At 69.3% G+C, this 110,255-nt stretch carries 112 protein-coding genes, 3 tRNA genes, 1 pseudogene and 1 riboswitch (1 of these 117 running past the window's edge); of the genes and pseudogenes, 49 read left to right on the top strand and 67 right to left on the bottom strand.

The window, feature by feature from the left end; translation table 11 throughout:
- Window positions 1–28 precede the first annotated feature (28 nt).
- Both IE325_RS36610 and IE325_RS36615 read right to left on the bottom strand, forming a co-directional pair.
- Window positions 29–634: a hypothetical protein gene (locus tag IE325_RS36610; RefSeq protein ID WP_190074474.1), complete on the bottom strand. Its 606-nt coding sequence runs from the start codon at window positions 632–634 to the stop codon at window positions 29–31.
- A 57-nt stretch (window positions 635–691) separates the two neighbouring features.
- Window positions 692–1,192: a DUF3830 family protein gene (locus IE325_RS36615; RefSeq protein ID WP_190074475.1), complete on the bottom strand. Its 501-nt coding sequence runs from the start codon at window positions 1,190–1,192 to the stop codon at window positions 692–694.
- Between the two features lie 130 nt (window positions 1,193–1,322).
- On the opposite strand from IE325_RS36615, the gene ehuB reads away from it, so the two are divergent.
- The 6 genes from ehuB (at window position 1,323) to IE325_RS36645 (ending at window position 5,553) form a co-directional block, all read left to right on the top strand.
- Window positions 1,323–2,252: an ectoine/hydroxyectoine ABC transporter substrate-binding protein EhuB gene (gene ehuB, locus IE325_RS36620; RefSeq protein ID WP_190074476.1), complete on the top strand. Its 930-nt coding sequence runs from the start codon at window positions 1,323–1,325 to the stop codon at window positions 2,250–2,252.
- On the top strand, window positions 2,249–2,989 hold the full coding sequence (gene ehuC, locus IE325_RS36625; protein WP_190074477.1) for an ectoine/hydroxyectoine ABC transporter permease subunit EhuC: 741 nt from the start codon (window positions 2,249–2,251) through the stop codon (window positions 2,987–2,989). The genes ehuB and ehuC overlap by 4 nt, the downstream gene beginning before the upstream one ends.
- The gene (gene ehuD / locus IE325_RS36630; protein WP_190074478.1) at window positions 2,986–3,633 is read left to right on the top strand and encodes an ectoine/hydroxyectoine ABC transporter permease subunit EhuD; all 648 of its coding nucleotides are present in this window, start codon (window positions 2,986–2,988) and stop codon (window positions 3,631–3,633) included. Before ehuC ends, ehuD begins: the two co-directional genes overlap by 4 nt.
- Entirely contained in the window at window positions 3,623–4,438 is an 816-nt protein-coding gene (gene ehuA / locus IE325_RS36635) for an ectoine/hydroxyectoine ABC transporter ATP-binding protein EhuA (protein ID WP_190074479.1), read from the top strand. Before ehuD ends, ehuA begins: the two co-directional genes overlap by 11 nt.
- Window positions 4,439–4,611: 173 nt before the next feature.
- Window positions 4,612–5,376 (top strand): IclR family transcriptional regulator, encoded by a 765-nt coding sequence (locus IE325_RS36640; RefSeq protein ID WP_190074480.1) that lies wholly within the window; start codon window positions 4,612–4,614, stop codon window positions 5,374–5,376.
- Window positions 5,377–5,479: 103 nt separating this feature from the next.
- Window positions 5,480–5,553: transfer RNA gene (locus tag IE325_RS36645), tRNA-Lys, on the top strand.
- A gap of 102 nt (window positions 5,554–5,655) precedes the next feature.
- On the opposite strand, the gene IE325_RS36650 is transcribed toward IE325_RS36645, so the two are convergent.
- The 5 genes from IE325_RS36650 to IE325_RS36670 all read right to left on the bottom strand — a co-directional run bounded on the left by IE325_RS36650 (window position 5,656) and on the right by IE325_RS36670 (window position 11,281).
- Complete coding sequence (locus IE325_RS36650; RefSeq protein ID WP_190074481.1) at window positions 5,656–7,344, bottom strand: AMP-binding protein; 1,689 nt, start codon at window positions 7,342–7,344, stop codon at window positions 5,656–5,658.
- 40 nt (window positions 7,345–7,384) lie between these two features.
- On the bottom strand, window positions 7,385–7,861 hold the full coding sequence (locus tag IE325_RS36655; RefSeq protein ID WP_190074482.1) for a DUF3592 domain-containing protein: 477 nt from the start codon (window positions 7,859–7,861) through the stop codon (window positions 7,385–7,387).
- 89 nt (window positions 7,862–7,950) lie between these two features.
- Window positions 7,951–8,556: a lytic polysaccharide monooxygenase auxiliary activity family 9 protein gene (locus IE325_RS36660; protein WP_190074483.1), complete on the bottom strand. Its 606-nt coding sequence runs from the start codon at window positions 8,554–8,556 to the stop codon at window positions 7,951–7,953.
- Between the two features lie 125 nt (window positions 8,557–8,681).
- Window positions 8,682–9,791: an SPFH domain-containing protein gene (locus IE325_RS36665; protein WP_190074484.1), complete on the bottom strand. Its 1,110-nt coding sequence runs from the start codon at window positions 9,789–9,791 to the stop codon at window positions 8,682–8,684.
- 98 nt (window positions 9,792–9,889) lie between these two features.
- Window positions 9,890–11,281 carry a peptidoglycan-binding protein gene (locus IE325_RS36670; protein ID WP_190074485.1) on the bottom strand — a complete coding sequence of 464 codons (1,392 nt, stop codon included), beginning with the start codon at window positions 11,279–11,281 and terminating at the stop codon, window positions 9,890–9,892.
- A gap of 186 nt (window positions 11,282–11,467) precedes the next feature.
- Between IE325_RS36670 and IE325_RS36675 the strand changes: the two genes are divergently transcribed.
- From IE325_RS36675 to glxA, 4 genes are all read left to right on the top strand, one after another.
- Window positions 11,468–11,541 (top strand) — tRNA-Lys (locus tag IE325_RS36675).
- A 269-nt stretch (window positions 11,542–11,810) separates the two neighbouring features.
- Window positions 11,811–12,527, top strand: coding sequence for a FadR/GntR family transcriptional regulator (locus tag IE325_RS36680; protein WP_190074486.1), 717 nt, complete (start codon window positions 11,811–11,813; stop codon window positions 12,525–12,527).
- Between the two features lie 323 nt (window positions 12,528–12,850).
- Window positions 12,851–14,875 carry a glycosyltransferase family 2 protein gene (locus IE325_RS36685; RefSeq protein WP_190074487.1) on the top strand — a complete coding sequence of 675 codons (2,025 nt, stop codon included), beginning with the start codon at window positions 12,851–12,853 and terminating at the stop codon, window positions 14,873–14,875.
- The gene (gene glxA, locus IE325_RS36690) at window positions 14,872–16,809 is read left to right on the top strand and encodes a radical copper oxidase GlxA (protein ID WP_190074488.1); all 1,938 of its coding nucleotides are present in this window, start codon (window positions 14,872–14,874) and stop codon (window positions 16,807–16,809) included. The genes IE325_RS36685 and glxA overlap by 4 nt, the downstream gene beginning before the upstream one ends.
- 54 nt (window positions 16,810–16,863) lie before the next feature.
- On the opposite strand, the gene IE325_RS36695 is transcribed toward glxA, so the two are convergent.
- Window positions 16,864–17,892, bottom strand: a complete 1,029-nt coding sequence (locus IE325_RS36695; protein WP_190074489.1) for a glycoside hydrolase family 6 protein — start codon at window positions 17,890–17,892, stop codon at window positions 16,864–16,866.
- A gap of 171 nt (window positions 17,893–18,063) precedes the next feature.
- On the opposite strand from IE325_RS36695, the gene IE325_RS36700 reads away from it, so the two are divergent.
- The gene (locus IE325_RS36700; RefSeq protein ID WP_190074490.1) at window positions 18,064–18,810 is read left to right on the top strand and encodes a GAF and ANTAR domain-containing protein; all 747 of its coding nucleotides are present in this window, start codon (window positions 18,064–18,066) and stop codon (window positions 18,808–18,810) included.
- A gap of 229 nt (window positions 18,811–19,039) precedes the next feature.
- Here IE325_RS36700 and IE325_RS36705 read toward each other — a convergent pair whose 3' ends face one another.
- From IE325_RS36705 to IE325_RS36765, 13 genes are all read right to left on the bottom strand, one after another.
- The gene (locus IE325_RS36705; RefSeq protein WP_190074491.1) at window positions 19,040–19,708 is read right to left on the bottom strand and encodes a class F sortase; all 669 of its coding nucleotides are present in this window, start codon (window positions 19,706–19,708) and stop codon (window positions 19,040–19,042) included.
- A gap of 2 nt (window positions 19,709–19,710) precedes the next feature.
- Window positions 19,711–20,265, bottom strand: a complete 555-nt coding sequence (locus tag IE325_RS36710) for a hypothetical protein (RefSeq protein WP_190074492.1) — start codon at window positions 20,263–20,265, stop codon at window positions 19,711–19,713.
- 81 nt (window positions 20,266–20,346) lie between these two features.
- Entirely contained in the window at window positions 20,347–21,126 is a 780-nt protein-coding gene (locus IE325_RS36715) for an HAD-IIA family hydrolase (protein ID WP_190074493.1), read from the bottom strand.
- Between the two features lie 83 nt (window positions 21,127–21,209).
- Complete coding sequence (locus tag IE325_RS36720; RefSeq protein WP_190074494.1) at window positions 21,210–22,742, bottom strand: alkaline phosphatase family protein; 1,533 nt, start codon at window positions 22,740–22,742, stop codon at window positions 21,210–21,212.
- Between the two features lie 109 nt (window positions 22,743–22,851).
- Complete coding sequence (locus IE325_RS36725; protein ID WP_190074495.1) at window positions 22,852–23,907, bottom strand: 2-aminoethylphosphonate ABC transporter substrate-binding protein; 1,056 nt, start codon at window positions 23,905–23,907, stop codon at window positions 22,852–22,854.
- A 38-nt stretch (window positions 23,908–23,945) separates the two neighbouring features.
- Window positions 23,946–24,743 (bottom strand): ABC transporter permease, encoded by a 798-nt coding sequence (locus IE325_RS36730; RefSeq protein WP_190074496.1) that lies wholly within the window; start codon window positions 24,741–24,743, stop codon window positions 23,946–23,948.
- Window positions 24,730–25,512, bottom strand: coding sequence for a 2-aminoethylphosphonate ABC transporter permease subunit (locus IE325_RS36735; RefSeq protein WP_190074497.1), 783 nt, complete (start codon window positions 25,510–25,512; stop codon window positions 24,730–24,732). The genes IE325_RS36730 and IE325_RS36735 overlap by 14 nt, the downstream gene beginning before the upstream one ends.
- Window positions 25,505–26,566: an ABC transporter ATP-binding protein gene (locus IE325_RS36740; RefSeq protein ID WP_190074498.1), complete on the bottom strand. Its 1,062-nt coding sequence runs from the start codon at window positions 26,564–26,566 to the stop codon at window positions 25,505–25,507. Before IE325_RS36740 ends, IE325_RS36735 begins: the two co-directional genes overlap by 8 nt.
- Window positions 26,563–27,237, bottom strand: coding sequence for a phosphonatase-like hydrolase (locus IE325_RS36745; protein WP_190074499.1), 675 nt, complete (start codon window positions 27,235–27,237; stop codon window positions 26,563–26,565). Before IE325_RS36745 ends, IE325_RS36740 begins: the two co-directional genes overlap by 4 nt.
- A gap of 5 nt (window positions 27,238–27,242) precedes the next feature.
- Entirely contained in the window at window positions 27,243–28,367 is a 1,125-nt protein-coding gene (locus tag IE325_RS36750) for a TIGR03364 family FAD-dependent oxidoreductase (protein ID WP_190074500.1), read from the bottom strand.
- 141 nt (window positions 28,368–28,508) lie between these two features.
- Window positions 28,509–29,282 carry a GntR family transcriptional regulator gene (locus IE325_RS36755; RefSeq protein ID WP_190074501.1) on the bottom strand — a complete coding sequence of 258 codons (774 nt, stop codon included), beginning with the start codon at window positions 29,280–29,282 and terminating at the stop codon, window positions 28,509–28,511.
- Window positions 29,283–29,331: 49 nt separating this feature from the next.
- Window positions 29,332–30,120, bottom strand: a complete 789-nt coding sequence (locus IE325_RS36760; RefSeq protein WP_229912276.1) for a hypothetical protein — start codon at window positions 30,118–30,120, stop codon at window positions 29,332–29,334.
- Window positions 30,121–30,210: 90 nt separating this feature from the next.
- Window positions 30,211–31,290, bottom strand: coding sequence for an ROK family transcriptional regulator (locus tag IE325_RS36765; protein ID WP_190074655.1), 1,080 nt, complete (start codon window positions 31,288–31,290; stop codon window positions 30,211–30,213).
- A 116-nt stretch (window positions 31,291–31,406) separates the two neighbouring features.
- On the opposite strand from IE325_RS36765, the gene IE325_RS36770 reads away from it, so the two are divergent.
- Window positions 31,407–32,474 carry a Gfo/Idh/MocA family protein gene (locus tag IE325_RS36770; protein ID WP_190074503.1) on the top strand — a complete coding sequence of 356 codons (1,068 nt, stop codon included), beginning with the start codon at window positions 31,407–31,409 and terminating at the stop codon, window positions 32,472–32,474.
- Window positions 32,471–32,962, top strand: a complete 492-nt coding sequence (locus tag IE325_RS36775) for a heme-degrading domain-containing protein (protein WP_190074504.1) — start codon at window positions 32,471–32,473, stop codon at window positions 32,960–32,962. Before IE325_RS36770 ends, IE325_RS36775 begins: the two co-directional genes overlap by 4 nt.
- A gap of 84 nt (window positions 32,963–33,046) precedes the next feature.
- Here the strand turns inward: IE325_RS36775 and IE325_RS36780 are convergent, their stop codons facing one another.
- The 4 genes from IE325_RS36780 to IE325_RS36795 all read right to left on the bottom strand — a co-directional run bounded on the left by IE325_RS36780 (window position 33,047) and on the right by IE325_RS36795 (window position 36,029).
- A complete protein-coding gene (locus tag IE325_RS36780) occupies window positions 33,047–33,904 on the bottom strand; it encodes a fumarylacetoacetate hydrolase family protein (RefSeq protein WP_190074505.1) in 858 nt (285 codons plus the stop codon).
- A 126-nt stretch (window positions 33,905–34,030) separates the two neighbouring features.
- Window positions 34,031–34,747, bottom strand: a complete 717-nt coding sequence (locus IE325_RS36785; protein ID WP_190074506.1) for a YidC/Oxa1 family membrane protein insertase — start codon at window positions 34,745–34,747, stop codon at window positions 34,031–34,033.
- A 116-nt stretch (window positions 34,748–34,863) separates the two neighbouring features.
- Complete coding sequence (locus IE325_RS36790) at window positions 34,864–35,175, bottom strand: DUF6412 domain-containing protein (RefSeq protein WP_190074507.1); 312 nt, start codon at window positions 35,173–35,175, stop codon at window positions 34,864–34,866.
- A 56-nt stretch (window positions 35,176–35,231) separates the two neighbouring features.
- Complete coding sequence (locus IE325_RS36795; protein WP_190074508.1) at window positions 35,232–36,029, bottom strand: class E sortase; 798 nt, start codon at window positions 36,027–36,029, stop codon at window positions 35,232–35,234.
- A 270-nt stretch (window positions 36,030–36,299) separates the two neighbouring features.
- Here IE325_RS36795 and IE325_RS36800 point away from each other — a divergent pair, with 270 nt between their 5' ends.
- The 5 genes from IE325_RS36800 (at window position 36,300) to IE325_RS36820 (ending at window position 43,448) form a co-directional block, all read left to right on the top strand.
- Window positions 36,300–37,772 carry a glycoside hydrolase gene (locus tag IE325_RS36800; RefSeq protein WP_190074509.1) on the top strand — a complete coding sequence of 491 codons (1,473 nt, stop codon included), beginning with the start codon at window positions 36,300–36,302 and terminating at the stop codon, window positions 37,770–37,772.
- A 50-nt stretch (window positions 37,773–37,822) separates the two neighbouring features.
- Window positions 37,823–38,200 carry a hypothetical protein gene (locus IE325_RS36805; protein WP_190074510.1) on the top strand — a complete coding sequence of 126 codons (378 nt, stop codon included), beginning with the start codon at window positions 37,823–37,825 and terminating at the stop codon, window positions 38,198–38,200.
- 86 nt (window positions 38,201–38,286) lie between these two features.
- On the top strand, window positions 38,287–39,297 hold the full coding sequence (locus IE325_RS36810; protein WP_190074511.1) for an SEC-C domain-containing protein: 1,011 nt from the start codon (window positions 38,287–38,289) through the stop codon (window positions 39,295–39,297).
- A 540-nt stretch (window positions 39,298–39,837) separates the two neighbouring features.
- The gene (locus IE325_RS36815; protein WP_190074512.1) at window positions 39,838–40,236 is read left to right on the top strand and encodes a very short patch repair endonuclease; all 399 of its coding nucleotides are present in this window, start codon (window positions 39,838–39,840) and stop codon (window positions 40,234–40,236) included.
- Window positions 40,237–40,286: 50 nt separating this feature from the next.
- Window positions 40,287–43,448 carry a DEAD/DEAH box helicase gene (locus IE325_RS36820; RefSeq protein ID WP_190074513.1) on the top strand — a complete coding sequence of 1,054 codons (3,162 nt, stop codon included), beginning with the start codon at window positions 40,287–40,289 and terminating at the stop codon, window positions 43,446–43,448.
- Window positions 43,449–43,460: 12 nt separating this feature from the next.
- Here the strand turns inward: IE325_RS36820 and IE325_RS36825 are convergent, their stop codons facing one another.
- A complete protein-coding gene (locus tag IE325_RS36825; RefSeq protein ID WP_308437702.1) occupies window positions 43,461–44,174 on the bottom strand; it encodes an ATP-binding protein in 714 nt (237 codons plus the stop codon).
- A 138-nt stretch (window positions 44,175–44,312) separates the two neighbouring features.
- On the opposite strand from IE325_RS36825, the gene IE325_RS36830 reads away from it, so the two are divergent.
- Window positions 44,313–45,161, top strand: coding sequence for a helix-turn-helix domain-containing protein (locus IE325_RS36830; RefSeq protein ID WP_190074515.1), 849 nt, complete (start codon window positions 44,313–44,315; stop codon window positions 45,159–45,161).
- A complete protein-coding gene (locus tag IE325_RS36835; RefSeq protein ID WP_190074516.1) occupies window positions 45,158–45,364 on the top strand; it encodes a DUF397 domain-containing protein in 207 nt (68 codons plus the stop codon). The genes IE325_RS36830 and IE325_RS36835 overlap by 4 nt, the downstream gene beginning before the upstream one ends.
- Here IE325_RS36835 and IE325_RS36840 read toward each other — a convergent pair.
- On the bottom strand, window positions 45,357–45,932 hold the full coding sequence (locus IE325_RS36840; protein ID WP_190074517.1) for a hypothetical protein: 576 nt from the start codon (window positions 45,930–45,932) through the stop codon (window positions 45,357–45,359). The genes IE325_RS36835 and IE325_RS36840 overlap by 8 nt on opposite strands.
- A 102-nt stretch (window positions 45,933–46,034) precedes the next feature.
- On the opposite strand from IE325_RS36840, the gene IE325_RS36845 reads away from it, so the two are divergent.
- The 5 genes and pseudogenes from IE325_RS36845 (at window position 46,035) to IE325_RS36865 (ending at window position 49,289) form a co-directional block, all read left to right on the top strand.
- Entirely contained in the window at window positions 46,035–47,069 is a 1,035-nt protein-coding gene (locus tag IE325_RS36845; protein WP_190074518.1) for an SRA domain-containing endonuclease, read from the top strand.
- A 74-nt stretch (window positions 47,070–47,143) separates the two neighbouring features.
- Window positions 47,144–47,461, top strand: a pseudogene (locus IE325_RS46350) (hypothetical protein); the annotation flags it as partial.
- Window positions 47,462–47,536: 75 nt separating this feature from the next.
- Entirely contained in the window at window positions 47,537–47,947 is a 411-nt protein-coding gene (locus tag IE325_RS36855) for a TetR-like C-terminal domain-containing protein (protein ID WP_229912293.1), read from the top strand.
- A gap of 194 nt (window positions 47,948–48,141) precedes the next feature.
- Entirely contained in the window at window positions 48,142–48,390 is a 249-nt protein-coding gene (locus IE325_RS36860; RefSeq protein ID WP_190074519.1) for a hypothetical protein, read from the top strand.
- Window positions 48,391–48,590: 200 nt separating this feature from the next.
- On the top strand, window positions 48,591–49,289 hold the full coding sequence (locus IE325_RS36865; RefSeq protein WP_190074520.1) for a YqeB family protein: 699 nt from the start codon (window positions 48,591–48,593) through the stop codon (window positions 49,287–49,289).
- Window positions 49,290–49,636: 347 nt separating this feature from the next.
- Here the strand turns inward: IE325_RS36865 and IE325_RS36870 are convergent, their stop codons facing one another.
- Window positions 49,637–51,100: a hypothetical protein gene (locus tag IE325_RS36870; RefSeq protein WP_190074521.1), complete on the bottom strand. Its 1,464-nt coding sequence runs from the start codon at window positions 51,098–51,100 to the stop codon at window positions 49,637–49,639.
- A gap of 241 nt (window positions 51,101–51,341) precedes the next feature.
- Complete coding sequence (locus IE325_RS36875; protein ID WP_190074522.1) at window positions 51,342–52,856, bottom strand: sigma-70 family RNA polymerase sigma factor; 1,515 nt, start codon at window positions 52,854–52,856, stop codon at window positions 51,342–51,344.
- Between the two features lie 233 nt (window positions 52,857–53,089).
- Here IE325_RS36875 and IE325_RS36880 point away from each other — a divergent pair, with 233 nt between their 5' ends.
- The gene (locus IE325_RS36880; RefSeq protein ID WP_190074523.1) at window positions 53,090–53,503 is read left to right on the top strand and encodes an SsgA family sporulation/cell division regulator; all 414 of its coding nucleotides are present in this window, start codon (window positions 53,090–53,092) and stop codon (window positions 53,501–53,503) included.
- A gap of 22 nt (window positions 53,504–53,525) precedes the next feature.
- Here IE325_RS36880 and IE325_RS36885 read toward each other — a convergent pair whose 3' ends face one another.
- Window positions 53,526–53,987 (bottom strand): Lrp/AsnC family transcriptional regulator, encoded by a 462-nt coding sequence (locus tag IE325_RS36885; protein ID WP_190074524.1) that lies wholly within the window; start codon window positions 53,985–53,987, stop codon window positions 53,526–53,528.
- Window positions 53,988–54,096: 109 nt separating this feature from the next.
- Here IE325_RS36885 and IE325_RS36890 point away from each other — a divergent pair, with 109 nt between their 5' ends.
- On the top strand, window positions 54,097–55,002 hold the full coding sequence (locus IE325_RS36890; protein ID WP_190074525.1) for a methyltransferase domain-containing protein: 906 nt from the start codon (window positions 54,097–54,099) through the stop codon (window positions 55,000–55,002).
- 30 nt (window positions 55,003–55,032) lie between these two features.
- On the opposite strand, the gene IE325_RS36895 is transcribed toward IE325_RS36890, so the two are convergent.
- Entirely contained in the window at window positions 55,033–55,794 is a 762-nt protein-coding gene (locus IE325_RS36895) for a PE-PPE domain-containing protein (protein ID WP_190074526.1), read from the bottom strand.
- A gap of 54 nt (window positions 55,795–55,848) precedes the next feature.
- Window positions 55,849–58,194 (bottom strand): helix-turn-helix domain-containing protein, encoded by a 2,346-nt coding sequence (locus IE325_RS36900; protein ID WP_190074527.1) that lies wholly within the window; start codon window positions 58,192–58,194, stop codon window positions 55,849–55,851.
- A 184-nt stretch (window positions 58,195–58,378) separates the two neighbouring features.
- Here IE325_RS36900 and IE325_RS36905 point away from each other — a divergent pair, with 184 nt between their 5' ends.
- The 4 genes from IE325_RS36905 (at window position 58,379) to IE325_RS36920 (ending at window position 61,542) form a co-directional block, all read left to right on the top strand.
- A complete protein-coding gene (locus IE325_RS36905; protein WP_190074528.1) occupies window positions 58,379–59,470 on the top strand; it encodes an AfsR/SARP family transcriptional regulator in 1,092 nt (363 codons plus the stop codon).
- Complete coding sequence (locus IE325_RS36910; protein WP_190074529.1) at window positions 59,467–60,168, top strand: DUF6585 family protein; 702 nt, start codon at window positions 59,467–59,469, stop codon at window positions 60,166–60,168. The genes IE325_RS36905 and IE325_RS36910 overlap by 4 nt, the downstream gene beginning before the upstream one ends.
- A gap of 187 nt (window positions 60,169–60,355) precedes the next feature.
- Complete coding sequence (locus tag IE325_RS36915; protein WP_190074530.1) at window positions 60,356–61,201, top strand: LLM class flavin-dependent oxidoreductase; 846 nt, start codon at window positions 60,356–60,358, stop codon at window positions 61,199–61,201.
- A gap of 38 nt (window positions 61,202–61,239) precedes the next feature.
- The gene (locus IE325_RS36920) at window positions 61,240–61,542 is read left to right on the top strand and encodes a hypothetical protein (RefSeq protein ID WP_190074531.1); all 303 of its coding nucleotides are present in this window, start codon (window positions 61,240–61,242) and stop codon (window positions 61,540–61,542) included.
- Between the two features lie 11 nt (window positions 61,543–61,553).
- Here the strand turns inward: IE325_RS36920 and IE325_RS36925 are convergent, their stop codons facing one another.
- Complete coding sequence (locus tag IE325_RS36925) at window positions 61,554–61,916, bottom strand: VOC family protein (RefSeq protein ID WP_190074532.1); 363 nt, start codon at window positions 61,914–61,916, stop codon at window positions 61,554–61,556.
- Between the two features lie 93 nt (window positions 61,917–62,009).
- Between IE325_RS36925 and IE325_RS36930 the strand changes: the two genes are divergently transcribed.
- Window positions 62,010–63,467: an alginate lyase family protein gene (locus IE325_RS36930; RefSeq protein ID WP_373315286.1), complete on the top strand. Its 1,458-nt coding sequence runs from the start codon at window positions 62,010–62,012 to the stop codon at window positions 63,465–63,467.
- A 235-nt stretch (window positions 63,468–63,702) separates the two neighbouring features.
- Here the strand turns inward: IE325_RS36930 and IE325_RS36935 are convergent, their stop codons facing one another.
- Window positions 63,703–65,112 (bottom strand): DUF445 domain-containing protein, encoded by a 1,410-nt coding sequence (locus tag IE325_RS36935; RefSeq protein ID WP_190074533.1) that lies wholly within the window; start codon window positions 65,110–65,112, stop codon window positions 63,703–63,705.
- 199 nt (window positions 65,113–65,311) lie between these two features.
- On the opposite strand from IE325_RS36935, the gene IE325_RS36940 reads away from it, so the two are divergent.
- Window positions 65,312–66,649 carry an SGNH/GDSL hydrolase family protein gene (locus IE325_RS36940; RefSeq protein ID WP_190074534.1) on the top strand — a complete coding sequence of 446 codons (1,338 nt, stop codon included), beginning with the start codon at window positions 65,312–65,314 and terminating at the stop codon, window positions 66,647–66,649.
- Window positions 66,650–66,671: 22 nt separating this feature from the next.
- On the opposite strand, the gene IE325_RS36945 is transcribed toward IE325_RS36940, so the two are convergent.
- The 4 genes from IE325_RS36945 to IE325_RS36960 are packed head-to-tail and all read right to left on the bottom strand — an operon-like array spanning window position 66,672 to window position 70,127.
- Window positions 66,672–67,481, bottom strand: coding sequence for a DUF1707 SHOCT-like domain-containing protein (locus IE325_RS36945; protein ID WP_190074535.1), 810 nt, complete (start codon window positions 67,479–67,481; stop codon window positions 66,672–66,674).
- Between the two features lie 32 nt (window positions 67,482–67,513).
- The gene (locus IE325_RS36950; RefSeq protein WP_190074536.1) at window positions 67,514–68,503 is read right to left on the bottom strand and encodes an ABC transporter ATP-binding protein; all 990 of its coding nucleotides are present in this window, start codon (window positions 68,501–68,503) and stop codon (window positions 67,514–67,516) included.
- A gap of 9 nt (window positions 68,504–68,512) precedes the next feature.
- Window positions 68,513–69,334 (bottom strand): ABC transporter permease, encoded by an 822-nt coding sequence (locus IE325_RS36955; RefSeq protein WP_190074537.1) that lies wholly within the window; start codon window positions 69,332–69,334, stop codon window positions 68,513–68,515.
- On the bottom strand, window positions 69,327–70,127 hold the full coding sequence (locus tag IE325_RS36960) for an ABC transporter permease (RefSeq protein WP_190074657.1): 801 nt from the start codon (window positions 70,125–70,127) through the stop codon (window positions 69,327–69,329). Before IE325_RS36960 ends, IE325_RS36955 begins: the two co-directional genes overlap by 8 nt.
- Window positions 70,128–70,360: 233 nt before the next feature.
- Between IE325_RS36960 and IE325_RS36965 the strand changes: the two genes are divergently transcribed.
- The gene (locus IE325_RS36965; RefSeq protein ID WP_190074538.1) at window positions 70,361–72,730 is read left to right on the top strand and encodes a transglycosylase domain-containing protein; all 2,370 of its coding nucleotides are present in this window, start codon (window positions 70,361–70,363) and stop codon (window positions 72,728–72,730) included.
- A 13-nt stretch (window positions 72,731–72,743) separates the two neighbouring features.
- Here IE325_RS36965 and IE325_RS36970 read toward each other — a convergent pair whose 3' ends face one another.
- From IE325_RS36970 to IE325_RS36980, 3 genes are all read right to left on the bottom strand, one after another.
- The gene (locus IE325_RS36970) at window positions 72,744–73,064 is read right to left on the bottom strand and encodes a DMT family transporter (protein ID WP_190074539.1); all 321 of its coding nucleotides are present in this window, start codon (window positions 73,062–73,064) and stop codon (window positions 72,744–72,746) included.
- 33 nt (window positions 73,065–73,097) lie between these two features.
- A riboswitch (guanidine-III (ykkC-III) riboswitch) is annotated at window positions 73,098–73,159 on the bottom strand.
- A 55-nt stretch (window positions 73,160–73,214) separates the two neighbouring features.
- On the bottom strand, window positions 73,215–73,517 hold the full coding sequence (locus IE325_RS36975; protein WP_125517739.1) for a GroES family chaperonin: 303 nt from the start codon (window positions 73,515–73,517) through the stop codon (window positions 73,215–73,217).
- Window positions 73,518–73,614: 97 nt separating this feature from the next.
- Window positions 73,615–73,944, bottom strand: a complete 330-nt coding sequence (locus IE325_RS36980; protein WP_190074541.1) for a DUF3618 domain-containing protein — start codon at window positions 73,942–73,944, stop codon at window positions 73,615–73,617.
- A 95-nt stretch (window positions 73,945–74,039) separates the two neighbouring features.
- On the opposite strand from IE325_RS36980, the gene bcp reads away from it, so the two are divergent.
- Window positions 74,040–74,507 carry a thioredoxin-dependent thiol peroxidase gene (gene bcp / locus IE325_RS36985; protein ID WP_190074542.1) on the top strand — a complete coding sequence of 156 codons (468 nt, stop codon included), beginning with the start codon at window positions 74,040–74,042 and terminating at the stop codon, window positions 74,505–74,507.
- Between the two features lie 39 nt (window positions 74,508–74,546).
- Window positions 74,547–74,633, top strand: a tRNA-Leu gene (locus IE325_RS36990).
- Between the two features lie 5 nt (window positions 74,634–74,638).
- On the opposite strand, the gene rdgB is transcribed toward IE325_RS36990, so the two are convergent.
- From rdgB to IE325_RS37010, 4 genes are all read right to left on the bottom strand, one after another.
- Window positions 74,639–75,244, bottom strand: coding sequence for an RdgB/HAM1 family non-canonical purine NTP pyrophosphatase (gene rdgB / locus IE325_RS36995; protein WP_190074543.1), 606 nt, complete (start codon window positions 75,242–75,244; stop codon window positions 74,639–74,641).
- Window positions 75,245–75,277: 33 nt separating this feature from the next.
- Window positions 75,278–75,682 (bottom strand): hypothetical protein, encoded by a 405-nt coding sequence (locus IE325_RS37000; RefSeq protein ID WP_190074544.1) that lies wholly within the window; start codon window positions 75,680–75,682, stop codon window positions 75,278–75,280.
- A 148-nt stretch (window positions 75,683–75,830) separates the two neighbouring features.
- Complete coding sequence (gene rph, locus IE325_RS37005; protein ID WP_190074545.1) at window positions 75,831–76,586, bottom strand: ribonuclease PH; 756 nt, start codon at window positions 76,584–76,586, stop codon at window positions 75,831–75,833.
- 79 nt (window positions 76,587–76,665) lie between these two features.
- The gene (locus tag IE325_RS37010) at window positions 76,666–76,899 is read right to left on the bottom strand and encodes a PTS sugar transporter subunit IIB (RefSeq protein WP_190074546.1); all 234 of its coding nucleotides are present in this window, start codon (window positions 76,897–76,899) and stop codon (window positions 76,666–76,668) included.
- A 151-nt stretch (window positions 76,900–77,050) separates the two neighbouring features.
- On the opposite strand from IE325_RS37010, the gene IE325_RS37015 reads away from it, so the two are divergent.
- Window positions 77,051–78,343 (top strand): PTS transporter subunit EIIC, encoded by a 1,293-nt coding sequence (locus tag IE325_RS37015; protein ID WP_190074547.1) that lies wholly within the window; start codon window positions 77,051–77,053, stop codon window positions 78,341–78,343.
- A gap of 187 nt (window positions 78,344–78,530) precedes the next feature.
- Window positions 78,531–79,796, top strand: coding sequence for a PTS transporter subunit EIIC (locus IE325_RS37020; protein WP_190074548.1), 1,266 nt, complete (start codon window positions 78,531–78,533; stop codon window positions 79,794–79,796).
- Between the two features lie 92 nt (window positions 79,797–79,888).
- Here IE325_RS37020 and IE325_RS37025 read toward each other — a convergent pair whose 3' ends face one another.
- Entirely contained in the window at window positions 79,889–80,641 is a 753-nt protein-coding gene (locus IE325_RS37025; RefSeq protein WP_190074549.1) for an MBL fold metallo-hydrolase, read from the bottom strand.
- A 231-nt stretch (window positions 80,642–80,872) separates the two neighbouring features.
- On the opposite strand from IE325_RS37025, the gene IE325_RS37030 reads away from it, so the two are divergent.
- Entirely contained in the window at window positions 80,873–81,379 is a 507-nt protein-coding gene (locus IE325_RS37030) for a type II toxin-antitoxin system PemK/MazF family toxin (protein ID WP_190074550.1), read from the top strand.
- Between the two features lie 20 nt (window positions 81,380–81,399).
- Here the strand turns inward: IE325_RS37030 and IE325_RS37035 are convergent, their stop codons facing one another.
- The 7 genes from IE325_RS37035 to clpS form a co-directional block, all read right to left on the bottom strand.
- Window positions 81,400–82,350 carry a PLP-dependent cysteine synthase family protein gene (locus IE325_RS37035; protein WP_190074551.1) on the bottom strand — a complete coding sequence of 317 codons (951 nt, stop codon included), beginning with the start codon at window positions 82,348–82,350 and terminating at the stop codon, window positions 81,400–81,402.
- A 6-nt stretch (window positions 82,351–82,356) separates the two neighbouring features.
- Window positions 82,357–82,635, bottom strand: coding sequence for a MoaD/ThiS family protein (locus IE325_RS37040; protein ID WP_190074552.1), 279 nt, complete (start codon window positions 82,633–82,635; stop codon window positions 82,357–82,359).
- Between the two features lie 86 nt (window positions 82,636–82,721).
- On the bottom strand, window positions 82,722–82,817 hold the full coding sequence (locus IE325_RS47150) for a putative leader peptide (RefSeq protein ID WP_350896351.1): 96 nt from the start codon (window positions 82,815–82,817) through the stop codon (window positions 82,722–82,724).
- An 80-nt stretch (window positions 82,818–82,897) separates the two neighbouring features.
- Window positions 82,898–83,320: a M67 family metallopeptidase gene (locus IE325_RS37045; RefSeq protein WP_190074553.1), complete on the bottom strand. Its 423-nt coding sequence runs from the start codon at window positions 83,318–83,320 to the stop codon at window positions 82,898–82,900.
- A gap of 159 nt (window positions 83,321–83,479) precedes the next feature.
- Window positions 83,480–84,919, bottom strand: a complete 1,440-nt coding sequence (locus tag IE325_RS37050) for an amino acid permease (protein ID WP_190074554.1) — start codon at window positions 84,917–84,919, stop codon at window positions 83,480–83,482.
- 339 nt (window positions 84,920–85,258) lie between these two features.
- Window positions 85,259–85,867 (bottom strand): DUF2017 domain-containing protein, encoded by a 609-nt coding sequence (locus tag IE325_RS37055; RefSeq protein ID WP_190074555.1) that lies wholly within the window; start codon window positions 85,865–85,867, stop codon window positions 85,259–85,261.
- Between the two features lie 12 nt (window positions 85,868–85,879).
- A complete protein-coding gene (clpS, locus tag IE325_RS37060; RefSeq protein ID WP_190074556.1) occupies window positions 85,880–86,197 on the bottom strand; it encodes an ATP-dependent Clp protease adapter ClpS in 318 nt (105 codons plus the stop codon).
- Window positions 86,198–86,254: 57 nt separating this feature from the next.
- Here clpS and IE325_RS37065 point away from each other — a divergent pair, with 57 nt between their 5' ends.
- Window positions 86,255–87,613, top strand: coding sequence for a nicotinate phosphoribosyltransferase (locus tag IE325_RS37065; RefSeq protein WP_190074557.1), 1,359 nt, complete (start codon window positions 86,255–86,257; stop codon window positions 87,611–87,613).
- Between the two features lie 139 nt (window positions 87,614–87,752).
- The gene (locus IE325_RS37070; RefSeq protein ID WP_190074558.1) at window positions 87,753–88,343 is read left to right on the top strand and encodes an isochorismatase family protein; all 591 of its coding nucleotides are present in this window, start codon (window positions 87,753–87,755) and stop codon (window positions 88,341–88,343) included.
- Between the two features lie 137 nt (window positions 88,344–88,480).
- Here IE325_RS37070 and IE325_RS37075 read toward each other — a convergent pair whose 3' ends face one another.
- Together IE325_RS37075 and IE325_RS37080 are read right to left on the bottom strand one after the other, a co-directional pair.
- Window positions 88,481–88,813, bottom strand: a complete 333-nt coding sequence (locus tag IE325_RS37075; protein WP_190074559.1) for a hypothetical protein — start codon at window positions 88,811–88,813, stop codon at window positions 88,481–88,483.
- Window positions 88,814–88,934: 121 nt separating this feature from the next.
- Window positions 88,935–91,280 carry an immune inhibitor A domain-containing protein gene (locus IE325_RS37080; RefSeq protein ID WP_190074560.1) on the bottom strand — a complete coding sequence of 782 codons (2,346 nt, stop codon included), beginning with the start codon at window positions 91,278–91,280 and terminating at the stop codon, window positions 88,935–88,937.
- A gap of 388 nt (window positions 91,281–91,668) precedes the next feature.
- Between IE325_RS37080 and IE325_RS37085 the strand changes: the two genes are divergently transcribed.
- Window positions 91,669–91,926 carry a hypothetical protein gene (locus IE325_RS37085; RefSeq protein ID WP_190074561.1) on the top strand — a complete coding sequence of 86 codons (258 nt, stop codon included), beginning with the start codon at window positions 91,669–91,671 and terminating at the stop codon, window positions 91,924–91,926.
- A 6-nt stretch (window positions 91,927–91,932) separates the two neighbouring features.
- Here IE325_RS37085 and IE325_RS37090 read toward each other — a convergent pair whose 3' ends face one another.
- Both IE325_RS37090 and IE325_RS37095 read right to left on the bottom strand, forming a co-directional pair.
- Window positions 91,933–92,592: an RDD family protein gene (locus IE325_RS37090; RefSeq protein ID WP_190074562.1), complete on the bottom strand. Its 660-nt coding sequence runs from the start codon at window positions 92,590–92,592 to the stop codon at window positions 91,933–91,935.
- Window positions 92,593–92,683: 91 nt separating this feature from the next.
- Window positions 92,684–94,117 (bottom strand): RDD family protein, encoded by a 1,434-nt coding sequence (locus IE325_RS37095; protein WP_190074563.1) that lies wholly within the window; start codon window positions 94,115–94,117, stop codon window positions 92,684–92,686.
- Between the two features lie 262 nt (window positions 94,118–94,379).
- Here IE325_RS37095 and IE325_RS37100 point away from each other — a divergent pair, with 262 nt between their 5' ends.
- A complete protein-coding gene (locus tag IE325_RS37100) occupies window positions 94,380–94,793 on the top strand; it encodes an SsgA family sporulation/cell division regulator (RefSeq protein WP_190074564.1) in 414 nt (137 codons plus the stop codon).
- Window positions 94,794–94,804: 11 nt separating this feature from the next.
- On the opposite strand, the gene IE325_RS37105 is transcribed toward IE325_RS37100, so the two are convergent.
- Complete coding sequence (locus IE325_RS37105; protein ID WP_190074565.1) at window positions 94,805–96,211, bottom strand: FAD-binding oxidoreductase; 1,407 nt, start codon at window positions 96,209–96,211, stop codon at window positions 94,805–94,807.
- A 104-nt stretch (window positions 96,212–96,315) separates the two neighbouring features.
- On the opposite strand from IE325_RS37105, the gene IE325_RS37110 reads away from it, so the two are divergent.
- Entirely contained in the window at window positions 96,316–97,719 is a 1,404-nt protein-coding gene (locus tag IE325_RS37110) for a tetratricopeptide repeat protein (RefSeq protein ID WP_190074566.1), read from the top strand.
- A gap of 75 nt (window positions 97,720–97,794) precedes the next feature.
- Here IE325_RS37110 and hppD read toward each other — a convergent pair whose 3' ends face one another.
- The gene (hppD, locus tag IE325_RS37115; protein WP_190074567.1) at window positions 97,795–98,940 is read right to left on the bottom strand and encodes a 4-hydroxyphenylpyruvate dioxygenase; all 1,146 of its coding nucleotides are present in this window, start codon (window positions 98,938–98,940) and stop codon (window positions 97,795–97,797) included.
- 128 nt (window positions 98,941–99,068) lie between these two features.
- Between hppD and IE325_RS37120 the strand changes: the two genes are divergently transcribed.
- From IE325_RS37120 to IE325_RS37140, 5 genes are read left to right on the top strand one after another with little or no spacing between them, the layout of a single operon-like run.
- Complete coding sequence (locus tag IE325_RS37120; RefSeq protein ID WP_190074568.1) at window positions 99,069–99,548, top strand: Lrp/AsnC family transcriptional regulator; 480 nt, start codon at window positions 99,069–99,071, stop codon at window positions 99,546–99,548.
- 26 nt (window positions 99,549–99,574) lie between these two features.
- Window positions 99,575–100,222, top strand: coding sequence for an ABC transporter permease (locus IE325_RS37125; protein ID WP_190074569.1), 648 nt, complete (start codon window positions 99,575–99,577; stop codon window positions 100,220–100,222).
- Complete coding sequence (locus IE325_RS37130) at window positions 100,215–101,465, top strand: betaine/proline/choline family ABC transporter ATP-binding protein (protein ID WP_190074570.1); 1,251 nt, start codon at window positions 100,215–100,217, stop codon at window positions 101,463–101,465. Before IE325_RS37125 ends, IE325_RS37130 begins: the two co-directional genes overlap by 8 nt.
- A gap of 47 nt (window positions 101,466–101,512) precedes the next feature.
- A complete protein-coding gene (locus tag IE325_RS37135) occupies window positions 101,513–102,277 on the top strand; it encodes an ABC transporter permease (protein WP_229912296.1) in 765 nt (254 codons plus the stop codon).
- Window positions 102,274–103,233 carry a glycine betaine ABC transporter substrate-binding protein gene (locus IE325_RS37140; protein ID WP_190074572.1) on the top strand — a complete coding sequence of 320 codons (960 nt, stop codon included), beginning with the start codon at window positions 102,274–102,276 and terminating at the stop codon, window positions 103,231–103,233. The genes IE325_RS37135 and IE325_RS37140 overlap by 4 nt, the downstream gene beginning before the upstream one ends.
- Window positions 103,234–103,241: 8 nt before the next feature.
- On the opposite strand, the gene IE325_RS37145 is transcribed toward IE325_RS37140, so the two are convergent.
- The 8 genes from IE325_RS37145 to IE325_RS37180 form a co-directional block, all read right to left on the bottom strand.
- The gene (locus tag IE325_RS37145; RefSeq protein ID WP_190074573.1) at window positions 103,242–104,033 is read right to left on the bottom strand and encodes a YlbL family protein; all 792 of its coding nucleotides are present in this window, start codon (window positions 104,031–104,033) and stop codon (window positions 103,242–103,244) included.
- Window positions 104,034–104,273: 240 nt separating this feature from the next.
- Entirely contained in the window at window positions 104,274–105,383 is a 1,110-nt protein-coding gene (gene menC, locus IE325_RS37150; RefSeq protein ID WP_190074574.1) for an o-succinylbenzoate synthase, read from the bottom strand.
- On the bottom strand, window positions 105,380–106,144 hold the full coding sequence (locus tag IE325_RS37155; protein ID WP_190074575.1) for a chorismate synthase: 765 nt from the start codon (window positions 106,142–106,144) through the stop codon (window positions 105,380–105,382). Before IE325_RS37155 ends, menC begins: the two co-directional genes overlap by 4 nt.
- Before the next feature lie 66 nt (window positions 106,145–106,210).
- The gene (locus IE325_RS37160) at window positions 106,211–106,852 is read right to left on the bottom strand and encodes an IclR family transcriptional regulator (RefSeq protein ID WP_190074576.1); all 642 of its coding nucleotides are present in this window, start codon (window positions 106,850–106,852) and stop codon (window positions 106,211–106,213) included.
- A 305-nt stretch (window positions 106,853–107,157) separates the two neighbouring features.
- On the bottom strand, window positions 107,158–108,948 hold the full coding sequence (locus IE325_RS37165) for a DEAD/DEAH box helicase (protein WP_190074577.1): 1,791 nt from the start codon (window positions 108,946–108,948) through the stop codon (window positions 107,158–107,160).
- A 121-nt stretch (window positions 108,949–109,069) separates the two neighbouring features.
- Complete coding sequence (locus IE325_RS37170) at window positions 109,070–109,438, bottom strand: type II toxin-antitoxin system death-on-curing family toxin (protein ID WP_190074578.1); 369 nt, start codon at window positions 109,436–109,438, stop codon at window positions 109,070–109,072.
- Window positions 109,438–109,635: a hypothetical protein gene (locus tag IE325_RS37175; RefSeq protein WP_190074579.1), complete on the bottom strand. Its 198-nt coding sequence runs from the start codon at window positions 109,633–109,635 to the stop codon at window positions 109,438–109,440. The genes IE325_RS37170 and IE325_RS37175 overlap by 1 nt, the downstream gene beginning before the upstream one ends.
- Window positions 109,636–109,667: 32 nt before the next feature.
- On the bottom strand, window positions 109,668–110,255 hold the final stretch of the coding sequence (locus IE325_RS37180) for an MFS transporter (RefSeq protein WP_190074580.1). The gene runs 867 nt beyond the window's last position; the window shows 588 of its 1,455 coding nt (coding positions 868–1,455); the start codon falls outside the window, past its right edge; it ends in the stop codon at window positions 109,668–109,670.

Genomic DNA, 110,255 nt, shown 5'->3' on the forward strand with positions numbered 1-110,255 from the left:
CACACCGCACTCGGCGGCCACCCACCGATCAGCCGCGTGAACAACCCTGCGGGTCAATACAGCTAGGGCCCTCACCGGTGTCGATCACCTGGACGGACGCCTCCTGCAGCCGTTCGACGTAGGCCAGGAGGCTGTCGTTCAGGCGTGCCCGGTCGAGGTGGAGGTCGCGGCGCCAGCTCTCGGCGACCCGGCCGCCGAGGTCCGCCTCGATGAGCACCGCCCGGCCGTCGGCGCCGGCGTTCCGTGAGGCATTGGTCCGCAGCACGTTCGTCACCTGGGCGAGGGCGCCGAACTGGTTCGACTCGATCCAGAGGCCACCGCCGAGCAGCTCGTCGGAGGCCGCCCTCGCCTCCTTCCTGAGGGCGTCGGCGTCCGCGAAGAACCGCTCGGCGTCCACGCCGCGGCCGTTCTCCAGGTCGGTGAGGGCGCGGCTCAGGAACTGGTGCCACTCCCTGATCGCCGTACGGGCCCGCGCGATCCGCTGCAGCTGGACCTGGGTCGCCTCACGGTCCGCGCGGGCCCGTTCCTGCCGGGCGATCTGTCGCTGATGTGCCAGCGGGCCGAGGAACATGGCGAGGGCCGAGATCAGCGCCCCTATGACACCGCCGAGCAGCCCGGCGACCGTGTTCGACATGGCCCAAGTCTGGCCGATGAACGGCGAGTTCGGGGAGTTCCGGGAGCTTCGGGAGTGCTAACCCTCGATCCGCCGAAAGCTCAGGGACTCGCCCAGCGCCCCCGACCGCCACAGGTCGTTGCAGCCCTCGGCCATCGCCTCCAGCCCTTCCACGATCTGCCCCCAGACGATGCCGGGCACCCAGCCCACGTCGCCGTTGAGCAGCAGGTTGTTCCGCTCGTAGAACAGGGCCAGGTCGACCACGGTCGTGCCGGGGCGGACCTCGCGGTCGTAGCCGTAGGACTTGGTGCCGAGTTCCGTACCGGCGAAGGCGAAATAGCACAGATCACCCGGAATCGGGGTGATGGTCGGGTTCTCCAGGGGTGGCTCGGATGTCGCGAACGGTGGGAACAGGGCGTAGATCTCGTTGCGGGCGTATTTGGCGTGGTAGACATCGCCGGCCAGCGGGAGGGCGTCCCACACGGCCGCGCAGGTGACGGGGGCGCGGTCGTCCAGCAGTTTTGCCCTGCAGGTGATTCCACGCTTGACCAGCGAGACTTCGATGAAGCGATCCGTCATGACCCCATCGTCCTCCTGCGGTCAAGACCGTCCGCCCTCTGCGTCGACCAGCACAACGGAAGTAGCACGATTGAGGCAAGGGCGTGAATTGATCCGCATGACTGTACGTTCTTCGGGTAGCCGCGCGCCCATGGCTCGACCACACGCAAACCGATCAGGAACCGATAACGGAAACCACAGAGGACTCAGCCGCCGCTCACTGCTCGCAGGGGCGGCGTCATTGGGTGCTGCTGGGGCTCTCGGGGTGGCTGGTTGCAGCCGTGTCCCCGAGGAAGGGAAGGTGCTGGGAGGCAGCCTGCTGGACACGCTCCGAGACCGGGGCGTGGCGAAAATCGGCATCGCGAGCGAGCCACCGTTCGGATACGTCGGAGACGACGGGAAGGCCACCGGCGAGGCTCCCGCGATCGCCGAGGTGATCTTCAAAAGGCTCGGTATCGACGAGATCAAGCCAGTGCCCGTGGACTTCGGCGCGCTCATCCCCGGGCTGAAGGCGCAGCAGTTCGACGTGGTGTCGGCCGGCATGTACATCAACCCCACCAGGTGCGAACAGGTCCTCTTCTCCGACCCGGACTACCTGATGCTGGACGCCTTCATCGTCAAGAAGGGCAACCCGCACGGGATCAAGACGTACGAGGACATCAAGAAGAAGGGGCTCAAGCTCGCCTCCGGCAAGGCCTACGCCGAGATCGACTACGCCAAGGCCGCGGGCATCACGGACGTCCTGGTGCTCCCGGACCAGGTGGCCGGTCTCGACGCGGTGTCCCAGGGGCGTGTCGACGCCTTCGCGGGCACCAATGTCACGGTCAAGTCGGCGGTGGAGGGTTCCAACCGCGCCTCGGCGACCGAGGGCTTCCAGCCGATCGTGGACGGCAAGCCCGCCTACGGCGCGGGCGGATTCGCCTTCCGGCAGGCGGAGAAGAACTTCCGTGACGCGTTCAACGAGGAGTTGCTGAAGCTCAAGGCGGACAATTACGCGGAGCTTCTGAAGATCGTCGAGCCTTTCGGCTTCGGTCGGGCCGAGATGACCGACCTGACGGCGAAGGAGCTGTGTGCCGGATGATGAGCTCCGAATTCTTCACCACCTGGTTCCTTCCGGGCATCTGGGTGACCATCCAGGTCACGGTGTACGCCGCGGCCCTGGGGGCGGCCATCGCCTTCGGCATCGGCCTCGCCCGCACCTCCCGGCTCTGGATCGTCCGCTTCGTCGCCGGCGTCTACTTCGAGGTCTTCCGAGGTATGTCGGCGCTGGTGCTGATGTTCTGGATGTTCTTCGCGCTGCCCCTCTTCGGCTGGCAGCTGGTCCCCATGTGGGCAGGCGTCAGCGCGCTCGGTCTCACCTACGGCGCATACGGCTCGGAGATCGTCCGCGGCTCACTGGCCGCCGTCGCCCCGGCGCAGCGGGAGGCCGGAGTCGCGCTCAACTTCACCCGCTGGCAGCGGCTGCGCCTCATCGAACTGCCGCAGGCGTGGCCCGAGATGGTGCCGCCGTTCAACAACCTGCTGATCGAGCTGTTGAAGGGCACCGCGTTGGTCTCCGTCATCACCGTGGCGGACATGACCTTCGCCGGGAACCTGCTCCGGCTCGGCACCAACGAGACGACCCCGGTCTACTCACTGCTCCTGGTCCTCTACTTCGTTCTCGCCTTCCTCATCACCCGCGGCATGCGTGTCGTGGAGCGCAAGGCGAAAGCCGGGATCGGGCAGACCCCTCAGAAGACGGGCTTCATCACCCGGAAGCTGAGCGCCCGCGGTGAGAGCGTTCAGGCCGGTTCGCAGTCCGCGGGAGGTATGGGATGAGCTGGGACTGGAACGTCGTCGAAGACTTCATGCCGCGCTTCTGGGACGGCGTGCTCGTGACCCTGCAAGCCCTGGTCATCGGCACTCTGATCGCCTTCGTGCTGGGCCTGGTGTGGGCCCTGGCGCAGCGGTCCTCCCAGGCCTGGGTGCGCTGGCCCGTGACGGCGGTCACGGAGTTCATCCGTAATACGCCGCTCCTGGTGCAGCTCTTCTTCCTCTTCTACGTCGTGCCGAACTTCGGCCCGTCGATGTCGCCGCTCACCACCGGCATCGTCGGCCTCGGCCTGCACTACTCCACGTACACCGCGGAGGTCTACCGCGCCGGCATCGGCGGCGTGCCCGTCGGTCAGTGGGAGGCGGCCACCGCACTGAGCCTGTCCAAGGGCCGCACCTGGCGGGCGGTGATCCTGCCGCAGGCGATCCGACGCGTCGTGCCGCCGCTGGGCAACTACGTCGTCGCCATGCTCAAGGACTCCCCGATGATCGCGACCATCGGCGCCTTCGACATGCTCGGCGAGGCCCAGGCATTCAGTAACGAAACCTTCACCACGGAGGCGCTGACCGTCGTGGGCGTGGCGTTCATCGTCGTCGCCTACCCGGCTTCCCTCCTGATCCGAGCCCTGGAGCGTCGTCTTGTCCGCTGACAGCACCCCCTCGAAGGAAACATCCAACCCCGCGGTGGACGGCAGTGAGCTGATCCGCTTCGACAACGTCACCAAGCGCTTCGGCAGCAACGTCGTCCTCGACAAGCTCGACTTCTCCGTGGCCTCCGGCAAGCACGTCACGCTGATCGGCCCGTCGGGCTCCGGCAAGACGACGATCCTGCGGCTGCTGATGACTCTGGTGAAGCCCGACGAGGGCACGATCAAGGTCAGTGGCGAGTATCTGTCCCACGAGGAGAGGAACGGCAAGCTGGTCCCGGCCGGCGAGAAGCACATCCGCGAGGTCCGCAAGAACATCGGGATGGTCTTCCAGCAGTTCAACCTCTTTCCCAACATGAAGGTGCTGCGCAACATCACCGAGGCGCCGGTCACCGTCCTCGGCCTGTCCAAGGACGAGGCCGACGAGCGGGCCCGCGGTCTGCTGGAAATGGTGGGCCTGACCGAGCACATCGACAAGTACCCGAGCCAGCTCTCGGGCGGCCAGCAGCAGCGCGTCGCCATCGCCCGGGCGCTGGCCATGCGGCCGCAGGTACTGCTGCTCGACGAGGTGACCTCGGCGCTGGACCCGGAGCTGGTCGCGGGCGTCCTCGACGTGCTGCGGGACATCGCCCGCACCACCGACATCACGATGCTCTGTGTGACCCACGAGATGAATTTCGCCCGCGACATCTCGGACCAGGTCCTGATGTTCGACTCCGGCCGGGTCATTGAGTCCGGTAGCCCGGAGAAGATCTTCAATGACCCTGAGAAGGACCGCACTCGGGAGTTTCTCAGCGCTGTGCTGTGACTCCGTGAACGGGTCGTGACTTCGGCATATGCCAAGGGGTTATCACTGCAGTTGAGCGCGTCGCAATCTCGTCAACAAGCGCTCACTACAAGCCCCTTGCCCGTTATCGTGAAGGAGATTGGCTGACACGAACCCGGCCCGACCAGAAGCGACGTGCAACCGCAGGGGGAACCGTGGCGCTGCAGCACGAGCCGACGACGCCGTACCACTCGGTCCAGGATGCCCTGCGCATCCTGGAGACCGTGGCCCGGTACAGCACCGGAATCACCGACGCCGAGCTCGCCCGGCAGACAGGCATCGGCCCGGAGCGCCTGACCGGCCTCCTGCGGATGCTCCGCCGCGAGGGCTATGTCGAGCAGGTCACCGAAGGGGCGTACGTCACCGGAGACGCGCTGGCCCGGCTCGGCTCCGCCCAGGGCCGCGAGCAGGCGCTGCGGGACAAGCTCCAGCACACCCTGGACCGGCTGCGGGACTCGGTCGGCGCGGCGGTCTACATCAGCCGGTACATCGACGGCGAGGTCCGGATCGACCAGTTCGCGGCCGGTCCCGCCACCCCCGTGGTCAACGAATGGGTCGACTTCCGCTTCTCCGCCCACGCCACCGCGATCGGCAAGAGCCTGCTGGGCCAGCTCGACCACAACGGCCGGCGCGACCATCTCTCCCGGCACAAGATGGCCCGTCTCACCTCGCGCACGATCACCAGCGACAAGGTGCTGCTCTCCCGCCTCGCCTCCCAGCCGCCGACGGTCCCCCACCTCGACCTCCAGGAGTACGCGGTGGGCACGGTCTGCGCGGCCGTACCGATCACGGCCGGCTCGGCGGTGGGCTGCCTGGCCCTGTCCCTTCCGCTGGAGCACGCCCACCGCCTGAAGCAGGCGGCGGACACCCTGAACCGGAACGCGGCGCCGGTACTGCTGTCCCTGGCGATCCAGTCCTGACCGGCCACCCGCGCGGGTGGTCAGAAGCACCCCCGCGGACCAGGTACTATTTTCTTCGTCGCCCGCCGCGAGAGCTCAGTGAACGCGGTTCGGCGGGAGTCATGCGCCGCTAGCTCAGTTGGTTAGAGCAGCTGACTCTTAATCAGCGGGTCCGGGGTTCGAGTCCCTGGCGGCGCACAGACGAAGGGCCTCTCGTGGGAGCGAGGGGCCTTTCGCTTTTATGCCGGGGCGGGCGGGGTCGGCTGGGGGTCCGGGGGTTAGCCCCCGGGAGATGCAGCATCAGCGGGTCCGGGGTTCGAGTCCCTGGCGGCGCACAGACGAAGGGCCTCTCGTGGGAGCGAGGGGTCCTTCGACGTGTGCCAGGACGTCCGCCTCGGTCAGCCTTCGATACGTCCGCTCGCCGGGCGCCCGCCACCACACCGGGTCGGCGCACCGCACCCCCTCCCGCCTCAGCCCTGCCCGATGGATCTTGTTCGTCGCCGTCACCGGCATCCGCTCCACCACCCGCACGAACCGGGGCGCCATCTTCGTGCCCAGATCGGGCTGGGCGAGCAGGAAGGCGGCGAAGGCGACCGGATCGAACCCGCCCTCGGGCTCCTCCGCGATCGTCGCCATGACCTGGTCCCCGGTCACCGGATCCGGCACCGCGTACACGGCGACGGCCGCCGCGCCCTCGTACCGGGCGAGGATGTTCTCGATCATCGCGGCGGACAGGTTCTCGCCGTCGACCCGGAGCCGGTCGTCGCCGCGCCCCGCGAAGTAGAGATAACCCTCGGTGTCCCGGCAGAACAGGTCCCCCGTCCAGTACCAGCCCTCCCGCCGCCGCTCGGCCTCCGCCTCCGGATTGCGCCAGTACCCCTCGAAGGGGTTCGGCCCACGGTTGACCAGCTCCCCTATCGCCCGGTCCCCGTTGACCAGCCGCCCGCCCGCGTCGAAGACGGCCGGCGGGCACTCCTCACCGGTCTCCGAGTCGAGTACGACAAGTCCGGGCACCGCCCGCCCAACCGCCCCCGGCGGCGTCCCCTGCGACCACTGCACGGCGGCCCCGCCCTCGGACGAGCCGTACCCCTCGACCAGCCGCACCCCGAACCGGCGCTCGAAGGCGGCGGCGTCCACGGCGCCCGCCTCGGTGCCGAAGCCGAGGCGCAGCGGGTTGTCCCGGTCGTCGGGGTGGGGCTCGGTGGCGAGGACGTACTGGATCGCGCGGCCGACGTAGGTGAAGTACGTCGCCCCGTAGCGCCGTACGTCCGTGAGGAAGCCGGATGCCGAGAAACGGCGCCGCAGCGCCACCCCCGCGCCGGCCGCGAGGGCGGGGGCCCAGTCGGCGATGACCGCGTTGCCGTGGAACATCGGCATGCAGACGTAGTGCACGTCATCGGACCCGACGCCGAACTGGTCGACCAGCGAGTGCCCGGCCGCCGCCAGCCGGCCCTGGGTGCAGATCGCGGCCTTGGGGGCGCCGGTCGAGCCGGAGGTGAAGTAGAGGAGCAGCCGGTCGTGCGGGGTGGCGCGGGTGGGGTCGGGGCGGGCGTCGGCGTAGGGCGCGAGCAGGGCGTCGTATGCGTCGGAATCCGCCGTCAGGAGGCGTACGCCGGGGAGGTCCAGGTCGTCGAGGAGGGGCAGGTGGGCCCGCTCGGTGATCAGGACGCGGCACTCGGTGTGCAGGATGTCGCGGGCGAGTTCGGGGCCCCGGCGGGTGGGGTTGATCCCGGCGACGGCGGCTCCCGCGAGGGCGGCGGCGCTCAGCCACATCGGGTACTCGGGGGTGTTGTCGAGGAGGACGCCGAGGTGCGGCTCGTCGCCGGGTGGGAGGAGGTCGGCGAGCAGGGCGGCGCGGGCGGCGGCAGCGGCGGCGACCTGGTGGTGGGTGAGCACCCGCCCCTCACACCACAGCCCCGGCCGGTGGTCGCCCCACCGCGCCGCCACGAGTTCCGCGACCGTGCGTACGCGTGCCGTAGTGGACTCCATGGCGGCGCACGGTAGTTGATGGTCCGTCAGATAGGGAGCGCTACGGCTGTACGAAGTCGTCCGCCGTGGAGAACATCGCATGCGCCGTCAGCATGAAGCCGATGGCGAAGAGGATGAAGACGCCGAGGAAGGCCAGCAGGCATCCGGTGCCCGCCGCGAGCCTCCCGGGCGCCGGCGGCCGGGCCGTGGCGTGTTCCGGACGGTCCGGCGCGTAGTGCACGGTGACGATGTCGCCTTCGAGGACCGTCCCCGGGCCGCCCCGCTCCTCGAATCTCACCGGGCGCCCTTCGCGCGTGACGAACTCGTAGACGTGGTGCAGGGTCGTGCGGACCGAGCTGTCGCCTCCGCCGCCGCTCGTCGTGGTGTACGTCCGCAGACAGCGCGCCTCGGCGGTCAGACCGCCGTTCCAGGCACGGCTCACCCGCAGGGAGCGGCGGATCACCGCGAACGCGGCCACGGAGGCGATCGCGATCATGATGGCGGGCACGATGTAGAAGAAGGAGAAGAAGGCTTCCATGAGTTCCCCCGAAGGCCGTGCGCGGCCCTCGTTCGGCCGGCGTGGGAGGAACGTACCCACGCCGGCCTGGGCACTGACTCAAGGGAACCTCAGAACGTGACGTCCGAGCACGCGTAGAACGCGTTGCTGGTGTCGGCGATCGTCCACACCGCGACGATCACATGGTGGCCGCTCAGCCCGGACGGCAGGGTGCCGCTGTGAGAGAGCGTGGACGGCGGCCGCTGCCCGTTGTACGGGACGGTGAAGAACGGCGTGAGGTTGAGGTCGGAGCGGGACAGGTTGTGGTTCTGGTTCCAGCCCGGCTTGGTGACGTAGTACTTGAAGTCGGTCGTGGCGTGCATCGCGGTGAACTGCCAGCGGAAGGTGTAGCTCTGACCGCCGTTCACCTTGGTGGTGGGCCACGCCCCGCCGGACGGGGTCTTCGGCGCGCTGAGCTGGGCGAACTGGCCCAGTCCCGCGTTGCATATCTGACCGTCGGCCGGACCGGAGCCGGGGAAGCCCTTCGGACCCTCGACGCTCTGCGGCTCCCACTGGATGGAGCCGCAGTTGGTCACGGTGCCGTTCTGGCAGAGCTTCTGCCGGCTGATGGGGAGGTCGGTGTAGCCGTGGCCGCTGGCGCCGCCGGTGGAGAGCACGATGGCCCCGGCCGTGGTCATGCCGAGCGCGGCGGCGTAGAGCTTGGTCTTTCTGCGCATGCTGCTGCTCCTGGGAACGTGGGGGAAGTTCGGCGAGCTTGAGTGAGCTTGCAGGTCTAGACCAAGTCCCAGATTATTGCTGACTGTTGAACATGTCCATACCAATCACGGAACCTGTTCGGCACTCACGGACCCTGTTCGCCGCGCCCCGCGCAGAACGCCACCGTCAAGTCCTTCACCAGCGCCTTGCGTTCGTAGTCGTCCAGCTCGACCAGGCCCCGCATGGTCAGCCGGGTCACCGTGTCCTCCACCGAGTCGACGACCGAGTTGACCATGGAGGCCCGGTCCTGGGCGTCCAGCGCGGCGATCCGGCGACGGTGTATGGCGGCGGCGACCTCGGGGGCGTACTCCACCCGGACCGGCCGGACCGAGAACACCTCCAGCCCCACCACCCCCGCGTCCCGCACCACCAACCGGGTCAACGCGTCCGCCGCCGCCTCGGCCGACCCCCGCACCGTGCCCGGCATCTCCACCGGCACCCGGGCCAGCGCCGCCTCGACGCACTCGCGCAGATACGTCTCGTGGTCCTCCACCCCGAGCGTCGCCCGCGCGGTGTCCTTCACCCGCCACACCACCAGGACGACGGCCCGCAGCGCGACCCCGTTGCCGTCGGCCGCCGGCATCGGCTCGCTGCGCCAGTGCCGCAGCCGTACGTCGACGCGGCGGCGCAGCAGCATCGGGTTGACCCACATGAGGCCGGTGCGTCTGACCGTCCCCCGGTACCGGCCGAACATCCCGAGCACCCAGGCCCGCCCGGTCCGCCCCCGCGCCAGCCCGCCGAGCCCGAACAGCCCCAGGGCCACGGCCCCCGCGTACGACGCCCACTGCGCCGGGCCGAGCCCCGCCCCGGTGGACACCGGGAGGCCGAGGGCATGCACCGCGGGCGACGGCAGCACCCCGCCCCACCACGAGGTGGCCAGACACCCGGCCGCCCCGCAGGCCCCCGCGAGCACCCCGGCCGCCCCGGGCAGCACCCGCGCGGACCGCTCCACCAGCTCCGGGTCGACCTGCGGTTCGGGCCGCGGCTTGGGCTGCACGGGCCGGCGCAGCCTCGGCTGCTCCCCCGTGCCTTGTCTGCGCGCCACGACCGTCGGTCTGAGCGGCACGGACACCGGGCCCGCCTCGTCGCGGAACAGCAGATGGACGGGGATCTCGGTGGTCCCCTCGTTCTGGATCAGCCGTGTGGGCCGGGTGGGCCCCTCGGGCTCGGGCGTGGGAGAAGTGGTCGTGGTCATGGGTGCTCCAGCCTCCGCGCCAGATGCGTATGCCTAGCCGTGTACCTGTCCGTGCGCCTGTGCGTATGCGTCACACCGGTGGTTGCCGGGACACCGGGTCATGAGAAGAGCCGGCGCCAGGTCTCCGGGCCCGGATAGCCGTCCGCCGCGCCGCCCCGCCAGCCCTGGGTGCGCTGGAAGTCCTCGACGGCACGCCGGTCCGCCTCGCTCCAGCGCGGGTTCGGACCGGTCTTGTAGTGCCGGCCGAACCCCTTCTTCGTCAGCTGCTCGCCGAGCCGGGTGACGTACTCGTTGTCGGCGCCCGGCCGGAACATGGCCCGCCCCGGATAGCCCGGCACCCCGTGCGAGGCGGGCTGCTCGGGCACGCCCGGGGTCACGGCCGCCTCGGCCGGGATGTCCTTGCCCGCGCCCGACACCAACAGCGCCCAGGTCCCCGCCCCCGGCAGTCCGTCGGCGTCCTGCCCCTGCCAACCCTGCGCCAGCTGGAAGGCCTGGGTGGCCCTGCGGTCGGCCTCCGACCAGCGCGGGCCGGGGCCGACCGTGTAGTACCGGCCGGCGCCGCGCTCGACGAGAAGGCGGCCCAGCCGGGTGACGTGCTTGTTGTTGGCCCCCGGCCCGAAGTGCGCCCGTCCGGGGTAGACCGTGGGCCCCTTCGGATCCTCCGGCTTGCCGGCACCCTGCTGCCCGGTACCGGTCTCCTTGCCGGCTCCCTCACCCTCCCCCGTCTCCTTGCCCGCCCCTTCGCCCGTGCCCGTGCCCGTGCCCGTGAGCCCCTTGTAGCGGTAGGCGACATAGCGGTCGGAGTGCGTCCAATAGGCGTACGGGGTGGTCTTCCGGCGGGCGTGCGGAGGAGCCGCCTCGTAGGCGATGTAGTGGGTGTGCTTGTAGTCCGTCCAGCCGCCGAAAATGACTACGTGCGAGCCTTTCTCGGGGTCCGCGGGATTATGGAACAGCAGAATGTCACCGGGTTGCAGATCCTCCTTGGAGATTCGTACGCCGTACTGGCCGAGGCTTCCGGTCCATTCGTTTCCGGGCAGACTCCAGGCCATCGAGACGAAGCCCGAACAGTCCTGTCGGTATCCGTCCGACCAGTACCTGGACATGCTGTACGGCACCTTCGCGGCGACCCATTTCTTGGCCCGTTTGATGATCTCGGCACGGGTGGTCAAGGGTGCCTTGGCCCCGTCCGAGAGCTTGGCCGGCTTCCCGCCCGGGCCATGCAGCGGGGCCTTGCCGCCCTGGGGGGTCTGGGGCTCGTCACCTGCGGGGACGAGCTGTCGGTCGAGGGTGTGGGGGGCCGCCACGGCGGGTGCCGTGTGGCCTACGACGACGGTGGTGGAGGCGGCTGCGGCGAGAAGCAGCGCCCTATGGGCGGCGGGATGGCGGCCGGCCCGGGAATGTGGCAGGACGCGTTGCCAGTGAGCGCATCCCGGGCAGTCGCAGTCACTCACCGGATCGAATTCCTCGAATACCGGAGTCCGAGCCTCCATGCGATTCCCCTCACACTCCAGTTGGAAATGTCCGCGGCTGTACACACCGTCAGTTTCTCAACTGTCTTCCGGACTCGCATGTTGACGGTCCGAATGGTTTACAACGCCCCCGGCACCCCCTCCACCACCCCACCGACGCGGTCCGGAGCACCCCCGGAGCTCATGTAGAGTTAACGAGGTCAGCAGGCGCCGCTAGCTCAGTTGGTTAGAGCAGCTGACTCTTAATCAGCGGGTCCGGGGTTCGAGTCCCTGGCGGCGCACGGACGGTGAAGGCCCTTCGCAATCGCGGGGGGCCTTTGCTTTTGAGGTGAGGAGCCCCGAGGTCTTCGGGGCTCCCGAGGATTCCCGGGGCCCGCAGGGGCGGCTGGGGGTCCGGGGGTTATCCCCCGGGGGATGCAGCATCAGCGGGTCCGGGGTTCGAGTCCCTGGCGGCGCACGGACAGACAGAGAAGGGCCCCCGCAGCTGGGGGGGGCCTTCTCTCATGCACGTGAAGGGCTGGTCCTGTGTTTGGCCGGATACCCTCTGGCCATGGCAGCTCGTGACCTGCAGGAACGGATCAAGAAGCTCATCATCGACCGTCGGCTGGCCTCCGGGGCCCCGTTGCCGACGGAGCCCGAGCTGATGGCTCACCTAGGGGCCAGTCGGAACTCCGTGCGTGAGGCGCTCAAGGGGTTGCAGGCCATGGGGATCGTGGAGATCAGGCACGGATTCGGGACGTATGTCGGTGCGATGTCGCTCGCGCCGATGATCGAGGGGCTCGCCTTCCGCACCGTCGCGGGGCACTACCGCGGCGAGGACACCCTGCTCCAGCTGGTGCAGCTGCGGGAGGCCGTCGAGACCGGGCTGGTGTCGCGGCTCGCGGGGCGGATACCGGACGCCGATCTCGTTGAACTGGACGCGCTCGTCGGACGTATGGAGGAGCAGGCCGCGCTGGGCGGTGACGGGATCGCCGAGACCGACCGGGCGTTTCACGCCACTCTCTACCGGGGGCTCGACAACGCGCTGCTGGGTGAGGTCATGGAGGCGTTCTGGGACGCCTTTCACCGGGTTCATACCGATCTCGGGGGCGCCCCGCAGGATCCCCTGGTCACCTGCCGGCAGCACCGGGAGATCGTGGACGCGGTGCGGTCGGGCGACGCGATACGGGCGGAGGAGGCCATAAGAGAGCACTTCGGCAACATCCGCGCCCGCGTGTCCACAACGGGTACACAAGACCCCCACAGCTGCCACAATGAGCGCGTATGACCGGTAAACACCTCGTTTCGCATCTTGCGATCATGCGGAGCGACGGAGACCCTGGGATGGGTTTACCAAGATGCTGCGGATACGCGGCAGTTGGGGGGCAAGAAGCCGGTTGCCGGTTTTTGCGGGGAGTAGGGGGCCCCGCTCATGACCACGTGCCGAGGGGGGCATGATGCAACCGGAAGGTCGCGTTTCCATGTCTAAGGTGTTGAAGATGTGGTGACTGCGGCCCACCACTGATACGCCTGTGAAGGTCGAGGGGGATCGACACAGTCGTACAAGGAACCGACAGACACGCAGATGACCTGCGTGTGGGGGGATGACTCATGACGTCGACGCCGACGGGCGCCCGGCAGAACTACGACCCGTCTCAGACGACCCAGCTACGGGTGCCTTCGCAAACTCGGACCGGCACGTTCCGCAGAATCAAGAAGACGCTGCCGAAGTACGACTACGAGCACTACAGCCGGCTGGCCGGTCCCCTCACACAGCCCGACCCGAACAAGCCGTACCGGGTCGAGTACCGCTCGCTGATCTCGCAGGAGCCGCACCGGATCAGGGTCGCGCTGATGCTCGCCGCGGCTCCGATCCTCTCGCTGGTGCTGCTGTTCTGGCTGCTGCAGCCCGAGCACTGGACCGAACGGGACTATCCCGCCTTCGACTTCCTGCCGGCGCTCGACATCGTCATGCTCGTCTCGATCGGTCTGATCGAGTTCTTCCGCTGCATGAACGTGCTGTCCAACGCGCACGCCACCCTGGTCGCCCGCGACCCGATCCCGGTGGTCCCGGAGACCGGCACGAGAGTCGCCTTCCTCACCTCCTTCGTGCCCGGCAAGGAGCCGCTGGAGATGGTGACGAAGACCCTGGAGGCGGCCGTCAAGCTGCGCCACCGGGGCCTCATGCACGTCTGGCTGCTGGACGAAGGCGACGACCCCGAGGTCAAGGAGGTGTGCGCCAGGCTCGGCGTGCATCACTTCACCCGCAAGGGCGTCGCCAAGTGGAACCAGGCCAAGGGCCCGCACCGCGCCAAGACCAAGCACGGCAACTACAACGCCTGGCTGGACGCGCACGGCGACGACTACGACTTCTTCGCCTCCGTCGACACCGACCATGTGCCGCTGCCCAACTACCTGGAGCGGATGCTCGGCTTCTTCCGCGACCCGAACGTCGGCTTCGTCATCGGCCCGCAGGTGTACGGCAACTACGACAATTTCGTCACCAAGGCCGCCGAGTCGCAGCAGTTCCTCTTCCACGCCCTCATCCAGCGCGCCGGCAACAAGTACGGCTCCCCGATGTTCGTGGGTACGTCGAACGCCGTACGCATCAAGGCGCTGAAGCAGATCGGCGGCCTGTACGACTCGATCACCGAGGACATGGCGACGGGATTCGAGATCCACCGCCACAAGAACCCGGCGACGGGGAAGAAGTGGCGCTCGGTGTACACGCCGGACGTGCTGGCCGTCGGTGAGGGGCCGAGCGCCTGGACCGACTTCTTCACGCAGCAGATGCGCTGGTCGCGAGGGACGTACGAGACGATCCTCAAGCAGTACTGGAAGGGCTGGTACTCGCTGCCGCCGAGCAAGCTCTTCAACTACACGATGATGATCATCTTCTACCCGATGTCCGCCCTGAACTGGATCCTGGCCGCGCTGAGCTGTGCGCTGTTCCTGGGCCTGGGCGCCTCGGGTGTGAACATCGACCCGACGATCTGGCTGATGCTCTACGGCAACGCCTCCGCGCTCCAGATCGGCCTGTACGTCTGGAACCGCCGTCACAACGTCTCACCGCACGAGCCCGAGGGCTCCGGCGGTGTGGCCGGCATGGTGATGTCCGCGCTGTCGGCGCCGCTGTACGCGAAGGCGCTGATCGACTCGATGCTGCGCAAGAAGAGCAAGTTCGTGGTGACGCCGAAGGGCGACTCCGCGAGCCCCGACCGGTGGTTCGGGACCTTCCGCTACCACTGGTACTTCATCGCCATCTTCGGCGCCTCGATCGCGGCCGGCTTCGTCTACGGGCACTCGCACCCCGCGATGATCACCTGGGCGACCTTCGCCATGCTGATCACGGCGACGCCGATCTTCGCCTGGCGCTACATGCTGCGCCAGGAACGCAAGAAGCCCACCGCGACCGTCCCGGCCCAGACCGGACCGCAGGACGCGGTGACGCCGACGGCACCCGCCGGTCATGCGGGGCCGTACCAGCCACAGCCGCTGCCCACACAGCACGCGGGGCACGCCCCGCACGCCCAGCACAAGCCGAGCTGGGCCGCGTCGGGGTCGGGCGGCAGTGGCAGCGGCAATGACCAGACCATGCAGATCGCCCTTGGTGGACTTGGGGGACGTAAGGAATGAACGACCGTGCAGGCCGCCGCCGCGCCCGTCGACTCGCGATAGGTACGGCGGTGGTACTCGCGCTGGCCGGAATGAACGGGCCGTGGCTCTATCGCGTCGGCACCGAGAAATACCACCAGTACCAGATCAACAGACCCGAGTACAAAGCCGAGAACGGCAAGTGGGAGATCGTCGATTTCCCCGAGGAGTACCGCCTGAACACCATTCACGCGGCGCTCCTGCACACCGGCAAGGTGCTGTTGATCGCGGGTTCGGGCAACAATCAGGACAACTTCGACGCGAAGAAGTACGACACCCGGATCTGGGACCCGGTCAAGGGCACGATCAAGAAGGTGCCGACGCCGAACGACCTGTTCTGCACGGGCCACACCCAGCTGTCCAACGGCAATCTGCTGATCGCGGGCGGCACCAAGCGGTACGAGAAGCTCAAGGGTGACGTCACCAAGGCCGGCGGCCTGATGATCGTCCACAACGAGAATCCGGACGAGCCGATCACGCTGCCCGCGGGCACCAAGTTCACCGGCAAGGAGAACGGCAAGACGTTCGTCTCCAAGGACCCGGTGCTGGTGCCGCGCGCGAAGAAGGTCTTCGACAAGGCGACCGGCAAGTTCCTGCGCAACGACCCCGGTCTCGGCCGTATCTATGTCGAGGCGCAGAAGAAGGGCGCCAAGTACCAGACCGGCACCCAGGACAATTACCGGATTCAGGGGCTGTCCGGTGCCGACGCGCGTAACACGTACGGCATCGCGCAGAAGATCGCCCTCGACAAGAAGGACTTCCAGGGCATCCGGGACGCCTATGAATTCGACCCGGTCGCCGAGAAGTACATCAAGGTCGACCCGATGCACGAGGCCCGCTGGTATCCGACGCTCACCACCCTGAGCGACGGCAAGATCCTCAGCGTCTCCGGCCTCGACGACATCGGCCAGCTGGTGCCGGGCAAGAACGAGGTGTACGACCCGAAGACCAAGAAGTGGACGTACCTGCAGAAGACCATGCAGTTCCCGACGTATCCGGCGCTGTTCCCGCTGGAGAACGGGAAGATCTTCTACTCGGGTTCGAACGCGGGCTACGGGCCGGACAACGTGGGCCGCGACCCGGGCATCTGGGACGTGGACACCAACAAGTTCAGCAAGCTGAAGGGTCTGAGCGACCCCAAGCTGATGGAGACCTCGGGCACGGTGCTGCTGCCGCCGGCGCAGGACGAGAAGTACATGGTGATCGGCGGCGGTGGCGTCGGCGAGTCCAAGGAGTCCAGCGAGAAGACGCGCATCATCGATCTGAAGGAGGACGACCCGAAGTTCGTGGACGGGCCGTCGCTGGAGAAGGGCACGCGGTATCCGCAGGCCTCGGTGCTGCCGGACGACTCCGTGCTGGTGTCGGGTGGTTCCGAGGACTACCGCGGGCGCGGTGACTCCAACATCCTTCAGGCGCACCTGTATCACCGGGAGGACAACACCCTCGACCGGGTCGCCGATCCGCTGGTGGGCCGTAACTACCACTCGGGGTCGATCCTGCTGCCCGACGGGCGGGTGATGTTCTTCGGCTCCGACTCGCTCTACGCCGACAAGGCCAACACCAAGCCGGGCAAGTTCGAGCAGCGGATCGAGATCTATACGCCGCCTTATCTGTACCGGGACGCCCAGCCGTCGCTCTCGGGCGGGCCGCAGACCATCAAGCGGGGCGGTAGCGGCACGTTCACCTCGCAGCACGCGTCGTCCATCCAGAACGTGCGGCTGATCCGGCCGAGTGCGTCGACGCATGTCACGGATGTGGATCAGCGGTCGGTGAAGCTGGACTTCAAGAAGGCCGGGGACAAGATCACGGTGGATGTGCCGACGAATCGGAATCTGGTTCCGTCGGGGTGGTACATGCTGTTCGTGATGGATGACCAGGGGACGCCCAGCAAGGCGCAGTGGGTGAAGGTGCCGTAGCCGACAAACACTTGGGGGCGCCCTCCTTCGCGGAGGGCGCCCCCAAGCTGTGGGCTACTTGGTCGCTTGCGCCAGCTTCAAGGCGTACTCCGCCCACCACTGGCCCGCCTTCGGGCCGCCCTTGCACTCGCCGTCCGACTCTCCCGGGCGCTTGACCCAGACGTACGCGTCGACCAGCGGGTCGGATGTCTTCGTCGTCGGGGACTCGCCCAGTGCGCGGCCGGGCGGGTTGCACCAGCGTTCGTCGGGGTCGCCCTCGGCGTAGGGGCCGTTGCCGTTGCGGCTGGTGTCGATCACGAAGGGCTTGTTGCCCACCTTGGTGGAGAGCTGTTTGCCGTACGCGATCGAGTCCTTGGTCGTGTAGAAGTTGGAGACATTGACCGAGAAGCCGTCGGCCTGGTCGATGCCCGCCCACTTCAGGGGCTCGAAGATCTGGTCGGGATGGCCCCAGCCGGCGTTGCCCGCGTCCACGTAGACCTTGGTGTTCTTCAGGGACTTGAGCTTGCCGATGGCGCCCTTGAGGAGGTCGTAGCGCTCCTCGTGGAACTCGTCCGGGGTGCAGCCGTCCACCAGGTGCAGCAGGGCGTCCGGCTCCAGGATCACCGTCGCGGCGCGGTCCTCGATGCCCTTGGCCACGCCGTCGATCCAGGTCCGGTAGGCGTTGCCGTCGGCGGCGCCGCCCTGGGAGTACTGGCCGCAGTCGCGGTGCGGGATGTTGTAGAGGACCAGCAGGGCGGTACGGCCCGCCTTGTCGGCGGCCTCCGTGTAGCCGCGGGCCTCGTCCTCCGGGTTCTCCGGGCCGATCCACTCGCCGGTCGGCTGCTGCGCTATCTTGCGGATCTCCTCGGCGTCCTCCTTCTTGCCGTCCTTGATGTAGTCGGCCACCTGCTGGGCCGCGTTCCCGTCCGGGTTCACCCAGAACGGGTCGGTGCCCTTTGGCTGTTGGGTGATCCCGGCGCCGGCGTTGTCGTCCGGTTCGTCTCCGTCCCCGGAGGAACAGCCCGCGATCAGTAGTGCCGCCCCCAGCAGCATCGCGGACGTCCGCGCGCGAGCGCCCCTCCAGGCCCCCCTCTTCAGGTACATCCAGCTCCCCCTCGGGTGCTTTGTTCCAAGGCTCAATCCTGACATACGTGTCGTGGGGCACACGAGGTCGCCGAGCCTTGTCGGAGACCTGTTACAGCCACTGTGATGGCCCTTGAACGCACAGGCACGAACACAGGGGAACAGGGGAGCAGGGGAAGGGAAGGTGCCGCCATGCACCAGTCCGAACGGGAGATCCGGCTGGCCGAAGCACTGGTGGAGTCGGCGGACACGCTCGTCGAGGGGTTCGAGGCCGTGCACCACTTATCGCGCGTCGCCGGGCGCTGTGCGCGGTTACTCGCGGCGCGTTCCGCCGGGTTCATGCTGATCGACGGCGGCCGGGCGGTGTCACTCGCGGCCGACGGGGAGGTCGCGCTGGAGCTGCTGGCGGCCCAGCACGACGATGGGCCCTGTCTGGACTGCTACGGCTCCGGCCGGCCGGTGCCGCCGGTCGCGATCGGGGCGGCGCGGGAGGCGATGCGCTGGCCCGAGTTCACCGAGCGGGCCCTCGCCCACGACATCGCCACCACCTACGCCGTCCCGCTGCGCCGGCGGGAGCGGATGCTGGGCGCGCTCAACGTCTTCGGCCCCGCCGACGAGGGGACGCTGCGGCTGGCCCAGCTCATCGCGGACTGCGCGGCCCTCGGTCTGGAGAACAACAGCACATACGCGCAGTGCCGCACGCTCGCCGGTCAGTTGCAGCAGGCGCTGTCCAGCAGGGTGCGGATCGAGCAGGCCAAGGGCATGCTCGCCGAGCGCTGGAACACCCCCGCCGACCATGCCTTCGTGGCGCTGCGGCAGTACGCGCGCCGCCATCAGCTGCCGCTGGACCAGGTAGCGCGGGCGGTGATCGACCGGGTCGCGGACGACGCCGCGCTGCGCCGGGAGGCGGACCGGGCGGACGGCGAGGGGCTCGCCTAGCGGCCTTGCTTCCCGCTCCCCTAGGCCCCGGCCGCCTTCCGTTCTAGAGTCGTCCCCGGACGACCCCAGCCCCCGGTCGGACCGATCCCACTGGGTCACACAAACCTCCCGCGCCGGACGCCGGGTTACTCCCGCAGCCCGCGCGCCCGCGGTCGAGGATCTGCCCGGTCGGCGGCCCCGGGGGGAGCGGGCCGTCGCCGGGCAGGTGGGACCGCCCGAGCCACAGCCCTTACAGCCCCGTGCCGGTGAGATACGCCGAGACGATCACGTTCGCCGTATAGCCGCGGGTCGCCGGGTCGAAGGTGCCGGCGCAGGTGATCAGGCGCAGTTCGGCGCGGCCGGGGCGGTGGGTTCCGTAGGCCCGGTGGGCGTCGAAGTGGTCGCGGGTGACGAGCCGGACGTCGTCGACGGTGAACTCGGCGACCCTGCCGTCGTCGCGCAGTACCCGCACCGTGGCGCCCGGCCGCAGTGCGCGCAGCCGGTGGAAGACGGCCGGCCGGGTCTCGGTGTCGAGGTGCCCCACCATCAGCGCGGCCCCGGCCGCTCCCGGTCTCACCCCGGCCGCGTACCAGCCGACGGCGTCGGCCTGCCGGTAGGGCGGCGGGTCGATCGCGCCGTACGGGTCGAGGCCGCGGGCGACGACCGGTGCCCGCAGATCGAGGGCGGGGATGTCGAGGCGTTGCGGCAGGGCGTCGCCGCCCAGGGGCCGTGCGGCGGGCGGAAGGCGGAGCGACGCGGGGCGTCCGACCGCGGCGACGTCGCCGGAGACGGGGGCGGGCAGGGTCTGCCGTACGTCGGTGACCTCTCTCCCCCACAGCCACAGCCCGAGCAGCAGCACGGTCCAGGCGAGGCCCATGAGGAGGCGGCCGGTGCGGGTGGGGTGCTCGTGCTCGGCCATGGTCAGCGTGGGCGCCGGGATCTGCGGGCGCTGCGCAGGGCGACTGCGGTGGCGGCGACGCCGGCGAGGACCAGCCCGGTCACGGTGTGCGCGGTGCCGGGTCCGGCCGCGCGGGCGTCCACCATGGCGAGGTGCGCGGTGCCACCGCCGCCGGCTAGGACGAGGGCCGTCGGGGAGGCGGGGGCCGAGGGCTGGGAGCCGTGCCGTACGGGCTGTCCGGCGCCTTTGCCCACGACGGTGAGGGTGCCGGTGCGGGAGGCCTCACCGCAGGTGACCTTCACGTCGTACCGGCCCGCCTTGACCGTGGAGCGGACGCGGCTCTCGCCGACGAGTTCACCCTCGGCGGTGACGGTCAGGTGGGCGTCGGAGACGAGGGCCGGGGACGTGGCCGTGGCGGTTCTCTCCGGGCATCCGCTGACCCGCAGCGTGATGTCGCCGCCCGGATAGGGGGACGGCGGACTGTGCGAGACACCCCCGTCCGCAGCGTGTGCCGCCGGGCTGACGGCGACCGCCCCCAGGGCGGCGATCGCACAGAGAGTGACCCGCAGTGATCCCATCGTGAACCTCCAGATACCTGGAGGCTCCCCCTGTGGCAAGGGCCCCGCATCCTCAGCGGGGCCCGCACTGCTCCGTTTGGGTCACACCCGCTCGACGAGGTCCGCGATGGAGTCCAGGATCTTGGACGGCCGGTACGGGAAGTTCTCGACCTGCTCGGGCCGGGTCAGCCCGGTGAGCACCAGGAAGGTCTGCATGCCGGCCTCGATGCCGGCCAGCACGTCGGTGTCCATACGGTCGCCGATCATGGCGCTGGTCTCGGAGTGGGCGCCGATGGCGTTCAGGCCGGTGCGCATCATCAGCGGGTTGGGCTTGCCCGCGAAGTACGGCTTCTTGCCGGTGGCCTTGGTGATCAGCGCGGCGACGGCGCCGGTCGCGGGCAGCGGGCCCTCGGTGGAGGGGCCCGTCTCGTCGGGGTTGGTGCAGATGAAGCGGGCGCCGCCGTTGATGAGGCGGACCGCCTTGGTCATGGCCTCGAAGGAGTAGGTGCGGGTCTCGCCGAGGACGACGTAGTCCGGGTCGTGGTCGGTGAGGATGTACCCGATGTCGTGCAGCGCGGTGGTCAGGCCCGCCTCGCCGATGACGTACGCGGAGCCGCCGGGCCGCTGGTCGTCCAGGAACTGGGCGGTGGCGAGGGCCGAGGTCCAGATGTTCTCGATGGGCACGTCCAGGCCCATGCGGTTCAGCCGGGCCTGCAGGTCGCGCGGGGTGTAGATCGAGTTGTTGGTGAGCACGAGGAAGGGCTTGCCGGACTCGCGCAGCTTCTTGATGAAGGCGTCGGCGCCGGGGATCGGTACGCCCTCGTGGATGAGGACACCGTCCATGTCGGTGAGCCAGGACTCGATGGGCTTGCGGTCTGCCATGGTGCTGTGACTCTCCTGGCCTGCGTGCGGGATGGGCGAGCTGGGGGCGCCGGAACCACGCCGTACCGACGCCCCCAGGGTAATCAGGACCGGCTGATCCTGACCCCGTCGATCACCCAGTACCAGTTGTTGGACCCGGTGTAGCGGAACCGGAAGTTAACGCTGGAGGCCCCGACGGGCACGTCGACGGTCACCGACTGGGGCTGGGAGACGACGTCGGAGGTGTAGCTCCGGACGAGGGTCGGGTTGCCGCCGTTGAAGGAGACGAGGATCTGGGCCTGCTGGGAGCCCTCCTGGCGGTAGAGGGTGGTGAAGTCCAGCCGCGCCTTGCTGCTCCCGGTGACGTCGTACGCGGGCGTCACCAGTATCGAGTCGTACGTTCCCGAGAAGTTCTTGTCCGCCCATTCGTCCGAGTCGGCGACCGCGAAGACGCCGCGGGCGCGGACGTTGAGCTCACGCCACTGGTCGCGCTGGGTGCGGGACCAGAACTCGTCGGTGACGAAGGCCCAGCCGCGCCATTCGGCGATCCCGCCGGTGCCCATGGCGTTGTTGATGACGGACCAGCCGCTGGGCGGGGTGTGGGTGAAGCCGCGGACGGTCGAGGGGATGCCGGTCTCGTCGGTGCGGGTGGAGAGGGTGAGTGCGTCGAAGGGGTCGGTGGACCGCTCCTGCACCGGCTTGCCGTCCAGGCCCCAGGCCGGGTCGACGGGCACGCCCAGCTGCTTGAAGACGGTCGGTACGACATCCACCAGCCGGGTGTCGATCGGCCGGGCCCCCGCGGCGATGCCGGGCCCGGTGGCGAGGATGAAGGTACGCCGCTCCTCGATCGCCGAACCGCCGTGTCCGCCCACGTCGAGGTGCCCGTGGTCGGTGGCGACGATGACCGTCCAGCGCTCGGTGGCATAGGACGGCCGCGCCTTGATCGCGGCGCGGAGCCGGCCGACGTAGGTGTCCTGTACGGCGATCTGGTCGAGGTAGGCCTGGCTGCCCGCGCCCTGGTTGTGGCCGACGATGTCGGACTGGCCGAAGTAGACGAACAGGACGTCCGGGTTCTGGCCGCTGATGATCGCCTCCGCCTCGCCGGCGATGGTGGCGTCGTGCCCGGTGTAGCCGTCGCGGTCGCCGTCGAGGACCAGCTTGGCGTCGGCGCCGGGGGTGACGGTGCCCTGGGCGTCCAGGGGTTTCCAGTCGACGGCGGCGTAGGTGGACAGGGCGGGGCGGACCTGGGCGAGGCGGGCGAGGAAGCCGGGGTACTGGTCGTACTTCTTGCCGGCGAAGGTGTTGTCCTTCACGCCGTGCTTGTCGGGCCAGACGCCGGTGGAGATGGTGGACCAGCCGGGCCCTGACGAGGTGGCGGCCATCGGGGACGCGTACAGCAGCGAGGTGCCATACGTCCCCTCGCTCATCATGGCCTTCAGGTGCGGGGCGTTCGCCGCGTCGATGCGGTCGTGGCGCAGGCCGTCCATGCCGATGACGAGCACCTTGTCCTTGCTGGTGCCGTTCGGGAGCGTGGGGACGGCGTGCGCCTGGGAGGCGGCGGCGGTGCCGAGGGCGAGGGTGGCGGCGGTCGCGGCGGTGGTGGAGAGGACGGTGCGGCGGGACAGGTGTGACGTCACGTGATCCTCCTAGGGGGCGCGCATGGCGACGCCCCCGGTGGTGGTGCCAGGGGCGTTGCAGGTGGGACTCTGGTGATATGGCCCTGGTTGATGGCCTCAAGGCGGCTGGTCAGCTGCCGGTGGCCGACTTCCAGGCGTCGACATACGTCGTGAGGTTCTTGTCGATGTCGTCCCAGTCGGGCTCGAAGACCTCGACGCCGTCCATGAGCTTGGCGAGCTCGATGGCGTTGGTGTCGGTGGCCTTGACGTCCTTGCGGGCGCTGAACCCGCCGCCGATCTCGCTCACTTGCCGCTGGGCGTCCTGGCTCAGCATGAAGTCGAGGAGCTTCTTGCCGTTCTCGGTGTGCGGGGCGTCGGTGACGACGCCGGCGGCGTAGGGCAGGGCGAAGGTGGTGGGCCTGCCGCCGTCCTTCGCGGGGAACCAGATGCCGAGGTTGGGCATGGTCTTGGACTGGGCGAAGTTCATCTGCACATCGCCGTTGGCGACCAGCAGCTCCCCCTTGTCGACCTTGGGGGCGAGCTTGCCGGTGGAGGCGGACGGGCCGACGTTGTTGGACTGGAGCTTGCCCAGGTAGTCCAGGGCGGGCTGCTTGCCGCCGAAGTCGTGCATGGCCTTGATGAGTACGGCGGTGCCGTCGCCGGCGACGCCCGGGGTGGAGTACTGGAGCTTGTTCTTGTACGACCCGTCGAGCAGCTGGTCCCAGGTAGTGGGCGCCTGCTTCAGCTCCCTCTTGTTGTAGACGAACCCGAAGTAGTTGTTGACGACCGACGTCCAGGTGGCGTCCGCGCCCTTGTCGGCGCCGCTGACCTGGTCGGATCCCTTCGGGGCGTACGTCTGGAGCAGGCCCTTGCCGTCGGCCTGCTGGATGAAGGGCGGGAGGGTGACGAGTACGTCGGCCTGCGGGTTGCGCTTCTCGCGGGCGGCGCGCTGCACCATCTCGCCGGAGCCGCCCTCGACGTACTCGACCTTGATGCCGGTCTGCTTCTCGAAGTCCTTGAAGACGCGGTCGTACCAGCCGTCGCCGTTCTCGCCCTTGAGGCCGTCGGCGCTGTAGACGGTGACGACCTTCTCGTCGGAGGCGGCGGTGCCGGTGCCGCAGGCGGACAGTGCCGGGGCGGCGAGAAGGGAGAGGGCGACGGCGAGCTTGAGGGTGTTTCTGGGCATGACGGGGTGAACTCCTTGCACGAGGAGGGGTGTCGGGATCAGCGGTAGGAGGCTCGGGTCCGGATGCGGGAGACGGCGTAGAGCGCGAGCAGGGTCGCCGTCATCAGGACCACCGCGAGGGCGGATCCGGCGAAGAGGGAGCCGCGGTCGGTGGCCGCGTAGATCAGGACGGGAAGCGGGGTCCAGTCGGGCGGGTAGAGCATCATCGTGGCGCTCAACTCGCCCATGGACAGGGCGAAGCAGAGGCCGGCGGCAGCAGTCAGCGAGGGCAGGAGCAGGGGGAGCCTGACCCGCCACAGGACGTAGGCGGGCCGGGCGCCGAGGGAGGCGGCGGCCTGCTCATAGGCCGGGTCGAGGCGGCTGAGGGCGGCGGACACGGACTGGTGGGCGAAGGCGGTGACCAGGACGGTGTGGGCGAGGATCACGATCCAGCGGGTGCCGTTGAGCAGGAACGGCGGCTCGGAGAAGGCGACCAGGATCGCGAGCCCGACGACCACGGACGGGACGGCGACCGGGAGGACGAACAGGGCGTCCATGACCCGGCGATGGCTCTTCTTCAACGCGGCGGCGGCCAGCGCCGCCCACGTCCCGACGACCAACGCGAGCACGCTCGCCGCGACCGCCGTTAGCAAGCTGGTGGTGAGGGCCTGGAGGGCCTCGCCGCGGGTGGCGGTCGCGTAGTGCCCGGTGGTGAAGCCGGAGGGCAGCACGCCCGACCAGTTGGTGGCGAAGGAGGCGCCGAGAACGACGAGGAGGGGAAGCGCGAACAGCGGCAGGAAGAGAACGAGGAACAGGAGCCATACGGCCCACCGCGCCCCGCGGCTATGCACCAGCACGGCGGCTCACCACCCGGTAGAGGGCGTAAAGGCCCACGGAGATCAGGACGTTGACGACGGCGACCACACAGGCGCCCGGGTAGTCGGACTCCAGGATCGCCTTGCTGTAGACGAGCATCGGCAGGGTCGTGACGCCTTTCGCGCCGGTGAACAGGACGATCCCGAACTCGTTGAGACAGAGGACGAGCACGAGGCTGCCGCCTGCGGCGAGGGCGGGCAGCGCCTCCGGAAGGATCACCCGGCGGATGATCCGAAGGGGGCGCGCGCCGAGCGAACTGGCCGCCTCCAGCTGGGCGGTGTCGAGTTGGGAGAAGGCCGCGAGGAGGGGTCGTACGACGAAGGGCGTGAAGTAGGTGACCTCGGCGAGGAGTACGCCCCAGGGGGTGGTGAGGAACTGGAAGGAGCCGACGATGCCGGTCGTGCCGTAGATGAACAGCAGGGCGAGGGTGATCAGGAAGGAGGGGAAGGTGAGGAAGACGTCCACGAAGCGCGCGACGATTTTGGCGCCCGGGAACGGCACGAAGGCGATGATCAGCGCGAGCAGGAAGCCGAGGACGAGGCAGCCGGCGGTGGAGGCGACGGCGATCCAGACGGTGGTCCAGAGGGCCTCGCGGAAGGCGGCGGAGGCGAAGACGTCGGTGTAGGGCTGGAGGGAGGTGCCGCCGGAGTCGGGTTGGAAGGATTGCTGGACTACGAGGGTGAGGGGGTAGAGGAAGACGAGGGCGAGGAGGGCGACGGGTGGGAAGGCCCACAGCAGCCTTCTAGTCATGGCGGGCTCCGGCGGTCAGGAGTACCGCATCGTCTGGGGAGAAGTGCAGGGTCACTTCGTCCCCATGGGCAGGCGGCTCCTTGAGTTCCCGCAGATCCGCGATCACCCGGTGACCGTCCACCTCCACGTACAGCCGATGCGTGGCCCCGCGCCACTGAATCTCCCGTACGGTCCCGGAGATCCGGTTCGGCCCGTCGCCCAGGCCGACGAGATGGGGCCGTACGCACAACACCGCGGCCTCCTCCGGAACCGGCCCCGACACCTCGAGCCGACGCTCGCCGAAGCGAACCCCCTGCTCCCCCACAGTCACCGGCAACAGATTCGCCCCGCCCACGAACGACGCCGTGAACTCATTGGCAGGCGCCCGGTACAGCTCCCTCGGCGTCCCGCAAGCCCGCAACCGCGCCCTGTCCATCACCGCGATCCGATCGGCGAGGGTCAGCGCCTCGACCTGGTCGTGGGTGACGTAGAGGATGGAGACCTCAGGCAACTCCCGGTGCAGCCGGGCGAGTTCGGCGAGCATGCCCGAGCGCAGGCGGGCGTCGAGAGCCGACAGGGGCTCGTCGAGGAGGAGGACGCCGGGGCGGATGGCGAGCGCGCGGGCGATGGCGACGCGCTGCTGCTGGCCGCCGGACAGCTCGCGGGGGTATCGGCGCCCGTAGGCCGCCATCCCGGTCATCTCCAGGGCCTCGGCGACCCGCCCCCGTATCTCGCCCCTCGGCACCTTCTGCGCCTTCAGTCCGAAGGCGACATTCTCCTCGACCCGCATGTGCGGGAACAGGGCGTACTGCTGGACGACCATCCCGATGCCACGGCGGTACGGCGGCAGGTCGGTCACGTCCCGCCCGCCGAGGAACACCCGCCCGGAGGCGGGCCGTACGAACCCGGCGACCGCACGCAGCGCGGTTGTCTTGCCGGATCCGGACGGCCCGAGCAGGGCCATGACCTCGCCGGGCTCGACGGTGAGGTCGAGGGAGTCGAGGACGACGTTGCCGTCGTAGGCGACCGTCACCGAGTCGAAGCGGATACCGCGGAAGGGGATGTCGCCCTTCATGTGAGGACTCCCGGCAACTCCGCGACGGAGCCGAGCACATGGGTCGCCCCGGCCGCCCGCAGCGCGTCCGCGTCGTGCGCGCCGGTCAGGACCCCGGCGACGACACCCGCACCCGCGCGGACACCGCTGAGCATGTCGTACGAGGTGTCGCCGACGACCGCCACCTCACGGACGGAGTCGACGGCCCGCGTCCGTAGGAAGGCGGTGAGCACCATGTCCGGATACGGCCGCCCCCGGCCCCCGGCGTCCGCGGGGCACAGCGTGAGCGGCACCAGGTCCTGCCAGCCAAGGGCGGCCAGGATCGCGTCCTGGGTGGGGCGCGCGAAGCCGGTGCTCAGGACGACGGTACGGCCCTGGGCGGTGAGCTCCTCGATGGCCTCGCGCGCACCGGGCAGGGCGGCGACTTCGCCACCGTCGACCAGTTCGGCGTACGCGGCCTCGAAGGCCTTGTTGGCGGCCTGCGCCCGCGCCTCCTCGCCGAACAGATGCCGGAAGACGGCGATCTTGGACTCGCCCATGGTGGCGCGGACGTGGTCGATACCGTCCTCGGGGTCGGCGCCGACGTGCCGCGCGGCGGCCGCGAGGGCCCGCTCGACCAGGCCGCCGTCGGCGACGGTCGTACCGGCCATGTCGAGGACGACCAGCCGGATGTCCCGGATGTGTTCTGCCATGTCTGTCACCAGCCCAGTTCGTTCGCGGTCGTCTCGGCTATCGCGGGCGAGCAGGTCATGCCGCGCCCGCCGGGCCCGGTCACCAGCCACACCCCGTCCCGTACCTGCTGCCGGTGCACCACCCGCGTCGGGTCGGTGCACTGCGCGTACACCCCGGCCCAGCGGCGCCGGACCTTGGGCAGCGGGCGGCCGAGGAGGGACTCGACGACCTCGGTGAGGTGGTCGTAGGGGTCCTCGACGGTGTCGAAGGCGAAGGGGTGCTCGTATTCGTGGGTGTCGCCGATGGTCAGTCCGCCGTCGGCGCGCTGCACCATCAGCAGCTGCATACGGTGCGCGGCGGCGGTCTCGGCCTGTGGCTGACGGGCGTTGAGGTCGTCCAGTGCGGCGGAGCCGTACGCCGGGTAGTAGCGGAAGCTGTCCGCGTCGGCGACCGAGGTGGTGAGCGGTTCGCCGAGCGGGTCGGTCTGCATCATCTGGAGGCGGACGCGGCGCACGGGGAGTTCGGGTCCGGCCAGCTCGCGGACGAGGCCGCCTAGCCAGGCGCCGGTGCAGAGGATGACGGCGTCGCCGGTGTGCACGTCGCCGTGGTCGTCACGGACGGAGCCCACGCCGATGACCTCACGGACCTCCCGGCCCGGCCTGAAGGTGTAGTTCGGGGACTTCAACAGCTCGGCGCGCAGGGCGAGTTGGGCGGTGCGCGGCTCCACGGCGGCGTCGCGCTCGCAGTACAGGGCGGCGGTGAACTCGCCGCGCAGGGCGGGGTTCAGGGCCCGTGCCTCGTCGGGGGTCAGCAGTTTGTGGCCGCGGGCGGCGGCGTCCTCGCGGGCCACGGCGGCCTCGGCGACGGCGAGTTCGAGGTCGCCGCGGACGGGGGTCAGGGAGCCGTTCGGCCGGAAGCCGAGCCCCGGCACCCGCCCCCCGATCTCCTCCCACAGCTCCCGGGCCCGCAGCGCGGTGTCGAGTTCCTCGCCGCCCGCGCGTCCGCTCACCCAGATCTGCCCGAAGTTGCGCAAGGACGCGCCGCGAGCCTCCGCCTCGCGCTCGATCTGTACGACCTCATGGCCGCGTTCCACTGCTTGCCAGGCGTGCATGGTGCCCACCACGCCGGCTCCGACGACTATCACTCTCACGACGGCCACGCTCCTCGGGATCGGGGAACCGGAAAGGTCCGGCTGCCAACGAGAGCGTGAACTGGCTATCACATTTGGGCTAGACCCGTTATCTCTTCGTGATATTCAGGGACGTGCGAAACACGGTGATTTCCGGACGTTTCAGCCGTCGAGATGGGCGCTGAACGAGAACCGGTCCCCCCGGTACAACGTCCGCACCCGCTCCAGCGGCTCCCCCTCCGTGTCCCGTGAGACACGGTGGATCAGCAGCATCGGCAGGGCGGGCGGGGTCCCGATGAGCAGGGCCTCGCGCGGGGTGGCCAGCACGGTCTCGATGCGCTCGTCGGCGTCGCCGAAGCCGATGCCCTGGCGGTGGAGGAAGGCGTAGAAGGAGGAGTCGGGGTCGAAGTCGACGTCCAGTCGCGGCACCCGGGCCACGGCGACGTAGGTGCTCTCCAGGCCGACCCGCTCGTCGTCGGCGAGCAGGACGCGCTCCAGGTGCCAGACGGGGGCGCCGCGTTCGAGGCCGGTCTCGGCGGCGAGGGCGGCGGGGCAGGGGAAGCGGTCGAGGGTGACGAGGGTACGGCCCGGGGTGCGGCCCTGGCGGCGTACGCCCTCGGTGTAGCTGGCGAGGGACAGGGGCTGTTCGAGCTTGGGCCCGGCGACGACGGTGCCCCGCCCGCGCCGCCGCAGCTTGCCCTCCAGGACCAGTTCGCGGATCGCCTGCCGGACGGTCTCGCGGGCGACCTCGTACTCCTCGGAGAGGTCGCGCTCGGTGGGCAGCGGGTCGCCCTCGCCGAGTGCGCCGATGAGCTGATCGAGCCGGGCCTTGACCGCGTAGTACTTCGGGATGCGGCCGTGCTCGGGGATGCCGTGCCGCACGGGCGCGCCGGGGGCCTGGTCGGTCGGGTAGGTCGGATAGTCCGGGTAGTCCACGCAGGGATCGTCGCAGACTGGGTGGGGCGGCTTCGCCCCGGTGGGGGCCTCAGCGGCGTTTGCGTGCGACCAGCAGGGCGGCGCCGGTCAGCAGGAGGGCCAGGGTGGCGGCGAAGGTGACGGCCGGGGGTGAGGTGAGGCCGGTGCGGGCGAGTTCGTCGGCGAGGGTGAGCTCGCCCCGGGCCGGGTCGCTGCCGGGTGTCGGTGAGGCGTCGGGGTCGGCCGGGTGGGCCGATGCCTCACGGTCGGCGGGGTCGGTCGGGGCCGCCGTACCGGACGGCTCGGCCTCGATCCTGAAGCGGTAGTCGTTGGACTGGCCGACCCAGTCGCCGTCGCCCTCGTGCCGCTGTACGACGGCCGCGTTCGCGGTGACCTCGTTCGGTACGGCGTCCGAGGTGACGGCCAGCCGGACCTTCACGGTGATCGTCTTGCGGGGCCCCACGGTGAAGCCGGGGAAGCCGTCGAAGGCGCCGACGAGTTCGTCCCGGTCGGTGGTCTCGAAGCGCACGGAGCGGGGCTCGGCGTCGCGGCGGTCGTAGAACTCCAGGCGGGGCTGCGAGGGCCGCAGGGCGCGTTTGCCGTCGACGAGGACCACCACGGGGTGGATGTCGGTGCAGGTCCGGGTGGTCCTGTTGGTGAGGTCGAGGTACCAGGTGCCGAATCCGCCGCCGGCCGCGTAGGAGGCGGGGCCGCCGTGCAGACGGGTGGTGAGGGGGAAGGCCCCGTCGCCGGTGGCGCATCCGGGGAGCGAGGCGGGCGGTTCCGCGCGCACCGGGGGCGCCGCGGCCAGGAGGGCGGCGGCTGCGAGACAGACGGAGGCGGGTGAGTGCAGTCGCATGAACACATGACCATGCCGGACGGGAGCGGTCGCGCGGTGGAGCCATTCCGTACGGCTCGGCAAGTCCGCTCGATCAGCGGAAGCCCCTCGTCACCCCTCCGCCCGCCCGAACAGCGGCGCCAGCAACAGCTGTGCCGCCCCCTCGGCTACCCCCTGCCCCGCGCCGGAGGCGACCCGTACAGGTACCGCATCGCTGCCGGCACGCCGGGCACGTTCGGCGAGGACGGCGGCGACTCCGCGCACGTACGTCTCAGGCGCGACGGCGACGGTACGGCCGCCCAGCAGGACGAGGTCCACATCGAGCAGGGCGACCAGGTTGCCGGCCGCGGTGCCGAGCACCCGGGCCGCCTCCGCCACATCGCCGCGCGCGACGGCGGCCAGGCACAGCGCCTCGACACAGCCCCGGTTGCCGCACCCGCAGGGCGGCCCGTCCAGCTGGACGACCTGGTGCCCGAACTCCCCGGCTCCCGTACGGGTGCCCCGGTGCACGGTCCCGTCGATCACGAGCCCTCCGCCGAGCCCGGCCCCGAAGTGCAGGTAGGCGAAGGACGTACCGGACCCGGCCCCTCCGCCGACGGCGAGCCCGAGCGCGGCGGCGTTGGTGTCCTTGTCGACCACAACCGGGAGCGACAGCCGCCGCGCGAGCACGTCCCGCAGCGGAAAGCCGTTCCACTCCGGGAACCCGGTGACCCGGTGCAGCACCCCACTCCGATGATCGAGCGGCCCGGGCAACGCCACCCCGGCGCCGAGCACGACACCCGCCCGGCCGCCCCCGGCCACCAGCTCCCCCACCTCACGCACGGCCCGCTCGACGACCGTCTCCGCACCGGCCCCCAGATCCAGCGGGGCGCTCCGCCGCGCCACCACGGCGCCGGTCAGATCACAGAGCACGGCCGTCAGCTCGTCCCGGTCAAGATGCACGCCGAGTGCGTGCCCGGCCTCCGGCACGAGCCGCAGCACCGTGCGCGGCTTGCCGCCCGTCGACGCCCGGTGCCCCGCCTCCGCCGCGAGCCCGTCCTCGCGCAGCCGTGCGGTGATCTTGCTGACGGCCTGCGGGGTGAGGCCGGTGCGCTCGGCGAGTTCGAGCCGGCTGATGCCCTCGGGTCCGGCGGTGCGCAGCAGATCGAGCACCAGCGCGCTGTTGTGGCTGCGCAGGGCGCCGAGCCGCATCGAGGTGCGGCCGGCCCGCGTGGCCCCGGCATCACCGGCTCCGTCTTCCGTCCTGTTCACGTCCCCATTGTCCTCGGCGCTTGCACTTTCGCAACAGCGTTGCGAAAGTGGGGTGCATGACCGCTATTCCCCTCCGCGTCGGCCTTGTCGGCTACGGCCTGGCCGGCTCCGTCTTCCACGCTCCGCTGATCGCCACCACCGAGGGGCTCGCCCTGGACACGGTGGTCACATCGAACCCCGAGCGGCAGAAGCAGGCCCTCGCCGAGCACCCGGACGTACGCGTCGCCGCCACGCCCGACGAGCTGCTCGCCCGCGCCTCCGACCTCGACCTGCTCGTCGTCGCGTCCCCCAACAAGACGCACGTCCCGCTCGCGACGGCCGCTCTCAGGGCCGGCCTCCCGGTCGTCGTCGACAAGCCGATCGCCGGCACCGCGGCCGAGGCGCGCGAGCTGGCGGCCCTCGCCGAGGAACGCGGCCTGCTCCTCTCCGTCTTCCAGAACCGCCGCTGGGACAACGACTTCCTGACGCTCCGTAAGCTCCTCGCCGAGGGCGAACTGGGCGACGTTTGGCGCTTCGAGTCCCGCTTCGAACGCTGGCGTCCGCAGACCAAGGGCGGCTGGCGGGAGTCCGGCGACCCGGCAGAGATCGGAGGTCTGCTCTACGACCTCGGCAGCCATGTCGTCGACCAGGCACTCGTCCTCTTCGGCCCCGTCACACAGGTGTACGCGGAGGCCGTCGTCCGCCGCCCCGGCGCCGAGACGGACGACGACACCTTCATCGCCCTCACTCACGCGAACGGCGTCCGCTCCCACCTCTACGCCTCCGCCACGACCGCCCAACTCGGCCCGCGCTTCCGGGTGCTGGGCTCGAAGGCGGGTTACGTGAAGTACGGCCTGGATCCGCAGGAGGCGGCACTGCGGGACGGGGAACGCCCCGGACCCGGCTGGGGACGGGAACCGGAGTCCCTGTGGGGCCGGGTGGGCGCCGGGGACTCCCCGCTGACCGGCGGCGGCCGCGTCGAACCCACCCTCGCGGGCGACTACCCCGCCTACTATGCGGCCGTGGCGAAGGCCCTGCTGGACGGCGGCCCCAACCCGGTGACCGCCCTGGAGGCGGCCACCGCCCTCGACGTACTGGAGGCGGCCCGCCGCTCAGCCCTCGACGGAACGGCGGTGCAGCTGTGACCACCCAGAAATTCCACCCGGAGCTCACCCCGCCCCTGGAGGAGCTGGAGGCCCAGGAACGCCGCCTGGTCTTCCCCCGGTTCACCCACGACGACGCCTGGGCCCTGGGCTGCCTCCTGGTCGAGCTGGCCCGCGAGCGCGAAGCCCCCGTCGCCATCGACATCCACCGCGCCGGCCAGCAGCTCTTCCACGCGGCCCTGCCGGGCTCCACGCCCGACAACGACGCGTGGATCGCCCGCAAGCGCCGGGTGGTGGAGCGCTACGGCACGTCCTCCTACATCGTCGGCGCCCGCTTCCGCGCCAAGGGCACGACGTTCGAGGACTCGTCCCGCCTGGACCCCGATACGTACGCGGCGCATGGGGGTTCGGTCCCGATCAACGTGGAGGGTGTCGGGGTGATCGGGGCGGTGACGGTGAGTGGGCTGCCGCAGCTGGAGGACCACAGGATGGTGGTGGAGGCGGTGGAGCAGTTCTTGGACAAGGGCTGAGAAGAGGCTTTTAAGGGGCGCGGGGAACTGCGCGAGAAGCCACGACGAGCTCGCACCCGCCGTACATCGCGCAGTCCCCACCCCTCAGGCGTCTTTGAACTCCTGCCGCTGACGACCAAGCCCCTCGATCTCCAGCTCCACCACATCCCCGGCCCGCAGATACGGCTTCGGCTCGGGCGCCCCCATGGCCACCCCCGCCGGCGTCCCCGTATTGATGACGTCCCCGGGATAGAGCGTCATGAACTGACTGACATACCGCACGACCTCTGCCACCGGAAAGATCTGCTCGGCCGTAGTCCCGTCCTGCTTCAGCTCCCCGTTGACCCACAACCGCAGGCCGAGACTCTGCGGATCCGGCACCTCGTCCGCCGTCACCAGCCACGGCCCCAGCGGATTGAACGTCTCGCAGTTCTTGCCCTTGTCCCAGGTCCCGCCCCGCTCGATCTGGAACTCCCGCTCGGACACGTCGTGCGCCACCGCGTACCCGGCGACATGCGCGAGGGCCTCCTCGGCCGACTCCACATACCGGGCCGTACGCCCGATGACGACGGCGAGCTCGACCTCCCAGTCGGTCTTGGTGGACCGCCTCGGCACGAGCACCGTGTCGTTCGGGCCGACGACCGTGTCCGCGGCCTTGAAGAAGATGACCGGCTCGGCGGGCGGCTCGGCCCCGGTCTCGCGGGCGTGGTCGTGGTAGTTCAGGCCGATGCACACGACCTTGCCGATACGGGCGAGCGGCGGCCCGACGCGCAGCCCGTCCGCGTCCAGCGCGGGCAGCTCACCGCCCTCCGCGGCGGACCGGATCCGCCCCAGCGCCGCATCGTCGGCGAGCAGCGCGCCGTCGATGTCCGGGACGACACCGGAGAGGTCGCGCAGGACGCCCTCGGCGTCGAGCAGCGCGGGCGTCTCCGCTCCCGCCGTACCGACTCGCAGCAGCTTCATGATCACAATCTCCCTCGATCGCGGGGCGCCCGCCGACGGGTGCAGCCATCGGAGGACTGGTCGATCCTCCAAGGTCGACGCCCAGTCCGCAATACCCGGTTCACGTACTGGACCGTAGGCAGGGACCTACCGGTACAGCGCGGCCCGCTCCACCGCACTCCACGTCGTGCTGGTCACCACATACAGCGCGGCGGCCAGCGGCACCACCGCCACGGTGAAGAGCGTGAAGAAGGACATGAACGGCATGACCTTGGTCATCGCCCCCATCCCGGGAACCGGCTGCTGTCCATCAACCACCGGCATCGCCGGATTCGCGGCCATCATCCGCTTCGTACGGCGGAAATTGAACGCGGCGACACCGGCGACGACCACGAACAGCCCGACGTACACGAGACCCGCCGCCCCGAACACACCGCCGTCACCGAGCGCGTCCGCCCAGCGGTCCCCGAGGGGCGCGGCGAACAACTGGTGGGACAGCAGCTCGTTCGCCTTGCCGCCGATCGTCGTGTTCGAGAACAGGTGGTAGAGCAGGAAGAACGCGGGCAGCTGGAACAGGCTGGGCAGACATCCGGACAGCGGCGACACCTTCTCCGCGCTGTGCAGCTCCATCACGGCCCGCTGGAGCTTCTCGGGGTTCTTGCCGTGCTTCTTCCGCAGCTCGGCGATCTTCGGCTGCAGCTCGGCGCGCGCCTTCTGCCCGCGCGCGGCGGCCCGGGACAGGGGATGCACCAGCAGCCGTACGAACGCGGTGAACAGGACGATCGCGGCGGCGGCCGCGGTGGCGCCGAACAGCGGGTCGAGGAGATCGGCCAACTGCTGAACAAGGTCGGCGAAAACGGACATGGGTGAGCCCTCCGGGGGTCTCGTCGTGCCGGATTGGAGAGAGCTGCCGGGAAACGGCAGGGCGGCATGACGACCCGCGCGGGGTCACAGAGGTGAGCCGGGTGGCTGTGTGTGCCCTACGCGGCGGTCGCCGGGAGGGCGTGTCCGGGCGCCCTGGGCCGTGGCCGGCCAGAGGCATCGGGGTCGCGTTGCGGCAGGAAGGCCGTACGGCGGGCCCGGTCGCGGATGGCCGTACGCACTCGGGTGGGCGCGACGGCGGGCGCGGAGCGCGAGACGAGGAGGGAGCAGACGGCGAACGCGGATCCCGCGGCGGCGGTCGCCGCGAGGGCGACGGTCGCGGAAAGGCTGCCGGTGTCGAGCAGCACGACTTCGAGGAAGAGCAGCACCATCGCGGTGACGGGACGCAGACTCGCCCGGTTTCGCATCATCGGTACCCCTCCCCTCGTACGGCTCGATCCTGACTCATCACGCGCTGGACCTGATGTTACCGGGGCCGCATGGAGAGCAGCTTGCCCCACACCACCAACCGGTACTTGGACGTGTACTCCGGCGTGCAGGTGGTGAGCGTGAGGTAGTAGCCGGGTTCGGTGTAGCCGTACCCGGGTCTGACCTCGGAGCGTGGGACCGGCCGGATGACACCCCCGTCACGAGCGGCCGTCTGCGGCAGGGTCCGGTCGACGGCGTACGTGTACGTCGCGCTCCGCGTCTCGACCCGGACGGTGTCCCCGGCCCTGAGCCGGTTGATGTACCGGAACGGCTCGCCGTGGGTGTTGCGGTGCCCGGCGAGGGCGAAGTTGCCCGCCTGGCCGGGCTGCCCGGTGCCGGGGTAGTGGCCGACGTAGCCCTTGTTGAGGACGCCGCTCTTGGCTACGCCCTCGGCCACGGGGACGCGGAGGGCGAGGCGGGGGATGGAGAGGATGGCGTAGGCCTGGGACCAGTCGGGGGTCGGGGCGGGGGCGGCGGTGGGCGCGGGCGGGGGCCCGTTCCGTCCGTTCCCGGTGTCGGGCGGCGGGGCCGTCGTCGCCGGTGGGGCCGTCGTCGCCGGTGGGGCCACCGCCGTACGGGAATCACCGCCTCCCCCGTCCCAGGACCGCTCCAGCGCCCGGACCTCCCGTTCGGCGCCCTCCCTGGCCTCCCGGTTGGTCCACCACACCTGATGCACGACGAGCAGCAGAAGCAGCACCCCGACGGTGACGAGCACCTCCCCGCCACCCCACAGCACCCGCCACCGCAGGGCACGCCGCCGAAGCGCGCTGTGCCGCACGACGCGAACCCGCACCATCGGTGAGCCTCCTCCGCCGGGGCCGCCCGCACGATAAGGGCCGGGGCGCGAGGTCTCCAGACCCGTGCGCGACCGGTCCGCACAGGGCCGGGGTACCGGGCCGGTGTCCGGTACCCCGAACACTTCCTCCACAGGTTTGAGAAAGGGCTGTCGGAACCCTCGACAACCTCACCCGCCACACCTGATGCTTCCTGTCGGCATGAACGGGACAGGCCACGACGCCGGTTCGACGACGACCGGCCGCCGGCCGTTGAACGAAGCGGAGAAGTCATGATCAGACGCAGAACTCTGCTGGCGGCGACAGGCGGCGCCGTCCTCGGCGGCGCCCTGGCGACGGGCACCGCACACGCGGACGCCACCATCGCCGTCAACCCCGGTACGTCGTACGGCACTTGGGAGGGCTGGGGCACCTCCCTCGCCTGGTGGGCCAACGTCTTCGGAGCCCGCACCGACTTCGCGGACCTCTTCTTCACCACCAACTCGGTCACCTACAACGGCACGGCCCTCCCCGGCCTCGGCCTCAACATCGCCCGCTACAACCTGGGCGCATGCAGCTGGAACACCGTGGGCGGCGAGACGATGGTCAAGTCCGCCAACATCCCCGGCTTCAAGCAGATCGAGGGCTTCTGGCAGGACTGGAACAACGAGGACCCCACGTCCTCGGCCTGGGACTGGACGGCGGACGCGAACCAGCGCTCGATGCTGCAGAAGGCGACGGCGCGTGGCGCGATCACCGAGCTCTTCGCCAACTCCCCCATGTGGTGGATGTGTTCCAACCACAACCCGTCCGGCGCGGCGGACGGCGGCAACAACCTCCAGACCTGGAACTACCGCCAGCACGCCTCACACCTGGCGGCGACGGCCCTGTACGCGAAGCAGAACTGGGGCGTGAACTTCGCGACGGTCGACCCGTTCAACGAGCCGGCCTCCACCTGGTGGACCGCCACCGGCACCCAGGAGGGCTGCCACATGGACCCGGCGGTCCAGGCGGCCGTACTCCCGTACATGCGCAGCGAGTTGGACAAGCGAGGCCTGTCGGGGATCCGCATCTCATCCTCGGACGAGACGAACTACGACACGGCCCGCTCCACGTGGTCATCCTTCAACTCCGCGACGAAGGCTCTGGTCAGCCAGGTCAACGTGCACGGCTACCAGGGCTCGGGAGGCCGCCGCGACCTCCTCTACACGGACGTGGTGACGACGTCGGGCAAGAAGCTGTGGAACTCGGAGACAGGCGACAGCGACGCCACCGGCTACAACTTGGCCTCGAACCTCCTCTACGACTTCCGCTGGCTGCACCCGACGGCGTGGTGCTACTGGCAGGTGATGGACCCGTCGACGGGCTGGGCGATGATCGCGTACGACGCGAACACGCTCCAACCCACCACAGTCCAGACCAAGCACTACGTAATGGCACAGTTCAGCCGCCACATCCGCCCCGGAATGCGCATCCTGGACACAGGCGTCAGCTACGCGGCAGCGGCCTACGACCCCTCCGCCCGCCGCCTGGTGATAGTGGCCCTGAACACATCGACATCCGCCCAGACGCTGACCTTCGACCTCTCCCGCTTCACCACGGTGAGCGGCGGCTCGGGCGGCCTGGTCCCGCGCTGGAACACGGTGACGACGGGCGGCGATCAATACCGGTCGTACTCGAACACGTACCTGAGCGGTAAGTCGGTGGCGGTGCCGTTCGCGGGCAAGGCGGTGCAGACGCTGCAGGTGGACGGTGTGGTGATCTGACCCGACAGGCAGGACGCAACCGCGGACGCTGACGGAACGTCGTGCGTCACATGATGACGAAAGCGGAAGATCGCGGGCCCCGAACCGCCCACGGCCGAGCCCTCCTGGCCCCCGCCCTGGCCAACCTGGCCATCGGGATACCCGCGATCATCCCGCTCTACCTGACGTACTGGCTGCTGACCCGCTACGCCCCCTCGGACTGCGAAGCCTTCGCACCCACACCGCCAAGCGCGACGAACTGCGACTACCACACACTCGACCACGCACCGGTGGTGATGTTCCTGCTGGCACTGACGGGAGCGGTACTGGTACTCCTGGCGCTGAGGGTGAACGTAAGACCCCATGGCCGGGGCTCGACGAGATGGCTGGCGATGACGCCCCTGATCCTGGTCCCGTTCCTGACCTTGCTGTGCCTGGCCAGAACCTGAGCCCCGCCCCTCCACCAGGCAATATCTGCACCCTGTTCCCTCCTCTGTTCTCCGCTCCGCCACCCCTGGGCAGTACGGTGTCCCCCATGCGCCCCGACACGCCTGCCGAAAACGTCGACCACACCGCCGAGGCGGCACGCCTGGAGCGAACCGCCGGCCTCTACCCCGAGGACGCCGAAGCCCTGCTCCTGCGGGCCGCGGCCCACCTGGAACTGTCCGGCGACCGCCCCGCCGCGACCGCGCTCTACGACCGCCTCCTGTCGTCACCCGCCCCCTTGGACGACCCTCACCTGGTACGAGCCCTGAAGGCCTCGAACCTCTGGGAGTACGGCCATGAGGCGGAGGCCAGGGCGATCATCGACGGCGTCAGGTCAGCGGCCCCCCGCGACCCGGCCCCCTGGGTGATCATCGCGGAGGCGCTGGAGTCCCACGACGAGCTGGAACAGGCGCAGGAAACATTCACAGAGGGCGTCACCCTCCTCCTGACGGACGTCCCGGAGCCCCCGTACTCCACACACCCCTTGCTCTTCGGCCGCCACCGCGTACGCCGCATGCTGGGCGCCCCCCACGACGAGTGGGACACCTTCGCGGACACCCTCCACTCGATGCCGGTCTCCCTGGACGAACTCCACGACCCGAAGCGGGTGTGGTCCCTCGGCTCGGACAACCCGGCGGAACTGGAGGCGGAGATCTCACGCCTGCGCGCGGAACTGGGCGCATTCAGGGAGGCCCTGTCCCGCCCGTTCCCGGTGGCGGTCCTGCACTGGCCGGAAGCCGAACTGACGGAACTGACGGCGGCGTACCCGTCCCTGTCCTCCGAGTACCCGTCCCACGACGACCACCTGACGACGATAGAGAACTCCCTCCGAGAACTCTCAGCCTCCGGCACCCCGAACCTCGGCATCGTCACGGGCACGGTCCCGTCCTACGAGGCCTTCGCAGCCTCCGAGCTCTCCTCCCCGGAGGACACGACGCTGCTGCCGCAGTACGCGACGACGCTGGCGGCACGGGGGCGGGCGGTGGCTTGGCCTCCGCAGCGGGGGGCGGTTTGTTGGTGTGGGTCGGGGCGGGTTTATGGGGAGTGCCACGGGTCGTAACCGCAGGCAGGCCTGACCCACGCTCGTCCCGGACCGGCCTCAGCGCGACCCCACCACGCCCCACCCACCGCACGCCGCTCAACCCACCCGGCGTGCCCCCGAGACGCCAATGCGCCCCCGACTCCGCCCCGCCACCCAACCGACCCCACCGCCAACCAACCTTGGCCACCCGCCTCTCCGGGCCGCCCGCTCGCTTCTCCACCGTGCTGGAGCGGGCCGGGTCAAGGGTGGCCCGGAGGGCCATCGGCGCAGCCGACGCGGAACGCAGCGCAGCGGAGTGGAGCGCCCTTGAGGCGGCTCGCGGAAGCACGACACTGGCCAAGAAGCGGGCGGACCCAACGGTGCGCAGAAAATCCGTCCAGCGACCACATGGCCAGCCGCGCGAAGGTTTGAGCTCAAACTTGGATCTACGGCCACCGGCATCGACCCATTCAGTGGCCGGAGCGCAGTCTCACGACTCCCACCTCACCGCCCTCCGTCCGTCGGCACAATGCTCAGATGCCACGTGCTGTTCCTTCCTCCCCCAGCGTCTCCGCCCGCATGAGCCGCCAGAGCTCCCGCGACACTGTCCCCGAGGTCGCGGTCCGGAAGATCCTGCACGCCGCAGGATGGCGTTACCGAGTAAACGTCCCAGTGCCCGACATGCCTCGCCGCACGATCGACATCGCCTTCCCCAAGGCCAAGATCGCGATCTTCCTGGATGGTTGCTTCTGGCACGGCTGCCCCGAGCACGCCACACAGCCGAAAGCAAACGCTGAGTGGTGGCGAACAAAGCTCGGCAACAACATGGCTCGCGATCTTGAGACGACAGAGCACCTCACCGCGGCCGGATGGAAGGTCCTCCGCTTCTGGGAGCACGAGCGGCCAGAGGACGTTGCCCATCGAATTGCCGCGCATGCACGCAGCTCACTCACCGACCGAAACCGACGTTCTCCATGAGGGCTCTCAGTGTCACCTGCTAAAACTGAGCCATTGCTGTGTGTGAGGGAATGGGGAACAGCGTGGCTCAGCCGGGGGATCTGTCGCAGCCTGTTGCGGGTGTCTACGAGGAACTCGTCACCCAACGCATGCAAGGACAAATGGCGCAGCTCAGCGCAGCAGGTTGGAGAGCCATCGATGATGAGGTCAGCGAAGAATCGTCACCTCATGTACTGGCTCGTCACATCAGTCAGGCCGTGAGCCGGCGGCTCAGCCAGCTGCCCCACGACCAGCGTGTCGCCGTAGCCAACCGGATCATCGAGTCACTCTCATCCAACTCGGCCGACTTCGGAGGCAGTGACACGGCCGACCTCATCGCCGATGGCCCTCGCCAACTCCTCGCCCTTGCGGAGAAGGAAGCCCCTGGTGTCTACGCGATGCGTCCGCTGACACCTCTCTCCGAGACCGCCCTCATAACCAACTCTCCCGAGGACCCGAGTCTCGGCAGTGAGCTGCGCGCTGAGCTGGCCACGGCAGATCGCATCGATCTGCTCTGCGCCTTTGTGAAGTGGTATGGCCTGCGTGTACTCGAAGACTCTCTCCGCGCCGCCAGAGACCGCGGTGTCAAGATTCGAGTCATCACGACCACCTACATCGGCGCAACCGACCGTCACGCGCTCGACCGACTCGTCCGCGACTTCGGCGCCGAGGTGAAGGTCAACTACGAGACCCGCTCGACACGGCTCCATGCGAAGGCCTGGTTGTTCCGACGCGAGAGCGGTTTCGACACGGCTTACGTAGGCAGTTCCAACCTCTCGAAAGCCGCGCTGCTCGACGGCCTGGAGTGGAACGTGCGCCTTTCGTCTGTGGCCACTCCGGTCGTGCTCAACAAGTTCGAGGCCACCTTCGACGCGTACTGGAATGACATCGCTTTTGAGTCGTACGACCCCGATCGCGACGCCCACAAGTTGGACGAGGCCCTGACCGTGGCGGGCGGTACGCAGGCCAGCCAGGACACCAAGATCAGCCTCTCTGGCCTTGAGGTTCGACCGCACCCGCACCAGGCCGACATGCTGGAGCGACTGCGCGTCGAGCGTGAGGTACGCGGCTACCAGCGCAATCTGCTTGTCGCCGCTACTGGTACGGGCAAGACAGTCATGGCCGCGCTTGATTACCGCAACCTGTACGAGGAGTGGGGTGGCAAGCAGCACCCACGGCTGCTCTTTGTGGCCCACCGCAAGGAGATCCTGAGGCAGTCACTCCGCATGTACCGCGAGGTACTCGATGACGCATCCTTCGGCGAACCACTCTTCAGCGGCGCGCTACCGCGTGATTGGAAGCATGTCTTCGCCAGCGTTCAGTCGCTCACCGACCAGCGACTCGACCAGTTCGACCCGGGACACTTCGACATCATCGTCATCGACGAGTTCCATCACGCCACGGCTTCGACGTATCGCCGCGTTATCAACCACTTCAAGCCGAAGCAACTCCTCGGCCTCACCGCCACTCCCGAGCGCGCGGACGGCCTGAATGTGCAGGACGAGTTCTTCGAAGGCCGAATCGCAGCCGAGATGCGGTTGTGGGAGGCCCTGGATAACGATCTCCTGTGCCCGTTCCACTACTTCGGTGTGCCGGACGGCACCGATCTGACACGTCTTAGCTGGCGCTCGGGTACCTACGACCAGAGCCAGCTCGGCGACTTGTTCTCGGCCGACACTGCACGGGCGCGTATTGTCATCAAACAGGTGCGGGACAAGGTGTCCGATCCGATGAGCATGCGGGCACTCGGCTTCTGCGTCAGCAGGAAGCACGCTCACTTCATGGCGAAGTGCTTCCGGGACGTTGGCTTCAAGGCCGAGGCCTTGGACAGCGCATCGCGGCCCGAGGTCCGTGACCATGTGCTGTCCCAGCTCAAGGCTGGAGAGATCCAAGTCATCTTCTCCGTAGACCTCTTCAACGAGGGCTTGGACATCCCCGACGTCGATACGCTGCTCCTCCTGCGCCCCACGAACAGCGCCACCGTCTTCCTTCAGCAACTCGGTCGAGGCCTACGCCGCACGCCGGACAAGCCCGTGCTCACAGTGCTCGACTTCATCGGCCAGCACCGAGCCGAGTTCCGGTTCGAGGAGCAATTCCGCGCGATGACCAACCTGTCACGCAACCGGCTCCTTGAGCACGCCGAGCATGACTTCCCACTGCTGCCCTCCGGCTGCCAGATCATCCTTGAGGGCAAGTCCAAAGATCTTGTCCTGGATAACATCCGCACCCAGATCAAGGCGACAGTCCAGACCCTCGCCAAAGAGGCCAGGGCCTTCGACACGCCGCTCCTCGCCGACTACCTCAAAGAGAGCCGCCGGGAAATCCGGGAGCTGTACAAGTCGAGCAACTCGTGGACGACGGTCCTGCGCCGCGCCGGTTTGTCCGACCTACCTGAACAAGCCGACGAACAAGACCTGTTGAAGCGTGTGCACGCCTTCCTCCACGTCGACGACCGCGAACGCGCCGACGCATACGCGCGCCTGCTGAACGATGACGCCCCGCCGTACGACTCACTCAGCGAGAAGGATCAGACGTACGCACGCATGCTGTTCTTCAACCTCTGGGACAAGGCCGGCGGGTTCACTTCCTACGCCGAGGGGCTTGAATCGCTGCGCGAGCAGCGAGCCTTCCGTAGCGAGCTGCGCCAAGTACTCGACCACGTGATGGGGTATGCCGACCACTTCCCCCTCCCACTGCAGGGCCCGCATGCGCATATCCCGCTGAAGATCCACAGCGCATACAACCGCTCGGAGATCCTGGCCGCACTCGGTGTGGCCCGCCTCGGCGGTCAGATGCCCGGCTCCTTCGCGCAGGGCGTTCTGTGGGATGAGCAGAATCAGACCGACGCGTTGCTGATCACCCTTGAGAAGAACGAGAAGGACTTCTCCCCCACGGTCCGGTACAAGGACTACGCGCTGAGCCCTTCCCTCTTCCATTGGGAGTCGCAGAGCACGACCGCAGCCACCTCTCCCACCGGTCTGCGCTACCAGCAGCACGAGCAACGCGGCAGCCACGTCCTGCTGTTCATGCGGCGCTACAAGGACACCGACATCGGCAAGGCACAGCCCTGGATGCTGCTCGGCCCGGCAACGTATGCCGGCCACGAAGGCAGCAAGCCCATGGCCATCACGTGGCGGCTGCATGATGAGCTACCTGCAGATGTGTGGTCGTACTCGGGTATCACCGCGGGCTGAGCAACTCGGCGCTCACGCGATCTCGCCGAGCTCAGCCTCGAAGTGAGTCTGTGCTCGGTCGAGTACGTCATCGGGGTCATGTCCGTGTGCATGCAACCAGTGCAGTACGTCCGCCATGACCCCGACGGCAGCCTCTTCTGCTGCTGCCGCGCCGAGCACACTGCCACGGCCGGACTGGACTTTCTCGCGGGGCAGTTGCCAGGATCCGTACAGATCGAGGATGGCCCCGGCGCGTGTGACATGAGGGGCGATCGTCGTGCCGCAAGCGACAGCAGTGTCCGTGGCGAGCTCACACCACACCACCTTCCTATCGCCTTGGACGGACACGCCCCAGCGGTGATCCGTCAGGGTGTCGACGAGCGCCATTCCTCGGCCCGACTCCAGTGCACTGCTGACGGTGAGCAGTGTGGGCAAGGCACGGGTGTCGGGGTCCGTAACCTCCAAACGGAGATACGGCCCGTTGAGCGCTGCGCGCAGCGTGCTGGGGGTTCCTTCGCCGACGTGCCGGATCACATTGGTCACCAGCTCTGACATGCAGATTTGCGCTGCGTCAACATGATCGGGGAGCCCCCACAGAATGAGTCGGAGCTTCAACGTCCGTCTCAACTCCGCGAGTTCACTCGGCTGGGCAGCGAACTTGTGCACCCAGGGCTCTCGCCCAACACAATCGCTCACGTAGATCACCTTCGACCACCCCTCACGCGCTTTGTTGCGCACGGTGCTCACGCCAATGACTCTCAGTGACAGAGTCGCAGTGCAACTCTCGCCATGCAACATGCACGAAGGGATTCCCTCGTTAGAGTGATTGGCCTTTCAGCCCGCTTCCGATGGGATGGAACATCCGCTACCCCACGAGGAGTTGCCATGTCTGGATCCCCCACAGCTCGCCGTCGCCGCCTTGCGATCGAGCTCAAGCGATTGCGCGACGAGAGCAGCCTGACGTGCAGCCAGGTAGGCAAGGAGTTGGACTGGAGCAGTTCCAAGGTCAGCCGCATGGAGACGGGACAAGGACGCGTCCAGCCCTCGGATGTCGATGCCCTGTGCCGCCTCTACGGGACTGCGGATGAACTGCGTGAACTTCTGAAGTCGCTGGCCAAGGAGTCCAAGACAAAGGGGTGGTGGCACGCACACAGCAACGCGATCCCCGCCTGGTTCTCTGTGTACGTTGGTCTCGAACAGGCGGTTTCCGACCTGCGTACCTATCAAGCCGAGTTCATCCCCGGCCTCCTACAGACCAGCGAGTACGCAGCCGAGCTGAGCCGCGCATGGGTGGATCACACCCCCGACGACATTCAACGCATGGTCGACGTCCGGATGCGGCGACAAGAGCTCCTCACCAGCGAGAGCGCGCCTGATCTATGGGCAGTCGTGCACGAGAGCGCCTTGCTGCATACGGTCGGGAGCCGCGAAGTCATGGCCAGCCAGCTCGAACGTATGCTGGAAATCCAGAAGTTGAAGAACGTGACCGTCCAGGTGCTGCCGTTCAACGCAGGCGCCTATCCCACCACCGGGTCGTTCACGATCCTCGGCTTCCCGGAGCAGGAGGACCCGGACGTGGTCTATCGAGAGGGACTTACCGATTCGGTCTACCTCGAAGAGCCCAAGGACGTGGCCCTCTACACGAAGGCATTCGATCACCTCAGGGCCTTGGCACTGAGTCCTCAGCGATCGATCTTGCTCATCACAAGACTCTTGGAGGAGAACTCTCGATGATGCTGCCGTCGAGCATCCCGTGGCGCCGAAGCAGCTACAGCAACGGCATGGGCGGCGAATGCCTGGAAGTAGCCGAACTCGCCGAAGCGATCAGGGTCCGCGACTCCAAAGCCACGTCAGGACCGCAAATCACCCTGAGCACTGCTACATGGCAGGATTTCATACGCGCCCTGGCCGGCCGCATGGAAGAATCTGTTACCTGACTGGCTGCAACGGATTACGAATGATTTCTCCTGCTCCCTGGAGGAACGAGGCGTAAACCTGGGTCATCTCGCTCCTAGCCTGGTCAAATCCGGACCAGTCCACGCTCGGGCTTGAAGAACTTCCTCCCGCCACCTGCATCAAGGCGCCCACAGCCGCCATCGACTTCCCCGTCATGGCGTAAGCCAGCGCATTCGCCTCGTTTGGCCCCCACAGAGCCAACTGGCTTGTTTTTGCCTTGAGCTCAACGGTGCGCTCACGAAGTTCACGTCCCGTCGCCTCATCAAGTCCGGCCCCACCCCGCACCTCAGGTGTGATACGTACGAGCACTTCATCCAAAGCGGCATAGGCCTCAAGGAGGGCAGCGAAGGCCTGATGCCGCTGACTACGCACCCACTGCCAGTGCTCCGCCGCCGCCTGTCCGTGCACCTGAGCCAAGGCTGCCTCAACTGCTTTGCGCCCACCGGCTTCGGCTCCGCGCTTGGCGTACATCCCGGCGATGAACGCACCGATGACGGCAGCCGCGAAGGCGATTACTGCCGCGACGACTGTCCCCGTCGAGTCACTCATCGCGCCATCCTCGCCCGGATGCGGCGCTGCCACAATGGTCTTCCTACGTAACGTGCACAACTCTCAGCACTCTGTGAGCTCTGAAACCATTAGCCTCGGATCATGACGACACCCACGGCCGGCTTCGCGCCTGGCGACATCCTCACGCGTGCACAGATCCACCCCGTCCTCGGCGGCAGCAGCTTCCAGGGAATCTGCCCAGCCGTAGAAAAACGCAACGTTCTCATATTCTCCGACAGTAAAATAGGTAAGCGCTATGGGTATCGGGATGGATGGCTCGCCGAGAACGATGCATCGGGACCCATATTCACATATACCGGAGTCGGGCAACGCGGCGACCAGACCTTAGACGGCGGAAATGCCGCTATTCTGAACCACGCAAATATGGGGCGCACTCTGCACGTCTTCGTCGCGGTGGGCAATGTTCCAGGAACTGGTACGCGAAAGCACAAATATATAGGAGAATTCAAGGTTGACGAGCGCACACCGTACGACATACGGGAAGCCAAAGATGAATTGAATCATGACCGCAATGTCATCGTCTTCCGACTTCGCCCCACCGGCCCGTTCATACGGGAGGATTCCGACACCCTGCCATTGGCCAGCCGCTCCCGGATACGATTTCAGTCGACCGCAGGGCGCGTCGCTCGGGCATACCGCCGCCAGAGGCGTCAGCGTCAACCGCAAACTGAGACTACCCGAATAGAATCGATCCGTGACGAACTGGCGGATGCATTCGAAGCGCACGAGAGCGCAGCCGGGATGGACATAGGGCAGATGGAGCTGTCCCTCCAGAACTCGACTGATCAGATCTCATTCGAGATCTACAACCAGACGAACCACACGGTTTACCAGCCCACGGGCAGTGCAGCACCCGAATCAATCACTCAGGCTCTGGCTCAACTGCTTCATGCACAGCGTCATTTAAAAGACCTTGTTCCCGACCAGCCCTTCCACCTGATGATGCTTACACCTGCGCTCCCCCGAGAGGACCTCCGCGGCTTGCTAGCCGACCACGGAATTGGCCTCGTATACCGCAACGACAATGGCGGATTCTCTGAGTTCGCGGGAAGCACGCCTATGAGCAGCGATGCTCGATCGTTCCGCTGTTTGAACTGTCCCGTACCCGCCGCGTAGGGATTCCGTAACGAGCAACCTCGCTTGCGCGCAATCCGTACCTACGGCCCCAAAGACGCAATCTGCTGCAGTCCTTGAGCGCACCATCGCTTGCACTCACATCCTGGATCTCCAACCACCCAGCTGGAGGGCAACATGACGCTCAGGTTCCTCGGCACAACCAGCGACGACGGCGACTGCCCCACCCTCTACGACATCGAGGGCACGGACGAGATCCTCGTCCAGGGCGAGCGGGAGACCGCCCCAGAGCAACTCGCTCAGCTGCGGGACGTCAAGGCGTCCGAGACCTTCGCCCGTGTCCCGCGCCGCCTGCAGGCGAGGACATCGCCAGCGATCTCGACAACGCGTGGCGCGAGAACGTCCGCGCGCAGACGGCACAGGGCAAGTGGTTCGAGCGTGTCCGGCTGGTCGATGAACCGCCCACGCAGGGTCAGGAGTTCCTGCTAGCCAAACTGCGAGGTGAACCCGTGATCCAGACGTACCCGCCCGAAAAAACCATCGCTGCCCAGCCTCGCACCGGCCGCTCCCTCGTCACCAACGCCGACCTGGTGGACTTCCTGGTGGCGCTCGCCGGGGGCCTGGAGACGCCGTTCGGCCGGACCCTCGAACAGACCATCCAGCCCGCCCGCCACACCGCCACCGTCCAGGCGCTGACCAAGATCCTCGACCAGCGTGTGGCGGCCATGCGGCGTCGCGTGGACATCGCCGTCGAACGGGGTGAACTGCCCCCGGTGGACAGCTCGTTCCTCGGCGAGAGGATTTCCGGGCCGGTACATCTGATCGTCAATCGCGGAATGCGTTCGTTCGCCCGGGAGGACGCGGAGCGGATTGTGGGCGTGGTGCTCGCCGGTATTCGGGCCACGGCGCGGCAGCCCTGAGCAGTCGGCTCGGCGGTGCGCGCCTCAGCTGATGGGGACTCACGCCGTCGTAGCCGTCGTAGAGCTGATTGGTCCTCATGGGTGTGGCCCGTATGGCAGCTTCGATGAGCGGTGTGCGGAATATCCGACTAGCCTCCGAAATGAGCGCTAAGTGGATCTTTAATGGCGCGCTCTACTCGAATCAAGGAGGAGACATGCGCAAGCTTCAGAAGGCCGCTCTCGCGGCCACGATGGTCGGGACCCTCAGCCTCATAGCCACCGGCACCGCCTCCGCACAGCCTTCGTACGGCGAGCATGGCCATGGGCACTGCAAGTCGCACGACATGAACATCGACATTCTCGGTCAGGTCGGAATTCTCAACGGCCTTGCGGGCAACTTGCTCAATGGTGAGGGTCACCCTGGCGCGCAGTTCGGCGGCGTCGGGTCCGAGTGCCACCACTGAGTGATAGCGGATCCGTCTCGTAGTTCACCGAGAACGAGAACCGAGAAGAGAAAGGGCCCTGGTGCCCGGGTCACGCACCCGGCACCGGGGCCCATGTCTTGCGCGCGACCAAAGTCGCAGTGGCGCAGACCATCGGACGATGACTGCGGGTACGGGCCCTCGCCAGACTCGGCACATCGGGAGAGAGAGCGGGGGACAGCGTGAAAGGTGCCGAAGGCACGGGCGTCGTACTCAGGCAGTCTGCCTGGGGGCTGACGTTGTTTTGGGTGGCGTGTGGGGGTGTCGGGGGGTGGCTGGTCACTCTTCTTGCCGATTGGCTGGTGACCTTGGCCTGGGCGCCGCTTCAGGGGCCCGCCAAACTGTTGAATTCCGTTCCCGAGCCTTGGCTCAGCGTCGGGAGTGTGGGGGCGGGGGCCGGGCTGGGGCTGGTGGTCGGGCTCGTCGCGGTGCATGAGTCGCTGGTGGTGAGCGTGTCCCCGAGTCGGGTGGTGCTCGGCGTCAGGGGGTCGTCGGAGGAGTTCGGGCGCGACGAGGTCGGGCTTGTGGTGCGGGACGGCAAGGAGCTCGTGCTGCTGGGGGTGGGCGGTGGCGAGGTTGCTCGGGAGGTGTGCGAGCTGGACCGGGCTCGGGTTGCCGAGGCATTCGCCGCGCACGGGTATCGGTGGGCGGACGAGGATCCGTATCGGGAGGAGTTCCGGCTCTGGGCTCCCGGGATGCCGGGGTTGCCGGCCGGGGCGGACGCGCTGTTGCGGGCTCGGGCGACCGTACGGGGGAAGGACGGGGGCGCGGAGCACGTCCGTGAGCTGCGGAGGGAGCTGTTGCGGCTCGGTGTCGTCGTGCGGGATGAGAAGACGCGGCAGTACTGGCGGGTGGCTCAGCCCGATCTGCCGCTTCCCTGAGAGCAACCGCCCGGGCGCCTGGTCCCTCTTCCGGCTGAGAGGATTGCGCCGGCCGTGGCGGAAGAGGAACGGAAGGGGGGCTGAGCATGATCGTGCTCATTCTGGTGGGGATTCTGGTGCTCGCCGTCGGGGGGTGCGTGTGTGTCGTGTGGGCCTCGCGCGGTGGGCCGCGGTGGGTGCGGGTGGTGGCCAGTGTGACGCTGGGGGTGGGCGAGGTGGTGCGGGTGCTGAGTCGTAGTAGTGGGCGGAGGTCGGGGGCGGGCTCCAGCTCCAGCGATGGGGACTGACCTCCTACGGCTGCCGACGCCCCCCTCTTACGCCCGCTGGAGCCCGCTCACTTCCTCCGGTCAGGCGGCCGTCGCCTTCCCCTCCGTCAACAGCCACTCGTGGTGTACGGCGCCCAAGGGGACCTTCGTCTGGAGTATCGGGGTGCCGAAGATGCTCAGTTGGAGGTTGAGGGTGCCGGTCAGGTCCACGCCGCCGTACAGGGCGTAGGCGGCCGCTGCCGTGCCCGTACCGTCGGATGTGCCCCCGGCCGAGGTCTCGGCGTGGGCGCGTAGGTACGGGGCCAGGTCGGCGGTGACGCCGACCGTGCCGTAGAGGCCGACCGTGGCCTCGGCTCCCAGCGCGGCCTTGACGTCGCCGGCCGCCGTCACCGTTGTCTTGAGAGGCTCGCCCTTCATCTCGGACTCGCTCACCGGCATCCAGCCCTTCGCCCAGGAGAAGGAGCCGCCAACCCGGAAGTCGCCCTTGAGGTCCTGTTCGACGTCGACCGTGACCTTGCCGTCGGCGTTCACCTGGATGTAGCAGGTCAGGTCGAGATTGACGACGACCGGGATCGGGCCCACCTGGATCACCGGGTCGGCGTGCAGCTTGGCGAAGGGGATGCGGATCGGCTGCCCGCCGTTGGGCGAACCTGCCGCCCGGCCTTTCAAGGACCACTTGGAAGCCCAGTCACCCGACAGGCCCAGGAAGGCGGCGCCGGGGCCCGAGTTCCCGCCGGAGCCGTCGTACGAGAACTCGACCTCCGGTGCCAGCTGTACGAAGCCCTCCACCGACGCCGATGCCGACGCCGATGCCGACGCCGGGGCGCCCTCGGCCGTGGCCACCGACGCGCCCACGTCCATCCGCAGGCTGCCGAGCGGGAGTTTCGCCCCCTCGGGGCCGAAGCGGAGGTCGCCGGTCTTCGCCCAGGAGACCTTGACGCCCTTGACCAGCGGCTCGACCTCGACCGTCGACGGGTCCACCGGGACCTCGCCCTGGGCCTTGCTCGCGCCGAGCACGGAGTTCAGCTTCGCCGGTGCCGTCTCGACGGACGTACCGCCGTCTTCGGCGGTGCCCACGACCTTCGTGACCTCGGCGAGAACGCCGTCGGGGGCGCCGGGGGCGGGGGCGCTGGCGATGATGTCGCCGGTGGTCACCGGGGGTTGGGCGGAAGGCTTCGCCGTCGGGGTGGTGGGCCCTGCGGAGGGCGCCCCGGTGGTCGGCTTCTTGGCCGGCTGCGCCGCGATGACTGCCCGTCCGGTCTTCCTGTCGTACGAGGCGACCTTGAGGGAAGACTTCTTCGCCGTGCCTCCCGGCGCTGCTCCCTCCGCCACCGCGGTGGGAGTGGCCTCTCCGGACGGGGCCGAAACCACGGCCAGTTGCTCCTGGGCCGCGGCGGCGGGCTTCGGGCTCTCGGCCGCCGTCGTCGTGGGATCGGGGGTGGCTGAGGTGGTGGTGGCGCTGGAACAGCCGGTGGTCAGTACGGCCGCGATCGCTATCGCCGACAGGGAGAGCAGGGCCTGTCTCTTGAATCTGAGTCTGTGCATGCGTGTTCCTCGGGAGCGGGGTATGGGGGTGCGCTGCAGGAGGTGACGCATGGGGGGGCCGACCGCCATCGCATGGCAGGCATGGCTGTACGGCCGTTGCGGCGTTGTGCTTGCCGACGGTGACCGTGACGTTTGGTTACCCCCCAGTAGTCATGCATGAGCATGCCAGCACCGGGGGGACGGTAGACGCTTTCTTTGGTGGCGGGTGGTGGTGACGTGGGTCACGTCGCCTGATCGGCGGTCAGTTGTCGCAGCCGCCGCCGGGGTCGCCCGGGAGTTCAGGGGTCGGTTCGGGAATCGGCTCGGGAGTCGGCTCGGGGTCGGTCGCCTCCGGCGGGGCGGGGGGTTCCGGGTACTCAGGGGTGGCCGGGTCCTCCGGGGCCTCTGGCTCCTCAACCGGCCCCGGCTCTACGGGAGTCGAGGGCGGTGTCGGCTCCACCGGCGCGGGCACCTCAGCACCGGGAGCCTCGGGCTTCTCGGGCTTCTCGGGCTTCTCCGGCCGCTCCGGCTTCTCCGCCCCACCCTCGACCTTCGGCGGCGGCGGCACAGCCGGCTCATCAACACTCGGCACCTCAGGGTCAGCCACAACCCTCGGCGCACTCTCCACCTTCACCGCCACCGCAGTCACAGGCTCAACGTCACCACTCCCCACCGGCACCCCCGGCGTCCCCGCCTCGCCCCCATCCCCAGCCCCAGTCCCAACCCCCGGCCCCTCTGAAGGCCGAGCCGCCACCGGCGCCTCCGCCAACGGAACCCGAGGCGTGACCGGCGTGGAAGGAGAACCACCCGTACCGAGCGCAAGCATCATCACGATCGCCGCACCCGCCACCGTCACCCCGGCCGCGATCGCCGCCGGAGCCTTCACGGCGCCCGCGCCGCCGACCCCGTTCGCGCCACCCGTCACCGCCTGCCGAGCCGCATGCAGCGCACCACCCAACTGCCCGCTCAGGCCGCCGACCGCGCCCACCGCCCCCGCGGACCCCGCCGCCAACGACAGCAGGAACTTCCCCGCGCCGCCCACGGCGAAGACCAGCAGAGCCGGGCCGACGAGTGCGGGCAGGCGGTCGTTGGCGCGCATCAGTACCGCGAGCCGGCCGCGGCAGTCGGCGCAGGCGTCGACGTGGGCGAGGAGGCGTTCGGACTGGCGGGGTGTGGCGTTGCCGCGGACGTACGCCGGCATGCGCACCCAGTGGACCTCGCAGGCGGGGTCGTCGGGGGCGCCGGTCTGGGAGCGCAGGAAGGCCTGGCGCATGCCTTCGCGGGCGCGGTGCAGCAGGACGGCCGTAGCGCCCTGCTTGGCGCCTATGCGGCGGCCGACCGCCTCCAGCGGCTGGCCCTCCGCCTCGGCCAGCCACAGCGCCTGGACCCAGCGTTCGGGGAGTTGACCCAGTACCCGCACCAACAGGTCCACGGAGGAGACCTGTTCGGCCGGGTCGGCGGTGCCCTCCGCGTGGACGGCGTGCGGGTCGTGCGGGGTTTCGCGGGCTTCGCCCCCTGCCGTCGCCGCCAGATGCCGCACCGTCGTCATCAGGTACGCCGGTACGTTCTCGATCTCATGGCCCTCCGACAGCCGGCGCCAGACGCGGAAGTGCGCCTCGGCGACCAGGTCCTCGGCCACCCAGGAGTTGTTGCGGGATAGCGAGCGCGCGTACGCGACCAGGCGCGGCTGCTGTTCCTCGTAGATACGGGCGTACGAGGCGGTGGCGGACGGGGGAGGTGACGCCTGGGCGGGCACCTTGGGGGAACCGTCGGACATGGCGGGAACGCTCCGGTTGCCGGCTGAGCTGATGGGCGCGGAAGGGTTTGTCAGCGTAGATGACTAAATTCTCAAGCAACTGGTTCGGGTGAGTTAGATCACAGGGGCGGGGTTCCGGTTTCGCGTAATCGACGAGGTCGTCGGGCCGTCATAGAGGCGCACAGGCAACCGTTCAATCGGCAACCAACCGGCGTCCGACCGGCAGCCGCCCGGCCATCACCACGGAGAACCCCATGCGCCCCGCCCTCCAGCAGTCCGTCCGCGCCCGCCTCGTCGACCCCGGCCACCCGGCGCTGCCGATACGTCCCACGCTGCGCTACTCCGCCGCCGAACCCTTCGCCGTGCACATCGACTTCCCGGCCCATGTCTCGGACGACGCGCAGGGCGTCACCTGGACGTTCGCCCGCTCACTGCTGGAGGAGGGGCTCGACGCGGCGGCCGGGATCGGGGACGTCCGGATGGTGCCGTGCGGGCGGTCGCGGACGGTCATCGAGTTCCACGCGCCGCACGGCATGGCGGTCGTCAGATTCGGTACGGCGTCGCTGCGGCGCTTCCTGCAACGGTCGTACGCCGTCGTCGAACCGGGGAGGGAGGAGCTGGGACCGGAGCTCGACCTCGGCCTCATGTGCCTGCTGGACGGGGTCTGAGAGCAGCCAGCCGATCAGCGGGTCACTGGGGCTCGATCGGCGTCAGGACGCGCGTGCCCGTCTGGCGGTAGATCACCGAGCTGCGGAAGGTCACCACCTCGCGGCGGGCGCTGAAGCGGTCCATCAGGAAGTCGTGCAGATGCTCGATGTCCGGGACGGCCACATGGACGAGGAAGTCGTCGTCGCCGGAGACCACGAACACCGAGACGACCTCGGGGAGTCCGGTGAGATAGCCCTCGAAGTCGTAGATCACCTGGCGGCTCAGCGGGCGCAGTTTGACGAAGATCAGCGCTTGCAAGGTGCGGCCCAGCAGGCGTGGCTGTACGGCCGCGTGGTAGCCGGTGATCACTCCGCGGGCGCGCAGGGCACGGACGCGTTCCAGGCAGGTGGAGGGTGCGATGCCTACCCTGCGGGCGAGTTCGCGGTTGGTGAGCCGTGCATCGCGCTGGAGATGGGTGAGGATCGCCGAATCAGTGTCGTCCATGGCCGTCATTCTTCCCGCGCCACCGAATTTGGTTCGGCCGCGCCCCTCAACTCCCGTACCGCGCCGTACATTTCCCTCGCCCTGCCCGGAACGAAGGGAGCCCTCGCCCATGACGACCGCCGCGGCACGATCCATCGACGCACCCATCGATGCCTCCATCAATGCGCCCATCAACGCGTCCATCGACTGGCGCGAGGAGCGCGCCCTCGACGGCGAGCGCCCCCTCGACCAGGCCGTCGGCCACTACGACCACTTCCTCGCCGAGCACTACACCTGGATGCTCGGCGGTGACCTCGACGCGCTCGCCGCGGGGCAGCGTGCCGCGCTCTCGGCGTGGGGTGTGACGCCCGGGTCGGCGATCGGTCCGGCGGCCGGGGCGCTGGCCGTGGATCTGGGGTGCGGTCCGGGGCAGGCGTCGCTCGCGCTGGCAGGTATGGGCTTCGACTCCGTCCTCGCGGTCGATCTGAGCCGGCCGCTGCTCGGCGAACTCGCGGCGCACGCCGCCCACTTGCCCGCCGTACGGGTGGTGCGGGCGGATGTGCGGGGCGCACTGCGGGAGCTGGTACGGCCGGGGTCGGTGGGGGCGGTCGTATGCCTGGGTGACACGTTGACGCATCTGCCGACCCGCGGGGATGTGGCCGCCCTCTTCGCCGACGTCGCCGCCGCGCTCGCGCCCGAGGGGACGGCCGTGTTCGCCTACCGCGATCTGACGGTCCCCCTCACCGGTACGGACCGTTTCCTTCCGGTCCGGGCCACCGAGGACCGCATCATGACGTGCTTCCTCGAATACCCGGACGACTACGACGACTACACGGTCCTCGTGCACGACCTGATCCACACCCGCGCCGACACCGGCTGGACGCTCACCGCCCGCAGTTACCGCAAGCTGCGCCTCTCCCACGCCTGGGTGCTGGAGCAGCTGCGCACGGCCGGGCTGCGGGTGCGGCACGAGGAGAGCGGGGCGGGCGGTATGCGGACGGTCGTGCTGGAGCGGGGGCCCGGCTCACGGGCGTAGCCCCGCGGCCCCCTGGGCCCGGCGGCGGGATCAGGAGTCGGACCAGAACACCCCGTTGAGTCCTTCCTGCGCGATGGTCCTGGACATCACATTGCCCTCCCTCACATAGCGCGAGTGCTTGTCCGTGAGGAAGAAGTCGAGGGCGGCCACCGGCGTGGTGGCGTCGCAGGCGAGGTCGCCGTTGATGCAGAAGCGGGCGACGGGGACGCCCGGGAACTCCCGGGGGCCGGGTCCGGTGGAGGTGAAGCCGAGGGCGCCCAGGCCCTTGGGGACCTTGGCCCACATGCCGGTGTCGGGCTGCTTCGGGTCGGCGTAGAGCTTGCCGTCGACCTGTTCGCGCGGGACGGAGGTGGCGCCGTTCGCGATGGCCTCCAGGACCGCGTCTGCGGCCTGGGCGCCCTGGGAGTAGCCGACGATGGTGAGGCGTGCGGTCGGGTCCTCGCGGTGGGTCTTCTCGACGGCGGCCAGGAGGTTGTCGTAGCCCTGGGCCACGCTGCTGTCGTAGCTCGGCGCGGTGAGGTCGGGGGCGTTCCGGCCGTTGAGCCAGGGGCCGGCGCTGGACGGGTAGCAGACGGGGACGACCTTCGCGCCCTCCTCCAGGCGCTGGTTGGCGAAGTAGAACGTCCCGGTGCACTGCGGCGCGGGCAGCGCGGCGCCGGTGCCGCCGATCTCGACGTAGTAGTGGGCCGGGGCCTCCTCGGCCTGCGCGACGGCGGGTGTGAGGGCGGCGGCGGTCAGGGTCATCGCCGCCGCCAGGGCGAGGGTGGTGGCGACGCTGTGGGTGCTCGGCATGGTGTCCCCCATGGTCCGGTGGCCGTCGGTCGGTGTGTACTGCGGCGCCAGACGCTAAGGAGGGGCGATGAAATCGTCGTGAAGCGTGGAACGGCCGTGGTGCCGGGCGAGATGGTGCTGCAGCCGTGCGTGCCGGAACTGGTAGACCGCGCCGGCCTGGCGCAGCACGCCACGCTGGTAGGCGTCCTCCAGGAAGGTGAGCACCGCCCAGGGCAGCCGCCCGGTCAGCGGCAGCCACACCCGGGTCAGGACGAGCCACTGGCCCCAGGCCGTCAGGGTGAGCGCATAGCCGAGGGCGCCGCCGAGGCCGCTGATGGTGCCGAGGATCAGTCCGGCTCCGGAGGTCCAGATGAGCGGGCCCAGCGGCCGCTGCAGAAGGTCCACCACCACTCCGCTGCCGAAGCCGACGACGGCCCCGAAGACCGGGGCCCAGACCAGCAGTTGGGTGGTGACGGCGCCCCGGTCGGTCATCAGGAGGCTGCGCGGGTTGACGGCCGAGTCGAGGTCGAGAGGGGTTTCCAGGACACCGAGGAGACAGAAGGTGATTCCGGCACCGGCGGCGAAGACCGAGCCGTAGACGAGCCCGTCGACCAGCGCGATGTGCAGCACGAGCGAGACGTCGTCGGTCCATGCGTACCCCTTCACCAGCCCGATCACGAACCCGTACCCGAAGCCGAAGACCGCCCCGCCGAGGGTGCCGATCACCAGTCGCGGACCGGCCTTCCACGCGGTGGTCTCGGGTCGGCCGCGGATCTGCAGCCGCACGGTGGACGGCGTGACGTGCTTGCCCTTGGCCGTGTACGTCAGCCAGTGCACGAACCCGAACATCAGCCCGGCGAGCAGCCCGACGAGCGCCGCGTCCACGACCGGCCCCGTGAACGTCCCGTGGAAGGCGATACCGGCAACGCCGTCGACGACACCGATGGCCAGCCCCGTGATCACGGCGGTGACGAGGGCGCGCGTCGAGCCGTGCAGGCCATTGCCGAGCCGCCACCACGCGAGGTCGGGTGTCCTGAGCCGGGTCAGATGGTGGGCGAGGAAGCCCAGCCAGCGCCGGGCACGATCGGCGTCGAAGCCCTGGTGCGCCCTGCCGGACGCGCTGCCGTGCAGACGATGGCGGTAGACGGTGGGGATGAAGTTGTCCAGGAGATGGTCCTCCAGCGCCTCCGGGCTGTCGAAGCGGTCGGTGTCGAGGAGGGTGGCCGGGTCGTGGTCGGGGGTGTCGCTGTAGATGGTGCGGGCGAGGGCGACCATCAGCGGGGTCTTCAGGACGATGGCCAGAGGCGCCTCGGGTCGTGCCTCCGGCTGCTCGCGCAGTGCGCTCAGCACCGGGTCCCAGGCGTTCGCCGTGGGGTTCGCGCGGCCCGACTTGCGGGTGGTGCGGGGCAGATAGGCGGCCAGGTCGTCGAGGGTGAGGTCGGTGAGCCGGATCGCGGCTGCCGACGTCAGCACATCGGTCTCGGCGACCGCGGCGGCGTATTCATCGGGCCGGCTGGTGAGGACCAGCGGGAGAGTGGTGGTGTTGAGCGCCTCCAGCGCGGGGCGGCGCAGACCGTCGGCGATCTCGTCGAAGCCGTCCAGTACAGGGAGTATCCGGCCCGTCTCCACCAACTCGGCGGCGAGGCTCTCCCGGCCCTCGCCCCGGGCGGCGTAACCGGGGTGGTCGCGCATCAACTGCTCGGTGAGCCAGTCGCGCAGGGTGATGGTGGTGGGGTTCCAGGCGCCGATGCTGAAGATCACGGGGACGGGTTCGGCGGGCGTACGCGTCTTGAGGTGGTCGAGGACGAAACGCAGGGCCAGGATCGTCTTGGCCGAGCCGGACCGGCCGAGGAGGACGAGACGCCCGGACGGTAAGCGCCGGTAGGTGGCGGCGATCTCGCCCAGTTCGCCGGAGAGGTCGAGCGGTTCGGCGGTGGCGTTCGCGGGGAGCCGGAGGATGTTGGCCCAGTGGTCGGTGAGGGTCTCGGGGGCCGTGTCCCAGCGGACGGGGAGGGGGAACGGGTCCTGGACCTGGCGTTGTTCCTCTTCGCGCTGCCAGCGGGTGGCTATGAGCCTTGCGAGTTGTTCGGCGGGGGTGGGATCGAGGGTGAGGGGGTCGGCCGGAAGCTCGGCCGGTGTGCCGATCCCGTCGGGCTCGTCCAAGCCCTCCCGGCCGTCCGGTTCATCGCCGTCCTCGTCCCGTGGGACGGCGGCGCTCAATAACTCCTCGCGCTCCCGGGGCCGTAGCTGAAGCGCCTTGGCCAGCTCCTGGACCGTGATCATGCGCGGGTTGGTGCGCTTGCCGGTCTCCAGGCCCCGGATCGTGCGCGCACTGACCCCGGAACGCTCCGCCAGCTCCTCCTGCGTCATCCCCTCCCGCGTCCGCAGCCGTCGCAGCACCTCGCCGAACTCACCGGCCACAAGTCACGGCCCTTCCCCCACAGATAGCGACTTTTCGCAGGTGAGGGACTCTAGCGCGGCCACCGGCCACATATGACCGCCTCAATGGCCTGTCCACGTTTCCTCCACCCGGGCCACCTTCGATGGCATCGACGGGATCGACCGCAACGAACGCATCGACCGGTCCGGAGAACGGGGAATCGCCATGCCTACGACGACCGCGCACAAGGGACGCCCGACCATGCGCAAGGGCCACCCGGCCCGCCCGGACCTCGCCGCGCTCACCCCCCACGAACGTGAGCTGCTCCGCGCGCTCGGCTGCGGCCTGGCGGACGCCGAGATCGCCGCCGCGCTCGCGCTGCCCGAGCATGCGGTGGCCGCACAACTGGGCCACGTCCTGCTGAAGCTGGGGCTGCGCGACCGGGCCGCGGCCATCGTGCACGCCTTCGACTGCGGACTCGTCGTACCGGGGCAAGGGCCCCGCAGGCGAACAGCACCGGGAACCACGGTCCGGGGCCGACCCGACGCACGCCTCCGGGTCTGTGTGCTCGGCCCGCTGCGGGCGCGGTTCGCCGGGCGGACGGTGGACGTCGGCCCGGTCCGGCAGCAGGCCGTACTGGCGGCGCTGGCGCTGAGCCCCGGCCGGTCGGTCAGCCGGCAGCAACTGCTGGACGGCGTCTGGGGGATGGAGTCGCCCGGCGCGAACGTCGTACCGGTCTACGTCTACCGGCTGCGCAAGGGCCTGCGGCTCGGGGAGTGCCCGGAGACGGTGATCGGCCGGGACCGGTACGGCTATCGGCTGGCCCGGGACGCGGTCGAGGTCGATGTGACGTGCATGGAGGAGCTCGTCAACGCGGCCGACGCCGCCGAGCGGGCCGGTGACGCGACGGAGGCGGTACGGCTGTACGGCCATGCGCTGGACCTGTTCCGCGGCGAGCCCCTCGCCGGACTGCCGGGCCCCTTGGCCGAGTTGGAGCGGCTGCGGCTCGCGGAACGCCGGGTGGCCCTGGCGCAGCGCAGGGCGGAGTGGCAGCTGCGGCTCGGCCGGGTCACCGAGGCGATCACGGACCTGTCGGCTCTGTCCGTGGAACAGCCCCTGAACGAACCGGTCGCCGCACTCCTGATGCACGCACTCCACCGGTCCGGCCGCCGGGCGGAAGCCCTGACCGTCTACGACCGCACGGCACGACGACTGGCCACCGAGCTGGAGGTGGCACCGGGCGAACTGCTGTGCCGGGCACGCTGGTCGGTGCTGCGTGGGGACGAGTCGGGACGCGGGCGGGCGGGTGCGGCGTGAGTGGCGGGAGCCACAACCGCGCCGCCGAACTGCTCCTCGCAAGGGTCTCCGAAGCCGCGGGCCGGGCGCATCTCGGCCGCCGCCACGCCACCTACCGCGCACCGGACACGGCGGAATCGACCGCTCCACGAACTGCCGCCGCCACAAGGGCACTACGCCTGCTGCGACGGCCCGGCGGCAGCACTGGAAGCACCGCGGCTGCCCGTCTGGACCTCTACGCGCACGGTCTGACGGTCGCCGTAGACGGACGGATCCACGTCGTCCGCTACGACACGACGGTCGTACGGCGACGCAGACAGCTCTCCCCCCGGGGCATCGTCCGCACCCACGTGCTCCTCGACATCGACGGCGAGCGGATCGTGCTGCGCCGCGACGACTTCGCCGAACCGGAGGTGTGGGGCCCCGAGATCCACCTTGCCGTCACCGACGCCCAGTTGCCCCGGGCCCTGGCCGCGCTGGCCCGAGGTGAACGCCTCGACTTCGGCCCGGTGTGGATCACCGGGACGGAGGTCGGCTCCCGGAGAACGGCCGTGCGCTGGGCACAGGTGCAGCGGATCGAGGTCCTCAAGGGCTCCGTCGCCGTACGCGCCGCCGGGCGATGGCAGGTATGGGGCTCCGTGATGTCCGGAATCCCGAACCTCTGCGTACTGCTCGCCCTCGCCGAGCACCTCTCAGCCGCCGAATGCGACGACGACTGACGTAGGTGACTGATGACACGGAGTCGGATATTCGTTTGTCCCACGATTTCGACCGGCCCTACAGTGAGTCGACTTCGACGAGACGTTCCCCTGGAAACAGGCCGCAGAGCGGGAGCGTCCCACCTCGATGAGGTGCAGGAGGGGCGGCAGTGACTTTGTCGACCCCTCGTTCCGGAGGCTCTCTTTCATGAACATCGGTATCGGCCTGCCCATCGGCGACCCGGCCACCCTGCTCACCTGGGCCCGGCGCGCCGACGACGGCCCCTTCCACACCCTCGGCCTGCTCGACCGGCTCGTCTACGACAACCCCGAGCCCCTGGTGGCCCTCGCCGTCCTCGCCGGCGCCACCGCCCGCGTCCGCGTCCAGACCGAGGTGCTGCTCGCCCCGCTGCGGGACACCGCGCTGCTGGCCAAGCAGGCGGCCACCCTGGACCGGATGACCGACGGCCGCCTCACCCTCGGCCTCGGCATCGGCGGCCGGAACGACGACCACCGCGCCACGGGCACCGACCCGCGCACCCGGGGCCGCCGCCTGGACGCCCAGATGGCGACGATGCGCCGCCTGTGGCACGGCGACCCCTACGACGAGGTCGTCGGCCCCATCGGCCCGGTGCCCACCCGCATCGGCGGCCCGCAGGTCCTCCTCGGCGGCTTCAAGCCCGCCGCCCTCGAACGCGTCGCCCGCTGGGGCGACGGCTTCCTCGCAGCGGCGGCTCCCTCATGGGCGGGCGGCCTGTTCGACACGGTCCGCGGATTCTGGAAGGAGTACGGCCGCGAGGGCGACCCGCGCCTCGTGGCCCAGGTGAACGTCGCGCTGGGCCCACAGCACGTGATCGACGACGCACGCACACGCATGCACGCGTACTACGCCTTCACAGGCACACCCGACCGCATGGTCGCCGGCCTGCTCACCACCCCCGCCGAGATCCGCGCCGCTCTCACTGCCTACGCCGACCTCGGCGTCGACGAGGTGATGCTCTACTGCTACGGCCAGGACCCCGACCAGGTGGACCGCATGGCCGACGTAGTGTGACAGGGCAGCATCCGGCAGCAGGAGTGGTGGGAGGCAACATGGCGAAGGTCCCCAGTGCGGTGGTCGCCGCGGGCGGGCTCGTAGGCGGGTACGGCGTGGCCCGCTGGACCAGGAAACGGCAGCTCGGCGGGGTCGTCCTGGCCGTCGCGGGGGCGGCCGCCGCACAGCAGTGGCGACAGCAGACGGACGGCCGAACCGCCGGGGCGCTGACCGCCGCGTATGTGACGGCCTTCGCCGGTTCCCACCCGCTGGCCAAGAAGGTGGGTGCCTGGCCCGCCGTGTTCACGGTGGCGGGCGCGATGGCCCTGGCGTCCTGGGCGATGGCGGACCGCAAGGCCTGACGCCTCACGCGTCACTCCCCCTGATGGGTGAGCACATTCACCACCCGCCCACCAGGATCGCGTACGAAGAACCGCCGTACCCCCCACTCCTCGTCCCGGATGTCCCGTACGACCTCCGCACCCGACGCCACGACCCGCGCGTACACGGCGTCGACGTCCTCGACCTCCACGCTGAGGTCGGGGACGACGGGTGCGGTGCGCTCCTCGGTGAAGAAGCTGATCTGGGCGGTGGGGTTGGCGGGGGACGCCATGGTCGTCACCCAGCCCATGTCCATGACCTCCTCAAAGCCGAGCAGGCCGTAGAAGTCACGGTTGGTCCCCACCGCCTCCTCCGACCCGGCATCGACGTTGGGCACGATCCTGCGAACGGTCATCGGTACGGCTCCCTCATCGGCGTCCGGAGTTTTTGTTATCCCCCGCAGTGTCGCTCCGTCTCCTCTCCGTCCCCAGCCACAGGCACGCGAGGAATGAGCCACGTGACACGACAGATCAGCCGCCGGAGCATGCTCAAGGCCACAGGTACGGCCGCAGGAGCCATCGGCGTCGGACTCGGTACGACCGCGCTCGCACCCCCGGCAGCCGCGGCCGGCGCCTCCTTCGCCCACCCCGGCCTGCTGCACACCCGCACCGACCTGGACCGGATGGCGGCCAAGGTGAAGGCGGGCGCCCAGCCCTACACGGCCGGTTTCGCCAAGCTGACCGCCAACCCGCACGCACAGAGCAGCTGGCAGCCCCGCCCCGCCGCCACCGTCTACCGCGGCTCGGGCACACCGGAGAACTACGGGGCGCTGTACAAGGACATCCACTCGGCCTACCAGAACGCCCTGCGCTGGCACATCACCGGCGAGACGGCGCACGCCGACACGGCCGTCGCCATCCTCAACGCCTGGTCGGCCACCCTCACCAGCGTCCAGGGCAGCGCGGACCGCTTCCTGGCGGCGGGTCTGTACGGCTACCAGTTCGCGAACGCCGCCGAACTCGTCCGCGACCACGACGACTTCGAGCTCGCCCGCTTCCAGGAGATGCTCACCAAGTCCTTCTCCTCCCTCAGCGACGACTTCCTGGTCCGGCACAACGGCGCCGTCATCAGCAACTACTGGACCAACTGGGACCTGGCGAACATGTGCTGCGTCCTGGCGACCGGCATCCTCTGCGACGACAAGGCCCAAGTCACCCGAGCCGTCGACTACTTCAAACACGGCGAGGGCCTCGGCTCCCTCCAAAACGCCATCCCCGTGGTCCACGACGACGGCCTCGCCGAATGGCTGGAGGCCGGCCGCGACCAGGGCCACGCCCTCCTCGGCGTCGGCCTGATGGGCACGTTCTGCGAGATGGCCTGGAACCAGGGCATCGACCTCTACGGCTACGACGACAGCCGCTTCCTCAAGGGCGCCCAGTACGTCGCCAAGTGGGCCCTGGGCGGCGACGTACCCTTCACCGCGAGCACCCGCAAGAAGGGCGCGATCAACGGCTGGTCCGGCTCGGAGACCGTAACCGAGGCGGCCCCGGTCAACCCCGAGATGACCCGCCCCATCTGGGCGATGATCACCAACCACTACACCAAGCGCCGCGGCCTACCGGCGACGTACCTCACCCGAATCACCGCGAAGTCCACCCCCGAGGGCGGCGGCGGAGACTACGGCCCCAACAGCGGCGGCTACGACCAACTGGGCTTCGGCACCCTGACGTTCACGAGGGACAAGGCCACTTCCCCTACCTCAACACCGACGACTTCCACAGCGGGCTCGGACCCCCGCCCCCAGACGGGCCCAGCGGCATCGCCCTCCCAGTCCACCGCCGGCGACTTGGCAGCCACCGGCTCGAACGACCTCCTGGGCTGGACGGCCGCCACGGGCATCACGGCCCTGGCCGGCGGCCTCCTCCTACTCCGCCGCCGCGACCGCGCACGACGAGAGTCGCAGTAGAGCGAGCCCCGGCCGCGGGTGATGAACGCTCCCGCGGCCGCGTACGGCGGCAAGGGGACGCGTCGGGGGGTGTCCGCCCGCAGCGGCGGGCCTCAACGGACGTCGACCTCTCTGCCGTACGGCAACCGCCCGACCGAGGACGGATACCCCCCGGCGCGGCCCCGACTCACCCCACACCCGTGGGCGCTACGCGAACCCCCACCGGACAGCGACGGGCCGCCGCAGGCACCCCGGCCTAAGCCCCCAGCGCACGCGAAACCGTGTAGATGACCAGCCCCGCCAACGACCCCACCACCGTGCCGTTGATCCGAATGAACTGCAGATCCCGCCCGATATGCGCCTCGATCTTCCGAGTGGTGTGCTCGGCGTCCCACCCGGCCACGGTGTCCGTGATCAGCGACGTGATCTCCTTCCGATAGGTGGTCACGACATACACAGCCGCCCCCTCCACCCACCCATCGACCTTGCCCTGCAGCCGAGGCTCGACAGCCATCCGAGCCCCCAGCGACAACAACGACGCCCGCACCCGCAACCGCAGCTCACTACGCTCGTCCTCAGCGGCCGAGACGATCATCGACCGCACGGCGGTCCACGCGGAGGCGATCAGGTCCTGCACCTCCCCCCGCCCCAGCACCTCCCCCTTCAGCCGCTCGACCCGCGCCCGAGTCTCCGTATCGGACTGCAGATCGGAGGCGAAGTCAGTCAGGAACCGATCAAGCGCCCCCCGCGCCGGATGGGACGGCATGTCCCGCATCTCGGTGACGAACCGCAGCAGCTCCTTGTAAACCCGCTCACCAACCCGCCGATCAACAAATCTCGGCGTCCACCCGGGCGCACCCCCCTGAACGGCGTCCATGATCTCGTCGTCATGCAGCACCAGCCAGTCGTACGCCCGCGTCACGACAAGATCGACGGCCCGCCTGTGCCCACCGTCCGCGACGACCTTCTCCAGCATTTTCCCTATGCCGGGCGCGACCTCCTGCGCATCGGCACGCCGAGTGATCGCCTCCCCCACCACGGCCTGCACATCGGCGTCACGCATGACCGTCAGCGCACCCCGCAGCGCCGCGGACAACTCGGCCGTCACCCGGTCCGCATGCTCCGGCTCCGCCAGCCACGCCCCGAGCCGGCTCCCGATCCCGACCGCCCGCAGCCGCTGCCGCACGACGTCCTGGGACAGAAAGTTCTCCCCGACGAACTCGCCCAGGGAGACACCCAGCTGATCCTTCTTCGTAGGAATGATCGCGGTGTGCGGAATGGGCAACCCGAGAGGCCGCCGGAACAGCGCAGTGACAGCGAACCAGTCCGCCAGCGCACCGACCATCCCCGCCTCGGCAGCCGCCGCCACATACCCCGCCCAGGCCCCCGCCCCCTGCCCCGAGGCGACCTTCGCCAGCACATACACCAGCGCCACGAACAGCAGCAGCCCACTCGCCGTGAGCTTCATCCGCCGTACGCCCCGCTGCTTCTCCTCGTCCGCCGCGGTGAACGTCGACATCGCACGTACGGCCGAAGCGGGGACACCCCCGGCACCCCGGTTACCGCCCACACCGGGCCGGGCATGCTGCTCTACGTCACGTGTTTCCGTTTCATCCGGATCCGTACGTTCCATCCGCTCCACCCGTCCAGGTTCCCCCGTACACATTGTCCCTACCTGACCGACTCCTGGAACGAATCAAGAGTTCCCGGCGTCTGTCCGACCGGGGGGAGTTCGATGGCGAACTCCGGATGAACTCCGGCGGCCCAAAGGGGGGTCCATGCCATCCCCCTCTCCCTCATGACGCATCATGAGGTGATCACATCGGAGCCTCGGGCTCCCATCCGCCCGAGGAGACACGCACCGCATGACCAGGCGAAACGGTTATGCCTTGCTCAGCGCGATCATCGCCCTGATCGTCACGCTTTCGGCCGCGATATACATCGGTGTCGCGTCCGACGACGGAAGCAGCACCCGAGCGAGCGCCCCCACCCAGAAGGGCTCAGGGCGGGGCCCCGTCGCCCCCGCCTCCACCGGCATCTGGGTGGGTGCCTGGTCCGCGTCCCCGGTCGGCGCGGAGCCCGGCACCGAGGTGCGGGGCCTGGCGGGCAGCTCGGTGCGCAACGTCGTGCACACCAGCGTCGGCGGTACGAGCGCGAGGATCACCCTCTCCAACCTCTACGGCCAGTCGCAGCTGACCATCACCCACGCGTCCCTCGCCCCCTCCTCCGCCCCCGGATCACCCGCCGCCGTCGCGGAGTCGATGCGCCGGCTGACCTTCGGCGGAAACGCCACCGTCGTCATCCCGCCGGGCCGGCAGGTGCTGAGCGACGTCGTACGCGTGACGATCCCCGCGGACACCGACGTCCTGGTCACCACCTACTCCCCCACCCCGTCAGGGCCGGTCACCTTCCACCCGCACGCCCGCCAGACCAGCTACGTCGCCGAGGGCGACCTGGCCGAGGACGCGACCGGCACGGCGTACACCGGGCAGATCGACGCCTGGCGCTACCTCACCGCCCTGGACGTCCTCAGCCACGACTCCGAAGGCACCGTCGTGGTCTTCGGCGACTCCCTCACCGACGGCATCACCTCCACCCAGAACGCCAACCTCCGCTGGACGGACGTCCTGTCCAGGCGACTGCGCGCTGCGGTGGCGGCGGGTCAGAATGTGCCGCGCTACAGCGTCGTCAACCAGGGCATCAGCGGCAACCAGATCCTCGCCAGCGGCTCCGGGCGCCCCGCCGACAACCAGGCCGGCGTCGGCCGCTTCCACCGCGACGCGCTGTCCCGTACGAACGTCAAGGTCGTCGTCATCGACCTCGGCGTCAACGACATCTTGCGCAACCCGAACCTCGCCGACCCCGACCGCATCCTCGACGGTCTGCGCGCGATGGTCCGCCAGGCGCACGCCCGCGGCATCAGGGTCGTCGGCGCGACCCTGATGCCCTTCCAGGGCCACCGCGGCTACACCGACGACCGCGAGAGCGTCCGGCAGCAGATCAACGCCGAGATCCGCGCGGGCCGGGTCTTCGACGCGGTCGCCGACTTCGACAAGGCGCTGCGGGACCCGTACAACCCGCGCAAGTTCCGCCCCGACTACGACTCGGGCGACCATCTGCACCCGAGCGACAGGGGCTATGAGCAGATGGCGGAGTCCTTCGATCTGGACGACCTGAAGGGTTCGGCCCCGGCGGAGCTGTAGCGCGGGGGGCCGACGACGGCGCTCAGTCCTCGTCCCGCTCCCGCCGCCTCTCCCGACGACGATCACCCCGCCCCTCATGGCCATGCCGCCACATGTCCCGGTGGTCCTCCAGCATGCCCATGTGGGCCCGGTACTGCTCGTCGCGCAGCTCCCGCCGCTCCTCGCGCCGCTCCAGCCGCTCCCGCCGCCGCTCCTCCCGGAGCTCCTGCTTCCGTGCCCGGGTCAGCTTCCGCTCGACGCCCACGCCGCCCCAGAAGGCGAACCCGGTCACGATCACCCGAGGCGCCCCGGGATCCCCGGTCACGCCTTCCTCACGGTGATCGAAGCCCCCCATGACGCCGATGCCGCGCACCTCGACCTCGACCCCGGGCGGCACGGTGATCTCCATCCCGCCCATGATCGCGACGCAGTTGATCTCGACGACCCGGTCCGCGAAGTCGGCGTCCCGCAGATCGATCTCGCCGCCGCCCCAGAAGGCGAAGGCGTTGAACCGCTTGGGCACGGTCCACCGCCCCTTGCGCTGGAACCCCGACATCACGGCGACACCCCAGGTCGAGGATCCTTCACCGCCGACGATCCGCCCGGCCCAACTCCCGTCCGGCTCCCCGGACTTCTTCACCATGTCGACCTTGGGCACGGCCACTTCACCGGCGGGCAGATCCCGGGTGATGGGCGCCAGATCGCCGTAGGTTCGAGCCTTGTAGGTCGCGTCGAGGCGTTCCTCGAACTCCTCCATGTCGAGCCGCCCCTCCGCGAGGGCGTCCCGCAGGACCTCGGCGACTCGTTCACGATCGGCGTCGGACGCACGCAGCTCCGGGGCTTCGTCGCTCATGGGATCAGCCTACGAGTTAGGCCGCCCCGGGGCTATGAGATCGCCCGCTCGGCCCTGTCGGCCTGTTCCGCGTACATTTTGGCGATCACGGCCTCGATGTCCGGCTCCCGCACCGACAGATCCACCAGCGGATACTCCGCCGCGATCCGCGCCACCAGCACCGCCGCCGACTCGGCCGCCGGGAACGCCAGCCACTGCCGGGGCCCCTCGACCTTCACCACGCGCGCGGGCGGCGCCTCGATGGGCGGCAGCTCGCGCTCCAGGTCGACCACGAGGGTCCGCTCGCTCTCCCCCACCTCGTGCAGCCCGGCGAGCGGGCCGTCGTACATCATCCGGCCGTGGTCGATGACCATCACCCGTGAGCACAACTGCTCGATGTCCTGAAGGTCGTGCGTGGTCAGCAGCACCGTCGTGCCGCGCTCGGTGTTCAACTCCCGCAGGAAGTCCCGCACCTTCGCCTTGGAGATGACGTCGAGGCCGATCGTCGGCTCGTCCAGGTACAGCACCTCGGGATCGTGCAGCAGCGCCGCCGCGATGTCGCCGCGCATCCGCTGGCCGAGGGAGAGCTGCCGTACGGGGACGTCCAACAGATCGCCCAGGTCGAGGAGTTCGACCAGGCGGTCGAGGTTCTCGCGGTAACGGGCGTCGGGAATGCGGTACATGCGGTGCATCAGCTTGTACGAGTCGATCAGCGGCAGGTCCCACCAGAGGGTGGTGCGCTGGCCGAACACCACCCCGATGCGATGCGCGAGCCGCGTCCGCTCCCGGGACGGGTCGATGCCCGCGACGCGCAGCCGGCCGCCGCTCGGCGTCAGGATCCCCGTCAGCATCTTGATCGTCGTCGACTTCCCGGCGCCGTTCGGCCCGATGTAGCCCACCATCTCGCCGCGTGCCACGCGGAAGGAGATCGAGTCGACGGCCCGTACCGTCCGGCGCTCCCGCTTCATGAAGCCGGTCTTCCTGCGCACCTCGAAGACCTTCTCGACACCGTCGAGTTCGATGAACACGTCCTCGTCCCGCATGACCTGCCCCTAACTCCCCGTACTCCGATACGACCGCAGCCCGGCCCGCCACGCCAGCCCGGCCAGGGCACAGCACGCCACCGCCACCAGGGGTGAGACGAAGGCCGTCCAGGAAGGCAGGGCGAGGGGGTACGGCCGCCCCAACACGTAGGCGGCGGGCACCCAGTTGACGAAGGCGAGCGGCAGCATGAAGGTCACGCCGCGCACCAGGTCCTTGCCGAACACGGTGGGCGGGTACTGCAGCAGCGTGGTGCCGCCGTAGGTGAACGCGTTCTGCACCTCGGCGGCATCCTGCGCGAGGATCTGGAAGGCCGCGCCCGCCACGAAGAAGGCGCAGAAGATCGCCGCACCGCTGACCAGCATCAACGGCACCAGCAGCACCTTCCCCGCGGTCCACTCCACCTCGACCGACACCAGCGCCCAGCCCAGCACCAGCGCCCCCTGGGTGATCCGGCCCAGGCGGCGCAGCGCGAAGTGGTCGGCGCCGATCTGCGCGAGCACCGGCGCGGGCCGTACGAGCAGCGTGTCGAAGGAGCCGTCGCGCATGCGGCCGCCCAGGACGTCCATCGAGCCCAGCACCAGGTCGGCGAGCCCGAACGACGTCGCCGACAGGCCGTACAGCAGGGCGATCTCGGGCAGTGACCAGCCGCCCAGCGAGTCCACCTGCGAGAACATCAGCAGGATCGCCACGAAGTCCAGGCCGGTCACCATCAGGTTGCCGAGCACGGTGACGGCGAAGGAGGTGCGGTAGGTCATGCTGGACCGCACCCACATCCCGGCGATCAGCCGGTAGGCCCGCAGCCCTTCCAGCAGGGCACTGCGCTCAGCCACCCTGGACCACCACCCGGCGCGTCGCCACCGACTGCAGCAGCCGCCCCGCCGCCAGCAGCGCCACCGCCCACGCCGCCTGGAAGGCGAACGCCCCGAGCGGCGCCGTCTCCCCCATCAGTACGTCCGCCGGCATCTGGATCTGCGCCGCCCAGGGCAGGGCCCGCACGATCTCGCCGAGCACCCCGGGGAAGGCGTTCAGGGGCAGGACCATGCCGGAGAAGAAGATCCCTGTGATCATCAGGGCCTGGTTGACGCCCATGCCGTCCATCAGCCAGAACACGCTCAGCGCCGCCAGGTAGCGGATGGCGAAACTGACGACCGCGGCGAGCAGCAGGGTGATCACGAAGGCCGCCCAGGGCGTGACCGCCGTGGGGAGCGCCATCGGGAAGAACAGTGCGCCGAACAGGAACGGGACCACGCCCCTGCCCAGCATCTGGAACAGCGCGCGGCCCATGTCCCCGGCCATCCACCAGAGTTGGAGATCGGCCGGGCGGTAGAGATCGACGGCGATCTCCCCGGTGCGGATGCGCTCCATCAGGTCCTTCTCGGCGCCGCCGCCCTGGATGGCGAGCGTCGCGTACAGACACTGGCCCAGCCACACATAGGTGACGGCCTGCGCCTGGTCGTAGCCGCCGAGATGCGGCTTCTCGTCCCACAGAGCGAGATAGGTGTAGACGAGGATCACGCCAAAAACGGTGTTGGTGAACACTCCGGCGGCCGTGGCCAGCCGATAAGTCGCGTACCGTCGGAAGCCGCCCGCCGCGACGGTCAGATACAACCGCCCCGAGCCCACATCCACAGCCCTCCTCGCCCGCGCCGGCACCGAAGCGCAGGAGCCTAGTGCGCGCGGGACGGGGGCTGCCAGCCATTTTCCAGCGGCGTCCAGGGGATGAGTCTGCTCACTTTCCGGGACACGCGCCGGTTTCCGGGAACGGATCGCGCGGTGCGAGAGTCTTCAATGGGGGCGCAGCAGGCGTACGAGGGCGTACGGGAACGTACGACGCGAAACAGGAGTCCGTGCACGACATGAGCGACGAGCCGCAGCCGCAACAGCAGGCGACCGGGAAGGCCGAGCGGCCCAAGAGGACGGGCTGGCGGCGGATCATCCCGACCTGGCGGATGGTCCTTGGCACCTTCGTCATCGGCGTGCTGCTGCTCGTCGGCCTGTTCTTCCTCGGCTACTCCCTGGTCAAGATCCCCCCGGCGAACGCCCTCGCGACCAAGCAGGCCAACGTCTACATGTACGCCGACGGCTCGGTGATCGCCCGCGACGGCGAGGTCAACCGGGAGAACGTCACCCTCGCCCGGATCTCCAAGGACGCCCAGCACGCGATCCTGGCCGCCGAGGACCGCGACTTCTACACCGAGTCCGCCGTCGACCCCAAGGCGATGCTGCGGGCCGCCTGGAACACGGCGACGGGCAAGGGCAAGCAGTCCGGGTCCACGATCACCCAGCAGTATGTGAAGAACTACTACCTGGCGCAGGACCAGACGGTCACCCGCAAGGTGAAGGAGTTCTTCATCGCGATCAAGCTGGACCGCGAGAAGACGAAGAACGAGATCCTCGAGGGCTACCTCAACACCAGCTTCTTCGGCCGCAACGCCTACGGCATCCAGGCCGCCGCCCAGGCCTACTACGGCAAGGACGCGGCCGACCTCGACCCGGCCCGCGCCGCCTATCTGGCCGCGCTGGTGAACGCGCCCAGCGAGTACGACGTCACCGCCCACCCGGAGAACAAGTCCGCGGCCGTCGCCCGCTGGAACTACGTCCTGGACGGCATGGTCACCAAGGGCTGGCTCAGCGAGTCCGAGCGGTCCGGCATGAAGTTCCCGATGCCGAAGGAGGCCGCGGCCTCCACCAACCTCTCCGGTCAGCGCGGCTACATCGTGCAGATCGTCAAGGACTATCTGACCCAGAACAAGATCGTCACCGCGGAGCAGCTGGAGGCCGGCGGCTACCGCGTCACCACCACCCTCCAGAAGGACAAGCAGAACGCCTTCGTCGACGCCGTCAACGACAAGCTGATGTCCCAGCTGGACAAGAAGAACAACAAGGTCGACAACTACGTCCGCGCGGGCGGCGCCTCCGTCGACCCGAAGACCGGCAAGGTCGTCGCGATGTACAACGGCATCGACTACGTCAAGCAGTACACCCCCAACGCCACCCGCCGGGACTTCCAGGTCGGCTCCACCTTCAAGCCGTTCGTCTTCACCTCGGCCGTGCAGAACGGCTCGACGACCCAGGACGGCCGCCAGATCACCCCGAACACGATCTACGACGGCACCAACGAACGCCCGGTGCAGGGCTGGAGCGGCACCTACGCCCCGGAGAACGAGGACCAGCACTCCTACGGCGACATCAGCGTGCGGTCGGCCACCGACAGCTCCGTGAACTCGGTGTACGCGCAGATGGCCGTCGACGTCGGCCCGGCGAAGGTGAAGGACACCGCGGTCGAGCTGGGTCTGCCCGCGAGCACCCCCGACCTCCAGCCGTACCCGTCGATCGCCCTCGGCACCGCCACCGCCAGTGTCCTCGACATGGCGGAGGCCTACGCGACGCTCGCCAACCACGGCAAGCACGGCACGTACACCATGATCGACAAGGTCACCAAGGACGGCACCGACGTCATCGAGCTGCCGAAGCGCAAGACGACCCAGGCCGTCAGCCGCGAGGCCGCCGACACCACGACCTCCGTCCTGCAGAGCGTCGTCGAGAACGGCACCGCGACCGCCGCCCAGACCCTCGGCCGCCCGACCGCGGGCAAGACCGGCACGGCCGAGGACGACAAGGCGGCCTGGTTCGCCGGCTACACCCCCGACCTCGCCACCGTCGTCGCCGTCATGGGCCAGAACCCGGTCTCGGCCAAGCAGGAGCCGCTGTACGGCGCGCTGGGCCTGGACCGGATCAACGGCGGTGGCGCGCCCACCGAGATCTGGACGCAGTACACGCAGGAGGCCCTGAAGGGGAAGCCGGTCAGCGAGTTCGACCTGGAGCTCCAGGAGGGCGCCGAGGTGCCCCAGTACCCGACGACGGACCCGACCCAGGGCGACGAGGACTCCGGCGACGAGGACGACGGCGGCACCACGGGCGACACCTCGACCGGCGGCCAGGACACGGAGGGCCAGACCGGCGGGGAGACCCCGGGCGAGACGGACGGCGGCACGACGGGCGACACGACGGACGGAGGGACCACGGACGGGGGCACGACCGACGGCGGCACGACCGGCGACACCACGGACGGGGGCACCACGGACGGCGGTACGACGGACGGGGGCACCACCGGCGACACCTCGACCGGCGGTACGGACACCGGCGGCGGCACGACCGGCGGCGACACCGGCGGGACCGACACCGGCGGCAGCACATCCGGAAACACGGCCGGCCCCGGCCGATGACCCTGGATGGCTATCAGTGACCGCTGGTCGCCTTGAGCCCCACGACGGCGACCAGCAGCAGACAGACGAAGAAGATCCGCGCGGCGGTGGCCGGCTCACCCAGCACCACCATGCCGACCACGGCCGCACCGGCCGCACCGATGCCCACCCACACGCCATAGGCGGTGCCGATGGGCAGGGAGCGGGCGGCGTACGACAGCAGCAGCATGCTGGCGACGATGCCTGCGCCGGTGAAGAAGCTGGGGACGAGACGGGTGAACCCGTCGGTGTACTTCATCCCGATCGACCAGCCCACTTCGAGCAGACCGGCGACGACGAGCAGAACCCAGGCCATGACGAGCACCTTTCGCAAAGACGGAAACCTGGCGGTGCGTCGTCTTTGCGTTCACCCGGTACGGCGCGTCTCGTCGGGATGCTTCCAAGCTAGCAAGGAACCCGAAGAAGGGGCTGGTGACGATGGTCACCAGCCCCTTCAACCGTTGGTCTACAGGTAGAGCCCCGTCGAATCCTCCGACCCCTCGAACCGGTCGGCGGCGACGGCGTGCAGATCACGCTCACGCATGAGCACATACGCGACCCCGCGCACCTCGACCTCGGCGCGGTCCTCCGGGTCGTACAGGACGCGGTCGCCGGGCTCCACGGTCCGTACGTTCTGCCCCACCGCGACGACCTCGGCCCAGGCCAGCCGACGGCCGACGGCCGCGGTGGCGGGGATCAGGATGCCGCCGCCGGAACGCCGCTCGCCCTCACTGGTGTCCTGCCGCACGAGTACACGGTCGTGCAGCATCCGGATGGGCAGCTTGTCGTGTCCGCTGCCGTGCTCGTTTCTGTTGGCGCTCACGCCTTTGAACCTACCTGCCTTTACCGCCCGCGTAAGCCGCCGGTCAGCGCTTACGACGCCGGGTGCTCAGGGCGAGCACCCCCACGAGGCCGACGGCGACGAGAGCCACGGGCACGATGCGTTCCAGCCGGGGCGCACCCTCGTCATCGGTGAACTTGGCCTTGACATCGCTCACCACCCGGTTGACCTCGACATAGGCCCGCCCGAGGGTGTGGTCGATATTGGAGACCACCTTGGCCTTGGCATCGCCGACGATCGTCTTCGGGTGCACCCGCACCCCGATCTCGTCGAGCGTCTCGGCCAGTACTGCGCGACGGGCCTTGATGTCCGCCTCGATCTGCGCCGGGGTTCTGGTGTCCGACGTGTCCGCCACGGTTCGGCCTCCGAAGTGAAGCTGATGCTGTTTCCGGACAGTCTGTCAGCTCCACGCCGGACCGCACTGTCAGGCTCCCCGGTTACGCTGGTTCGATGAGCGAGCGACTCCAGCCGGGGGACGTGGCCCCCGCCTTCACCCTGCCCGACGCCGACGGCCGCGAGGTGTCCCTGTCGGACCACAAGGGCCGCAAGGTCATCGTGTACTTCTACCCGGCGGCCCTGACGCCCGGATGCACCAAGCAGGCCTGCGACTTCACGGACAACCTGGAGCTGCTGGCCGGCGCGGGCTACGACGTCATCGGCATCTCCCCCGACCAGCCGGAGAAGCTCGCCAAGTTCCGCGACAAGGAGCACCTGAAGGTCACCCTGCTCGCCGACCCGGAGAAGACGGTCACCGAGTCCTACGCGGCCTACGGCGAGAAGAAGAACTACGGCAAGACCTACATGGGCGTCATCCGCTCCACGATCGTCGTGGACGAGGAGGGCAAGGTCGAGCGGGCCCTGTACAACGTGCGGGCGACCGGCCACGTGGCGAAGATCATCAAGGATCTGGGCATCTGAGCACCCGGCCCGGCCAGTAGCATGGCCGGGCAAGGTCACGCGGCCGTGGTGGAATTGGCAGTCACGCTGGGTTTAGGTCCCAGTGGGGTAACACCCGTGAGGGTTCGAGTCCCTCCGGCCGCACCATCTCCCTACTGCGCGAGCAGTTCCCGTACGACGGGCACCAGCGCCCGGAACGCCTTCCCCCGATGGCTGATCGCGTTCTTCTCCTCGGGGCTCAGCTCGGCGCAGGTTCTGCTGTCGCCGTCCGGCTGGAGGATGGGGTCGTAGCCGAAGCCGTTGGTGCCGGCGGGGGCGTGCCTCAGGGTGCCGCGCAGCTGGCCCTCGACGACTCGCTCCGTGCCGTCGGGCAGGGCGAGGGCGGCGGCGCAGGCGAAGTGGGCGCCGCGGTGGGCGTCGTCGATGTCGCCGAGCTGGGCGAGCAGCAGTTCCAGGTTGGCCCGGTCGTCGCCGTGTCCGCCCGCCCAGCGAGCCGAGAAGATGCCGGGGGCGCCGTTCAGGACGTCGACGCAGAGACCGGAGTCGTCGGCGACCGCCGGGAGGCCCGTGGCCTGCGCGAGGGCGTGGGCCTTGAGCAGCGCGTTCTCGGCGAAGGTGACGCCGGTTTCCTTGACGTCGGGGATGTCCGGGTAGGCGTCCGCGCCGACGAGGTCATGGTCGAGACCTGCGTCGGCGAGGATCGCCCTGAGCTCGGTGATCTTTCCGGCGTTGCGGGTGGCGAGGATGAGGCGGGTCATGCGGTCCAGTATCCCGGCCACGGCAAGCGGGTTTTACGGGGTGCAGACCTTGGTCAGTTCACCCGCGGCTTCCGTGATCGGGCTGATGTCCGGGGTCTCGTCGCCGTTCTTCACCGCGTCGCGGACGTTGGTGACGGCCTGCTGGAGGTCGTCCACCGCCTTGTTGACGTCGGTGTTGTCGGTCTTGTCGCCGATCTTGTCGAGGTTCTTGTCGATGGAGTTCAGCGACTCCTCGAGCTGCGTCGGGTCGTTCGCTGCGCTCTCCACGGCCTGCTGGAGTTCGGTGACGCTGTCGGCGACGGCTTCGGCGGTCTGGACGCAGTCCAGCGCCTTGTTGACGGCGTCACAGCCGGTGGTGAGCCCCGCGGTCAGCCCTACGGCCGCGATGGCTGCGGCGGCTATGGCGATACGGCTCCGGCGTCGTCGGCTCGTGGCCATGCTTGACGATCCCTCCCTGCTCAGGCCTCGCAGGCCCCCGTGCGGTCACTGGCCGGGCGTACAGCGGTGTGCCGTACGCCCGTACCCCTAGTGACGCCAGGAAGGACGGCTCGGTTGCCCCGGGCTGCGCTTGTTCTTGGTATGTCCTTTACTTTTCGAGGACCGTATCAAGTGCCTTGCGCTGAAGTTCCGCCAGCTCCCCGCAGCCCGAAACCGCCAGGTCCAGCAGGGAGTTGAGCTCGTCCCGGGCGAAGGGCTCGGCCTCGGCGGTGCCCTGGACCTCGACGAAGCGGCCGTCGCCGGTGCAGACGACGTTCATGTCGGTGTCGGCCTTGACGTCCTCCACATAGCAGAGGTCGAGGAGCGGGACGCCGCCGACGATGCCGACCGAGACGGCGCTGACGGTGCCGGTGAGCGGCTTGCGTCCGGCCTTGATCAGCTTCTTGCCCTGGGCCCAGGCGATCGCGTCGGCCAGCGCGACGTAAGCGCCGGTGATGGCGGCCGTACGCGTGCCGCCGTCGGCCTGGAGGACGTCGCAGTCGAGGACGATCGTGTTCTCGCCGAGCGCCTTGTAGTCGATGACGGCGCGCAGGGAGCGGCCGATGAGGCGGCTGATCTCGTGGGTGCGGCCGCCGATCTTGCCGCGGACGGACTCGCGGTCGCCGCGGGTGTTGGTGGCGCGGGGCAGCATGGCGTACTCCGCGGTGACCCAGCCCTCGCCACTGCCCTTGCGCCAGCGCGGAACTCCTTCGGTGAAGGATGCGGTGCACAGGACCTTGGTGTCACCGAAGGAGACGAGGACGGAGCCCTCCGCGTGCTTGCTCCAGGCGCGTTCGATGGTGACCGGGCGGAGCTGTGCGGGGGTACGACCGTCGATTCGGGGATCTGAGGTGGTGGCTGCCATGGCGTGAGCCTAGCCCCACGTACGGAAGGGGCCCCTCCCGCGGTGGAGAGAGGCCCCTTCGGTGAGCGCCGGGGTGGGCTCACATCATGTCTTCGATCTCCGCCGCGAGCGGGTCGGCGTCGGTGCCGATGACGACCTGGATGGCGGTGCCCATCTTCACGACGCCATGGGCGCCGGCGGCCTTCAGGGCGGCCTCGTCGACCAGCGAGGCGTCGCTGACCTCGGTGCGGAGCCGGGTGATGCAGCCCTCGATCTCCTCGATGTTGTCGATGCCGCCGAGCCCGGCGACGATCTTCTCAGCCTTGGTGGCCATGTGCCTTCTCCCTGATCCGAACCGCTTTGTCGCAGTAACCCACAGTTGGCCCAACTTCGCGAGCGGTCATGCCGTAGGTGCCGAAGGATGGCGTTCACGACAGCGGAACCGTCACGTCAACTGGTCTACACCACCTTACCGAGGGGCGTCCATGAGTGCCGACAGCTCCGCCATCAGCCCTGCGCGGGTTCGCTGGAACAAGTTCTTCCAGGGCCTGCAGAAGATGGGCCGCAGCCTTCAACTGCCCATCGCCGTCCTGCCCGCAGCCGGCATCATCAACCGCCTCGGCCAGCCCGATGTGTTCGGCGACGAGGGGCTCGGCTGGACCGATGTCTCCAAGGTGATGGTGGGGGCGGGCAGCGCGCTCCTGGACAGTTCGCTCGGGCTGCCGCTGCTGTTCTGCGTGGGTGTGGCCATCGGCATGGCGAAGAAGTCGGACGGTTCGACGGCACTGGCGGCGGTCGCGGGGTTCCTCGTCTACTACACGGTGCTGCGCCAGTTCCCGGAGGACTGCGCGGAGGGCTCGAAGGCGGTGCCGAACGTCGGCTGCCAGGTGCAGGACGGGACGGTCACCGTCTTCACGTACCAGAATCCGGGTGTCTTCGGCGGCATCGTGATGGGCCTGCTGGCGGCCTTCTTCTGGGCGCGCTTCCACCGTACGAAGCTGGTGGACTGGCTCGGCTTCTTCAATGGGCGGCGTCTCGTCCCCATCATCATGGCGTTCGTCGCGATCGCGTTCGCGGCGCTGTGCCTGTGGGTCTGGCCGCCGATCGGTGACGCCCTGGAGAACTTCAGCGACTGGATGGACGGCCTGGACGCCTGGGGCGCGGGCGTGTTCGGCGTCGCCAACCGGGCACTGCTGGTCGTCGGGCTGCACCAGTTCCTCAACGTGCCCATCTGGTTCCAGTTCGGCAGCTACACACGGCCGGACGGCACGGTGGTGCACGGCGACATCAACATGTTCCTCGCGGGCGACCCGGACGCCGGCCAGTTCACCTCGGGCTTCTTCCCGATCATGATGTTCGCGCTGCCGGCCGCGGCCCTGGCGATGACGCACTGCGCCAGGCCGAGCCGCCGCAAGGAGGTCGGCGGACTGATGATGTCGGTGGCGCTGACGTCCTTCGTCACCGGCATCACGGAACCGATCGAGTACTCGTTCCTGTTCGTGGCCCCGCTGTTGTACGCGGTGCACGCGCTGCTGACGGGTGTCTCGATGGCGGTGACCTGGGGGCTCGGGGTGCACGACGGCTTCAGCTTCTCCGCCGGGTTGATCGACTACATCATCAACTGGAACCTGGCGACGAGACCCTGGGCGATGATCCCGATCGGGCTGTGCTTCGCCGCCCTCTATTACGTGATCTTCCGGTTCGCGATCACGAAGTTCGACCTCAAGACACCGGGCAGAGAGCCCGAGGACGAGGTCGAGGACGTCACAAAGGTCTGACTAATAAGGGCACTGCGCGTAGCGCCGCGGTTGCGGAATTCACGGGTTCCTTATATCGCCCCCACCGTGCTACAACAGGTCTACACCACTCAGTGGTTTAGACCAGACGCCGCCGTCCCCTTCCTGTCCCCGGGCGGCGCCATGCCCTGCCCCAGCCTACGGCCGGGTGGACCCCCTGGAGGAAGTTGTGACGACGGCCAGCGCCGCTCCCGCGGCCGACAAGAAGAAGGGCGCCGCGGTGATGGCTGTGCTGCAGCGCATCGGCCGCAGCCTGATGCTGCCCGTGGCGGTGCTGCCCGCAGCCGCGCTCCTGGTCCGCCTCGGCAACACCGACATGCTGGGCCGCCCGGAGTTCCCGACCTTCCTCACGAAGATCGCGGGCTTCATGGCGGCCGGCGGCAACGCGATCCTCGACAACATGGCGCTGCTGTTCGCCGTCGGTATCGCGATCGGCTTCGCGAAGAAGTCGGACGGCTCGACCGCGCTCGCGGCCGTCGTCGGCTACCTGGTCTTCAAGAACGTGCTCGCCACGTTCACCGACCCCAACCTGCCGCAGGTGGCGACGGCCGTCGACGGCAAGGTCGTGATGGTCGACGCCCCGGTGGACGCCAAGGTCCTCGGCGGTGTGGTGATGGGCATCGTCGTCGCCCTTCTCTACCAGCGCTTCTACCGCACCAAGCTGCCCGACTGGGCGGGCTTCTTCGGCGGCCGCCGGCTGGTCCCGATCCTGTCGGCCTTCGCGGGCCTGGTCATAGGCATCGTCTTCGGCTACATCTGGCCGGTCCTCGGCACGGGTCTGCACAACTTCGGTGAGTGGCTGGTCGGTTCGGGCGCCGTCGGCGCCGGCATCTTCGGTGTCGCCAACCGTGCGCTGATCCCGATCGGCATGCACCACCTGCTGAACTCCTTCCCGTGGTTCCAGGCAGGCGAGTACGAGGGCAAGAGCGGCGACATCGGGCGCTTCCTGGCCGGTGACCCGACGGCCGGGCAGTTCATGACCGGCTTCTTCCCGATCATGATGTTCGCGCTGCCGGCCGCCTGTCTCGCGATCGTGCACTGCGCCCGCCCCGAGCGCCGCAAGGTCGTCGGCGGCATGATGTTCTCCCTCGCGCTGACCTCCTTCGTCACCGGTGTCACCGAGCCGATCGAGTTCACGTTCATGTTCATCGCGCCGGTCCTATACGCCATCCACGCGGTCCTCACGGGTGTCTCCATGGCGCTGACCTGGGCGCTCGGTATGAAGGACGGCTTCGGCTTCTCGGCCGGCGCGGTCGACTTCGGCCTGAACCTGGGCATCGCCACCAACCCGTGGGGCCTGGCCCTGGTGGGCCTGTGCTTCGCCGCGGTCTACTACGTGGTCTTCCGGTTCGCGATCACCAAGTTCAACCTGCCGACGCCGGGCCGCGAGTCCGACGAGGAACTCGCCGAACTCCAGAAGGCGGAGGCCAAGTAGGCCGTACGGCATGAGGAAGGCCCCGGAACCCAAGCCAAGGGTTCCGGGGCCTTCTGGCACATACGGGCCTGAACCCCGTACGGGCTGAACCGCTAGATCTCGTACGTCCGCCTCGGCGCCGCCAGCTCCACCGGACCGTCGTAGACCTCGCGCGCGTCGGCGAGGTTGACCTGGGGGTCGGTCCACGGCGGGATGTGGGTGAGGACGAGGCGGCGGGCGTTCGCACGGGCCGCGCTCTGACCTGCCTCACGGCCGTTGAGATGCAGGTCGGGGATGTTCTCCTTGCCGTGCGTGAAGGCGGCCTCGCACAGGAACAGGTCGGCGTCGCGGGCGAGTTCGTCCAGGGCGCTGCTGATGCCCGTGTCGCCCGAGTAGGTCAGCGTCTTTCCACCGTGTTCGATCCGGATGCCATACGCCTCCACCGGGTGGGCGACGCGCTCCGTGTGCACCGTGAACGGGCCGATGTCGAAGGTGGACGGCTTGACCGTGTGGAAGTCGAAGACCTCGCTCATGGACGAGGCGGTGGGGGTGTCGGCGTAGGCGGTGGTCAGACGCTGTTCGGTGCCCTCGGGTCCGTAGACCGGGATCGGATCGCAGCGGCCGCCGTCGTGCCGGTAGTAGCGCGCGACGAAATACGCGCACATGTCGATGCAGTGGTCGGCGTGCAGATGACTGAGGAAGATCGCGTCGAGGTCGTAGAGACCGCAGTGGCGCTGCAGCTCGCCCAGGGCACCGTTGCCCATGTCGAGAAGCAGCCGGAAGCCGTCGGCCTCGACGAGGTAGCTCGAGCAGGCCGATTCCGCGGACGGGAACGACCCCGAGCAGCCGACGACGGTGAGCTTCATGAAACAGAAACCTCCGCTGGCTGGAAATCCAGAGAATCCAGAAGATCGGGAATGGGGCGTCGGGGGTCGTGCGGTTTGTCGAGCGTAAGGCGCAAAACCTCCGGTCGCTCCTCCGCAAAGGTCTGTTGTGGGCGAACTCACCTGTGGTGTCACGCGTTCGGCTGGACGCGGGGCGCGGGAGGCTGGAAAGAAGGCGCGCGCCGGTGTGCGGGCGCCGGTACCTTCGTCCGTATGGACACGTCATGGTGGCTGGCGCTGGCGGCGGTGGTCCTGCTCGGGCTGGTCGCCACGCTCGTCGACGGGTGGGGGCGCGGGCGGCGTCCCGCGAGACGGCGCACTCGGCCGCCGGGGCGAACGGACGCGCGTGCGTCGGCCCGTCGTCCGGCGCCTGCGGAGATCTGGTGGGCCAGCGTGCCGTACGAGGACGGGCCAGAGTCAAAGGGGGCGGCGCGAAGCGCCTCGGGTAGGGCGGTGGCGGGAGACGGGCGGGCGAAGGACCGGCCATGTCTGGTGCTGGCGGTGCGGGGGCAGCGGGTCACGGTCGCGAAGATCACCAGCAAGTACCGCGATGAGCGGCACGGGGTGATTCCGCTGCCGCCGGGGGCAGTGGGGGACGCGCGGGGCCGGGCCAGCTTCCTGGAGACGGACGAGCTGCGGCATGTGCCGGTGTCGGACTTCCGGCGCCGGGTCGGGGTGATGGACCCGGTCGTGTGGGACCAGGTCCGTCACCTCTCGTAGCGCCCCTTACGGGGTGCTGATCACGCCCAGAGCTGACCCTGCAGGGTCTCGATCGCGGCCTCCGTGGTGGCGGCCGTGTAGACCCCCGTGGAGAGGTACTTCCAGCCACCGTCGGCCACCACGAACACGATGTCGGCGGACTCCCCCGCCGTCAGCGCCTTCTTGCCGACGCCGATCGCGGCGTGCAGCGCGGCTCCGGTGGAGATTCCCGCGAAGATGCCCTCCTGCTGGAGGAGTTCACGGGTGCGGGTGACCGCGTCGGCCGAGCCGACGGAGAAGCGGGTGGTCAGGACGGAGGCGTCGTACAGCTCGGGTACGAAGCCCTCGTCGAGGTTGCGCAGGCCGTAGACCAGGTCGTCGTAGCGCGGTTCGGCGGCGACGATCTTCACGTCCGGCTTCTGCTCACGCAGGAAGCGGCCCACGCCCATCAGGGTGCCGGTGGTGCCGAGGCCGGCGACGAAGTGGGTGATGGAGGGGAGGTCGGCGAGGATCTCCGGGCCGGTGGTGGCGTAGTGCGCGCCCGCGTTGTCCGGGTTGCCGTACTGGTAGAGCATCACCCAGTCGGGGTGCTCGGCCGAGAGTTCCTTGGCTACCCGTACGGCGGTGTTGGAGCCGCCCGCGGCCGGCGAGGAGATGATCTCCGCGCCCCACATGCCGAGCAGGTCCCGCCGCTCCTGCGAGGTGTTCTCGGGCATCACGCAGACCATGCGGTAGCCCTTGAGCTTGGCCGCCATGGCAAGGGAGATGCCGGTGTTGCCGCTGGTCGGCTCCAGGATGGTGCAGCCGGGCGTGAGACGGCCGTCCTTCTCCGCCTGCTCGATCATGTGCAGGGCGGGGCGGTCCTTGACCGAGCCGGTGGGGTTGCGGTCCTCCAGCTTGGCCCAGATGCGGACGTCCTCGGACGGCGACAACCGCGGCAGGCACACCAGGGGGGTGTTGCCGACCGCGGCGAGCGGGGAGTCGTAGCGCATGACTGATCAGGCCATACCGCCGGCCACGGCCGGCAGGATCGTGACGTTGTCGCCGTCGGCGAGCTTGGTGTTGATGCCGTCGAGGAAGCGGACGTCCTCGTCGTTCAGATAGACGTTGACGAAGCGGCGCAGCTGGTCGCCGTCCACGATGCGGGCCTGGATGCCCGCATGCCGGGTCTCGAGGTCGGTGAACAGCTCGGCGAGGGTCTCACCACTGCCCTCCACCGCCTTCTGACCGTCGGTGTAGGTGCGGAGGATGGTGGGGATGCGGACCTCGATGGCCATGGTTGCGGGCTCCTGTCGGGAGTTGAGGGGGTCGATGGGCGCACGACGGCACGCCGCGGCTCACGGCCGTACGGCGGCAGGAAACATCAACAGATGGCGCTGTTCAGCCTGCACAGGTCGACGTGCAGCCGCGCCACGAGCAGCACGCTCGGCGTCTTGTCGCTCACGTCGTTCAGAACCATGGGGTCATCGTATCGATTCCCTGTCATGGCCCAGCAGTGTGATTTCGCATGCTGGATGGTTTCTGACCGGATGGTGGGATTCAGTACGCCTCCACCACTGTGACCTCCTCCTCCGTGACCTCGCCCTCGACGATCCGGAAGGAGCGGAACTGGAAGTCGCCGAGGCCGTCGGTGTCCGCGGTGGAGACCAGGACGTAGTGGGCGCCGGGCTCGTTGGCGTAGGAGATGTCGGTGCGCGAGGGATAGGCCTCGGTGGCCGTGTGGGAGTGGTAAACGACCACCGGCTCCTCGTCGCGGTCGTCCATCTCGCGGTAGAGCTTGAGCAGGTCGCCGGAGTCGAACTCGTAGAAGGTGGGCGACATCGCGGCGTTCAGCATGGGGATGAAGCGCTCGGGGCGGTCGGAGCCGGCCGGGCCCGCGACTACGCCGCACGCCTCGTCGGGGTGGTCCTTGCGCGCGTGGGCGACGATCTGGTCGACGAGGGCCTGGGTGATGGTCAGCATGTCGGTCAGGATAAGCAGAGGGGCCGTTCCGTACCGAGGGGTGGTACGGAACGGCCCATATGCCGGACGTGGGGACGTCCTTGGGGTGCGGACGTCCTGAGCGGCAGTCGCCGGGGGCGCCACGAGTGCTCCCGGCGACTGGACGTCCACGTTCTCGGGTCAGCCGACCTTTTCGAGCTCCGGTTCGTCGCCGCCGCGGTCGGCGATCTGCGGGTTGCGGTTCTTGAGCATCATCCAGCCGATGCCCAGGGCGACCGCCCAGCCCGCCGCGACGTACAGACAGACCCGCGCGTCCTTGTCGTACGCGATCATGCCGGTCACGCCGATGAGGAAGAGGAGCGCGACCCAGCTGAAGAGCGACCCGCCGGGAGCCGGGAAGGACGAGGCGCGCAGTCGGCCCGCCTCGACCGCGGAGCGGTAGCGGATGTGGCTGACGAGGATCATCATCCAGGTCCAGATGCCGGCCGCGGTGGCGACGGAGGTGACGTAGGTGAACGCCTTCTCCGGGACGACGTAGTTCAGGACGACGCCGATGCCCATGAGCGCGACCGAGACCGTGATGCCGACGGCGGGCGTCTTGCGGGCGTTGAGCTTGCCGAACGCCTGCGGGGCCTCGCTGTTGGCGGCCAGGTCGCGCAGCATGCGGCCGGTCGAGTACATGCCCGAGTTGCAGGACGACAGGGCCGCGGTGAGCACCACGAAGTTGACGATGCCGGCGGCGAGCGGGATGCCGATCTTGCCGAAGGCGTGCACGAAGGGGCTCTCGCCGGCGGAGAACTCGGTCCACTTGACGACGGAGAGGATCACCGTCAGCGCGCCGACGTAGAAGACGATGATGCGCCAGGGCAGCGTGTTGATGGCCTTGGGCAGGGTCTTCTCGGGGTTCTCGGACTCGCCCGCGGTGACGCCGACGAGCTCGACGGCGAGGTAGGCGAACATGACGCCCTGGAGCGTCATCAGGCTGGAGCCGATGCCGTTCGGGAAGATGCCGTGGTGCGACCAGAGGTTGGAGACGGCGGCGGTGTCACCGGCGTCGGAGAAGCCGAGGGTGAGCACGCCGAGGCCGATGACGATCATGCCGATGATGGCCGTGACCTTGATCATCGAGAACCAGAACTCGACCTCGCCGAAGATCTTGACGGAGATCAGGTTGACGCCGAAGAGCACCACCAGGAACACCAGGGCGCTGACCCACTGGGGGATCTCGGGGAACCAGAAGTGGATGTAGATCGCGGCGGCCGTGAGCTCGGCCATGCCGGTGACCACCCACATCAGCCAGTACGTCCAGCCCGTGACGAACCCGAAGAACGGGCCGAGGAACTCACGGGCGTACTCGGCGAAGGAGCCGGAGACGGGCCGGTAGAGGAGCAGTTCGCCCAGAGCCCGCATGATGAAGAAGATGACGACACCCGCGAGGGCGTACATCAGGATGATGCTGGTGCCGGCCTTCTCGATGTTCGCCCCGGCGCCCATGAACAGGCCGACGCCGATGGCACCGCCGATCGCGATCATCTGGACCTGACGGCTGCCGAGACCTCGCTCGTACCCCTCTTCCGGGGCACCCGTGGCCGTCGCGTCAGTGACCTTCGAAGAGGTCATGTGTAGTGCGCCTTTCTCCATGCCGACCCGGGCCTTCGTCGGCCGCGGATCGGGTCTCGATCCCCCCGGATTGCTGGAGCTGTGCCGGGCCGACGATCCGCCGACCAGATGGCGCACCCGGCCGAACATTCGGGTGGTGCTCGGCGGGCGTCGTGAAGATTTATCACGGCCGTCACAGTGATCGGCTACAGATCATGTGGCGCATCACACAGGAAGAACCGGACAAACGAACCGCCGCCTCCCATAGGGGGTGGCGGCGGTGACACGATCGTTATCCGGATTTGAGCGTCCGCTGAGCGAACACAAAATCGTCACAAACGCGCACGAATGCGTCGCGAATTACGGCATCAGGGTCGCGACCAGCGTCTCCTGAAGTCCGCCCAGCCACAGATACGCCATCACCATCGGCTTGCGCGAATCCTCGTCCGGGAGGCGGTAGAGCAGGTCGGTGTCGTCCTCGTCGGCGATGTCCAGCCGGGAGCCGATGGCCAGCCGCAGATCGTTGAGGGCGGCGAGCCAGCGCTGGGACTCCTCGACGGAGAGCTTGAGCACGGCCCCGCCCTCACCGGCGGAGGCACCGCTGAGCTCGTCCAGGGAGCGGATCACCGCGAGGGCGTTGTCCCGCTTGCCGGCCCGCAGGTCGTTCTCGGTGTAGCGGCGGAACTCCGCGGAGTACGCCCGCTGCTCCTCGGCCTCCTTGGCCTGCGGGGTGCCCTCGGGGTCGATATAGGCGTCCGGGAACAGCCGCTTGAGCACCGGATCGGCGGGCGGTTCGCTCGGCCCCTCGGCGAACAACTCGGCGAGCGGGTCGTCGGGGGCATCCTCGGCGGGCCCGGGTCCGATCAGCTCCAGGAGCTGCACGGCCAGCGACCGGATGATGGAGATCTCGACGTCATCGAGGGCGACGGCGGCGCCGCCGCCGGGGAGCGGTTCGAAGGTTCCTGGCATGGAGGCGATTCGCTACTTCCGGTCCTGCTGGAGGGTGGCCCACAAGCCGTAGCCGTGCATCGCCTGCACATCGCGTTCCATCTCCTCGCGACTGCCGCTGGAGACGACCGCCCGGCCCTTGTGGTGGACATCGAGCATGAGCTTGGTGGCCTTGTCCTTCGTGTAGCCGAAGTACGACTGGAAGACATACGTCACATAGCTCATGAGGTTGACCGGGTCGTTGTGCACGATCGTGACCCAGGGGACGTCCGGCTCGGGTACGGCGAAGGTCTCCTCCGCCGATTCGGTTCGTTCGATCTCTACGGGAGCGGGTGACGTCACAGTGCCCATGCTGCCATGGGCCCCACAAATCGTCACACTGACGCAAAGGGGTGTATCATCCTTGCCATGAACACAGCGGACCTTGGGCTGCCGGTGGACGTTCCCTCGACGGCGCTCTTCACGGACCAGTACGAGCTGACGATGCTGCAGGCGGCCCTGAAGGCGGGCACGGCCGAGCGGCGGAGCGTGTTCGAGGTCTTCACCCGGCGACTGCCCGAGGGGCGGCGCTACGGCGTCGTGGCCGGCACCGGCCGGGTCCTGGACGCCATCGAGAACTTCCGCTTCGACGCCGACGTCCTCGGGTTCCTGCGCGAGCGGAACATCGTCGACGAGCAGACCCTCGCCCGCCTCGCGGACTACCGCTTCTCGGGTGACGTCTGGGGCTACCCCGAGGGCGAGGTCTACTTCCCCGGCTCCCCGATCATGCGGGTCGAGGGCACCTTCGCCGAGTGCGTGCTGCTGGAGACGGTGATCCTCTCCATCCTCAACCACGACTCCGCGATCGCCGCGGCCGCCTCCCGCATGTCCTCGGCGGCCGGTGACCGTCCGCTCATCGAGATGGGCGCCCGCCGCACCCACGAGCTCGCCGCGGTGGCCGCCTCGCGCGCCGCGTACCTCGGCGGCTTCGCCTCCACCTCCGACCTGGCCGCCGGCTTCCGCTACGGCATCCCGACCGTCGGCACCAGCGCACACGCCTTCACCCTGCTGCACGACCGCGAGCGCGACGCCTTCCGCGCCCAGGTGGACTCCATGGGCCGCGGCACCACCCTCCTCGTGGACACCTACGACGTCGCCGAGGCGGTGCGTACGGCCGTGGAGATCGCCGGGCCCGAGCTCGGCGCCGTCCGGATCGACTCGGGCGACCTGCTGCTGGTCGCGCACCGGGTCCGTCAGCAGCTCGACGAGCTGGGCGCGACCGGCACGAAGATCATCGTGACCTCGGACCTCGACGAGTACGCCATCGCCTCCCTGGCGGCGGCACCGGTGGACGCGTACGGCGTCGGCACCCAGCTGGTCACCGGCTCCGGCCACCCGACCTGCTCCATGGTCTACAAGCTGGTCGCGCGCGCCGGGTCCGCCGATCCCGGGGCGGCACTGGTGCCGGTGGCGAAGAAGTCCACCGGCGGCAAGACCTCCATCGGCGGCCGCAAGTGGGCCGCCCGGCGGCTCGACGAGTACGGCGTCGCGGAGGCCGAGGTCGTCGGCACGGGCGCGGTTCCGGCCGAGTTGGCGGACCGGCAGCTGCTCGTCGAGCTGGTCAAGGGCGGTGACGTGGTGGCGCGCGAGCCGCTGGACGCCGTACGGGACCGGCATGTGGCCGCCCGGGGCAACCTGCCGCTGTCCGCCACCCAGCTCTCCCGGGGGGAACCTGTCATTCCGACGGAGTATGTCAACGGGCGCTCGGGTAACCGGGCAGGGGCGTGAAGTGAGCGCGCCCGGCGTACTCGCCCAATGCCCCCTCCCGGACCGCACCTGAAGTCTCTAGGCTCGGAAGTTCATCGGCCGGGCCGGAGACCTTTTCCACCGTCCCGACGCCAGCGTCCATAACCGAAGGACACCGACCATGCGCCGCGCCTTGATCGTCGTAGATGTGCAGAACGACTTCTGCGAAGGAGGCAGCCTCGCGGTGGCCGGCGGTGCCGACGTGGCCGCCGCCGTCACCGAGCTGATCGGGCAGGCCGCCGGTTCCGGCTACCAGCACGTCGTGGCCACCCGTGACCATCACATCGCGCCCGGCGGCCACTTCTCCACGAACCCCGACTTCGCGCACTCCTGGCCCGCGCACTGCGTCGCGGGCACCGAGGGGGTCGGCTTCCACCCGAACTTCGCCCCCGCGGTCGCCTCCGGGGCGATCGACGCCGTGTTCGACAAGGGGGCGTACGCGGCGGCCTACAGCGGGTTCGAGGGGGCCGACGAGAACGGCGTGAAGCTGGCCGACTGGCTGCGGGCCCGGGAGGTCTCCGAGGTGGATGTGGTGGGGATCGCCACGGATCACTGCGTGCGGGCCACTGCCGTGGATGCGGCGCGGGAGGGGTTTCGGGTGCAGGTTCTGCTGGACCTGACCGCGGGGGTTTCCTCGGAGAGCACCGAGCGGGCGCTGGAGGAGATGCGGGAGGTCGGGGTCGAGCTGACCGGGAAGCCTGTCGTGGCGTAAGGCGCTCGGTAGGGGGTGCCGCGGATGGTTGTCGGGAGTCTGCGGGTGCGTTGTGGCTTGTCGCGCCCACGCGGCGGAGCCGCATATCGATACAGCCCCGCGCCCCTTAAGGCGTTGCAGTCCCCCTCCGCGCCAGCTCAGGGCGTTGCAGCCGGGCGTCTCATCAGCGCTCTGATCGGATGCCACAGCTCCGCGCTGAACGCGACACCGTTGTCAGGTGCCGTTCGCCATATCAGGCCGTCCGGGTGGTGGAGGACCGCCGTGATCTCGTCCGGGGTCGGCGGGGCCGCGTTGCCCCGTAGGTAGACGGCGCGCATGCCCAGGTTGCGGAGCCTGGTCAGGGCTCGGGCGCGGTTCTGGGCGTGGACGAGGACACGGACGCAGCCCGTGCCGTCGGCGGTGGGTCTGGGCAGGTTCAGCGCCACCACCACGCTGCCGGTCGGCAGCTTGCAGAAACCTCCTGCGGCCATGCGGTCACACCCCCGTGCGAGTCGGTGTCAATAAGGGAAGCACAGGGTGCACCTAAACACGAGCGGCGGCAACCCGCCAAGGGGTTGCCGCCGATCATGCTCTGACCTGGGGAAATAGCGACTACTTCGTCGCGGGGCCTACCTCGAGCTCGATCGTCGAGCCGTCCTTGGCCTCCTTGACGATCTTGATCTTGGTGTTGGTGTCAGTGATCTTGACACCGGCGGTCGGGGTCGCCGCGTCGTAGTACGTGCTGGTGTGGTCGTTGAAGACCGGCACCCCCGCACGCGACGGGATCCGGAGCGCGACGTCCGCGTTGTGCAGCGTGATGCCGTCCGTGCGGAACCTGCTGAACGGCGAGTCGTAGGACTGGATGCGGTTGCGCAGCAGCGTGCCGTCGGCCCACTTCAGCGCGCCCGGGTGGGAGTCGATCGGCAGGACCAGACCGGTACCGGCGTGCTGGCTGGTGTTGTTGTCCTGCTGCGAGGTGTCCCACTTCCAGATCAACAGGCCGTTCTGGTACGGGTAGTGCTCCACCCAGTCCGGACGGGTCGTCGAGAAGCCGAAGTTGTACGGGCCGGTCTTCAGGGTCTTGTCGTACGACACGTACTGACGGTTCTCGGCGATGTAGTACTGCGCGTAGTCACCCGAGATGGACCCGCCGATGCGCGAGAAGCCCTTCGTCGCCCAAGCGGCGTCCGCGGTCTCGGCGTTGTCGGAGAACAGCGCCGTGCCGTCGGCGGTCACGGTGATCTGGTCGGCCGCGAAGCCCTTCTGGGCCACGCCGCCGTCCGTCTGGTAGCGGAAGCGCAGGTCGATCTTCTTGCCGGCGTAGGCGTCGAGCGGGAAGGCCAGCTTCTTGTAGGCGCCCGAGGTGCCGGTGAGCGCCGGCTTGCCGCTGGCGTCCTTCGGGATGGCCGCGCCGTCGACGGTGCCGTCGATGGCGGTCCAGTTGGCGCCGCCGTCGGTGGAGACCTCGGTGTAGAGGTAGTCGAACTCGGCCTCGATGTCGTACCAGCCGTCCAGCGTCAGCGAGGCGGCGGACTTGCCGGTGAGGTCGACGGAACGGGTCAGCGTGTTGGCGAGGTTGTCGCCCTTGCCGCTCCACCACTGGTTCGCGCCCTGCGCCGGGGCCACGATCTCCGTGGTGACCTTCTTCTTGGGCAGCTCGACCACGAGGGCCTGCTTGTGCTTGGTGTTGTACTCGGAGACACCCAGCTTGTGCCACGAACTCGTGCCGGCCTTGGCGGTGTCGTACTTCAGCCAGCCCAGCTGGAGCTTGTCCCAGGCGGTCATGTCGCCGGGCAGGTCACCGATCTCCTTCTTGCCGGTGCCCAGCCAGGAGCCGGAGGACATCAGCGTCCAGAAGCCGGTGGAGTTCTCGCCGCCGGAGGTGTCGTAGTGGTCCGGCAGACCGAGGTCGTGACCGTACTCGTGGGCGAAGACGCCGAGTCCGCCGTTCTCCGGCTGGATGGTGTAGTCGCCGACCCAGATGCCGGTGGAGCCGACCTGCGCGCCGCCCAGCTTGTTGCTGTCGGGGCCGGTCGCACCCGCGTCGGTGCCGAAGGCGTACCAGCGGTGGGCCCAGATCGCGTCCTCGGCCTGGGCGCCGCCGCCGGCGGACTCGTCCTCACCGGCGTGCACGATCTGGAAGTGGTCGATGTAGCCGTCGGCCTCGTTGAAGTCGCCGTCGCCGTCGAAGTCGTAGCGGTCCCACTGGTCGAACTTCGCGACGTCCGCCTTGATGTCCGCGTCGGACTTCCCAGCTGCCTTCTGCTGGGCGACCCACGCGTTCAGGCCGTCGCTGACGACGTTCCAGACGCTGGAGCAGTTGGTCTGGCCGCAGGCGTTGTTGCCGTAGCGGGCCTCGTTGTACGGGACCTTGACCCAGTCGGTGACCTCGCCGTCGACCGAGTAGCGGCCCGAGGACGTCTTCTCGTAGTACTTCTTCAGCGACTCGGTCTTCTTGCCGGTGCCGAAGTAGAGGTCCTGGTAGTGCTTCTGGTTGTAGTCGGCCTGCCAGGCCGTCGAGTTGTCCTTCTTGCGTTCGGGCTCGGCTATCTGGTTGTGGGCCGGGCCGGGGGTGCCGCCGAACTCGCTGAGCTTGTCGCCGAACTCGACCAGGATCGTGAAGATCTTGTCGGTCTTCTCGCGGCCCAGCTCGACGTACTTGCTGTCGCCCTTCTTGCTCTTGAGCTCGACGACCTTGGAGCCCTCGCGCTCCTTGATCTTGCTCTTGCCCGATATGACCTGGTTCAGGGCTTCTTCGCGCTGGGCCTCCTGAGTCTTGCTCATGGGGCCGTCGAGGTCATGGTCGACGTGAGTGTGCTCCGCCGGATCGTGCCGCTCCACGGAGGCCGGCGCGCCTTCGTCGGCCTGAGCCACCGCGAAGGTCGAGAACGTCGCCGCCGCCGTGGCGAGCGCGACGGCTGTTGCCGCCGTTCTGAAAGTCCAGGGTCTACTGGTCACTTGAGATCCTCCCCCGCGCCCGGCGCGCGGAAGGACGGTCCTGGTCATGGAGGATCCGCGCGCGTCATCAACGCGTGTAGTCAAGTGACGACATTTGACTAGAGGTTAAGCAGAAAAGACAGACCTTGACTTGGACCCGTCAATTGCATTATGCGGAGTTGATGTTCGTTTAACGAACAACGATCTTTCTCGAACGGGCGCGCGGCGCCGTCCACTTGCTGGACGCCATGACTCCGTGCGCCCCCCGTGCACCGGCACTGTAGGTAAGGTCACGCTTACGGTTTATTCCTCTGGGGCATGCACGCCGTTAGAGTCGGATGGCGGAACGCCCGGACGTCGGCGGAAAGCCAGGCCGAAACCCCCGTGCACCCCTGATTCCGAGGACACGATGATCATGCCTCGTCCGACTGCCGCACAGCTCTCCTACGGCTCCTGCACCGTGATCTTCTCGACGCTCGCCATGCTGCTGCTGTCACAGACCAGTTCGGGTGTGGGGATCGCGGTCATCGCCGTCGCGGCGCTGCTGCTCGGCCTCCTGGTCGCCATGACGGTGCCCATGCCGAAGAAGCCTCGCGTGGTGGCGATGCGCAGGCCCGCCGGCGCGGAACAGGAGAAGGCCGAGGAGCCCGCGCTCTCCCAGTCCTGACGCATCTCAGCTGCCGGTGCTGACGACGACCGTCTTCGCCGCCTTGTCGTGCAGCCCCATCTTGTACGGCCGGTCGAAGTAGCTCCAGCCGCCGCAGATCGCCGTCCAGATACACGCGCAGCAGAACGCGAACGGGATCCACAGCACCGCCGCGCGGATCAGTGAGGTCTGCACGGACGGGGTGGCGCCGTTGTCGAGGTTGGCCACCCGCATGTTGAGCAGCTTCTTGCCGAGCGTCTGCCCCGTCCTGACGGTCATGGCCGTGTCGTAGGCCATATAGAGCACGGCGGCGACCGCGGACTGCGCCAGGGACTTGCCGTACTCCACGTCGTCGGTGTCCACGTCGAGTTCGGTGACACCGAATCCCCAGGTGAGCAGCCAGACGACGACACCCACCAGGATCATGTCGAGGATGCGGGCGAGTGTGCGTTTGCCGCTGTCGGCGAGGGGCGGCATTCCGGCGAGCGGGTCGGTGGGGTAGCCGCCACCGCCGTACGGGTCACCGCCGTAGGGACCGCCACCCCCGGGGGGAGGCGGGGGCTGGCCGCCGTACGGGGGCTGATCACCGTACGGCGAACCCGAGCCCCCGGGTGGTGGGGGCTGCTTCCTGAACGGGTCGTCTTCCGGGGGCTGCTGCCCGGAGCCGGGAGGCGGTTCGCTGCTCATGGCCCCGAGTCGACCGCGAACCTCCCGGTTTCGCATCCGGCGCGGGGCCGTCCGAGGGACGTGTTTTCCGTGGGCCGTTCGCCGTACGACGTCATCCCGCCACGAACGTACCCGCGGCCTTGTCGTGCCAGCACTGGCGCCACGGCCGGTCGAACAGGCACCACAGCACGCCGATGACGCCGATGACGAGCAGGCCCGGGATGCTGTAGACCAGCCAGCGGCGCAGGGCCGCGCCGAACTCCGGGGGCTCATGGGCCTCGATGTCCCGCACCTCGATGCCGAGCACCTTCTTGCCCAGGGTGCGGCCCCACTTGGCGGTGGGCAGCGCCTCGTAGAGCAGGCCGAACACGAGCAGCACGGCCACGATGATGCCGACGTACACCGACGTGGTGCCGTCGAGCAGCCATACGGTGACTGTCTCGCCGGAGAGCTTGGCGGCGTCGATCTTGTCGTTGACGTGGTCGATCGCCTTGGTGCCGAGCGGTACGGCGGCCACGGCGGTGACGGCGGCCAGTACGACGGTGTCGAGGAGCCGGGCGGCCAGCCGCTTGCCGAGGTTCGCCGGGCGGGCGGCGGCCTGGCGCAGGGCGGCCGCCGCGAAGGGGTCCTCCCGCACGGGCTTCCACGGGGCGACGGGCTGGTCCTCGTCGGACGGGCCCGCGAGACGGTGGACCTGCTGGGCCCAGGAGGACTGACCGCCACCCGGCCCAGGGGCCATGGGCGTCCCGGAGGCGGCCGCCGCGGGCTGGGGACCACCGGACTGCCGGGGGACGCTCGGCGCGCCCTGCTGGGGGCCGGGGAGGGGCGCGGCGGGGGCCGCCTGGGCACCGGCGGCACGCTCGGCGGCGGCCTTCCCGGCGCCGAAGCCCGGGCCCTGCGGGGCACCGGCCGCCGAGGAGCGGTCCGCGTCCGTGCCTCCGGGCTGCGCCCCGGCCGCCCCGCCCTGCTGTCCCGTGCGCGGGGAGAGCGCGCGAATCGCCATGGTGCCGTCGACGGGGGCGGGGCGGGCGGGGTTCGGGATACCGGGAGTGCCCTGCCCCGGCTGCGCTCCGCCGGCGGCGCCCGCGACGGGCCGACGGATCATGAACGTGTCACCGGAGTCGGCGGCCGGCTCGACGGTGCCCTCCGGCTGGGCCGGCGTACGCGGGTCCCGTGGCTCGGCCTCGGGCTGCCCCCAGGAGACCCGGCGGTCCTGCTCGCCGCCGAAACCGGCCTGGTGCGAGGAGTCGGCACCCCAGGCGGACGCCGGCTCGGGGCGGCTGCCGTGCGGGGAGTCCGCGCCGGCGGGCGCCTCCTCGTCGAAGAAGTGCGGGCCGGTCTCCTCCACCGAGGGCGCCGCACCGGCCTGAGCCGGCTGCGCGCCCGGCGGCGGGTCGAGCGTCTCACCGTCCGTGGGCGCCGGACGGCTGGTGCCCGGCACCCAGGAGGCACCATTCCAGTACCGGACATATCCAGGAATGGACGGGTCCGGGTAATACCCTTCGCGGGGCCGGTCGTCACCGGGGGCCGGGGTTGGGGCGCTCATGTCCGTCGTCCGGTATCTGCTCGTGGGTCAAATGGGGGCCTCCACATCTATCAGACCCACGCAACAAGCACCGCCAGTCCCGTGGGACCCACTCCTTTCCGGGCAACCTCGTACACGGGCTTCACAACACCGGAGCCCGGTCGGGGGCGGTGCGGAAAAAAGTTCTGGGAAGCCGCGTAATGATCCGTGGCGCTGGTCCCTCTCCACTCGTACGGGCCCGTTCACAAGGGCCGCACGAGGTACGAGAGAGGACGTGTACGCCATGCATCACACCGTCGTGGAACGCGAACTGGAGATGCGGCTCATTCTGTCGCCGGAGCGGAGTGTGCCGGTGCCGGCGCGGCTGAGCTATCACAGTGACGATCCGTTTGCCGTGCACATCACGTTTCACATCAACTCCGAGCAGCCCGTGTACTGGACCTTCTCCCGCGATCTGCTGGTCGAGGGGGTGTTCCGGCCGTGCGGGCACGGGGATGTGCGGGTGTGGCCGACGAAGGTCGAGGGGCGGAGTGTGGTGCTGATGGGGCTCAGCTCCCCGGACGGCGACGCGCTGCTGGAGGCGCCGGCCGCGCAGGTGTCGGCCTGGCTGGAGCGGACCTTGCGGGTGGTGCCCCCGGGGACTGAGGGCGAGCAGCTGGGCATCGACGACGCGCTCGATCAGCTGCTCGCCCAGTGAGGGGTGAAGGGTCAGAAGAGTTTGCCCGGGTTCAGGATGCCCAGGGGGTCGAAGACCTCCTTGATGCCCCGCTGCATCTCGATCCCGACCGGGCCGATCTCCCTCGCCAGCCACTCCTTCTTCAGGACGCCCACCCCGTGCTCGCCCGTGATCGTGCCGCCGAGTTCCAGCCCGAGGGCCATGATCTCGTCGAAGGACTCACGGGCGCGCCGGGACTCGTCGGCGTCGGCGGCGTCGAAGCACACCGTCGGGTGGGTGTTGCCGTCGCCCGCGTGGGCGACGACGCCGATGGTGAGCTGGTGTTTGTCGGCGATGCGTTCCACGCCCTCGATCAGGTCGCCGAGGCGGGACCTCGGCACGCACACGTCGTCGATCATCGTCACGCCCCGCACCGCCTCCAGTGCCGTGAGGGACAACCGCCTTGCCTGGAGCAGGAGTTCCGACTCCGCCGCGTCGTCCGCCGGGACCACCTGCGTCGCGCCCGCCTCCTCGCACAGGGCGCCCACCGCAGCCAGATCGGCCGTCGGGTCCGGGGTGTCGAAGGCCGCCAGGAGCAGGGCCTCCGTCGTCTCCGGCAAGCCCATGTTCGCGATGTCGTTCACCGCCTTGACCGTCGTACGGTCCATCAGCTCCAGCAGTGACGGGACGTGCCCGCCGGCCATGATCCGGCACACCGCGTCGCAGGCCGCCGCCGCTGACGCGAACTCGGCCGCGAGGACCAGCTGTTGCGGAGGCTGTGGCTTCAGCGCCAGGACGGCCCGGACGACGATGCCGAGCGAGCCCTCGGAGCCGACGAAGAGGCGGGTCATGTCGTATCCGGCGACGCCCTTGGCCGTACGGCGGCCCGTGGTCATCAGGCGGCCGTCGGCCAGCACCACCTCAAGCCCCAGGACGTACTCCGCCGTCACCCCGTACTTCACACAGCACAGGCCCCCGGACGCGGTGCCGATGTTGCCGCCGATCGTGCACATCTCCCAGCTGGAGGGGTCCGGCGGGTAGTACAGGCCGTGTTCGCCGACCGCGCGGGAGAGGGTGGCGTTGATGACGCCGGGCTCGACGACCGCGATCCGGTCGACCGGGTTGATCTCCAGGATGCGGTCCATCTTGGTCAGGGACAGCACGATGCAGCCGTCGGAGGCGTTGGCGCCGCCCGACAGGCCCGTGCGGGCGCCCTGCGGGACGACGGGGACGCGCAGCTCGGTGGCGGTGCGCATGACGTGCTGGACCTCTTCGACGGTGCGCGGCAGCACCACCACGGCGGGGGCGCCGGCCGGGCAGAAGCTGGCCATGTCGTTGGCGTAGGAGGCCGTGACGTCGGGGTCGGTCAGGACGGCCTCGGTGGGCAGACCCGCGAGCAGCCGCTCGGTGAGGTCACCCCGGGCGTGGTCGGGTGCGGCTTCGGTACGGCTCATGATCACAGCGTGACACCCGGGGCCATCGGTGTGAACCCCGCGTACGGCAGGCGCCGTAAGGCGGGTGTGGTCGTGGTGTCGGCACGCCGGTTCGACGCACAGTGAGCGCCATGGAGAACGAACAGGGCCCTGGGAACCGCCGGTCGCGCATCCCCTGGCGGGTGCTGATCTCCGCGGTGGCGGGGTGCGCGGTGCTCGGCGGGGTGCTGGTGCTGGTGCCGTGGGGAACGGGCGGGACACGGGCTCCGCAGCCGGCGCCGGGTGCGCAGGCGCTGACCGCCGTCACCACCGGGGTGTCGGCCGCGCTGCCCGATCTCGCGGTGCTGATCGACGAGCGCGAGGCCCGGCTGCGGAAGCGTCCCGGGGACGCCGGGGCGTGGGCGGTGCTGGGGGCGGCGTATGTGGAACAGGGGCGGCGGACCTCGGATCCGGCGAACTACCCGAAGGCCGAGCGGGCGCTGCACCGCTCGCTGGAGGTGCGGGAGAAGAACGCCGACGCCCTGTCCGGCATGGCGGCACTGGCGAACGCGCGCCGCGACTACCGGGCGGCGCGGAACTGGAGCGAGGCCGCGCTCAAGGTCGACCGCAAGGAGTGGACGGCGTATCCGCAGCTGATCGAGGCGCACACGGGGCTGGGCGACTACAAGGCCGCCAAGCGGGCCCTGGACCGGCTGCTCGAACTGCGCTCGGGTCCTGCGGTGCAGGCGCGGGCCGCCGCCCTGTACCGGGACCGGGGCTGGCGCGAGGACGCGGCGGCGGCGCTGTCGGACGCGGCGGCGGGAGCCGAGGCCCCGGCCGAGCGGGCGGCGTATCTGGAGCGGGGCGGGCAGCTCGCCTGGGAGCGGGGTGACCTGGACGTGGCGCTGCGGCACTTCCAGGAGGCGGTACGGCTCGACCCCGACCAGCGGACCGCGCTCGCCGGGCAGGGCCGGACACTGGCCTCGCTGGGCCGCACGACGGAGGCGCTGAACGCGTACCGGGTGGCCTTCACCAAGCAGCCGAACCCGGCGTACGCGCTGGAGCTGGGCGAGTTGTACGAGTCGCTGGGCCTCGGGCAGGCGGCGCGGGTGCAGTACGACCTGCTGCGGGAGCGGGCGGCGCGGTCCTCGGCCGGCGGGGTGGACGAGGAGCTGGTCCTCGGCCGCTTCGAGGCGGACCACGGCGACGTGGATTCGGCGGTACGGCGGCTGCGGGACGAGTGGCGCAGGCAGCCGGGGATCGAGGTGGCGGACGCGCTGGGCTGGGCGCTGCACCGGGCCGGGAAGGGCAAGGAGGCCCTGAAGTACGCGCGGGTGGCGACCGACCGGCACAAGGGGGGCGGGGTGCGCAGCGCGCTGTACGTGTACCACCTGGGGATGATCGAGCGGGAGCTGGACATGCCGGGGGCGGCGCGGCGGCATCTGCAGGAGGCGCTGCGGATCAATCCCCGGTTCTCGCCGACCCGGGTGCCGCTGGCCGAGGAGGCGCTGGCGGAGCTGGGGGAGCCGGACATGGACGCCGAGCTCCCGGAGTAGGCCCGTGGGTCGTGCGGACGTCGTGCGGACGCCCCCCGTGAGCGCCCGCACGACCATCCCGGAGCGGGGGTCAGGTCACAGGTTGCCGCGCTTGGCCTGCTCCCGCTCGATCGCCTCGAACAGGGCCTTGAAGTTGCCCTTGCCGAAGCCCATCGAGCCGTGCCGCTCGATGATCTCGAAGAAGACGGTCGGACGGTCCTGGACCGGCTTGGTGAAGATCTGCAGCAGATAGCCGTCCTCGTCGCGGTCGGCGAGGATCTTCAGCTCGCGCAGGGTCTCGACGGGGACGCGGGTGTCGCCGACCCATTCGCCGAGGGTGTCGTAGTACGAGTCGGGGGTGTCGAGGAACTGGACGCCGGCCGCGCGCATGGTGCGGACCGTCGCCACGATGTCGTTCGTGTTGAGCGCGATGTGCTGGACGCCCGCGCCGCCGTAGAACTCCAGGTACTCGTCGATCTGGGACTTCTTCTTGGCGATGGCCGGCTCGTTGATCGGGAACTTGACCTTGAGCGTGCCGTCGGCCACGACCTTCGACATCAGCGCGCTGTACTCGGTGGCGATGTCGTCGCCCACGAACTCCTTCATGTTCGTGAAGCCCATGACCTTGTTGTAGAACCCGACCCACTCGTTCATCCGGCCGAGCTCGACGTTGCCGACGCAGTGGTCGATGGCCTGGAAGGTTCGGTGGGCGGGCGGCTCGACCATCGGGGTCGCGGCGTCGAAGCCGGGCAGGTAGGGGCCGTCGTAGCCGCTGCGCTCGACGAGGGTGTGGCGGGTCTCGCCGTACGTCGCGATGGCGGCCAGGACGACCGTGCCGTGGTCGTCCTTCATCTCGTACGGCTCGGCCACCGAGCGGGCGCCGTGTTCGAGCGCGTAGGCGTACGCGGCCCGCGCGTCCGGGACCTCGATCGCGAGGTCGACGACACCGTCGCCGTGCTCGGCCACGTGCTGGGCGAGGAAGTGGCCCCAGGCGGTGGCGGGCTTGATGACGGAGGTGAGGACGAACCGGGCGGAGCCGTTCTCCAGCACATAGCTCGCGGTCTCGCGGCTGCCGTTCTCCGGTCCGGAGTAGGCGACCAGCTTCATGCCGAAGGCGGTGGAGTAGTAGTGCGCCGCCTGCTTGGCGTTGCCCACGGCGAAGACGACCGCGTCCATTCCCTTGACCGGGAAGGGGTCGGCCTGCCGGGCGGTGTCGGGAGTGTGGTGTGTGGTCTGCGTCATAGGCGCAGCCTCACTCCGGGGTGGCAAGGTGCGCAATAGTTCGCGTATTCACTGGGCAATATGACCAGTGGAGTGCTCGTTTCCGCGGGCTCTCTGTACAGGATGACCACCCCGTTCGGGAGGCTGCTGTGGCGATCGATCATCTGGACGGGCGGATCATCGTGCTGCTGGCGCGCGAGCCGCGGATCGGGGTGCTTGAGATGTCCCGGCGGCTGGGGGTGGCCCGTGGGACCGTGCAGGCGCGGCTGGACCGGCTTCAGTCGAACGGAGTCATCCGGGGATTCGGTCCCGAGGTGGATCCGGCCGCGCTCGGGTATCCGGTCACGGCCTTCGCCACGCTCCAGATCCGGCAGGGGCAAGGGCCCGACGTACGGGCCCACTTGGCGACCGTGCCGGAGGTCCTGGAGCTGCACACCACCACCGGTACCGGGGACATGATGTGCCGGCTCGTGGCGCGCTCCAACGCCGATCTCCAGCGTGTGATCGACCGGGTTGTCGGTTTCGATGGGATCGTCCGGGCCTCCACCGCGATCGTGATGGAGAACCCCGTTCCGCTGCGGATCATCCCGTTGGTGGAGCAGGCGGCACGGGACAGGGACGGCGAATAGCCCGCGATCCGGTGGGGTGAGTGCGTGTGAGCTTCTGGGAGTACCTGGGCAACCGCCACCAGCAGCTGTTCGCCGACGCCCTCCAGCACGCCAGTGCCGTTCTGCAGTGCATGGTGGTGGCGACCCTGCTCGGGGTGCTGATCGGTGTGGTCACCTATCGCAGCGAGTGGGCCGGCAACTTCGCCACGCTGACCACCTCCGGCATCCTGACCATTCCGTCGCTGGCCATGATCGGTCTGCTCATCCCGATCGTGGGTCTCGGCGTGGCGCCCACGGTGATCGCGCTGACGCTGTACGGACTGCTGCCGATCGTGCGCAACTCGATCGTGGGGCTGCGCGGCGTCGACCCGTCCCTGGTGGACGCGGCCAAGGGCATCGGGATGTCCCGGCTGACCCGGCTGGTCAAGGTGGAGCTGCCGCTGGCCTGGCCGCCGATCCTGACCGGGATCCGGGTCGCCACGCAGATGCTGATGGGCATCGCGGCGATCGCGGCGTACGCCTCCGGACCCGGCCTCGGCAATGTGATCTTCCGTGGGCTGGCCTCCCTGGGCAGCGCGAACGCGCTCAACCAGGTGCTGGCCGGCACGGTCGGGATCATCATCCTGGCGCTGCTGTTCGACGCCGCGTACGTCCTGATCGGCCGGCTGACGATCTCCAGGGGGATCCGTGTCTGAGCACACCACGGACGAGGCGCAGCACGGCGCGGCGATCGAGCTGGAGAACCTGACCAAGCTCTATCCGGGCAGTGCGCAGCCTGCCGTGGACGACGTGAACATGGAGATCAAGGCGGGCGAGGTCGTGATCTTCGTCGGCCCCTCCGGCTGCGGGAAGTCGACGACACTGAAGATGATCAACCGGTTGATCGAGCCGACCGGTGGCCGTATCCGCATCGGCGGCGAGGACGTCACCGACATCGACCCGGTGAAGCTGCGCCGCAAGGTCGGGTACGCGATCCAGTCCGCCGGTCTCTTCCCGCACATGACGGTCGCGCAGAACATCGCGCTCGTACCGAAGATGATCGGCTGGTCGAAGACGCGGATCACGGCACGGGTGGAGGAGTTGCTCGACCTGGTGGGCCTGGACCCCGGGGAGTTCCGCGGCCGCTACCCGCGCCAGCTCTCGGGCGGCCAGCAGCAACGGGTGGGCGTGGCAAGGGCGTTGGCGGCCGACCCCCCGGTCCTCCTCATGGACGAGCCGTTCGGCGCGGTCGACCCGATCACCCGTGATCATCTCCAGGACGAGCTGATCAGACTCCAGCACGAACTGCACAAGACGATCGTCTTCGTCACCCACGACTTCGACGAGGCGATCAAGCTCGGTGACCGGATCGCCGTGCTGCGGGAGCAGTCGCACATCGCCCAGTTCGACACCCCGGAGGCGATCCTCACCAACCCGGCGGACGACTTCGTGTCCGGTTTCGTGGGCGCCGGGGCGGCGCTGAAGCGGCTGAACCTGACCCGCGTACGGGATGTGGAGATCACCGACTATCCGACGGTGACCGTCGACGACCCGCTCCAGGAGATCTTCAACCGGCTCCGGTCCAGCGGCACCAACGAGATCCTGCTGCTCGACAAGCGGGGGCGGCCGTACAAGTGGCTGCGGCGCGGCGATCTGATGCGGGCCAGGGGTTCACTGGCGCGGGCCGGGACGCTGGTGCACGACACGGTGACGCGGGACGCGACGCTGCGGGACGCGCTGGAGGCGGTCCTCACCGACAACGCGGGGCGGGCCGTGGTGACCGGGCGGCGCGGGGAGTACACGGGCGTCGTCGACATGGAGACGCTGATGAACTCCGTGCACGAGCTGCTGGAGGCCGACCGGCTTGAGGCCCTTGAGGCGCAGCACGAGTTGGAAGGGGCGCGGGCGGAGCGGACGCATGCGGAGCAGGAGGGCGAGGGAGGGGGGCGGAAGGCGTGAGCAGCCCTGAGGGCTCGGGCCAGGTGCGGGAGGAGAAGCCCGAGGCGGTGCCGGTACGGACCCGGACCCGGGCCCTGACCCGGAAGCTGAGCTGGCAGCAGCTCACCATCGTGCCCGCGATGCTGGTGGTGATCCTCCTCGCGACCTGGCTGTGGTTCCAGCAGGCCGACCTCGACGCGGTCTCCGAGAACGCCCTGGCGAACGGTCAGGTGTCCCAGGCCCTGTGGGAGCACATCGAACTCACCGCGATCTCCACCTTCTTCGTGCTGATCATCGCGATCCCGCTGGGCATCCTGCTCACCCGGCGGGCGTTCCGGAAGGCCACGCCCGTCGCGATGGCGTTCGCCAACATGGGCCAGGCGACCCCCGCGATCGGCCTCCTCGCGCTGCTGGTGATCTGGCTGGGCATCGGCCGCAAGGCGGCCCTGATCGGCATGATCGCGTACGCCGTCCTGCCCGTCCTCTCCAACACGATGGCCGGTCTCAAGGCGAACGACCCGACCATGCTGGAGGCGGCGCGCGGCATCGGCATGTCCCCGCTGGGCGTCCTGTCCCGGGTGGAACTCCCCCTGGCGGTCCCGCTGATCCTGGCCGGCGTGCGCACGGCCCTGGTCCTCAATGTCGGTACGGCGACGCTGGCGGTGTTCGGCGGGGGCGGCGGCCTGGGTGTGCTGATCACGGCGGGCATCACCAATCAGCGCATGCCGGTCCTGGTCCTGGGCTCGATCCTCACGGTCAGCCTCGCCCTGCTGGTGGACTGGCTGGCGTCGCTTGCGGAAGTGCTGCTGCGGCCACGGGGGTTGGACCTATGAGACGACGTACGGTCCTGCTCGCGGCGGGGCTGTTGGTAGCGGCCTCCGCATGCGGCCTGACCAGCGGCTCCCCCATGGTGGACGACGTGAAGCCCGGTTCGATCGGGCGGGGCGAACCGCTCGAGGGCGCCGAACTGACGGTGACGTCGAAGTCGTTCACCGAGCAGCTCATCCTCGGCGCGATCATGGGCATCGCCTTCCAGGCGGCCGGCGCGGACGTCCTCGACCGCACCGGCATCCAGGGGTCCATCGGCAGCCGGGAGGCGGTGCGGAAGGGGGACGCGGACGCCGGGTACGAGTACACGGGCACGGCCTGGATCACGTACCTGGGCCACAGCGACCCCATCACCGACCCGCAAAAGCAGTGGGAGGCGGTCCGCAAGGAGGACGCGAAGAACGGCCTGACCTGGCTCCCTCCCTCCGCCCTGGACAACACCTACGCCCTGGCCATGAACCAGCGGAACCACAAGAAATACGGCACGAACAACCTCTCCGAGGTCGCCGCCCTGTCCAAGTCCGACCCCGGCGCGGTCACGCTCTGCGTGGAGGTCGAGTTCGCCAACCGCGCGGACGGGCTGCCCGGCATGCAGAAGGCCTACGGGATGCAGGTGCCGACCGGCAACATCACCCAGATGGACACCGGCATCATCTACACCCAGGTCGCGAAGGGCAGTTGCACCTACGGCGAGGTCTTCACGACGGACGGCCGCATCAAGTCCATGAACCTCGTAGTCATGGACGACAACAAGCACTTCTTCCCCAACTACAACGCGGCCCCGGTCATCAACACCAAGACCCTCAAAAAATGGCCCGCCATCCCCCAGGTCCTCGACCCCATCACCAAGAAACTGAACAACACCGTCGCCCAGGACCTCAACGCGAAGGTGGACGTGGACGGGGAGGATCCGCATCAGGTGGCGTTGGACTGGATGAAGCAGGAAGGGTTCGTGAAGTAGGGGCGGGCCTAGCAGGCGGGAACCGCGCCCGTCCCCGACCGCAGTGTCTTCAGTGAGCTCACCGCGCCCTTCAAGGTGGTCACCGGGATCAGGCGCAGGCCCTTCGGGAGTTCTGCCTTCGCGTCGCCGCATTCAGCCTTGGGGACGAGGAACACCGTGGCGCCGTCGCGCTTGGCGGCCTGGGTCTTGAGGGAGACGCCGCCTACCGCGCCGACCTTGCCGGTGGCGTCGATCGTGCCGGTGCCGGCGATGATCTGGCCGCCGGTGAGGTCGCCGCCGGTGCTGTCGCCGCCGAGTTTGTCGACGATGCCGAGGGAGAAGAGGAGGCCTGCGCTGGGGCCGCCGACGTCCGCGAGCTTCAGGGTGACCTTGATGTTCTTGTCGTCGAGGTCGAGGTAGTTCAGGGCGGCGCGGGTCGCGTCGTCCTGGGACTCCTTCATCTGCTCGGTGTTGTACTGCTCGATCTCCCGGGTGCTGCGCCCGCTCGGGTAGACCGAGTCGCGCGGCATGACCGCCTTGTCCGTGCGGAACCACGCGTCGACCACATCGCCGAGCGACACGTCGGTGTCGGGCGAGGTCGCCTCGATCGTCGTCATGCGCAGCTCGCCGGTCGTGTCCCGGGTCGGCGCACCGGAGATCGTGATCACCTGCTCGCCCCGGTTCTCCCCCAGCACGTTCGCCGTCAGGCCGGGCTGCGTCAGCGAGAACGGCAGTGGCGCGAAGGCGGCCGTGGCGAGCAGCGCCACGACGGGCAGAGCGCAGACGGCGATGGCCCGGGGGCGCGTGAGACGAGAGAACACGGGATCAATCTAACGTGGTGGCGGATTCCGGCCAGGTGCGGGGCGGAGCTGCCCAGGGTGCCCCAAGGGCGTGTGTCGAATGTCCCGTCGTCCGCGCGCAGCGCGGGCGCAGCGGCGTCCGGTGCGTGCGATCGGCGTGCGGGGGCCTGGGTCATGTGGCGGAGCCACCTGTCCCAGGCCCCCGTGCGGCGAGCGTGCGTGCCGGGCGTCGGGGCGCAGGCGGGACGTTCGACACACGCCCTAGATCACGTACAGGTCTCGGCGGTGCCTTGTGAAGCGCCGTAGTGGCTCCGGCAGCGGCTCCACGCCGATTCCCGGTTTCCTCGGCACCGGCAGATGGCCGTCCACCAGCACGAACGGTTCCGTGATGTCCTCGGCGAAGTAGCGGCTGGAGGCGGAGGTGTCGCCGGGGAGGGTGAAGCCGGGCAGGGCCGCCAGGGCCAGGTTGGGGGCGCGGCCGATGCCCGTCTCCAGCATGCCGCCGCACCACACCGGGACCCCGTGCGCGTGCGCCACGTCATGGACCCGCCGCGCCTCCAGGTATCCCCCGACCCGCGCCGGCTTCACGTTCACCACCCGGCACGCGTCCATCGCGATCGCGGACGCGGTGTCGCGGGCGTTGTGCAGGGACTCGTCGAGGCAGACAGGCGTCGAGATGCGCTGCTGGAGGCGGGCGTGGGCGTGCAGGTTGTTCTCGTCCAGCGGCTCCTCGATCAGCAGCAGCCCGAACTCGTCGAGGCGCCGCAGATGCTCGGCGTCCGCGAGTGTGTACGCCGTATTGGCGTCGACCTGAAGGGGCAGCTCCGCGCCGAAGCGCTCGCGCACCGCCCGTACGGGTTCGAGATCCCACCCGGGCTCGATCTTCAGCTTGATCCGCACATACCCCTCGGCGAGATATCCCTCGACCGCGTCCAGCAGCTCGCCGAGCGTCGGATGGATCCCGACCGACACCCCGGCCGGCACCCGCTCCCGCACCGCCCCGAGATACGTGGCCAGCGACATCCCGTACGACCGCAGCTCCGCGTCGAGTACGGCCGTCCCCAGCGCCGCCTTCGCCAGCTCATGCCCCTTGATCTTCGCCATCGCCGGCGCGAGGTGGGCCGTACCGAGCACGGGCAGCGCGGCGACGCGCGGCAGCAGGAAGTCGCGCAGCACGATCTCCGCGCCGGCCACGAACTCCGGGCAGTACAGCGGCTCGGGGTCGGCCGCGAACTCCGACCAGCCCTCGGCGGTGTCGGTGACGATGTGCAGCAGGAAGGTGTCCTTCGTCGTCATCGTGCCGAAGGATGTACGGAAGGGGCTGACGAGGGGGATCGCGACGTGGACGATCTCGACGCGTTCGAGTTTCACGCGGTGGCCTCCCGGCGGGTGAGCGTGTACCAACCGTCCCGAGACATACCCGTCGCGACGAAGCCGTCCGCGAAGGCCTTCGTGAACACCTCACGCACGGCCCGCCGCCAGCACAGCGCCGACTCGGGGTCGGCGGCCCGCAGCGCCACTATGTCGTCCGGCACCCGGCACCAGACGTGCCGGTCGGCCGGGTCGCGGCGGGCGAGCGGCCCGCCGTCGGGGGCGGTGTGGGTGACGGGCGCGGTCTCGCGGCCACCGGTGCTCTCCGGCTGTGCGGGCTCGATCAGGTCCCAGGTCACCGCGAGGCGGTCGGTCTCGTCGCCGTCGTTCACGCCGTCCGCCATGGGGCCGTAGAAGTCGACGAGGTACTCGGTGCATACGGCGCCCAGCTTGACCAGGTTGAACCGCGCGTTGCGGCCGACCAGCGGATCGAAGGTCCACCGCATGATCCGTGCCCCGCGCTCCACCGCCCACGCCCGCTGGGCCTGCTTCACCTCGAACCCGCGCCCCTGGTCGGCCGCCGCGACCAGCGAGTACGCCTCCCCGGAAGCGGGCGGCCCGAACACCGCCACGGCCGCCCCGACCAGCCGCTCCCCGTCGAACGCCCCGTGCACGGCCCCGCCCGCGTGAACGAGGCTGTGCAGCACTTCGGCCGGGTACGGCGGCGTACTGCGGGGCGTGTGCCATACGTCGCTGAAGTAGCCGGCGACGGCGGACAGCCCGGTGACGTCGTGGACGGTGCGGATGCTGAGGGAGGTCATATACCGAGTGTCGGAGGCGTCGGCGGCCCTGCCTAGGGTGCCTCACGGACACCGGCCCGCCCCCCGTCAGCGCAGCGCCTCCGCGACCTCCTTCGCCGCGTCCACGACCCGCGCCCCGACCCGCTCCGGCACCGAATCGGCCAGCATCACCACACCCACGCTGCCCTCGACGCCGGTCACCCCGAGCAGCGGCGCTGCGGCCCCGCTCGCGCCGGCCTCCAGCTCGCCGTGGGTCAGGGTGTAACCGGGCTCCTCCATCGGCTGCTGCCGGGCGGAGAGTATGGCCCGGCCCGCGGCACCGCGGTCCAGCGGGTGCCGGAAACCGGCCCGGTAGGCCACGTGGTAGTCGGTCCAGGTCGGCTCGACCACGGCGACGGCGAGCGCCTCCGTGCCGTCGACCAGCGTCAGATGGGCCGTCGCCCCGATGTCCTCGGCGAGCGAACGCAGCGCCGGCAGCGCGGCCTCGCGCACCAGGGGGTGCACCTGTCGGCCCAGTCGCAGCACCCCGAGCCCGACCCGGGCGCGGCCGCCCAGGTCACGGCGTACGAGGGCATGCTGTTCCAGAGTGGCGAGGAGCCGGTACACAACGGTCCGGTTCACGCCCAGTTTGTTGGAAAGCTCGGTGACGGTCAGCCCGTGGTCCGTATCGGCCAGCAGCTTGAGGACGCGCAGTCCCCGGTCGAGCGTCTGAGAGGTCTCCGCGGTCACGACGCCCACTCCTTAGTGGTGAGGTCGGCGGGCCCCCTCGCGGCGGATGCGTCACCGAGTCCCGTCAGTGACGCGCTTCAGAGGCCGCCGATCGGTCAGCGGTCCGGCCTTCCGGACCGCGTCGCTTCACGGCTGCGCTCCGCGGCGGCGCTGCCACGGGGCGTGTGCGTAGGCGGACATTAGCGAAGCCGGTTCGCTGAGCGGAAGGCTCCGTCCAGAATCCGGGCAGGGCGGGGTGCGGACGACGACGGTTCGTCCTGGAATGTACGTCCGTGAAGGGCGCCGCGGCCTAAACACACGCGGCGTCACTTCATCCGCGTGGCCCACTCCTGCACCTTGGCGATCCGCTGCCGAAGCTGCCCCGCGGTGGCCTCCGCACTCGGCGGCCCCCCACAGACCCGCCGCAGCTCCGTATGGATCACCCCATGCGGCTTCCCGCTCTGATGGACGTACGCGCTGACCATCGTGTTGAGCTGCTTCCGCAGCTCCATCATCTCCTTGTGCGAGACGACGGGCCGCCGCTCGGCGGGCAGCTCCAGCAGATCCGCCTCGGAGTCCGGCTTCTTGCGGCTGTGCGCGATCTGCCGCGCCTGCCGCTTCTGGAGCAGCATCTGCACCTGATCGGGCTCCAGCAGCCCCGGGATCCCGAGGTAGTCCTGCTCTTCCTCACTCCCCGGGTGTGCCTGCATACCGAACTCGGCGCCGTCGTACAGCACCCGGTCGAAGACGGCCTCGGACTCCAGCGCCTCGAAGGAGAACTGCTCCTGCTCGCCGGTGTCCTCGTCCTGCTCCTTGTTCGCCTCCTCCATCTCCTTCTCGGACTCGGCGTACGGGTCCTCCTCGCCCTCCTTCTTCGGCTTGTCGAGGGCGTGGTCGCGCTCGACCTCCATCTCGTTGGCGAAGGTGAGCAGATCGGGGACGGTGGGGAGGAAGACGGAGGCGGTCTCGCCGCGCCGCCGGGACCGTACGAAACGGCCGACGGCCTGGGCGAAGAAGAGGGGCGTGGAGATGGTGGTGGCGTAGACGCCGACCGCGAGCCGGGGCACGTCGACGCCCTCCGACACCATCCTCACCGCGACCATCCAACGGTCGTTGTTGCCGCTGAAGTCGTCGATCCGCTTGGACGCCCCGGCGTCGTCGGAGAGGACGAGGGTCGCCTTGCTGCCGGTGATCTCGCGGATGAGCTTGGCGTAGGCGCGGGCGGAGTCCTGGTCGGAGGCGATGACGAGGGCGCCCGCGTCGGGGATGGCCTTCCTGACCTCGGTCAGCCGCTGGTCGGCGGCACGCAGCACACTGGGCATCCACTCGCCGCGCGGATCGAGGGCGGTGCGCCAGGCCTGGCTGATCGCGTCCTTGGTCATCGGCTCACCGAGCCGCGCGGCGATCTCATCCCCCGCCTTGGTGCGCCAGCGCATGTTGCCGCTGTAACTCAAGAAAATGACGGGGCGGACGACGTGGTCGGCGAGGGCGTTGCCGTAGCCGTACGTGTAGTCGGCGGCGGACCTCCGAATACCGTCGTTGCCCTCCTCGTACGTCACGAAGGGGATGGGGTTGGTGTCGGACCGGAACGGCGTGCCGGTGAGGGCGAGTCGGCGCGTGGCGGGCTCGAAGGCCTCCAGGCAGGCCTCGCCCCAGGACTTGCTGTCTCCGGCGTGGTGGATCTCGTCGAGGATGACGAGGGTCTTGCGCTGCTCGACGCGGTTGCGGTGCAGCATGGGCCGTACGCCGACACCGGCGTAGGTCACGGCGACGCCGTGGTAGTCCTTGCCGAGCGGGCCCGCGCTGTACTCGGGGTCGAGCTTGATGCCTATGCGCGCGGCGGCCTCCGCCCACTGCTTCTTCAGATGCTCGGTGGGCGCGACCACGGTGACCTGCTGCACGACATGGTGGTGCAGCAGCCAGGTGGCGAGGGTGAGCGCGAAGGTCGTCTTGCCGGCGCCGGGCGTCGCGACCGCGAGGAAGTCACGCGGCTGCTCCTGGATGTACTTCTCCATCGCACCCTGCTGCCAGGCACGCAGCTTGCTGGCGGTGCCCCAGGGGGCGCGGCCGGGGAAGGCGGGGGAAAGGTGGTGGGAGGAGGCGGCGGTGGTAGTCACGGTCTCCGTACGGGGTTGGGCGGCTCGGCTGGGTATGACAACCGGGCCACCCTACCGGCGGGGTGGTGGGCTCAATGCGCCGACCGGGCAGGGTCGCCCGTGGGTGGGATCGAGGTCACACTCAGCGCGCGAAGCGCGGCAACTGGGCTGCGATCTTGGGCACGTCCAGTGCGCCCTGACAGACATCCAGCACGAATCGCTCGGCCTCGTCCACGTCGAACTCCGAGTCCAGGGGGTGCCCGTTCATGTGCAGGAAGACCCAGGTCGCGTACCAGGCGATGCGCTTGTTCCCATCGACGAGTGCGTGGTTGCGGGCAAGGGACTCCATCAGCGCGGCGGCCTTCTGCCATACGTCCGGGTAGGCGTCCTGCCCGAACACACTCGACTGGGGACGCGCCAGTGCGGAATCCAGCAGCCCGTAGTCACGCACTTCGTCCGCCCCGAGCCGCTGCGCCAGATTCAGCAGCTCGGGCAGAGTCAGGTAGTGCATCAGGCGAGCCTCCGGTTCAGCTCGGCACTGGCCTTCAGCACGTGCTCGGCAGCCTCGTTGAACAGCCGTGAGTGCTCGTTTATGGCCGCGATCACGGCGTCGTGCGCGAAGGCCTGCATGCTGCGCCCTTCCGCCGCCGCGCGATCACGCAGGGCGTCGAGCTCTTCGTCCGAAAAACGCAGGTTCAGTCCAGCCATGCCTCAACGGTACTACGCGGTACCACTCGGTGTCACCGGGATTCCTCACGCAACCGCGTAGTCACCCAAGCCCCTACCAACGCCACCCCCGCCATCGGCAGGAACACCGCCGCGAACGCCCCCGGATGCGAACCGGACGCCGCCGTAGCCGCGTGACTCACCGAGCCGCCCCCCAGAGCCGCGAAGGCAGCGCCCCCGGCCGCCAGCAGGACCACGTTGGACAGCGCGTCCGAGATCTGCAGAGCCGCCGAATTCGTACCGGCCTCCTCGGGCGCGGACAGCTGGAGCAGCAGCACGCTGCTGGAGGCGATCACCAGCCCCATCCCGAAGCAGCCGAACGCCCACGCCACGGCCAGTGTCCAGGCCGGCACGGAGGAGATCAGCACGCTCGGCGCGGCCGCGATGGACGCCGCCACCAGCACCATCCCGAGCGTCATCAGCCGTTCCCTGTACGGCTCCACCCGCGGCCGCGACTGCACCCACGACCCCACCGCCCACGTCACCCCGCCCGCCGCGAGCGAGAACCCGGCCATGGTCGGCGACAGCCCCCGCTGGGTGACCAGCATCAGCGGCACGAAGGATTCGGCTGCGATGAAGGACCCCGCCGCGACCCCGCGCAA

It is taken from the genome of Streptomyces lanatus (assembly GCF_014655715.1).
GTDB classification, from domain to species: Bacteria; Actinomycetota; Actinomycetes; order Streptomycetales; family Streptomycetaceae; genus Streptomyces; species Streptomyces lanatus.

Excerpts from the sequence above, each read along its gene's own strand:
- IE325_RS37055 (WP_190074555.1), bottom strand. The coding sequence starts at position 85,867 with ATGCCAGGAACCTTCGAACCGCTCCCCGGCGGCGGCGCCGCCGTCGCC.
- IE325_RS37015 (WP_190074547.1), top strand. The coding sequence starts at position 77,051 with ATGAGTGCCGACAGCTCCGCCATCAGCCCTGCGCGGGTTCGCTGGAAC.
- IE325_RS36710 (WP_190074492.1), bottom strand. The coding sequence starts at position 20,265 with ATGGGATCACTGCGGGTCACTCTCTGTGCGATCGCCGCCCTGGGGGCG.
- IE325_RS36950 (WP_190074536.1), bottom strand. The coding sequence starts at position 68,503 with ATGCGGGACGAGGACGTGTTCATCGAACTCGACGGTGTCGAGAAGGTC.
- IE325_RS37170 (WP_190074578.1), bottom strand. The coding sequence starts at position 109,438 with ATGCACTACCTGACTCTGCCCGAGCTGCTGAATCTGGCGCAGCGGCTC.
- IE325_RS36780 (WP_190074505.1), bottom strand. The coding sequence starts at position 33,904 with ATGAAGCTGCTGCGAGTCGGTACGGCGGGAGCGGAGACGCCCGCGCTG.
- IE325_RS37070 (WP_190074558.1), top strand. The coding sequence starts at position 87,753 with ATGCGCCGCGCCTTGATCGTCGTAGATGTGCAGAACGACTTCTGCGAA.
- IE325_RS37000 (WP_190074544.1), bottom strand. The coding sequence starts at position 75,682 with ATGGCCACGAGCCGACGACGCCGGAGCCGTATCGCCATAGCCGCCGCA.
- rph (WP_190074545.1), bottom strand. The coding sequence starts at position 76,586 with ATGGCAGCCACCACCTCAGATCCCCGAATCGACGGTCGTACCCCCGCA.
- ehuD (WP_190074478.1), top strand. The coding sequence starts at position 2,986 with ATGAGCTGGGACTGGAACGTCGTCGAAGACTTCATGCCGCGCTTCTGG.
- IE325_RS36665 (WP_190074484.1), bottom strand. The coding sequence starts at position 9,791 with ATGACCACGACCACTTCTCCCACGCCCGAGCCCGAGGGGCCCACCCGG.
- IE325_RS36795 (WP_190074508.1), bottom strand. The coding sequence starts at position 36,029 with ATGGTGCGGGTTCGCGTCGTGCGGCACAGCGCGCTTCGGCGGCGTGCC.
- IE325_RS36930 (WP_373315286.1), top strand. The coding sequence starts at position 62,010 with ATGAGCCACGTGACACGACAGATCAGCCGCCGGAGCATGCTCAAGGCC.
- IE325_RS36695 (WP_190074489.1), bottom strand. The coding sequence starts at position 17,892 with ATGTACCTGAAGAGGGGGGCCTGGAGGGGCGCTCGCGCGCGGACGTCC.
- IE325_RS37100 (WP_190074564.1), top strand. The coding sequence starts at position 94,380 with ATGCATCACACCGTCGTGGAACGCGAACTGGAGATGCGGCTCATTCTG.
- IE325_RS36610 (WP_190074474.1), bottom strand. The coding sequence starts at position 634 with ATGTCGAACACGGTCGCCGGGCTGCTCGGCGGTGTCATAGGGGCGCTG.
- IE325_RS37095 (WP_190074563.1), bottom strand. The coding sequence starts at position 94,117 with ATGAGCGCCCCAACCCCGGCCCCCGGTGACGACCGGCCCCGCGAAGGG.
- IE325_RS37030 (WP_190074550.1), top strand. The coding sequence starts at position 80,873 with ATGGACACGTCATGGTGGCTGGCGCTGGCGGCGGTGGTCCTGCTCGGG.
- IE325_RS36680 (WP_190074486.1), top strand. The coding sequence starts at position 11,811 with ATGGCAGCTCGTGACCTGCAGGAACGGATCAAGAAGCTCATCATCGAC.
- IE325_RS36920 (WP_190074531.1), top strand. The coding sequence starts at position 61,240 with ATGGCGAAGGTCCCCAGTGCGGTGGTCGCCGCGGGCGGGCTCGTAGGC.
- IE325_RS37140 (WP_190074572.1), top strand. The coding sequence starts at position 102,274 with ATGAGACGACGTACGGTCCTGCTCGCGGCGGGGCTGTTGGTAGCGGCC.
- IE325_RS36905 (WP_190074528.1), top strand. The coding sequence starts at position 58,379 with ATGCCTACGACGACCGCGCACAAGGGACGCCCGACCATGCGCAAGGGC.
- IE325_RS36800 (WP_190074509.1), top strand. The coding sequence starts at position 36,300 with ATGATCAGACGCAGAACTCTGCTGGCGGCGACAGGCGGCGCCGTCCTC.
- IE325_RS36670 (WP_190074485.1), bottom strand. The coding sequence starts at position 11,281 with ATGGAGGCTCGGACTCCGGTATTCGAGGAATTCGATCCGGTGAGTGAC.
- IE325_RS36885 (WP_190074524.1), bottom strand. The coding sequence starts at position 53,987 with ATGGACGACACTGATTCGGCGATCCTCACCCATCTCCAGCGCGATGCA.
- IE325_RS36820 (WP_190074513.1), top strand. The coding sequence starts at position 40,287 with ATGGGGAACAGCGTGGCTCAGCCGGGGGATCTGTCGCAGCCTGTTGCG.
- IE325_RS36890 (WP_190074525.1), top strand. The coding sequence starts at position 54,097 with ATGACGACCGCCGCGGCACGATCCATCGACGCACCCATCGATGCCTCC.
- ehuC (WP_190074477.1), top strand. The coding sequence starts at position 2,249 with ATGATGAGCTCCGAATTCTTCACCACCTGGTTCCTTCCGGGCATCTGG.
- IE325_RS37010 (WP_190074546.1), bottom strand. The coding sequence starts at position 76,899 with ATGGCCACCAAGGCTGAGAAGATCGTCGCCGGGCTCGGCGGCATCGAC.
- bcp (WP_190074542.1), top strand. The coding sequence starts at position 74,040 with ATGAGCGAGCGACTCCAGCCGGGGGACGTGGCCCCCGCCTTCACCCTG.
- hppD (WP_190074567.1), bottom strand. The coding sequence starts at position 98,940 with ATGACGCAGACCACACACCACACTCCCGACACCGCCCGGCAGGCCGAC.
- IE325_RS37045 (WP_190074553.1), bottom strand. The coding sequence starts at position 83,320 with ATGCTGACCATCACCCAGGCCCTCGTCGACCAGATCGTCGCCCACGCG.
- IE325_RS36975 (WP_125517739.1), bottom strand. The coding sequence starts at position 73,517 with ATGCTGCACGACCGTGTACTCGTGCGGCAGGACACCAGTGAGGGCGAG.
- glxA (WP_190074488.1), top strand. The coding sequence starts at position 14,872 with ATGAACGACCGTGCAGGCCGCCGCCGCGCCCGTCGACTCGCGATAGGT.
- IE325_RS37050 (WP_190074554.1), bottom strand. The coding sequence starts at position 84,919 with ATGACCTCTTCGAAGGTCACTGACGCGACGGCCACGGGTGCCCCGGAA.
- IE325_RS36615 (WP_190074475.1), bottom strand. The coding sequence starts at position 1,192 with ATGACGGATCGCTTCATCGAAGTCTCGCTGGTCAAGCGTGGAATCACC.
- IE325_RS36915 (WP_190074530.1), top strand. The coding sequence starts at position 60,356 with ATGAACATCGGTATCGGCCTGCCCATCGGCGACCCGGCCACCCTGCTC.
- IE325_RS36870 (WP_190074521.1), bottom strand. The coding sequence starts at position 51,100 with ATGCACAGACTCAGATTCAAGAGACAGGCCCTGCTCTCCCTGTCGGCG.
- IE325_RS37110 (WP_190074566.1), top strand. The coding sequence starts at position 96,316 with ATGGAGAACGAACAGGGCCCTGGGAACCGCCGGTCGCGCATCCCCTGG.
- IE325_RS36740 (WP_190074498.1), bottom strand. The coding sequence starts at position 26,566 with ATGAAGGGCGACATCCCCTTCCGCGGTATCCGCTTCGACTCGGTGACG.
- IE325_RS36790 (WP_190074507.1), bottom strand. The coding sequence starts at position 35,175 with ATGATGCGAAACCGGGCGAGTCTGCGTCCCGTCACCGCGATGGTGCTG.
- IE325_RS36765 (WP_190074655.1), bottom strand. The coding sequence starts at position 31,290 with ATGCGGCTCGGCGCCCTGCGCAGCCACAACAGCGCGCTGGTGCTCGAT.
- IE325_RS37035 (WP_190074551.1), bottom strand. The coding sequence starts at position 82,350 with ATGCGCTACGACTCCCCGCTCGCCGCGGTCGGCAACACCCCCCTGGTG.
- IE325_RS36925 (WP_190074532.1), bottom strand. The coding sequence starts at position 61,916 with ATGACCGTTCGCAGGATCGTGCCCAACGTCGATGCCGGGTCGGAGGAG.
- IE325_RS36725 (WP_190074495.1), bottom strand. The coding sequence starts at position 23,907 with ATGCCCAGAAACACCCTCAAGCTCGCCGTCGCCCTCTCCCTTCTCGCC.
- IE325_RS36845 (WP_190074518.1), top strand. The coding sequence starts at position 46,035 with ATGACGACACCCACGGCCGGCTTCGCGCCTGGCGACATCCTCACGCGT.
- IE325_RS36840 (WP_190074517.1), bottom strand. The coding sequence starts at position 45,932 with ATGAGTGACTCGACGGGGACAGTCGTCGCGGCAGTAATCGCCTTCGCG.
- IE325_RS37040 (WP_190074552.1), bottom strand. The coding sequence starts at position 82,635 with ATGGCCATCGAGGTCCGCATCCCCACCATCCTCCGCACCTACACCGAC.
- rdgB (WP_190074543.1), bottom strand. The coding sequence starts at position 75,244 with ATGACCCGCCTCATCCTCGCCACCCGCAACGCCGGAAAGATCACCGAG.
- IE325_RS36805 (WP_190074510.1), top strand. The coding sequence starts at position 37,823 with ATGATGACGAAAGCGGAAGATCGCGGGCCCCGAACCGCCCACGGCCGA.
- IE325_RS36935 (WP_190074533.1), bottom strand. The coding sequence starts at position 65,112 with ATGTGTACGGGGGAACCTGGACGGGTGGAGCGGATGGAACGTACGGAT.
- ehuB (WP_190074476.1), top strand. The coding sequence starts at position 1,323 with ATGGCTCGACCACACGCAAACCGATCAGGAACCGATAACGGAAACCAC.
- IE325_RS36830 (WP_190074515.1), top strand. The coding sequence starts at position 44,313 with ATGTCTGGATCCCCCACAGCTCGCCGTCGCCGCCTTGCGATCGAGCTC.
- IE325_RS36650 (WP_190074481.1), bottom strand. The coding sequence starts at position 7,344 with ATGGAGTCCACTACGGCACGCGTACGCACGGTCGCGGAACTCGTGGCG.
- IE325_RS36895 (WP_190074526.1), bottom strand. The coding sequence starts at position 55,794 with ATGCCGAGCACCCACAGCGTCGCCACCACCCTCGCCCTGGCGGCGGCG.
- clpS (WP_190074556.1), bottom strand. The coding sequence starts at position 86,197 with ATGGGCACTGTGACGTCACCCGCTCCCGTAGAGATCGAACGAACCGAA.
- IE325_RS36735 (WP_190074497.1), bottom strand. The coding sequence starts at position 25,512 with ATGACTAGAAGGCTGCTGTGGGCCTTCCCACCCGTCGCCCTCCTCGCC.
- IE325_RS47150 (WP_350896351.1), bottom strand. The coding sequence starts at position 82,817 with ATGGTTCTGAACGACGTGAGCGACAAGACGCCGAGCGTGCTGCTCGTG.
- IE325_RS36660 (WP_190074483.1), bottom strand. The coding sequence starts at position 8,556 with ATGCGCAGAAAGACCAAGCTCTACGCCGCCGCGCTCGGCATGACCACG.
- IE325_RS36940 (WP_190074534.1), top strand. The coding sequence starts at position 65,312 with ATGACCAGGCGAAACGGTTATGCCTTGCTCAGCGCGATCATCGCCCTG.
- IE325_RS36835 (WP_190074516.1), top strand. The coding sequence starts at position 45,158 with ATGATGCTGCCGTCGAGCATCCCGTGGCGCCGAAGCAGCTACAGCAAC.
- IE325_RS36760 (WP_229912276.1), bottom strand. The coding sequence starts at position 30,120 with ATGCGACTGCACTCACCCGCCTCCGTCTGTCTCGCAGCCGCCGCCCTC.
- IE325_RS36880 (WP_190074523.1), top strand. The coding sequence starts at position 53,090 with ATGCGCCCCGCCCTCCAGCAGTCCGTCCGCGCCCGCCTCGTCGACCCC.
- IE325_RS37065 (WP_190074557.1), top strand. The coding sequence starts at position 86,255 with ATGAACACAGCGGACCTTGGGCTGCCGGTGGACGTTCCCTCGACGGCG.
- IE325_RS36770 (WP_190074503.1), top strand. The coding sequence starts at position 31,407 with ATGACCGCTATTCCCCTCCGCGTCGGCCTTGTCGGCTACGGCCTGGCC.
- IE325_RS36875 (WP_190074522.1), bottom strand. The coding sequence starts at position 52,856 with ATGTCCGACGGTTCCCCCAAGGTGCCCGCCCAGGCGTCACCTCCCCCG.
- IE325_RS37085 (WP_190074561.1), top strand. The coding sequence starts at position 91,669 with ATGATCATGCCTCGTCCGACTGCCGCACAGCTCTCCTACGGCTCCTGC.
- IE325_RS36745 (WP_190074499.1), bottom strand. The coding sequence starts at position 27,237 with ATGGCAGAACACATCCGGGACATCCGGCTGGTCGTCCTCGACATGGCC.
- IE325_RS37175 (WP_190074579.1), bottom strand. The coding sequence starts at position 109,635 with ATGGCTGGACTGAACCTGCGTTTTTCGGACGAAGAGCTCGACGCCCTG.
- IE325_RS36705 (WP_190074491.1), bottom strand. The coding sequence starts at position 19,708 with ATGGCCGAGCACGAGCACCCCACCCGCACCGGCCGCCTCCTCATGGGC.
- IE325_RS37155 (WP_190074575.1), bottom strand. The coding sequence starts at position 106,144 with ATGACCTCCCTCAGCATCCGCACCGTCCACGACGTCACCGGGCTGTCC.
- IE325_RS37090 (WP_190074562.1), bottom strand. The coding sequence starts at position 92,592 with ATGAGCAGCGAACCGCCTCCCGGCTCCGGGCAGCAGCCCCCGGAAGAC.
- IE325_RS37025 (WP_190074549.1), bottom strand. The coding sequence starts at position 80,641 with ATGAAGCTCACCGTCGTCGGCTGCTCGGGGTCGTTCCCGTCCGCGGAA.
- IE325_RS37075 (WP_190074559.1), bottom strand. The coding sequence starts at position 88,813 with ATGGCCGCAGGAGGTTTCTGCAAGCTGCCGACCGGCAGCGTGGTGGTG.
- IE325_RS36815 (WP_190074512.1), top strand. The coding sequence starts at position 39,838 with ATGAGCCGCCAGAGCTCCCGCGACACTGTCCCCGAGGTCGCGGTCCGG.
- IE325_RS36810 (WP_190074511.1), top strand. The coding sequence starts at position 38,287 with ATGCGCCCCGACACGCCTGCCGAAAACGTCGACCACACCGCCGAGGCG.
- IE325_RS36945 (WP_190074535.1), bottom strand. The coding sequence starts at position 67,481 with ATGAGCGACGAAGCCCCGGAGCTGCGTGCGTCCGACGCCGATCGTGAA.
- IE325_RS36860 (WP_190074519.1), top strand. The coding sequence starts at position 48,142 with ATGCGCAAGCTTCAGAAGGCCGCTCTCGCGGCCACGATGGTCGGGACC.
- IE325_RS36785 (WP_190074506.1), bottom strand. The coding sequence starts at position 34,747 with ATGTCCGTTTTCGCCGACCTTGTTCAGCAGTTGGCCGATCTCCTCGAC.
- IE325_RS36655 (WP_190074482.1), bottom strand. The coding sequence starts at position 7,861 with ATGGAAGCCTTCTTCTCCTTCTTCTACATCGTGCCCGCCATCATGATC.
- IE325_RS36965 (WP_190074538.1), top strand. The coding sequence starts at position 70,361 with ATGAGCGACGAGCCGCAGCCGCAACAGCAGGCGACCGGGAAGGCCGAG.
- IE325_RS36685 (WP_190074487.1), top strand. The coding sequence starts at position 12,851 with ATGACGTCGACGCCGACGGGCGCCCGGCAGAACTACGACCCGTCTCAG.
- IE325_RS36700 (WP_190074490.1), top strand. The coding sequence starts at position 18,064 with ATGCACCAGTCCGAACGGGAGATCCGGCTGGCCGAAGCACTGGTGGAG.
- IE325_RS36970 (WP_190074539.1), bottom strand. The coding sequence starts at position 73,064 with ATGGCCTGGGTTCTGCTCGTCGTCGCCGGTCTGCTCGAAGTGGGCTGG.
- IE325_RS36715 (WP_190074493.1), bottom strand. The coding sequence starts at position 21,126 with ATGGCAGACCGCAAGCCCATCGAGTCCTGGCTCACCGACATGGACGGT.